The following is a 115,343-nucleotide window of genomic DNA, read 5'->3' on the forward strand; positions in this document are numbered from 1 at the left end:
AGTATTTGAGAGGAATTAAAGCTCTTTGTTTGTTCTTTTCTCGCTGATTCCAGAAAGCAAACTGCCTTTTTCGTTGTTGTAATGGGTGTTTTTAGGGCTTCCGATGATTTGCGCAGCGTAAACTCCTGAATGACCAGAAAAGAGGTAAGCGGTGCTACACGCAATGGCGATAAATACGCCAGATTCAATCCCAAAAAGTTCGATGCCCATAATGGTGCACGCAATTGGTGTGTTGGTCGCGCCTGCAAAAACAGCAACAAATCCCATACCTGCGAGAAGATCCATCGGTAAGGGAATAAACCAGATCAATGCATTTCCTAAAGTCGCACCGATGTAGAACAAGGGTGTTACCTCGCCACCTTTAAATCCGGCTCCCAGTGTAAATGATGTGAATAATACTTTGACAAGAAAATCATATTTGTTCATCGCTTCGCTAAACGAATCCACAATGGTGGGAACTCCAAGACCTATATATTTTGTGGTGCCTATCAAGTACACCGCAATGGCGATCACAACACCTCCAATAAAAGGTCGTAGCGGCGGATATTTAATGTATTTTTTGAATTGCGAACTCCAAAAATGTGTGCTTTTTGAGAACAGCATACTCACCAAACCGAAAATAATTCCGGCGAGAAGTGCCCATAACAGATTGGCCGGGTTCATTTCGGCAATTGAATTTATGTGATAATGCGTGTGACCCACATTCCAGGCTTGGCAGAAATAATCGGCAAGTACGGCCGCAAGAAAACTCGGTACGATCGCATCTAGCCGAATTCTTCCGAGAATAAGAACTTCTAAAGCAAAAATCCCTCCGGCGAGCGGTGTTCCAAAAACCGAAGCAAAACCGGCACTTATCCCGGCGATGAGTAGAATTTTTCGGTCTTGATTATTCAGTTTAAAAATTTTGGTGAATTGATCGGCAACTGCGCCACCTATTTGTACTGCCGTACCTTCACGACCGGCTGATCCTCCAAAAAGATGCGTGGCGATGGTACCAAACAATACCAAAGGCGCCAATTTAAATGGAATCACTTTTTTAGGCGTATGAAATTCTTCCAGCAACAGGTTATTTCCTTTTACGACGCTGTTTCCGTAGAGGTGATAAGAAAGACCAACAAGAAAACCGCCAATAGGAAGTAGCGCAATAATCCATAAATGAGCTTCCCTATAATTGGTAGCCCATTCTAAACTGAGCAGAAAAAATGCCGAAATACTGCCTGCAATCGCCCCGATCAAGGTGCAGATGATAATCCATTTAAAAAGATAAACCAGAGAAGGAATTTGCTCGATTGAAGTGAGCGAGCGCTTGAATTTGTCTAAGTTCATACTGCCATATATAAATGATTCTACTTTGACCTCGCGTTTGCGGGCCGGTTAAGTAGAAGTCATCAGCTTGCTAAGAAGCGGTTTGAGGCAGACCTCATTGCCTGTGATTGAAGCAACAAAGATAAAATAAATCTTTAAAGTGCTTTAAGAAAACAGCTTTTACTGAATAATCAAGATTTAATGCTTAGATTCTATTTATTCTGGTCAAACAAGGCTTTTACGTGCGGCTTATTGATCTCAATAATTGAAAAGATTCCCAGAAGAATTCCTAAAATACCGGTAAGGCAATTGAGAATAGCAACGATAAGCACAAAGGTGTAATTGCGTGCTTCACCAATGTATTTGGCGCCTAGCAGCGTTACAATCCCAAAAATTAAACTCATGACGAAGCCTATCCCGCAAATGATCCCGAAAAAGGTAGACATATCAAAAGGCGTCTCGGCATTTTGGTTGACTTCAGTAAAAATAAAATTCATAAAGAAGCCGTAGCCTATAAAGAAAACAGCACCCAGAAGGTTGAAGATTCCTTTTATGATATAAAGGATGCGGTAGGTGTTGAGGTTGTTGGTTTGAGTTTCCATAATTTGATTGATGTTGATGATTTAAACTATAGGTATGTAAAATCGAAAAATGTTACACTGCTATAGATCGCATAAAAAACCCCGAATACTTCAGCATTCGGGGTTTTACTTTTAAAAGCTACACTTAGTTTTGGTATTGTGCTACCGGCCAGCTGTCGTTTGAGAAGTTGACATCTGGTAACATCTTGTTTGGATCAAGCGTTACTTTAGAGACTTGTTTATCAGTTTCTAAAAGATAGTTCCAGTCATTACCTCTTTGCCAGATCTCCACAGGAAGTTCTACCATTTGAGTAGTATCATCTGCAAAAGTAACTTGCATTTTTACCGGCATCGGGATATCACCGTTGTTTGAAAGGCTAATCACATAATTACCTTGATATTGACGCACGCTATTTACAGCTAAATCAATATTACCGGTTCCATAAAACCATCCTTTAAAGAACCAAGCCAGGTTTTCACCGGCAACATTTTCCATATGATTGAAGAAATCACGTGGTTGTGGATGCTTGTATGCCCAAGTTTTAATGTAAGATTTAAAGGCGTTGTCAAAGCGCTCCGGGCCTAAGATATATTCACGCAACATAAATAATCCTTGTGCAGGTTTTGCATAAGCGATCATTCCTAAGTTTCTTAAGTTAGTTACATCAGGATAGGTATCGATCCCTTCACGATTAGGATTTGTATACCAACCTATCGCATTTCGGGTTTGATTAAGGTTTGAAGGATATTCCCCGTTATTAAATTTGTTTGAGCTGTAGTGGTTGATGAACGTATTGAAACCTTCATCCATCCAAGCATAGCGACGCTCGTTTGTACCAACGATCATCGGGAACCAGTTGTGACCAAATTCGTGATCGGTTACCCCCCATAATCCGGCTCCTGTAGACTTCCAACTACAAAAACTAAGACCGGGATATTCCATTCCGCCTATGTCTGCAGCAACATTTACAGCTACAGGATAAGGATATTCAAACCACATCTCCGAGTTGTTTTCAATCGAATGTTTGGTGTATTCTGTAGAACGTGCCCAAGCGCCTTGACCGTCACTTTCAATAGGGTAAACTGATTGTGCTAAGGCTTTCTTTCCGCTAGGTAAGTCAATTTTTGCTGCATCCCAAATAAAGGCTTTAGAAGAAGCAAAAGCAACATCACGGGTGTTTTCCATTTTAAAATGCCAGGTAAGTGTACCGCTTTGTTTTGCTCTTAACGACATATCGTCTAGTTCGTCTGCTTTTACTAGCATCACCGTCTCGTCGCTGTTTTTAGCTTTTTCCATACGATCGCGAAGTGTTGCTGAAAGCACATCTCTTTCATTTTGCAAAGCGCCCGAAGCAACTACGACGTGATTGTAAGGTGCAGTGATTTTGAAATCATAATCTCCATAATCAAGATAGAATTCGCCGGCACCTAAATACGGCTCGATATTCCATCCTTCGATATCGTCAAGAACTGCCGCACGCGGAAACCATTGTGCCAGGGCATAGATGGTTCCGTTTTTGGTTTCCAGACGGCCCATACGGTCCATTCCTTTCACCGGAATTTTATAGGTAAAGTTCATAGAAACGGTCGCTTCACCACCATTTGCAGGAATGGGTTCGTCAAAAAAGACCTGCATACGCGTGTCTGTAATGATATGTTTTGATGAAGAACTACGTTTTACTTTAGCCTCCAAGTTGGTGATGGTATAACCGCCGTCTACATCACCATTGTAGCGATTACCGCTAATGGGCGTTGTTAATGTTCCGCGAGAATCTTCGGTAAAGCGATTTTGTTCTAAATGCATCCAGATAAAATCAAGCTCTTGTGGACTGTTGTTGGTATATTCTAACGTAAGTTTCCCGGTGATGGTGTGTGCCTGATCATCAAGAGTGGCTTCGATTTTATAATCGGTTTCGTTTTGCCAGTAATCTTCTCCCGGTTTTCCGGTTGCTGTACGAAACTCATTTCCGTTGTGATCTAAGAATTCGTTAAAAAGCGATTGATTGCTTTGCACTTCTTGTGCATTACTTGCTGCAATTCCGCCGAAAACAAGTGCGGCAAGAGCAAGTTTTTTTCTAAAAATGTTCATTAACTAAAAGGATTTACTAAAATTTTGAAATAGTATTGTTTCTGTTTTAAACCTAGGGTAGGGTGAACCCTGAAGATTATAATGGCTTAAAAGTAGAAGTTCTCTTCCTTTTTGCGAAAAATAAAGCTACAATAATGCCTTAGTCTTGAACAAATTTGAATCCTGCAGTAATGATATTTGAGCTTAAACCGGTGTTGCGTTTGTAGTTGTAGTACTTCAAGTCAATACTTTTGAGACCAAATTGAAAAATGTGGAATTTGGTAAAAATGTCTGTATAGTTCAGACCGAAGCCAAACTGATTGGCATTATACTTAGATAAATCATAGTCTGAAGTATAAAAAGCATCGGTAGAAAGATGCGTTTCATAAGCACCAAATTGATCTGCAGCCGTCTGATTGTAAAAACGATAAGACGGGTAAATCGTGAATTTATCACCCAATTTTATAGGAAGTTCAAGACTTGCAGTATGTGACGTGATGCCCCAATCATCAGTGTAGTAGCGATAGTAGGAGCGCAAGACAAATACAGAATTAATGTAGTAATTCAATCTTCCGCCGAGAGCAATTTTAAAACGTGTATCGGGAAGACGCTCTACATCATCTGCCAGCTGAAAGTCATCAAAGAAATAATCTTGTTTATCACTAAAATAAACACGCTGAAAAGGCGTAGATAATAGTCCGTTTTGTTGAACCAGATCCAGTGCTAAGGAGCCTTGAAGATTTTTTGAAAGAATCTGAGAAAAACCAAAACCTAGCGAATAGGAATTTCGTGATGTGTCATCAAACGGTGTAAACTGCGGATTGTAGCCCGCATCGCCATAAGCGGCGCCCGGTCTCAATTCTACAGGATAGATTGCCGTCCACGTATCTAGGTATACATTTCCCGTGATGCTTAATTCTGTGTTTTTTTCATTGAATAAACGCGTGTAGCTTCCACCGAAACCTATCGAGAAATAATCATATTCAGAAGAGACTGAAGCTTTTGCCGACCAGATCTGATTGCGATCATCAGAATTGTGTGTATACGAGCCGGTCAAATTGGCCCAAGTATCGCTTTGAGAAGCACCAGAAGACGCTTGAAATGCATTTCCCAAGTTTGCGCCGTCAAAAGGATTGATGTTTGAAGAAGAGGCAGAGGTGTATGCAGAAACTCCGGCATCAATCGTCAAAACATCATCATCGTTTAATGGAATCGCCACTACGATCGTTCCTGTGGCGTCTGTGAGCTCTTCGGTACCAATACCACCACTTACGGCGGCGTTGTTTCCATCTTGGCTGTAATAACTGCTAAGCAGGTCGACTTCGGTAGTTTCAAGAACACGTTTTTTATACGTGCTTTCTTGTTGCTCTTCCTGAGCAAAAAGAGCAACTGAAAACAGGGCAAAAAATAGTAAGAAGTAGTTGTTCTTCATCATCGCTTTATAGATTTAGTTACAACCGCAGCCTCCGCCCGTTTTTCCTCCGTTAGCACCAACAGCCGCCTCGCGATACGAGTGAAAGGTAGATACATTGCGATCTGCAGCTTTATCAGCAAGCGCCATATCAGGATCATTGATATTTACCTTTTCATATTCTTTTACAGCAACGCAGCTGGTAAAGGAACACGCTAAAATGAACAGCATACTCAGTTTTTTTATCATGGCTTCTCGATTTCTATATGGTCTGACTTGTGAATGTTTCCTTGATCATCAACGATGATGCATTCTATGCCAGGTAATTGATTAATTCTATTTAGGCCTACCTCTATTCCTATGACAAAAACCGAAGTAGCCAGCGCATCTGCCAGTTCTGCTTTAGGAGCAAAAACCGTTGCGCTAATTATTCCCGTTGCGGGGTAGCCGGTTCTTGGGTCAATTATATGCGCGTATCGTGTGCCGTTAAACGTCACGTATTTTTCATAGTCACCAGAGGTTACTACGGCGCTGTTGACGATAGGTAAAAGAGCAAAGACTTTATTTTTATCCAGCGGATTGGTGATCGCAACTTTCCATGGGTTGCCGTTGGTTTGTTTTCCCCAAGTGTTCATATCGCCTGAAGCGTTTATGATTCCTGCGGAAACACCTTTTTCGATCAAAAGCTGTTTGGCTTTGTCTGCTGCATAGCCTTTGCCAATGGCTCCAAAGCCAATTTTCATCCCTTCTTTTTTGAGAAAAACCGTGCTTGCTTCAGAATCTATGACAATGTTTTGAAAACCTACTTTCTCAACAGAATTGGTTATGGTTTGCGCATCGGGCATTGCGGTCATGCTTCCGTCAAACTTCCAGATTTTATCCATCGAAGCATAGCTGATATCAAAAGCGCCATCGGTTAGTTTTGAAATGGCAATAGCCCGCTGAATAAGCTCAATAAGTTCGCGGTCTACTTTTACTGGTTTTTTTCCTGCATTGGCATTAATTGCCGAAGTCTGTGAATTAGGGTCCCACGAAGAAATCAATTTTTCGATCCGGGTAATTTCGCCGACTGCCCAATCAATATAGGCTTCTCCTTGCGCTTCATTATCTGCTACAACTGTAATGTCAAAGCGACTGCCCATCAATTTGAGCGTTCGCTTGTACGGTTGTTGTGCCGCGTGTAAATTAAACGTGGTCACCAAGGCAAGGATAAAGAGTAGAGCAGGTTTGAGCATTATTTTACAAAGGCATTTAGTTTTTTGATATAAGCTTCTGGAGTTGTTTTTTCATAACCTGTGTTTCCTAAAACGTGGCCATTCTTGTCTAAAACAACCACAAATGGGAAGTAGCCGTTGGGATTATAGTGTTCCGCTAATGTATTATTGGCTTTTTGTTGGGCTTCGGGTAGTGCATTTTTCTTTTTCCGTGGAAAATCTGCTTGAAGCATCACATAATGCTTCTGAGCATAAGATTTAAAGGCGTCAGATTGCCAAATTTCCTTATCTAATTTAATACACGGCGCACACCAGTCTGAGCCTTGAAAGACCAGAATAATGGGTTTGTCTTGAGTGGTTGCGCGTTCTTTTGCAGTGCTCCAACTGGTCAACCAGTTTTGCGCGTGAAGCGTTTGTTGAGCAAATACTAATACAACAAGTGTAAAAACAATTTTTTTAAACATAATAACCTTTCATTTTAACCACTTTAAAAGTAGTGCTCGTTTTTTATAGATCTTGTAACTCGAGTTACATAGATATAAACGAAAAAAAAGGCTATTTAGTTTTTTAGACTTCCTTCTCAGTAAAAGGCGTATTGATGTCTAGAATCTCATTAATAAGTTTCAGAAGGTATTCTTCAAAGGTTTGCAGCAATTCTGAAGTTACTGCCGTGTCTTTGTCTTGGCTAAGCTTTAAAAAACCAGAATTCAAGTTTTTAAATGAAATTATACCCGCTTCACAAGCATTGGGAAGACCTTCACTTTTAGAAAGCATCAAGGCATAGCACAATACTTGAAATGCTTTAGACTGCTTTTTATAATCTGAAATGAGTGTTTCCCAGTCCTTTATTACCAGTTGGCCACGATCAACTTTACCGGTTTTATAATCGAGAATATGAGTGACTTTATTTTCAAGATCGAGGCGGTCAACAGTTCCTTTAAGCTTAATTTCTGAAGTAAGCTGAATTGCATATTTGGCTTCTAGAGCTTTGATGATAATCTCTTTACCTGATTTAACCGATTGAAGTTCAAGGTTGAGAAAATTCAGTACAAACTGCTTGGCAACATTAAATATGATTAGGTTTTTACCTGTTTTAATGTTGAGTGCATTGTAATGCAATTCAAATTGATGTTGTACTTCAGCGTTTACCTGTTTTAAAATTTGCTGAAGTATTTCTTCGGTTAAGATGGTGTTGAGGTAGGGTTTATACAGGTTTTCTAGCGATTCGTGCACCACCGTTCCTAAAGTGTTGTGCGCGATAACATCTTCTACTGCTTCCAGTTCTTCAACACCTAGAACATATTTATAATAAAAATCAATAGGGTTTCTAATGTAGGTGCTTAAAGCCGAAGGTGAAAATCCGGAAGCTGCGTGTTTTTTGATTGCTTCAATGATCTCAGGAGTCTTTTCAACTTGTTTTAAGGTGACCGGCTCAAGACTTACGGGCGCGCTAGCACTTTGTTCCTGATACTGATAACGAGCATTAGGATCTGTGGCGAGCTGTAATAAAAACCGGCTCTTTTCTCCGCTGTTGAGACCACCTGCTTCATTGTTATAAATGAGGTTCACCTTTTGAGCGCGCTGAAGAATTCTGAAAAAATGATAGGCATAAATAGCATCCTTTTCACGATAGGTAGGAAGCTTGGCTTCGATTTTTAGATCAAAAGGAATAAAGCTGTTTTGACTTTTTCCCGAGGGAAACGTGCCTTCATTAAGAGAAGTGATTATGATGTTTTTAAAATCGAGCACACGAGACTCTAAAACTCCCATAATCTGCAGTCCTTGATAGGGATCCCCTTTAAAGTCGAGTGTTTCCTGACTTAATAGTTCCTTATAAAACTGTTTAAGTGTGCGTAAGTCGTTGAGGTATGTATAGGTGTCGTTTAAGTTTTTTAAGCGTGTGAACAGTTCTAGAAATGCGTGTAAAAATTCAAGCTGAAGCCAGTTTTTTTGAGGAAACAGGATTTCCTTAATGGCTTGAATACTTTCTAAAATATACTCGAGTGCACTACTGCTAGAATTTTGCCAGGAAGAGAATAGGAGTTTGGCGTTATCAGAAGCATTGGAGTCAATAATAAATTGAGGTTCGAGGTAGATCAGATTTTTTTCGGTAATCGTTCTTTTTAAAATTTCGCGTTCTCCATCAAGTAATAGTATTGCATACTGTTGGTCTAACAATGACAATACATCTTTGTAATAATAACCCTGCCCTTGCTTGTTGATCTGTAGTTGAAACCAACTTTCAAAAAATGCTGCTTGAGCTACCTGTTCTAGGGGTAGCCCCATAGTGACGTTAAGGTGCTTTATTGAAGCGGGTAGCGAATTGAGCAAAGGCAAAAGCAAATGCTCATCTCCCAAAATTACAGCAGTCTCGTTAAGTTCAGCATTGGATAGATTTTCTAAGAGTTGGCCTACATACTTTACTTGCCCAACGTGTTGAGCGATTCCTGTTGCAGTAATGTTCTTTTCAACGTTAAAATTTGATTGCTCTACAGGAAAGGCAAAGTTTTTGTCGGCGGCAGCATTCCACTTTTTAAGATAGGTTTTGATAAATCTACTGGCGACGTGATTTTGATCTTCGAGAAAATAGGGATCGATGTCCCAGTATATTTTGGTATTCGGTCTTTCTAAAAAACGATCTATTATTTTTTGTTCTGCGGTGTTAAGCGCATTAAAACCACAAAAAAGAACATATTCTTCATTTTGGTCGAGATAGCGTTCAAGGTTTTCTACCGCTTTTCTGTAAAGCATACCTTGATACCCTAAGCCTAGACGTTCGAGGTGTTGTTTATAATGCTCATAATAGCTGCTGATCGATTTCCAAAAGATCAAATAATTAGAAATAAGTTGAGAATCCTGATCTGTAGACCAATGATTCAGTTCTTTTATAGCAGAGAGGTAATCAAAAAACGAATTGGTATCAATAAGATGGCGATCAATTTCATTAAAATCACCTAAAAGCGTTTGTCCCCAACCTAAGAAATTAAGGAAGGATTCTGGATTGTCACCTTCAAAGTGCGTTTGATAGGTGTGGTAAAGTTCAACCTGTAACTGCGTCTGAGATGCCGCTGTTAATCCTGAAATCTCTTCTACAAGTTCTTCAATACTAATAGTTTTGGGAAGAAAACAAGTAGTTTCTTGGAGTTGAAGCTTTAAACGCTGAAGAAAAAAATTACCCGCGCGTTTGGAGGGCAGTACCACTACAGTTTGTGTAAGGGGTAATTGAGATTTTAGAAGGTTATTTATTACTTCATCTATGAATGTAGTCATAGGTTAAAAATAAAAAACGCCCTGAATTATCAGGGCGTTTTCCATTTATATTATTTCAGATAAAATCTGAAAAGAAGTGTCTTACTCTAAAGTAAGTTTTACACGTCTGTTAAGTTGCATACCAGCAGCTGTAGTATTAGGAGCGATTGGCTGCTCTTCACCGTAAGCTTTGATAGATAACTGGCTTGCATTAACACCTTCTTTACTTGTTAAGTAATCTACAACAGATTGTGCTCTTCTTTCAGAAAGATCCATGTTGTATGCGTTGCTTGCGCGGCTATCAGCGTGACCTTCAACCTCAAAAGAAGCAGTAGGATATTCTTTAACGATACTAGCGATTCTAGCTAGAGTCTCGTAAGAACTTGTTCTAATAGTTGCTTTATCAGTATCAAATAAGATACGACCAGCTTCACCATTCAATACTTCTAATACAGAAGCATCAACTTCAGGACATCCATTGTTAGAAGCAGGACCAGCTACATTAGGACAGTCATCATCTTTATCTGCAACACCGTCACCATCAGCATCAGCGAAAGGACATCCGTTGTTAGAAGCAGGACCAGCCTCATTAGGACACTCGTCTTCAGAATCAATTACACCATCACCGTCTGCATCAGGGCAACCGTTAGTTGCAGCAGGACCAGCAACATCTGGACAAGCATCTTCGTTATCAGGGATTCCGTCACCGTCAGTATCAGGGCATCCGTTAAATTCTGGTAAACCAGCTACTTCAGGACAAGCATCTTCAGAATCAGGGATTCCGTCACCGTCAGTATCAGGACATCCGTTGAACTCAGGTAAACCTGGAGTTTCTGGACATTCGTCTTCGTCATCGTAGATTCCGTCACCGTCAGTATCAGTTCCTCCGAAAGCAAAACCAATTCCTACTACGTGTTGCATGTGTCTGGTGTAATAAGTACCAGGCATCATTGCGTGCTTGTAAGTAGATGATACATCAAGGTTGATGTTGTCGCTTAACCAAAATTTAATACCTACAGTACCGTTAAGGGTTCCGTGACTTGGCATATCACCAATGAACACGTAACCACCACCACCACCTAGGTAAGGGTCAAACCAACCGCCTTCTCCAAAAAGAGCGTCACGGAAGCTATAAGAGAACATACCATCAACAGAGTAGTATGCTAGATCATCAACAGGAAGGTCTCCCATTTGATCAATTTTGTTGATAGAACCTCTAACGCCAAATGCAAATCCAGCACCTACGTAGCGACCTACGTAAAGAGTAGAAACAGAAGGAAGGATATTCCAGTGATCTCTAACGTTGAAATATTCGTCAGGGAATCCTCCGGTTAAAGGTCTGTTATCTGGTGGATATACAGGATAGGTATCCACTGCATTAACCCCTATACTAATAGCCCAAGGGTTATTTTTGTCTTGTGCGTTTGCAGTACTCAGACCCACGAAGGTCAAAGCCGCAAACAGAAATAATTTAGTAAGATTTTTCATGTTAAGTAAGTAAAATTTAAGTGTTAATTGAAGCAAATGTAATTTGTTAAAATCTAGCAACAAAGCCAAATTTAATAAAAATCATCAGTGAAATTTAATATTGAGTCATTCTATACTTGATTTTGTTGCTTAATCTTTGTTAAATCACATTGTTTATTTTAATCAATTCACCGAAAACTAAAACTATTTAAATAAGTCTATTGCTCTTTTCGGTTTGGTTGTTTAACATTTACAGGGGTAAAAGTAGTTTGTTAATGCAAAGCCACAAAATGACAAGTGATAAAGTTTTATTAAACCTTTATTGAAAATAATACCTTGTTATAAGGTGTTGACATACAGCGTTTAATTTGTTTTTAAAGCTTTGTGATGTGGGTTAAACCCTAAGAATAAGTTGTTTAAATGTATTTTTAGACTTTGCTGATTATGAATATTTTAGGAATTTACACTATTTATAAAATGTTAAAGCAAAACAATAGGGTTTTGGTCATTTAGATAGATGAGTGCTTTTAAAATCACCTTATAGTTCATAGTTTCCAAAGTTGTTGCATACTGCTCAACTTGGTTTTTATGTGTGGCATTAGGAGTACCTGTTTTATAGTCGAGTAGCCAAACTGAATTGTTTTTGCCTATTTCAACGCGGTCAGGTCTTATTGTTTGTCCTTTACTGTTAATATCGCGCTCATTTAGAATAAGATGCTTGTGATTAAAAAAACCAATTTCTTCCAAAGCACTTATTAATGTTCTAAGTTGTGTGCTGAGTTGGTTTACGTCTTTTTGTTCGATCCAGCCTCGGGTAAGTGCTTTATTTACGGCGCTATCAATATCAGCGATGGTTTTTATGCCGGCCATGAGTTCGTGTATAATATTTCCCATAGAAAGCGCTTCTTGCCTAGAGTCGTCCCATAACGCTTCGGCCTGTGTAACAATGCTAAGGTCGTGATCTTCACGGGCAGTGCTTAGCAATCTCAGCGTTGAGGCTTCTTTGGATGCTGGCTTCGATCCTGATTTTCGCGTTGCGTCACCAAAACTATAAAAACGGGTTTCAGACTCATATAGGTTTTTGGAGCTCAAATACTGCACAAATAAATCTGCAAAGTTTTTGGGTTCCGCATTATCCTTGCCGGTTTTAGATATGATGTGTAATTGTTCAACACTACGCGTTAAAGCAACATACAATACATTAATAGTATCAAGCTGCTGCTGTATGCGTTTGTGATGATAAAGCATAGCAGTTTGTTCGTTATACTCCGTCAACTCAGCTTTTTGTCCTAATAAAAGCGCTTCAAAGCCCTGATAATTATCGCTTTCAGGGAGATACCAATTGTAAGTATCGGTGTGATTGGAGTATAATTCGGTATGAGCAAACGGATAAATTACTACCGGAAACTCGAGCCCTTTGGCTTTATGAATGGTCATAATTTGAACCGCCTCTGAAGTTGGTGGTGTGCTTATACTCAACTTGTCTTGTTTGCGATTCCACCAGATGATAAGTTCTGGAATACCGCCTGAATTTTTTTGAGCAAAGTCAAAAATAGCATCTAAGAAAAACTGTAAATAGGCGCCTCCGTTTTTGTTAAGGTCAAAGCATCTTATGATATATTCTGCGGCTTCATAAATAGGCAATAACGCGCATTGTTCAAAATCAAAATTGTTGATTTGATGTGATAATTGCTGAAACAAGTTGGCACCGGTATACTTAAGATGTTCTTTGTAGAACTCGTGTGCATTTTCAACCTCCAGATAATTCTTAGCAAGATATTCTAAGATATTTAAGGTGATTGCAGAGGATTGAGGCTCAATGGTGTAATGCAGTAGATTTATGATAAACTGAACCTGCGGAGATTGTTTCAGTAATAAACTTTCACTAGAGATGACCGGAATATTTTCTTCTTGAAGGCGTTGCGCGATGGCTACACCTTCTGAATTTCTACGTACCAAGATACAGAGTTCGCCAAGCTCAAAGTTATTTGAAACACAGGTTTCAATGGTTTTTACGACCTCATCTAGATAAAGCGGAGTTAATTCATCTACCGTATTTCCTTCAATAAAATTAAGCGTGACTTGACCACCTATACGATGATTGATTTGTTGTGCGTTGCCTGATTTGTAAATGTTTTCATATTCCGCATAAGAAAAATCGCTTGAAACGTGCGTAAAAAACTCATTGTTGAAGTTTATTATTTGATCATAGCTGCGGTAATTCTGAGGGAGATCAATGGTTTTTTTATCCTCGTTCTGAAAAGGGTTAACCTCCGATTTTGATAAACGTATAAATTGTTCTGCTTCTCCACCTCGCCAACGGTAAATGGCTTGTTTGGGATCGCCTACCAGCATAACACTGTTAGAAACACTTTCGGTTTGACTCGTACTCACAGCATTATCAATAAGCGGCACCAGATTAGACCACTGAAGAACCGAGGTGTCTTGAAACTCGTCGATAAAATAATTCTCGTAGCGTTCCCCGAGACGCTCATAAATAAATGGCGTAGGTTGATTGGCTATATTTTTATGAATAAGCTCATTAAAATCGGAAATCAACACGAGGTTATTTTCAGATTTTATTTTTTCTACTTCTTGTTGAATGAGCTGAAGCAAGGAGAGCGGCGTGATTTTTTTGTACAACTCCTCGTTAAGTTTCAGTTTAAAAATCAAAGGTTTTATTGCATTAAACTGTGATGTAATTTCAGTAGAAAGCTTATCTAAAATTGCCTTGATGGGCTCTTTCTGACTTTTTGTGTACATCGGTTCTTGACCTAAATTCTGTACCCATTTCGTATTAAAATTCACATTAAAATCACCTTCAGCCATTTTATCAAGCGCTTTAGGTAAATATTTACGAGTGAAATGTGTGGCTTCTAATCCGTTTGACGCTATGAAGGTGATCAAGGCGGAAGCAGCTTCTTGAATTTCCTTTTCTAGATGTTTAGTTGATGTTTTTAGATAAGCTTTAAGTTGCTCAAAATCATCAAGTGACTTAGACTTGATGCGTTGCAGGTATTCCCGGTCATTTTCACTAAGTAGCAACTTGCTTATATCATAAAAGTCTCGGGAGATGTCCCAACTTTTATCGTTATCAATTTTCTCAAGAGCATAGTCAAGTAAAACGCGGGTTATGTTTTGATCTTTTCCGGCTTTATCGATAAGGCTGTCTACAGCTTGTTCTAATACATCTTGTGTGTTTAATTCAACTTCAAAGTTTTGCGGAATTTTGAGATCGTAAGCAAATGTGCGTATGATGCGATGTGTAAAATTGTCTATGGTCACCACATCAAATGAAGCATAATCTTGAACAATGTGTTTTAAAATGCGTTTTGCTTTATTCTGAATTTCGCTGCGCTCCAAACCGGTTTCTTCTTCAACTGCTGAGAGCATTGGGTTGTCTTGAGTAAAAATGGCATCACTAGAGAAATCCTGTAAATTCTTGATGATACGTGTTTTCATTTCGGCAACTGCCTTATTGGTAAATGTAATGGCAAGAATGCGTCTATACTTAAAATCATTACTGCTTTTAAAAAGAATGCTCAAGTAATTTTTGACAAGAGCAAATGTTTTTCCGGCACCTGCCGAAGCATTATAAACAGATATGGAGTGGTGATTTTGCATGCAGTCAAGTTACTAAATTACGCGATGTTGACTTCGGCAACTTTAATAAAGATATGTAGCAAATGCACTCAGACTTTTAGGTTTTGATGCTGTTTTGAGATTTTTGACGATACCCTGCTGAAAATGAACCGTCTTTGTGCAAACCTTAAGAGTATTATAACACAAGATACTTTAGATAAGCCGTGTTAAATAGTAACTTTGAGATTCAACTATTCTATTAACGAAAAAAATAAAATATGTCTTTTCAACTTCCAGAATTAAAATATGCTAAAGATGCATTAGAGCCTCATATCGATGCAAAAACTATGGAAATTCACCATGACAAACATCATGCGGGTTACACCAGCAAATTAAATGCTGCTATTGAAGGTACAGATCTTGAAGGTAAGACTATCGAGAATATTCTTATCAACCTTGATATGACTAACAAGGCAGTACGTAATAATGGTGGAGGTTTTTACAATCACAGTCTTTTTTGGGATGTGATGTCACCAGACGGTGGAGGAGAGCCAACCGGCGAACTAGCAGAAGCAATTAATGCTGCTTTTGGTTCTTTTGAAGCGTTTAAAGATAAATTTAGTAGCGCTGCAGGAACTCAGTTTGGTTCAGGTTGGGCTTGGTTATGTGTACACGAAGGTGGTAAAGTAGAAGTTTGCTCTACACCAAATCAAGATAACCCATTGATGCCTGAAGTAGGTTGTGGAGGAACTCCAATTTTAGGAATTGATGTTTGGGAGCACGCGTATTACTTAAAATATCAAAACCAGCGTCCAGCGTATATCGATGCATTCTTTAATGTGATCAACTGGCAAGAAGTTTCTAGCAGATATGCTCAGAATAAGTAAGAAGTTTTAAAACTGAATATAAAAGCTCGGCGTAAGTCGGGCTTTTTTTATGGGTACTAAAGGGTTTTAAATCCGAGTTTGTTTAAGCTTTAAAAGCAATCCGCAAAGCGGAATTTAAAGTTTTTTAGAACTGAAAGCAGTACGAAGTATTCTAAGCTTATAGCACAATTAAATTACATCAGGGCAAGCCTGTTTGCCGACAAAGGCAGGCCCATAAAGCATTGTTTGAAAACGAATTTTCAATTTCGAAGCAGGCCTTGGAGTATTAAACCCTTTGGCGGTGCCCAAAAAAGGTGGGAAACCCGTGGTTGAAGAAACGGCTCGCGGCGTGTTTTAGCTCTGTTTTTCAGTGTATATTTTGAAGAATTATCAGTAGCGACTAGTGTTTGTAAACCTGCTCGCCACCCCGATTTGATGCAAGTAAACAATCTTAGGGAAAAACCATGAAGCATTGCTTGAAAACGAACTTTCTATTTCGAGGGATGCCTTGGAGTATTGAACACTTTGGTTACCAAAAAAGGTGGAAAACCCGTGATTGAAGAAACGGCTCGCGGCCTGTTTTAGCTCTGTTTTTTCAGTGTGTATTTTGAAGAATTATCAGTAGCGATTAGTGCTTCTAAACCTGCTCGCCACCCCGATTTGATGCAAATAAAAAAGGTGGAAAAAATCCACCTTTTTTGCCCCAAATCTACCATGAACTTAACCTACTTATGTTATGGCAGATACTAAAGTATTACTTCTCTCCAACCGAAACCAATCTTTTAGATAAAGTGCGGAATTATTAGTTGAAGCGTCTTTTTAATAAGCTCTCTTTAAATTTCCTTCTACATAATTGATAAAAGCACGGTTTACAACACGATTTCCACCAACGGTAGGGTAATCACCGGTGAAGTACCAGTCTCCCAAATTCTTAGGACAAGCCTTGTGTAAATCACTCACTTTTTGATAAATCACACTTACCTCAGGCTTGATAGTTTCATCTTTTAAAAGCTCGGCAATTTTATTTGAAATTTCTTCGTCTGTAAAAGGTTCGTAAATCTCTTTAACGTAGTTGATCACATCAACATCTTCAAAGTCGATCTGGCTTACACATTTCTCATAAACCTGATTGATGATCTCTTCTTTGCCGTTTTCTTTAAGCAGATCAATGGCAGCTCTAAAGGCAATAAAATCTTGAAGTTTTGCCATATCAATTCCGTAGCAATCCGGATAACGAATTTGCGGTGCAGAAGAAACTACTACGATCTTCTTAGGATTAAGACGAGAAAGCATTTTTATGATACTCTTCTTAAGCGTAGTACCGCGTACGATACTGTCGTCTATAATTACAAGATTATCAGATTCTTTAACCACACCATAAGTCACATCATAAACGTGTGCAACCAGATCATCTCTACTGCTGTCCTCGGTAATGAAAGTACGTAGTTTTACATCTTTTATCGCAATTTTTTCGGTGCGTAATTTTTTAGACAGAATGGCTTCAAGACCTGCTTCATCCAATTCATTTCTGCGCTCTAGGATCTCTGTTGCTTTTTGCTTATCAAGTTCAGCTTGTGCAGCTTCAACCATACCGTAGAATGAAGTTTCAGCGGTATTAGGAATATAACTAAACACACTATTCTGCGTGTCATGATCGATATGCTTAAGTACTTCAGGCATTAACAACCTACCCAATTCTTTACGCTCTTGATAGATTTCGGCATCGCTTCCTCGAGAGAAATAGATGCGTTCAAAAGAACAGGCTTTACGCTCGTGCGGCTCCTGAATTTTTTCGATAGAAGTTTTTCCGCTCTTCTTGATGATCATCGCGTGCCCGGGATCGAGTTCCTGCACATCTTCAAACTTGGCATTAAAAACCGTTTGAATCACAGGGCGCTCGCTCGCAACAACGACAACTTCGTCGTCTTTATAATAATAGGCCGGGCGAATACCTGAAGGATCTCGCAACACAAATGCATCTCCGTGACCTAAAAGACCAGCCATCGCATAACCGCCATCCCAATCTTTAGAAGCTTTCTTTAATATTTTGGCAATATTCAAGCGCTCTGCGATTTGCGGAGAAGCTTCAAATTTTGAAAAACCTTCTTTCTTTAATTTCTTATAAATCTTAGCAACAGCATCGTCAAGAAAATGACCAATCTTTTCCATTACGGTGATGGTATCGGCCTTCTCTTTTGGGTGCTGACCTAGCTCTACAAGCTTATTAAAAAGCTTAAAAACATTGGTCATGTTAAAGTTACCCGCAACGATAAGGTTACGATGCATCCAGTTATTTTGACGCAAGAATGGGTGTACACTTTCTACACTGTTTTTACCAAAAGTACCGTAGCGCACGTGACCTAGTAAGAGTTCGCCAACATAAGGAACGTGACGTTTTTGTAAAGCGACATCATCAGCATACTCAGGGTTTTCTAACAGAACCTGGTTAATTCTTGAATTAATTTGAGCAAAAATATCTTGTATAGGCTGTTGTGCGATAGAACGTTGTCTGCTTATATAGCGCTCACCCGGTTCCATATCTAATTTAATGCTGGCAAAACCCGCACCATCCTGACCACGGTTGTGCTGTTTTTCCATCATTAAATACATCTTGTTTACACCATAAAATGCGGTGCCGTATTTTTCTTTATAATACTCCAGGGGTTTAAGAAGACGTATTACCGAAATTCCACATTCATGCTTAATTGCATCACTCATAGCTTATTCTAATGTTTGCGCCCCCTTCTGGTTAAGAAGAGGGCGCGCGTTGTTTTATAGGTCTAAATTAAATTGCGTTAAGGCTTTAAATTTCAGCAAACGCTTTTCGATTTCTTCGGGTTTTAAATTTTGCATACGCTCTGTACCAAATTTTTCTACACAAAACGATGCGAGGTTTGAGCCGTGAATGATGGCCCTTTTCATATTTTCAAAAGAAAGATCTCCCGTGCTGGTTAAATAACCGGCAAAGCCACCGGCAAAAGTGTCGCCTGCTCCGGTTGGGTCAAAAACTTCTTCAAGAGGTAGGGCGGGTGCAAAAAAGACTTTGTCGTCCTCAAATAATAAAGCACCGTGTTCTCCTTTTTTAATAACCACAAAACGAGGTCCCATCGCTGAGATTTTTTGAGCCGCAGTTACTAATGAATATTCGCCGCTCAGTTGGCGTGCCTCTTCGTCATTAATTGTGATCACGTCAACCTTTGCAATAACCTTTTTAAGATCTTCCAGAGCACTGTCCATCCAGAAATTCATGGTGTCAAGAATTGCCAGTTTGGGCTTTTTATTCATTTGATCCAAAACAGAAAGCTGCACAAGCGGGTGTAAGTTACCCAACATTACGATTTCGGCATCTTTGTAAGCTTCAGGAACGATCGGATTGAAATCGGCTAAGGTGTTGAGCTCGGTAATCAAGGTATCTCTAGAGTTGAGATCGTTGTGGTAACGCCCTTTCCAAAAAAAGGTTTTTCCATCTTTTACGACTTCGAGCCCTTCCATATTAATACCTCTGCTTTTGAGCAAGTCAATATATTCCTCAGGAAAATCTGATCCTACTACTGAAACAATAGCTTGATCAACATCAAAATTAGAGGCGGCCAGACCTATAAAGGTTCCTGCTCCACCAAGAATTTTCCCGGTTTTTCCAAACGGAGATTCAATTTCATCAAAGGCACACGTGCCTACAATTACCAGTTTATGCATCCAAAAATTTTATGCAAATATACAGTTTTGATAATGCAATTTTAAACAATGGTCGTTAGAGTGTTTCTAAACTTACGTAAGGCTTTATAAAAGGAAAGGCGATCAATAATTAATTGATCGTGAGCTGTTTTTGTGAAGGTAAGAATTATTTTCTACCAAAATCTGCCGGAATTTCTCCCCAGGCTTTCGTTTCCCATTTAACGATCACCGTCTTGTAGGTGTTGTTTTGAAGCCAGTTTTCGGCACGACGCACTAAGTCATACACGTCTTTGTTTTTTGAATTTTCGGTAAGCTTAGTATTGCATTTTTTCTTTTTTACCCAGCCAATAGCGATGCGCGAATCTGAATAAATAATGCGATCGCTGTTTTTTTGTTTTAAGAGTGCAAGACCGTGAACGAGGGCGAGAAACTCACCTATATTATTAGTCCCTTGTTTAAAAGGACCTTGATGAAAAAGTTGTTTCCCGGTTTGCGTGTCAACACCTCGATATTCCATAATGCCCGGATTACCAGAACTTGCTGCGTCTACCGAAATTGAATACAGATTGGGTTCGCCGTATTTCTGTTTTTCTTCAGCAGTTAATGTCTTTTTCTTTTTTGAAGTTCCTTTTACATCCTTGTAGTCTTTATTATAAGCAGCTTTAGCTTCAGGAAAGGTTGGGAAAGATTTGTATTGCGCCCCTGCAAAGCCATCAATCATTGCTTTGCAATCTTTCCAAGAGGTGTAAATGCCGGGCTTTTTGCCTTGCCAGACCACATAAAATTTCTCTTTCTTCGCCATAAATAATCAATCTCTTTCATTTCCGCGAAGGCGGGAATCCCTTCAACATTATATGTCTATTGCTTTTCTAGAATCTCTGCGATCACACGCGGAAAATGCTCATATTCCAACTCGTGAATTTTTGCCGCCAAACTATCTGGGGTTTCGTCAGACTCTAATTGTGTTTTAGCCTGAAAAAGGATCGTTCCTTTATCATATTCTGAAGTGACTTCGTGAATGGTGATGCCCGATTCTTTTTCGCCGGCGGCTACCACAGCTTTGTGCACGTTAGCACCATACATTCCTTTTCCGCCATAGGCTGGTAGTAAAGCCGGGTGAATGTTGATGATCTTACCGGGATAGGCTTCAATGATGTTTTGTGGGAATAGCCATAAGAAACCGGCCAACACGATCAAGTCGGGCTGTGTTGCCTTGACAAGATTTAACACTTGATCGGTATCATAAAAAGCGCTTCGGTTAAAACTGAAGGCGCTAATTTTAAGATTATTTGCACGTTCTAAGACTTTTGCCGTGTTTTTGTTGCTTAAAATTTGAACAACTTGCGCATCTTTTCGGTCTTGAAAAAACTCGGTGATTTGTTGTGCATTAGAGCCGCTTCCTGAAGCAAAAATTACAATTCGTTTCATATATACTAAGGTGTTGCGAGACTACAAAGCAACGCATTATTATTGTTTTAAATGTGCAGTTTTGGTTTAAAGTTCAAGAGGAAATGATTAAATTAACGACACATTTTAGATAGGTAATGTGGTAAAACGGTAAAGTTTGCTATTTTTGCCTCCTAATTAAAATTAAAAATTAAATATTATGTCAGACATTGCATCAAGAGTAAAAGCCATCATCGTAGATAAACTTGGCGTTGATGAGAACGAGGTTGTTGCAGAAGCGAGCTTCACAAACGACCTAGGAGCAGACTCGTTAGATACAGTTGAGCTTATTATGGAGTTTGAAAAAGAATTTGATATTCAGATTCCAGACGACCAGGCAGAAAATATCGCGACTGTAGGTCAAGCTATTTCCTACATAGAAGAAGCAAAGTAAGAAGAAAGCAAATTACCATATGGAGTTAAAGCGAGTTGTAGTAACAGGTCTTGGTGCGCTTACGCCAATCGGAAACAATATTGAAGAATATTGGGAAGGATTGAGTACAGGTAAAAGCGGCTGTGCACCTATTACTTATTTTGACGCAGAGAAGTTTAAAACCAAATTCGCTTGTGAGCTCAAAAATTTTAACGCACAAGACTATTTTGACAGAAAGGAAGCCCGTAAACTAGATCGCTTTGCACAATATGCATTAGTGTCATCTGACCAGGCTATCAAAGATGCAGGAATAGATCTTGATGTTGTTGATAAATTTAGAGTTGGTGTAATTTGGGGAGCCGGAATCGGCGGCTTAGAAACTTTTCAGGACGAAGTAATAAACTTTGCCGAAGGTGATGGTACTCCTAGATTTAATCCCTTCTTTATTCCTAAAATGATCGCAGATATTGCCCCGGGTAATATCTCTATCAAACATGGTTTTATGGGGCCAAACTACACTACAGTATCTGCTTGCGCATCTTCTGCTAATGCGTTGATCGATGCTTTAAACTATATACGTTTAGGTCATTGTGATATCATAGTTACAGGAGGAAGTGAAGCTGCGGTTACCAAAGCAGGGATGGGCGGTTTTAATGCAATGCATGCCTTATCTACTCGCAATGATGATCCGGCAACGGCTTCAAGACCATTTGATGCTACACGAGACGGTTTTGTTTTAGGTGAAGGTGCAGGAGCGCTTATTCTTGAAGAGTATGAGCACGCAAAAGCACGTGGCGCTAAAATTTATGCTGAAGTTGTAGGTGGCGGTATGTCTAGTGATGCACATCATATGACAGCTCCACATCCTGATGGGATAGGTGTAGAACGTGTGATGCTTAATTGCTTGCGCGATGCAAATATCAAGCCTGAAGAAGTAGATGCGATCAATACGCACGGTACCTCAACTCCGTTGGGCGATGTGGCTGAGCTTAAAGCTATAACCAAAGTATTTGGTGAGCACGCAAAAGATATTAATATCAATTCAACAAAGTCGATGACCGGGCACTTGCTTGGTGCTGCAGGTGCTATTGAAGCAATTGCTTCGATCCTTGCGATGGAGCACAGTCTTGTACCGCCTACCATCAATCATACTACTGTTGATGAGAATATTGATAGTTCTTTAAATCTTACGCTCAACAAAGCACAAAAGCGTGAGGTTAATGTAGCGATGAGCAACACCTTTGGTTTTGGAGGTCACAATGCTTGTGTCTTATTTAAAAAGTATAGCGAATAATCTCAGTTAGATGAGTGTAATTCGCAACATATTTACTTCCCGTCCTGAAAAGGGCGGGAATTTTTTTGTTACTGTCAAAAAAATAATCGGTTTTAAGCCCATCAATATTACGCATTACGAAGAAGCCTTCACCCACAGGTCTATGGCCTTACAAGATAAAAATGGTAATGCCTTTAATTATGAGCGCTTGGAGTTTTTAGGAGATGCGATGCTGGGAGCTGTGATTGCTGCATATCTCTTTGACGAAGTAGGTAAAGGTGACGAAGGCTATTTGACAAAGATGCGCTCTAAGGTGGTAAGCCGGGAGCATCTTAACGAGCTGGGTAGAGACCTTGGGTTGCTCGGTTTAGTTAAATCGGCCATACCTAAAGAGAATTTTGGGGCAAACATTCACGGTAATCTTTTTGAAGCTCTGGTAGGTGCGATATATCAAGACAGAGGATATAGGTATGCGCGTAAGTTTATCAACAAACGCGTAATTGATCCTTATGTAGATATTGAAAAGTTAGAAGGCCGTGTAATAAGTTATAAAAGTTTGCTTATCGAATGGTGTCAAAAGGAAAAGCGACTCTTTGATTTTGATACTTATGAAGATTCTGGGCAGGATGTGGTGCGCCATTTTTCGGTGCGCTTATCTATAGATGGTAAGCAAGTGGCCAAGGCACGAGCAACCTCAAAAAAGAAAGCAGAAGAGAAGGCAGCGAAGCGCGCCTACTATGTATTTCAGAATAAAATAGATGTACATCGTTTTAACTAAATTGTTTTAGGTAGACTGTCGTTTTTACATTTAGATAAAGCTAAAGCCTAAGGGAATCTCTTATAGTTTGACTATATTTAACGCTTATTTAAGAAGATGGCAGCACTTAAGCTAGTATTGGATGATGCGTTTGATTATGATTTCAGTTTAATCGCGCTACACTGCTCTTTAGAGAGCTATCGTCTGGCTTTTATGATTAATAAATATGCTCATTTGAGATTAAAACGGGCCAAGGATATTGACTTTTATAACGACCAGCATAAGTTTAGCTTTGCTTCGTATAAATTTGAAGATCAAAAAAAATATCAAACCTATACGTTGTTAAGTAATAAATATAAAATGAGATACAAACAAGTACAGCTGGGTAGTGACTTGTTTGCAGAGGCAGATTCAGAACACTTCAAGACGCTCAACTTAGTTCCTGAAGTAAAGAATGCCGATTTTCTTTTAAAGATTGAAAGTGATAACGGAATATCTCCCAAGCTAGCACTGTTACCACACCTAAACCTAATACCACAAATAATTACCGCTTACGAAGTAGATGTAAGCACCATAAAGTCTAAACAAAATTTAATTTTTGAATAATGTCAAACACTAAGAAAACTAAAATTGTTGCTACACTTGGACCTGCGACCAGTAAGAAGGAAGTCCTTCACAATATGATCAAAGCAGGCGTAGATGTATTTCGAATCAATTTTTCGCACGCAGATTATGACGCAGTTAAAGAGCGTATAGATATGATACGCAGCCTCAGCGAAGAGTTTGGATACAACACCGCAATTTTAGCAGATTTACAAGGTCCTAAACTGCGAGTAGGGATTATGAAGGATGAGGTTGTAGTTAATCCGGGAGATAAGATTGTTTTTTCTACAAAAGAGGAATTTGAAGGCACCAAGGAGCGTGTTTATATGAACTACGAGCATTTTCCTCGCGACGTTAATAAAGGAGAGCGCATTCTTCTTGATGATGGTAAATTGATTTTTGAGGTTTTAAAAACCGATAATGAGAACGAAGTTGAAACTGTTGTAATTCAAGGAGGACCGTTAAAGTCTAGAAAAGGTGTAAACCTTCCTAATACCAATATTTCGCTTCCTGCACTTACTGAAAAAGATATCGAAGATGCAATTTTTGCAATCAAGCAAAATGTAGACTGGATCGCACTTTCATTTGTTCGTCACGAAGGTGATTTGATTCAACTTCAGGATTTAATCAAAGAGCATTCAGCGCATAAAATTCCGATCATTTCTAAGATCGAAAAGCCTGAAGCTGTACAAAATATCGATAAGATCGTTGCCTATAGTGATGGGTTAATGGTTGCCCGTGGAGACCTTGGAGTAGAAGTTCCTGCAGAAGAGGTTCCACTTATTCAAAAGCAATTGGTTCTTTCTGCAAAAAAAGCACGCATCCCTGTAATCATTGCAACTCAAATGATGGAAACGATGATCGATAGCTTAACGCCAACACGTGCAGAGGTGAATGACGTGGCAAACTCTGTAATGGACGGTGCAGATGCGGTTATGCTTAGTGGCGAGACTTCAGTAGGTAAATATCCTGTGCAGGTGATTGAGCGTATGGCCTCTATCTTGGCTAAGGTAGAAGATTCTCCATTGATCAAAGTGCCTCAAACACCACCTCACATTCGTACAAAGCGCTATATCACAAAGTCTATTTGTTATCACGCGGCGCTTATGGCAAATGATATCGATGCAAAAGCGATCACCACACTTACAAATAGTGGTTATACAGCATTTCAAATTTCAGCTTGGAGACCTAATGCGCATATCTTAGTCTTTACTTCAAACCGAAATATCTTAAGTCAGCTTAATTTACTTTGGGGTGTTAAAGCATTCTATTACGACAAGTTTGTTTCTACAGATGAAACCGTGCGTGACGTAAATCGTATCGCTCGTGATAGCGGATACCTAAATATTGGTGATATGGTAATTAGCCTTGCGGCGATGCCAATCAGCGAGAAAGGAATGGTAAACACATTAAGAGTACGCGAGATACAAGGAAATTAATACTTCCTGATCTCTAAAAACTTTAAAAGCTCTTTCCCTAACGGAAGGAGCTTTTTTTATTGGCATTCCTAAAAGGAATAATATCCGAAAATAATTTATGCTAAAATTCAAACTTGAGCTGTACTACGATTTCCTTTTTTTCAGAAGGTTTCTCGCGTTTATCTTCAGTGTTTAGATTGGCTAAAGTAATCCCTAGCAGCCGCACACTGTTTTCCATCTTTTCTTGGTACAAAAGCTCTTTTGCAGTCTCATAGATCACTTCTTTAGATCTGATGTAATAGGGTAGTGTTTTGCTTCGTGTTTTGAGCGTAAAGTCGCTGTATTTGATTTTAAGTGTTACTGTTTTTCCGGCAACATTAGATTTTTTGAGGCGGCGTTCTATTTCTTCAGCGATATTTTCCAGACGTTCGAGCATAAAGATTTCCGAAGAAATATTTTCACTAAAGGTGCGCTCGGCGCCTAATGATTTTCTGATGCGATGCGGTTTGACTTCACTGAGGTGAATTCCGCGCACCACGTTGTAATAATGATTACCGCTTTTACCGAATTTCTCCTGCAAAAATTCGAGACTTTTACTTTTAAGATCATTTCCGGTAAAAATACCCAGTTGATACATTTTCTCTGCAGTCACCTTACCTACACCGTAAAACTTTCTAATGTCTAAAGCTTCTAAAAACGGAAGTACTTCCTCTGGATTGACGGTTTTTTGTCCGTTGGGTTTGTTGACATCACTGGCAACTTTAGCAATAAACTTGTTTATAGAAATTCCAGCTGAAGCATTGAGCCCTGTTTTTTCTTTGATTTTAGCACGTATCTCTTTTGCGATCAGCGTGGCGCTGGGATTTCCTTTTTTATTTTCGGTAACATCCAGATAAGCTTCATCAAGGGAGAGCGGTTCTACAAGATCTGTATATTCGTGAAACACCTCACGTATTTGCGCACTGATCTCACGGTAGCGATCAAAACGTGTTTTTACAAAAATAAGGTCAGGACAAAGTTTACGTGCGAGTGCTCCCGCCATCGCACTTCGCACACCAAATTTACGCGCCTCGTAGCTTGCAGCACTTACAACACCACGTTCAGACCCGCCGCCTACGGCAACAGGTTTCCCGCGCAACTCAGGATTGTCGAGTTGCTCTACAGAAGCGTAAAACGCGTCCATATCTACGTGAATGATCTTTCTATTTTTGAGAGGAGCTTCCATCAATTCTGCAAATTTAACTACAAATCTTCAGCCAAACTGCTCGGGCATTTGATACTTATAGAAATAAAGAATCATATCGTAACTTGTATATTCATTTATACTTATAAACTTTGAAAAAGACAGCAATAATTCTTGGGATTACCGGCGTGACGGGAAGCTTGCTTGCAAAACATTTATTTGATGATGAACGTTTTGAAAAAGTAATAAGCTTTCATAGACGTCAATCGGGCTTACAGCATCCTAAACTTGAGGAGCATGTTATAGATATGTTTGAATTAGAAAAACAGCAAGAAGGGTTTAAGGCTGATGTTGTTTTTTGCTGTGTGGGCACGACACAATCCAAAACCAGCGATAGGGAGACCTATAAAAAAATTGACTACGGAATTCCACTTGCCGCGGCAAAGCTTTGTGTGACCAACGATATCAAGCACTTAATTGTTATTTCGGCAATGGGAGCAGACCCTGAGAGTCGGGTCTTTTACAACAAAGTCAAAGGCGAGATGGAACGTGATGTTTTAGCCATAAAACCCAATGACACGTACTTCTTAGAACCTGCATTACTTGCCGCAGACCGAGAAGAAAAACGAACGGCAGAGAAGATCGGGATTGCGGTTTTTAAGGTTTTGAATCCGTTTTTGATTGGTCCTTTAAAAAAGTTTAGAAGTATTAAACCTGAAGCCTTGGTGAAAACGATGTTATATTTGACCTTTAATACTTATGAGGATGCACGTATTCCTTCAGATGAAATTCAAAAACTAGCTGATGCTTGAGATCGAACGTAAATTTTTAGTAAAAAATGATGCTTTCAAGGCGGAAGCATTTCGTGAAAACGAGATAAAACAAGGCTATCTCAATAGTAGTCCTGAGCGTGCCGTACGTGTGCGTCTAAAGGATGACTCGGGCTTTTTAACCATAAAAGGAAAGTCTGATGCAAGTGGAACAACACGTTTTGAGTGGGAAAAGCAAATAAGCCGCGAAGAGGCCGAAGCCTTACTCAAACTCAGTGAACCCGGAATGATTTCAAAAATAAGGTATGAGGTTAAGGCAGGAGCTCATATTTATGAGGTAGACGAATTTTTTGAGGATAATGAAGGTTTGATTCTTGCTGAAATAGAGCTTCAATCGGCCACCGAAGATTTTGAGAAACCAGTCTGGTTGGGCGAAGAAGTAACAGGAGATCATCGTTATTACAACTCACAACTCAGTAAAAAACCATTTAAATTATGGAAGTAAAATCACTACTTAAAATAGGTCTGTTGAGCGTATTCTTATGGGCTTGTAAAGAGGAAAAAACCGAAGAAGAACTTCCGGTTTTACGAGAAGAAAACAGCAAAACAGTTTCAGAAATACAAGCCGAACTTGAAGAAGCAGGGTATTTGACCATGAATTATGTTGATGAAGCGACTAAAGACACTGTGATTATGCAGCAGTACTTTATTGCTTTTTTAAAGCGTGGTTCTAATCGGGATCAACCTAAGGAAGTTGCAGATAGTCTTCAAAAACTACATTTGGAACACCTAGGCCGAATGTACGATCTAGGATACGCCGATATTTCTGGTCCATTTGGTGATGACGGTGATATACGAGGGATTACAATTTACAATACGCCTACACAGCACCTGGCAGATAGCTTGGCAAACCTTGATCCTATGGTTAAAGCAGGAAGGCTAGCGATCGAGATTCATCCATGGTGGGCGGCAAAAGGTTTTCCGCTACGGTAGGAAACTATTTGTGTGATACCAATAAAAAATCCGAAGTACTATAGTGCACTTCGGATTTTTTTCAATTTAGGAATGAAAGGTGCGATGCTTTTACTGCCAGCCTCCGCCTAAGGCTTCATAAAGATCAACTACAGATTGCAATTGAGTTAATCTGGTGTTGATGAGGTCCAGGCTTGAGTTTAGTGCGTTCTCCCGAGCTGTAAGCACCTCTAAATAGTTGGCAAGACCGTTATCTAAAAGCTCTTCAGAATATTCGGTTGCTGTGTTGTACGACTCAAATTCTTTACGTTTAACATCAAGTTTTTCGGTAGCCGCTTCATAGGTGTATAACGCGTCAGAAACCTCTCTAGAAGCTGTTAACAAGGCTTGTTTAAATTGTAAACGCGCTTGCTCTTGCTGGGCTTGTGCAACTTCGTATTGCGTTTTGATAGACCTTCTATTAAAAATAGGTTGTGTAAGTCCACCAATTATGGTTGCAAAAAGGGAATTGGTGTCAAACAATTCGTCTATTTGCAGCGCTTGTAAACCTCCGGAAGCACTTAGCGTAAGCGACGGGTAAAAGTTACTTCTGGCTACATTTGTCAATTCAAAAGCATTGATCAAAGCAAATTCTGAAGCTCTCACATCCGGTCTGTTTACGAGCAGTTGAGCAGGAACACCAGTTTTTAAAGAAGTTTCGATTTCCTGATTGCGTAAACCGTCACGTTCTATTGCACCGGGTTGCTGTCCCAGTAAAATCGAAAAGCTGTTTTCTAACAAGCGTATCTCGTTGATCAAATCGATGCGTAATGCTTGTGCAGTGTATAATTGCGCTTCGGTTTGTTTTACACCAACTTCTGTTACATTTCCTGCTTCTTTTAAAGCTTTGGTAGTTTCTAAACTACTGCTGCGCGTCTCGATGGTTTCTTCGGTTACTCTCAGCTGTTCGTCTAAAGCCAAAAGCTGGTAATACGAAGAAGCGATCATCGCTACAAGCTGGGTTTTAACCGCTTTGTGGGCTTCAACAGTTTGTAAATACTGTGCGCCAAAGGCCCGCTTATTACTTCTTATTTTTCCCCAGATATCAGCTTCCCAAGACAAGCTTGCACTCAGTTCATATTGATCAAGAGAAGAGAATAAACCTCCAAACTGACTGTTTGAAGAAAGCTCTTGATGCGTCATCTGTGCAGTTGCATCAAGCGTAGGGAAATACCCAGCTTTACCCTGTTTAAAATAGGCTTCAGCAGCCAGGATCTGTTGTAAGGCTACGCGAATGTCTATGTTGTTCTCAAGACCGGTTTCAATATGTTCTTGTAAAATGGGATCAGAAAATAATTCTCTCCAAGATACCACAGCCATATTGATACTGTCTTGTTCAATAGCATCGGTGCGATAATAGGTTTCGTCAATAAGTTCTTGAGGTCGCTCATATTCCTTAGCTGCGAAGCACGAGGCCAGCAACAAAGGAACAGCGCCTAGTATGAATATTCTATATATGAGTTGCTTTTTCATCTTAATGCGTTTCTTCGGTTTGAGTTGGAGTTCCTGAAATTTTCTCTTGTAGATACTGGAACATAATGTAAAGTATAGGTATTGCAAACACACCTAGAATTGTTCCGATGAGCAAGCCTCCTACAGCTCCCGTACCAATAGAGCGGTTACCGGCAGCACCTACACCAGTTGCTAGTACAAGTGGCATAAGCCCAAGAATAAAAGCAAAAGAGGTCATCAAAATAGGTCGTAAACGTGCTTTTGCTCCGTCTATGGCAGCATCTACGATAGACTCCCCATTTTTACGGCGTTGGATGGCAAATTCTACGATCAGAATGGCGTTTTTAGCCAGAAGCCCCACCAGCATTATGAGTGCGATCTGGAAGTAAATATTGTTCTCAAGCCCCATAACCTTAGTAGTAAAAAAGGCTCCAAAAATACCTAACGGAAGCGATAAGATCACTGCTAAAGGAAGCAGATAACTCTCATATTGTGCCGAAAGTAAGAAGTAAACAAAAACCACACACAGTAGGAAAATAACCACCGTCTGGCTTCCGGCATTTACTTCTTCACGGGTTAGTCCTGAATACGCAATGTCATAATTGTTAGCCAGTTTTGCTGCTTCGGCCTCCACAATAGAAATACCATCACCCGAGCTATAACCAGGGTTCATAGAAACATTAACTTTTGTAGAATTGAATAAGTTGAAACGCGTTACTGCCTGCGGACCATAAACACGCTCAAAGCTTACATATTCACTCAACGGAGACATATTACCATCGCTGGTGCGTATGAACATCGAGTTGATATCATCGGTATCTGCGCGGTAATCAGGATATGCCTGAATATACACGCGGTATTGCTTACCAAACCTAGAGAAGTCAGCAGCATAAATACCACCTATATATCCCTGAAGCGAAGAGAAAATGTCATCAATAGCAACCCCGGTTTGTTTTGCCAAAGGCACATTAATATCCAGTTGATATTGAGGATACCTGGTATTGAATGAAGATTGAGCATATTGAACTTCTGGGTGTGCCATAATGTTACCCATAAATTCTTGATTGGCTTGATCTAAATCTGTAATTGAACCACTAGCACGGTCGAGTAGGTTTACTTCAACACCAGAAGAAATACTAAATCCGGGTATACTTGGCGGTGCAAAGAAAATGATATTAGCATCAGGAAATCCTGCAGCTATGCCAAACAGCTTTGCGGTAATCGCATCAACCGAAAGAGAATCTGCTTCACGTTCTGAGAAGTCTTTCAATTTGATAAACCCAAGGGCATTGTTGCTACCTTGACCACTAATTAAACCTCTACCTGCTACCGTGTTTGCAGCTTCAACACCCGGAAGATCTTTGATTTGCTCGTAAAGCGCTGTTATGGCCTCATTGGTACGGTCAAGTGAAGAACCCGGCGCAAGAGATAAATCAATAAATAAAACCCCACGATCTTCATTAGGGACAAATCCCGTACGTGTAGTCGTTGCAGACCAATAAATACCTACACCGGCTAAGATGAGCATAGCAAAAGTAATCCACTTTCTCTTGTATAAGAAGGTCAATGATTTACCGTAATGCTCTATGGTTGCATTAAATCCTTTATTGAATTTATCATAAAAGCGTTGTAAGAAGCTTTTCTTTTCTTTAGTTTCTTTCTCGTCGTGGGCTTTTAAGAACAGTGCACATAAAGCCGGACTTAAAGTAAGCGCGTTCACCGCTGAAATTACGATGGAGACAATAAGAGTAATACCAAATTGCTCATAAAATACTCCCGTAGGTCCCGTAATAAAGGTTACCGGAATAAATACTGCGGCCATTACTAAGGTGATCGAGATGATCGCACCAGAGATCTCGTGCATCGCGGTTATTGTAGCGCTTTTTGCACTTTTTGCACCTTCGTCAATTTTCGCGTGTACCGCTTCAACAACTACAATGGCATCATCAACCACAATACCAATTGCCAGTACAAGTGCAAAAAGGGTAAGTAAGTTTATAGAATACCCAAATAAATTGAGGAAGAAGAACGTACCCACAATAGAAACCGGTACTGCGATGGCAGGGATCAATGTAGATCTAAAGTCTTGAAGGAAAATAAATACTACGATAAAAACCAGGATAAAGGCTTCGATAAGGGTGTGCACCACTTTTTCTATTGAAGCTTCAAGAAACTCATTGGTATTGTAAGGGATAAAAATCTCTACACCTTCCGGAAGTCCGGCTTCGATCGTTTCAAGTTCTTCCATTACCGTTTCAATGATCTCCTGCGCGTTTGAACCTTTGGTTTGATAAACGGCAAAAGTCACACTAGGATATCCTTTGGTTTGTGAACTCGCTGCATACGATTGTGCGTCAAGCTGAATATCTGCAATATCTTTCAGTCTTAAAAATTGTCCGTTTTCAAGAGCTTTGATGATGATATCTTCATACTGTCCTTCCTCTTTATATCTACCGGGATATTTGATGGTATATGAAAAAGTTTCACCATTATTCTGTCCTAAAGTACCTGCAGCCGCTTCTAAACTTTGTTCATTGAGAGCAGCAGCAACATCACTTGGTACAAGATTGTATGCCTTGAGACGATCTGGCTTTAACCAGATACGCATCGCATAATCTTGTTGAGAGAATACGTTAACATCTCCCACACCGTTAATACGTTTAAAAGCAGGAACAACATTGATGTTTAGATAGTTGTTTAAGAAGGTAGCATCGTACTCCGGATTTTTAGAGTACATAGACAAGAACATTAATGATCCTGTTTGACGCTTTTGAGTAACAACACCCGCTTGGGTAACCTCCTGCGGAAGTAATGGATTTGCAAGAGCAACTCTGTTTTGTACGTTAACCGCATCAATATCAGGGTCTGTATCCTGATCAAAGTATACTGTGATCTCGGCAGTACCATTATTGGTTGCGGTAGAAGTAATATAACTCATTCCTTCTACCCCGTTAATCTGTTCTTCGATTGGTATGATTACACTCTCCAGAATCGTTTCGGCACTGGCACCGGTATAATTTGCAGTTACCTGTACGGTAGGCGGTGCTATATCAGGATATTGCTCTACCGGTAAGGTGGTAAGTCCTAGCACTCCCAAAATCACTATGATGATAGAGATTACGGTAGAAAGTACTGGTCTTTCTATAAAAGTCTTTAACATGATTTCGGTTTCTGTTTATTGAAATATTTGTTTAGCAGGTTTTGCTATGCTGTCAAAAGGAACCTCATTGGGTTGGATCGTAGTCCCGGGGCGCACTTTATTAGCACCTTTAGCAATGATTTTATCGCCGGGTTCAACACCAGACGCTACAACATAAAGGTTGCCTATAGTAGCACGAGGAATGATCTCAGTAGTCTGCGCTTTATTGTTGCTGTCAACTTTATAGGCTATTATTTTTCCTTGTTGCTCAAAAGTTGAATTAAGAGGGACTACAGGAACTTCGCTATATACATTAGGTATTTTTAAAGTACCACTGTTACCGTTAGTAATAAGTTGATTAGGATTATCAAAAATTGCTCTAAAGCTTACTGTACCTGTTGTACGATCTACTTGAGCAGTTACGGTTTCAATTTTTCCTTTGTGTTCATATTCTTTTCCATTAGCAAGAATAAGAACAACTTCCGGGAAGTTTTCGATTTTTTCCTGAAGCGATGAACCTTCAGTTTTTTGAATAAAATTGAGGTATTCAGATTCATTCATAGAGAAGAATGCATACACTTGTTCGATATCTGCAACGGTAGTCAAAGGTGTGGTGTCTGAAGGACCAACGAGGGCTCCTTCACGATAAGGAATTGCACCTACATAACCGTCTACCGGACTTTTCACAGTCGCATAACTGATGTTTGCCGCGATACTTTCATAACTACTTTTGGCTTGCTCCAATTGTGCTTTTGCGGTTTCTAACTGTACACTACTAATGATGTTTTTTTCTACGAGCGGCTTAAGTTTGTCAACCTCTACCTGAGCAGCATTCACATTAGCACGAGCAGCATTTGCATCTTGTGTTAAGGATTGTGTTTCTAGCTTAAAAAGCGGCTGTCCTTTACGTACTTTAGCTCCTTCATCTACGAGCACATCAGAGATATAGCCTTGTATTTTTGCACGCACACCACTATTTACAATACCTTCTATACTTGCGGGATACGAGCTGTAGCCTGTAAGGGTTTGTTGAGGTATGCTTATCACAGGTAATTGCTGTACTTGTTGTGCTTGCCCTTGAGCCTCACCAGATGACTTGTCGTCTCCACAGGAGGTAAAAACAAGAACTCCCAGTAGGGCGGGAACGAGATAGTTAAATATTCTTTTTTTCATGGTTGAGGGTTTATTTATTGTTTGTGTTTTTCTAAGAGTCTTTCGCGTATGCGCTTTATAGAGTCACTAGCCTGTTCTAAGTAGTTGAGATAATCCAAGTGAAACTCAAGATCAAAATGCTGGTCTGCATTTTCAGGCTCGATGTGATTTATTTTTTCTTTATAGTTCATAATGGCGATGTGCAGATGCTTTTCTTTTTCCCACGTATCAAGCATTTCACCCATACTGAGGATCATGCTTTTAGGGTTCATTATGAAATACTTCTTGCGATCGCCGCAAACTGTATAATATGTGATCTTTTTAAGATGCTGTAAATTGGTCAGGTGTGTCGAAACAGTGCTTTTACTTGCTTGAAGATTATTAACCAGTTCGTCAAATGTGCATCCATTTTTACCGGTTAATATTAAGGTAGATAGAATTCTGGCTGCCAAAGGAGGAATATTATCCTTCTTCTCAATATGCACACCCAGGCGTTCAATTAATATATGTTTCTCTTCATTTAGTGCTTCCAACTCCATATCTAGATCATTTGAAGCGACAAAATTACGGTTGGTTCGGAAAATACCGAACTAAACAGAATTTAAAGTTTTGTTAAATGAAAAGTTAAATCTAGGCAGGCCCTATTTCTAACGTTTGCGCCTGCGTGTTGCCTTGGGCGTCTGTTGCAGAAATCCTGTATTTACCGGGCTTGAGGGCTAGAGATAGTTCGTGGAAAGTAGTTGTAAGCCCGATGTAAGTACCATCTAAATACCAATAAACCGTCGTGTCTGCATCGCGATGTGCAAGTTTGAAAACCACCTCTTGTTCCCCGTCAAAATCTTCAGGAATTAAAATTTGTTCTCCTTTTTTGGGATAGATAAATTCCATCAATTGGGTGTCCTCACTATAACAACCCGATGCAAATGGAGGCATTGATTTGTATTCAGGATGCTGCGGCGCATAATAATATTCCCAAACCGTTGGAAGCGTAAACCAAGAGGTCGAGACCATATCGGCTAAAGGATAACAATTGGCATTTACACGCAAATTGCGCTCTTTATTTAGAAATATGGGTTTGTGATATGTACAAGCAGATGTGCGTATTCCTTTTTTAGGAATCCATGCTGTGTGTGTTTTGGGACAATGTAAACCGGCTAAAGTTCCGCTTTGCGAACAAATACTTGCTTCGGTAAGTTCATCATACGGCATTTCAAACCAAGAGGATTGCGGCAATAGGTTAAGTACATTAAACAGTATGGGTGCTGCAGCTTCAATACCTGTAATTCCGGGCCGGCCCTCACCATCTGCATTACCAACCCAGACGCCAATGGCATACGAACCCGTTACACCTACCGCCCAAGCATCTTTAAAACCATAACTGGTGCCGGTTTTCCAAGCAATGGGTTGTGCATCGGTAAAGAATTCCCAGTTTTCTGAACCTTGAGGTCGGTTAACTTCTTGTAAAGCCAGCATCGTTTCATAGATCGCTCCGGCATCAAAAACTTCGGGATGCTGTACGGGAGTTCCTAAATTGTAAGTGTTTTTTTCTGTATAGATGGGTTGCTTAAAGGCTTGCTGCGGATATTCGCTAGACGTACGATTAAAAAAATTGAGTGTCGCTGCCATACCTGCGTAGGCATTGGTTAACTCCCAAAGGTTGCTTTCTGCTCCACCCAGAATTAAGGATAAGCCATAATAATCTGCCGATTTGTTGATGGCCTTAAACTGAAGCTGATGCAGGTTGTTATAAAATTTTTGAAGTCCGTATTGCTGCAATAAGTGCACAGCGGGTACATTGAGTGAGCGAGCCAGAGCTTCTGAAGCCGGTACTGCGCCTTGAAAACTTCGATCAAAATTTTGTGGTGCATATCCACTAATGCTCGTAGGTACATCAGGAACTAAGCTATGCGGTAATAAGTCTCCATTACCCATAAGCGCGGCATACAAGAAGGGTTTAAGCGTGCTGCCGGTGCTGCGATTACTTTGAATGATGTCAACATAATTGGCATGTTCTGCAGTGGTAGGCGCGTTACCTACATAACCCAAAACCTTTCTGGAATTTACATCAAGAACCAAAATTGCAAGGTTATGAATCTGGTTTTGCTTCAGCTGAAAATGAGCCTCTTCAGCAATTTGATTCATTCGTTTTTGCAGGTTATAATCAATAGTGCTGGTAATTGATTTTCCTGTTTGTTCGCGTGCTAAACGTTCAGTGAAATGCGGTGTCACGTCAGGCAAGTCTAAGGGTTTACCGGGAAGATCTTCAGCGATAGCAAGTTCATAGGTTGTTTGATCAATAGACTTCTCCTCTTTTAGCTTCTTAAGTAGGCGATTTCTTTTCGCTTTAAAAATAGCTTCATTTTTCCCGGGAAAAACTAAAGATGGAGCATTGGGTAATACCGCCAAGGCTGCAGCTTGCCCCCAGCTGAGTTCTTGCGCAGGGATTCCGAAATACCGCCAGCTTGCACTTTCTAAACCAACTACATTTCCGCCAAAGGGCGCGTGCGAGGCATAAAGTTTTAGAATCTCATCTTTACTATAACCGGCTTCTAGTCTGGTGGCAAGAAAGGTTTCAATAAGTTTTTCAAGATAGGTTCGATTGGGATTGTCTCTTGAAAGACGTATCACTTGTTGGGTCAATGTGCTGCCGCCACGACGGCTTTCTTTGGTAAGATTTGACCATAACGCCTTGCTCATCGCCACCGGATTAAAACCCGGATGCTTATAAAAATAGGCGTCCTCAAAAGCTATGATGCAGGTTTTAAACCGTTCTGGTACTTCGTCTACCTCTGGGAAACGCCACTGGCCGTCACTGGCAATACGGGCGCCCAGCAATGCACCAGTGCTACCGCTGACCACAGTGGCTGTGGGTTTGTTGAATAAGGTCCTAGGTAAACTGAAGCACCAGACCAAAACGACAAGAAGCAAAACACCTAGAACAATCTTATGGCGTTTGAGCCTTTTTAATAGTGATAGCCTAAGCGTTTTGTTCAGCATTGATCTATTGTTCTACGGTGATCCACTGGCCTTTTGTACGCGCAAAATAGGTATGATCATACATAGCTTCAACTTGGGTACCCGGCAAATAATAGGTGCCTAAGAAGGAGGTGTTGAGGTCTACTTCAAAAGTGCGGGTTGTTTTCGGTTTCAGATCAAAGTAAAAATTAACACGGTCATCTCTAATATCTTTATAGCGCGCTGTACCCGAAGCACCACCATTTAAACTGGTGTAGCTCGTATTTACGATTTCCCATCCGCTGGGGAAAATTTGAGATAAAGCTACATTGTCAATCTGATTTTGAGAATTGTTAGTAACCGTGATTTTTGCCTTGATCGCCGTAGCCTTACGCAAGTTATTAACCGCTATGTTCTTGCCATTACCGTCTAGAAATTGTGTGTTTAGGATCAGGTTATTTTGACTAGCCAATTCTTCACCTAGCGGAAGTTTACCTTGCTGAATAAGGCTAACATACACCCGATTATCCTGAGTATTTTTCAAGGTTAGCACCTTTTGCTCTTCTGAAACATTAAGCGTTTTACGCAAGAAGCCATTTTCGGTAGTTAGTGCTGTTCCATCGAGCTGTACTGTGATGGCTTTTCCGCCATTGGCGATGAGCATTTTAGACAAGCTTAATAAGGCATAGGCGGTAGTTTGTGTACTGTGCCATTGTGACGAACCAAGATCTTTAGCAATACTGTTTGCTAATTCAAGTTGCCGCTTGTCATCAAGCAAAATCATCGTTTCTAGTGCCATCGCTTTGTTTCTCAAAACCGAACCATAGGTGTATTGCAATTCGCGTTTGGTGCTGAAATTAAGAGAAGCTTCACTTACCAATTGTTGTGCTACCTGCTTTTTACCCGCAAGAGCATAAGCTGCTGCTAAACGCCATCTGGAGTCGTTGTTCAGGTCACCGGATTCTCGTAGGCGGTTCATCGCGGCCAATTCGGGCTGACCGGCTAAGGCCAATGTGTAAAGGCGATAGGCCTGTGTTAAACTGCTGTTGTACGAGGTCGCCCCGTTGCGCCATTGTTTTGCTGCATTTTTTTGAAACGTCAGCCAGTTTGATAAAAATGTAATTGGAGGAGCATAACCTTGTTTTTGAGCTTCCAGAATAAAATGTCCTGCATAGTTGGTTGCCCAAGCATCAGATTCACGTTCACCGGGCCAGTAGCTCACGCTGCCAGAGGGATTTTGTAAAATACCTAAGCGGTCTATAGTAGCTTTAATATTGCTTATAGTTTCCTGTTTTTGCGCACTTTCCAAATTGAAAATAGCGCTTAAATATAGCTGAGGAAAGCCGCTTGATGTAGTTTGCTCAGCGCATCCGTAGGGATAATGAATTAAATACTGAAGACGTTTTGTAAAATCGATTTGCGGTAAGGTAGAAAGTTCTACCGTTGCACTATTTGTTCCCAAAACTCCAAAACCGGTATAATCTATCTGGAGTTCGGCATTGGGTTCTAAAGTGTAGTATGTTGCTTTCTGCGAAATAGGGTTCGGATTTTCAACATCAATTTCTACAGCATACGATGCTTTTTCTCCGGCTCCGCTGGCGGTGATTTCAAATTGCTGAGGTGTTTCTGCCGGAAGCACTTCAAATTCAAAATTCACAATTTGTTCACCGGGCTCGTTGAATGTGATCGTTTTTGATTTTGAACCAACAGCCTTAAGCGAATTGCTGCTTTCTATGGTAACCGTGGTTTGTTTTACCTTGTCTTCCATAGCAAAAACGGTCACCGGTAGCGTGAGCTTTTCTCCCGGAGCCAAGCGTCTCGGGATAGAGGCCAATACCATTAAAGGTTTACGCACGGGCGTTGTTTCTTGTGTGCTTCCGTAAGCGCCGGTGGCATTGTCACCCGCGATGAGCATAGTGCGCACCGATCCCACATAGTTAGGCATATGCAGTTTGTGCGTTGCTGTTGCTCCAGCGTTCAAATGAAACGGACCCAGATAGGTTACAACTGGTTTAAATCTATTTGCTTTTCGGTTTTTCGCTCCGGCGGCCATATCGCCACCTCCTATCGCATAAATATTGTCTACGCTACCCGAATAGGCGCCGATAACATAATCATAGATGTCAAAAGTTTTTACACCCAAAGCCTGGCGTTTGTAGAATGCCTTGTGAATATCAGGCGTGTTGAATCTTGTTAGATCAAGCAAACCTTCATCTACCACAGCGAGGGTGTAGGTCATTTCTTTTTGAGAAGCTTCACTTACGCGCACTGTGTAATCTGTTTCCGGTTTGAGTACTTCCGGCATTTTTAACTGCGGTTCAAGTAGGGTTTGAGGATCCTCAACCATAAGAGGTATTACACCATACAGGCGTATAGGGCGATTGTTTACTGTTTGCGCATGAGGCTGTAGCAGACTAATGTGCACATACACATTGGGAGCCATTGCCTGAGTAACAGGAATGCGCACGGTAGTTTCTTCATTAGTGGTTTTTACCCATTGTTTAGAAATCACTTCGGTTCCGCTTTCTATGCTGATTAATGCATTTCCGGCTGCTGCAGAAGGAAACTTGATTACTGCTTCTTCGCCTACCGTATAGTCTTCTTTATCTGAATTGAAAACAAGCATTTTTGCACTTTCAGCATTTGCTGTAGGTGCGTTGCTCCAATTGCGATAAAAATAGGTAATGAGGCCAGAGGCATGACCCGATTCTTTATCGATCACACGCAGCAAATAGCGGCCGCCCTCTTTTTCTGGAACATTGATTTTTGCAGTTGCTTTTCCGTTGTTGTTTGTAGTTACCTTAAAAGATTGCAAAGGTTTGTAAACCGAAGCATTCTCATAGCGCGAGAGGTTGTCGTAACCTCTGCTATACCACCAGCGCCATTCCATTTTAAACAGTTGTACCTCCAGTTTGCGATTAGGTGCGGGTTTTCCGTTTTCGGTGAGACTTACCAAATCAAAATTCACATCTTCATCGGTAAAATACGCATCGTATTTATGAGGTTCAGGAGCCTTAATTCCTGTAAAGTGCGCGTATGGAGCGATGGTTTTTGAAAACACATCTACCGAGAAATCTCCGCCGCCTTCAAAGACTTTGGTTAAAAAAGTAGCCTTTAGCATTCCCGGAGCTTTGTTGCTCAAATCAAGTTTCTGGTTGAAACTCAGTTTTCCTGAATTGTCTAAACTTTTATCTTTTAAAATCGGGAGTTCAACTTCAGAGAATTTGCGCACGGGATCTGTGAAGTCGTAGTTTTCATAATCTTTAAAGGCAGCAGCCGTACTGTTGAGTGTTGCGGTTACTTCTGCTTTAAGATTGCGGGCCGGTGTACCGTGTAACCACTGTGCGGTAAGGCTTCCGGATATGGGTTTTTGAGTAGATAGGGTTTCTGCATCAAAATCTAGATTTAATTTGAGGCGATTGGGTTTTACGGTAGCGACGCGCAAGGTTTTTGAAAACTGAACACCACCTACGGTGATGGTTGCATTCCAGTTTCCTGTAGGGTCTGTACTTGCAGTTGGAATCGGAAAATAGTAAAAACCGTGACTGCTTCCGCCAGAAACGTTCTTATTTGTAAGTGTTGAACTCAATAGCGTACGTTGCACGAGTTTTCCGCGGGCATCGGTTACCTCTAGTTTTACAGGATGTTCCTTAGGTAAAGGGTTTGCCTGGTCATTAAGAACAAAACTCAAATGAATGCTGTCGCCGGGACGATGCACGCCACGTTCGGTATAAATAAATCCGCGTAATCCTTTTTGTAACTGGGCTCCGCGAATATCAAAGTTACTTAGGGATAAGGCGTTCCCATCATCGAGTTTTGCATACGCAAAATTATTGCGCTGCTGCGCTACAACAAAGGCAGCTGTTTGATCACTTTTATAGGATGCGAGACCGTCGATGTCTGTTTTTAGGTCTTTGATGAGTTGCTGCTGATAGTTGTAAATTTTAATATCCACGCCAATCTCAGGCTCAGCTGTGAGCAAGTTGGTGGTGATAAAATCATAGGCGCCATTAGCCCCTTCTTTTACGATAAGCCCCAAGTCTGAACCTATAATATTAGTTTGTGCAAAACGCTCTTCGTTATAGTAGGCGGGATGGCACGGATTGTCTTCTTCCTCCCAGTTGTACACGCGCGTTCTCCACGAGTACAATTCGTTATCCCAATAGCGCTCTTCGCGTTCATCTTCTTCGACCCCGGTTCCGGTGTTATAATAATCTTCATAAGACTCTTCAAGGTAAATATCTTCTTTGCTTTGAGTAATTCCTTCTTCAGCATCAGGGCAAGGGAACAGACTATAGTCTTGATTAAAGCTCAGCTCAACGCGGTACATTGCTCCGGGATCGGCCTTAAATAATTCTGAAAGATCTACGGCATAAGCTTTCCATAAACCGGTTTGACCAATGCTGTTATTGATCAACGGAATGGTTTTTTTTGCGATGCGTCTGCCCACGCGTTTCAAATCATAGGTAGAAGTACTGTTGAGGTCAGAATCCTGAAGGTATTGCAGCATGTTGTCTTCAAAAATCTTGATGACACGCACATCAACAGCTGAAAGATTAACCGCTTCAAAGTAAATCGGCGTTTTCATCGAAGCAGGAAGAATGTTGCCTTTAGAGATCAAACGCACTTGAGGTTTTAACTGCTGAAAGGATATTTTTTGAGAATAGGTTGTGGGTAAAGCTTCGCCAAAGGCATTCTTTATTCCTTTATTGAGTGTGAGTGTCAGCTCGCCGGTTAAGGGCTGTCTGGGATAGATATTTAAAACATTGCCCTGAACCTCATAACGCAAATTAGATAGACTATCAAGCTGAACAAGTCCGTCAAAATTTTGTTCCATTTGAAGCGGGTCAGAAAAGTTGACGCTTACGGCCGTTTCCGGACTCAAAGTAGACACTACATCTACGAGTGTAAAATTGGCTTGACCCGGGATGTTGAGTGTGCTTTGACCTTGGGTAGCACTGGTAATACTCTCGCCATTCCAGGCGATACGTATTTGCGAATTCTCCTTTTTACGATGAATGCTGTCTATGGTAAAATTGAAAAAAGTGCCCTTGGTTTCTTCTGTGGGCCAATCAATATGAAGCGCCTTTCCTTCCTGAGAAGCGCTTACGAGTTGTTTTGCTTTTTCTGCAGCCACCCAATCTGAAGTTTCAATAGAGCCTGTTAAGTACTGCCACTCTTTACTATAAGATTGAAGGTTGCCTAAGTTTATCTTGAAGTTGGGTGTGATGGTTTTAAATCCGAAGGTGTAATTTTTAAACTCCGGGTCAATGTCTTCAAAAAAGCGGCTCAATTTTAAGGTTACAGTGTATTCGGTATCGGGGCGCAGGGCTTCTTCCGGCTTAAAAAGAAGCTGAGTTCCGTTTTCAATAAAAAAAGAACCTTCTGTTTTTGGATTAATGATCAGGTATTCTGAAGGTATTTCCTGAGTGGCTTCAAACTGAGAAGTGGGCTTGGCGAGGACTACGCGTATAGGATCTTCAATCGAAGCATTACCAAAGGTGTTGAAAGAAATATATTCTTTGAACTTAAAAATATTATCGGTTTTTGGATGCTTTTTGGTACAAGAGGAAAAAGCTAAAAAAGCAACAAGGTAGAGGAGGTAATATTCTTTTTTCATGAAACCTATTTTATTGAGAAACGCCACAATTACAAGCTAAATTGTAAAATACTTCTTTTCTTAATTTTTGACTAATGCTTTTCTTCTTTTTTGCTCATTTTTTGAGCTAAAATGCTTGTTATGAAACTCGTATAAAATACTTGTATAAAAATTATATCAATCAACACGATTTGATGTTAAAGTATAATTTATTGCATTTCATCGACGAACAAGTGCGTTTTTTAATCGATGAAATACACAAATGGCGAGTTTTGTATTTGTTTACGTACATTCAAAAAGTCGATAAAGTGCATTTTGAAACGCTATAAAGTGTTAAATTTTATGATAAAAATGTTAAATACAGCCATAATATCGACGAAATACACAAATTGACAGTTTAAGTGTTGTAGGAATAAAATATCCTGCTTATGTTTGTCTCAACATAACTCATAACCCCCAAATCATGAGAACTTTTACAACCAACTTGTTGGCAATAACTTTTGCCATATTCTTAACCAGCTGTTCACAAGATGAAGAGCTTTTAACCTCTAATGAAGAGACAACTCTTGAAGTTTCTGCAGACCTCGTTATCGAAGATGCTTTTGCTCAAGAAATTCTTGTCGAAGTAAATAAGCATCGCGAGAGCATTGGGCTTTCTCAATTAGCTTATAACAACGATTCTAAAGTGAAGGCCATAGAACATTCAAAATATATGGCTACCAAAAATCAAATTAGCCACGATAACTTTTTCCAGCGATCAGATTATTTGAAAGCTAAAGGTGCTGCACGCGTAAGTGAAAATGTCGCTTACGGGTACCGCAGCCCAGAAGAAGTTGTATCTGCTTGGTTAAAAAGCGAAAGCCACAAAGAAGCTATTGAAGGTGATTTTACTCATAGCGGACTTTCAGTAGTGAAGAATGAAAAGGGAATCGCTTTTTTTACGCAGATCTTTATCAAAAAATAAAAATGTTTTAGGCTTGTAAGACAGCCTGAAGATTAAAACCCCCAAATCTAAAATCCCCCAACCGACCCAACAGGTCACAAGATCAATTACAACATTCAAGACATTTACAAAATTTACAACTTTAAGTTGGTTTTGTTATGTTAGATGCAGCAGGCGGGGGCCTGCTGTTTCGCCTTTCTCCTCGCGAGAATTACTTACTGAAAAACCCTTAAGTTTTTTGCTTAAGGGTTTTTTCATGAGATATGTTTTAAGTCAACCGACCGGCTAAGTTAATTTTCCTTATCAAAATGATATTCGCGTTCTACTTTACACACACGTACTGAATATGCTGAATACCACTTGTCTTTTCCGGTTTGTTGTGCGACGAGATGATCTACTTGATTTTTCCAGCTGGCGATGGCAGCTTCGGTTTTCCAATACGAGATAGTGATTCCTAATGCGCTTCGTGCGTGTTCCATTCCTAAATAACCCGGTTGCTTTTGTGCAAGCGCTTCCATCTTGGTAGCCATTTCGGCGTAGCCTGAAGTATCTTCGGTTTGTTTAGAAGTAAAAATTACGGCGTAATAGCTTTGTTCAGCAGAAAGTTCCACAAGATTTAGTTTTCATTTTCTTTATAAATACCCAGAGTCAGCTCGCCTTGATCATTCATATAGGCACGATACATGCCTTCGGTGTTGAATTCCATAGAAGGATTTCCGTAGTGATCCAGCGCTACAATTCCACCGGTTCCACCAAGTTTGGTCAGCTTCTCCTGAATCACATTTTGCGTAGCATCGGTTAGCGTTTTTTCAGCATATTCCATCTGAGCGCTGATGTCGTAAGCTACCTGCCCGCGAATGAAATACTCTCCCCAGCCGGTTGAAGAAACACCACACGTCGCATTGTTTGCATACGTCCCAGAGCCAATGATTGGCGAGTCTCCTATGCGGTTGTAGCGCTTGTTGGTCATCCCGCCGGTAGAAGTTCCTGCGGCAATATTTCCATTTTTGTCAAGTGCCACGCAGCCAACGGTACCAAACTTCTCGTCTTTGATAAACGGATCGTAAAATGCAGTGGCTTTGCTGATGCTGTCTTGTTTCTCGCGCTCTAATATGCGCTGCAGCCCGTCGTATCTTCTTTGGGTAAAGAAATAAGAAGGATCTACTTGCTCAATGCCTTTTTCTTTGGCAAAAGTTTCAGCTCCTTTACCGCTTAAAAGCACGTGTTCAGAATTGGTCATAACTTCGTATGCCAGGTTTATCGGGTTTTTTACATTGGTAACCCCGGCAACGGCTCCTGCATTTAAAGTGGCGCCATCCATAATAGAAGCGTCTAATTCATTTTTACCCTCGTGAGTAAAAACCGCACCTTTAGCTGAATTGAACAGCGGCGAATCCTCCATCACATTTATAGTGCGTTGTACAGCCTCAAGACTGCTTCCGCCATTTTTCAATATTTCGTGACCGGTTTTGATAGCTTCAGTTAGTTTGGCTTTATAAGCTTGCTCCATCGAGTCGGTCATATTCTTTTTAAGAATCGTTCCGGCTCCGCCGTGTATGATAATGGCAAATTCTTGTTGATTTGGAGTTTCAGCAGTAGCTGCTTCTTCAGTTTTTAAATCTTGATTACAAGCGACAAAGAAGAGACTTGCAATACATAGGGAAAGAACAGATTTCATAGGTGTTAAATTTAAGCTCCTAAAATACAGAAAAACTAGCGGCAAACGGAGAGGTCAATTGTTTTATGCCACTTTATTATGTTGTAATTTTAGCCTAAATACAAGACTATGGCTATTGCAAAACCTTTTAACCTGACCCAATGGGTTGAAGAAAATCGGGATTTATTAAAACCACCGGTAGGAAATAAAAATTTATATAAAGACGCAGACGACTACATTGTAATGGTGGTCGCCGGCCCTAATGCGCGCAAAGACTATCATTATAATGAAACCGAAGAATTGTTTTATCAATTAGAGGGTGAAATCGAAGTACACGTGCAGGATGAAGGTGAAAAACGCACGATGCAATTAGGTCCTGGCGATATGTATTTGCATCCGGCAAAAGTGCCGCATTCTCCGGTGCGTAAAGCAGGTTCTATAGGTCTTGTTGTTGAGCGAAAACGCGCAGATCTTGACGGAAAAGACGGCTTATTGTGGTTTTGTGATAATTGCAATCATAAACTCTATGAGGTTTATTTTCCGCTGAATGATATTGAGAAAGACTTTTTAAAGCATTTTAAAGTATTCTATGCAAGTGAAGAATTACGCACCTGTGATAAGTGCGGTACAGTGATGGAAGCTGATGCCCGCTTTGTAGAATAACAGGAAAGCTACAGAAATAAAAAATGCGCTCTTTTGAAGCGCGTTTTTTATGAGTATTGTTAAAGGGCGTATTTCTCGAAATTAAAAATTGGTTGCTACAGAATGTCTCCAAGATAGGTTTTGAGGGGATTTATTAATCTGCTAATAAATGCTTTAAATAGATATAGTTATTTACTAACTTCGAAGGATTAAAACATAAATAATAAGAAAACTACAATATAATGGCTCAAACCACTGATAACGCAGCAATAGCTGAAACGCTGAAAGCATTAGAGATCATTTCTGAAAATGCAGGAACTTCAACCGGTTTACAAACGAGTAATTCGGGTACATTGATTACTTCCGTTTCTCCCGTTGACGGAAAGGATATTGCATCAGTGACGCAAACCACTCCGGAAGAATATGAGCAAGTGGTTCAAACTGCAGCTGAAGCATTCAAAGTATGGCGCGTGATGCCGGCACCACAGCGAGGCGAAGTGGTGCGCCAGTTTAATGAAGAGTTGCGTAGACTTAAAGAACCGTTGGGAAAACTCGTTTCTTATGAGATGGGTAAAAGCTATCAAGAAGGTCTAGGCGAAGTTCAAGAAATGATAGATATCTGTGACTTTGCAGTGGGGCTTTCGCGCCAGTTGCATGGTTTGACGATGCATTCTGAGCGTCCCGGGCATCGTATGTATGAGCAATATCATCCGTTAGGCATTGTTGGGATTATCTCGGCATTTAATTTTCCGGTGGCGGTATGGAGCTGGAATACGGCTCTGGCTTGGGTTTGTGGTGATGTGTGTATCTGGAAACCTTCAGAAAAAACACCGCTTACGGGTATTGCCTGTCAAAAAATTGCAGCACGGGTTTTTGCTAAGAATAATTTGCCTGAGGGGATTTCGTGCTTGATCAATGGTGATTATACCGTAGGCGAATTGATGACTAAAGACGAGCGTGTACCGTTGGTTTCGGCGACCGGTTCTACCCGAATGGGAAAACAAGTAGCACAAACCGTTGGTGCTCGATTAGGAAAATCCCTCTTGGAACTCGGCGGAAACAATGCGATTATCGTTACTCCGGATTCTGATCTCAAAATGACCGTGATCGGTGCGGTATTTGGCGCGGTGGGAACTGCCGGGCAGCGCTGTACTTCTACGCGTAGATTAATTATTCACGAAAGTATTTATGATAAAGTGAAAAATGCAATTGTAGATGCTTATGGCCAATTGCGTATAGGGAATCCGCTGGATGAAAACAATCACGTGGGGCCGGTAATCGACAAAGACGCAGTGAAAAATTATCAAAATGCTTTGACTAAAGTGGTTGAAGAAGGTGGTAAAATTTTAGTGGAAGGCGGAGTGCTAGAAGGTGAAGGTTATGAGAGCGGATGCTATGTAAAACCAGCCATTGCAGAAGCTGAAAATCATTATGAGATCGTACAGCACGAGACTTTTGCTCCGGTACTTTACTTAATGAAATATAGCGGAGAAGTGGAGAATGCGATCGAATTACAAAACGGTGTACGCCAAGGTTTATCTTCTGCGATTATGACCAATAACTTGCGTGAAGCAGAACGTTTCTTAAGTGTGGCCGGTAGTGACTGCGGGATCGCCAATGTAAATATAGGTACTAGCGGTGCAGAAATTGGTGGTGCTTTTGGTGGCGAAAAAGAAACCGGAGGTGGTCGTGAGAGCGGTAGCGATGCCTGGAAGGTGTATATGCGCCGCCAGACCAACACGATAAATTATACGACTGAGTTGCCGCTGGCACAGGGAATTAAATTTGATTTGTAATAGGAAATTAAAAGAAATACGAAAGCCGCTGTTTAAGCGGCTTTTTTTATTTACTTGCTGAACAAGTACACCAATCCAAAAAGGAGAATCCCTGCCAACACGGCAAAGAAAATTTTCCAGAAGGAATAGGGGCGTTTTCCTGAAATGCTTCCGTTTTCTCCATTTACAAAGAAGCTGTATTCTTTTCCTTTATAGCGATACGCCGAGATATAAACCGGTAACAAAATATGTTTGAAAGTTTCTTCTTCCAGGTTGATGTTTAACGTATTTACCCGTTGCTCGTCTCCACCAATATCGCGACGCGCCCACGTGTCTGCAATGCGACGCATTTCTTCCTGAGCTTCGAGATGCCCATCCTTAAGTGGAATGGTATATTTTTCGGTTACAAAACCCGCGAGAAAGCTGCTTTCAAACGGCTGTAGCTTTTTTAAATTCCACAGTGCGACACCACGAGGTACTTTACCGGTATGTTGCTTTGAGGCTTTGATGAGCGTATCATCTACAAAACCGCTAATGTTTCCGCTTATGGGAATCCAACGGGTTTTGCGCACGCGGCGTGTGCGTCTTCGCCCTTTGCTGTCTTTGTAGGATTGTGTTTCGTAATAGTAATCACCCCGAGCACCGCTATATTGACCATAAAGTTGCGCGTCAAACGTCCAATACGGTAAGTATAAACCTTTAGTAAATTGAGGATCTAGCGTTGCTTTTTTTAAATCGTTGGGCGCCCACCAAAGTCCGTTTACCCATTTTTTAAACCGAAGAATAGCCTCTTCTTGTGTAAGCTGAAAAGGCAACACCGCGCCCGGAAGGATCCATTGCTCAGTTTTTGCATCTTCTCGAATTAGTGGTGTGCCGCAATACACGCAATGCAAGGACTTGTAATTCTCTTCAACGTGCTGATTGGCGCCGCAATTTTTACAATGCAGTATGCTTATTTCTTCACTGTTTGCCTGAGCTCCTTTTTCCTGAAGAAATTGCCGAAGCGGTAATTCTTTGATAGGATCGGTTTCCAGTGCGATTTGCTCTTGGTTTCCGCAGTATTCGCACGTAATCGTTGTGGTGCCAGGCCTGTATTTAAGCTCGGCACCACAATTTTTACAGGCTTTTTTGAGTTCAGATTTTTGAATGGATGGTTCGGTCAAAGCAGCTTTGAAAATTAATTATTGACCCGGAAGTGGAGGTGGTGTATTTCCGCCTAAAAAGGGTTTCAGTTCTTCGATCTCCTGAAGCGCTTTCCATTCACTCATGCCTTGTTTCCAGATCAAAGAATTTCTATTGATCGTACGCGAAGCAAAAAGTGCCTGTAACTGATCAAAACTTACAGGTCCTTGCTGCGTATTATTCTGAGCATAATAATATTGTGTTGCGACCGGCATTGGAGGAGGTGTTGCAGCGGCTTGCGGTTGTTGTGCCTGTGGCTTGCTCATGGCATTTCCCATTTGTTGGGCAAGCGCAAAGCCCATTCCCATTCCCATCCCGGCACCGGCGGTACCGCCTTCATTATTTGCAGCAGCTTCAATAGCTTTTGCAGTTTTGAATTTGGTTAACTTATCAAGGTCGAGTTTATCGATTCGGCTGTATTCGAAGATTTCTTTTTTGAGCTCTTCGGGCATCGATACATTTTCGATATAGAATTTTTCAAGCGAAATTCCCACCGACGTAAACTCGGGTTGCATCACTTCTTTACACGTCTCAGAAAGTTCTGTAGTGTTTGCAGCATACAATTCTATCGGAAGATTGGCTTCTCCAACGGTGTCTGTAAATCGCGTTGCGATCAGGCTTTTGAGATGCTCATTGATCTCAAAATTGGTAAAATTGGCATCGGTGCCTACAATGTCTTTAATGAATGTTCCGGCGTCGCTTATTTTAAATGCATAAGTTCCAAAAGCTCTGATTTCGACCAAGCCAAAACGATCGTCACTTAAGGTAATTGGGTTTTTTGTTCCCCATTTTTCGTCGGTGAATAAATGGGTGTTTACAAAATATACTTCTGCCTTAAACGGACTGTCAAAACCATATTTCCAGCCTTTAAGTGTAGAAAGAATAGGAAGGTTTTGTGTGTTTAAAGTGTATGTTCCCGGCCCAAAAACATCTGCAAGCTGACCTTCATTGATAAAAACAGCAGTTTGTCCCTCGCGTACGATGAGTTTTGCGTTGTTCTTAATTTCGTTTTGATAGCGCTCAAAACGATGTGCAATGGTATCTGGCGTATAATCGAGCCACTCGATGATGTCGATAAATTCGTGGCTGAGTTTTTCTTTAATCTTATCAAATATTCCCATAGGTTGTTTCGGTTTTAATGAAGCTGTATACTTATGAGTATCAAAAGTCTATATTTTGTTTCAAACTATTTACTCGATGGGCAAGATTTAAATGCTCTATGGCTTACTTCAAGATCATTTATGCGTTTCTTCCTTCTTCATCAGGATACAAAGTGTAAACAGGATCACTTTGCCAGAATTCCTTTGTATCAGCATCTATGATCGAAAGCTTTCCTTTAAAGGCAGCTCCCGTGTCTACATTCCAAACATTAGCCATTTGCGTTGGTTCGTCTCTGGCGATGCGGGTTACAGGAGTGTGACCGATGTAGATCTCTTTGTGGTATTGCAGCCGCATAGGATATTCCGGGTCCTCTTTTTTAATGCGTTTGTCAAGGCTAACTGCCATTTCCCAAAAGGTGCGATCCCAATAAAAAGCCGTGCTGTAATGTTCAAACTCGGGACCATTGCGGTTTTGAAAACCGGCATGAACAAACATGCGGTTTTGTTCATCTATATGATAATCTTTGAGGTTTTTATAGAATTCAAGATGCTCTTGTTTGGTTTCTTGGGTGATGTTTTCATAAGACTTCATCGTGCTTCTTCCGCCGTGATTGAGCCAAGTGTCATTTTTGGTATTGTCTCGCAACCATTGATACGCCAGATCATCGTGATTACCTCGCATAAAAATGCAATTATGCGTTTTTGACAATTCAATTAAAAAGGAAACCGTTTGTGCGCTCTCACTCCAGCCGTCAACATAGTCTCCTAAAAAAATAAGTAAATCGTCTTGGGTTACTTTGGCGCGCTCAAGAATTTGTTCAAGTGCTCTCAGGCCGCCGTGAATGTCGCCTATGGCGAGGGTACGTGTCATGAATTGTATTTTACTTTTCGCAAAATGCGAATGTTTTCTTTGTATGCATTGTAAAGTTTGGTGCCGTATTTTCTAAGATACGGCCGAATACGTTCTAGTTTATCAAGCGCCGGTTCAAACCCGTTGAGGTAGCAAATTAAATACGTTGCCGGCAGGTTGTACAGGTCTTCAAGTTCGCCTTTGTTGAGTTCTTTATTAGCCAATACTTTCTTAAGAATAGTATTGTTATTGTTATAAATATGATAGAGCAATTTTCGGTCAAATTGAGGTGGCTCAAAGACTAAAGTGCTGTCAATAGTGTATGACCCGTTTTCATTAAAATTGATCGTCAATTCTTCCAGCGGATAATATTTATATTCATTCTGAAGTCCTAGCAGTACGTATTCTAAAATAGTAAAATGATCATCGGTCATAGCAATGGAAACTTCGTCTAAAGCCGAATAAAAAAGCCGCACTTGCTCGTTGATCAGTTCGATATCTACGCGACTAAAATAGGTGTTGCCTTTAACCTCTTTTTTATTGCCTGCCCAGCAAACCACAAATTGCTCTTTAAACACTTTGTACTGCGTAAACAGATCTGCGTGCCGCACATTGATAAAATCGATAACGCCGTCCAGAGTCAATTCAATACTGTTGTGAGCGTGTTTTTCGATCGTGGCGACGATCTCGCTGTTCACATCTTTGATTTCACTCTTAAAAACCTTGGGCATAGAGATGCTTCCGTCTCTAAAAAAAGCAGTGCCACCCCAATATTTCCAGATGTTTTTCTTTAGCGCTGTGAGTTTATTGATTGGTCTTATGGTGACTAAACCAATTACCTGATCTGAAGGCAAATGCGGAAACGGAATGTTTTCATAAGAAATCAGTGGCGGATTGGTCAAATAGGCATTCACCAAATTTTGAATTTTGCTATCATCAAAAAACGGAACGCCTAAGATTTCGTTAGTTTCATCTTCAACTCCAATTACGATATAACTGTTGTTTTTGGGGTTCGAATTAGAAAGCGCACATACGTGTTTTAAAAACTTAGCCTTGCCTTCTTTGGTACTGATGTCAACTTTTCGCTTTTTGTCATAAAAACTGTTCTCGTCATTATGTGCGAGTAAGTTTTTAATGAGCAGGCGTTTGTTGATCATTCTTTATTGCTATTAGTATTGTTATTTTTATTGGCACGGCCAAAGGGTTCAAAACTCCAAGACTTGTCTCGAAATTGAAAATTCGATTCCAAGTAAAGCCTCGCTCGCTTACCCTGAGGTAGTTCACAAGTCAATCAAATTTACTTCCGCGTTTTTCTGAGTTTTTAAGATAGTTAGAAAATTTACCCAACTGATCAATCAATTCTTGGGTTTCTTGATTGAGTTCATCAAATGTTTCCTCGCCTAAATACCCTCTGTCTAAACATCTTAACAATTGCGATTTTGTTTCGCAACAAGATCCTTTAGCAAAGCCCAAAAAATTAATAAACTCTTTATTTCCACCTCTGCCGAAGCCTTCAGCAATGTTATCCATTACAGAACCTGATGAAGCATTTATTTGATTTATAAGTTCAAAGTCTTGTTTCAAATTAGAAGTCTGAATTAGTTTCCAAACATTATTAGCAAGAACTCTAGCTTTCTTAAAAATTTCTAGTTCTTCAAATGAGTTGTAATGTGCCATCTTGCGGGTGAATAATAGTAATAACAATAAAAATAATAATTATTGCTTGTTCACCACCGTAGAAGAAGCTTGATCCACACTCATAACTACAAGGTCTGCAATGTTCACATGGTAAGGGCGAGTGACTACAAAATGAATAATATCTGCGATATCTTCAGCTTGTAAAGGTTTAAACCCTTGATACACTTTATCTGCTTTTTCTGAGTCGCCTTTAAAACGAACTTCGCTGAATTCGGTCTCAACCATTCCCGGATTAACCGCTCCCACACGTATGTTATAGCCATTCAAATCTATACGCATGCCTTGATTAATTGCATCCACGGCGTGTTTACTTGCGCAATACACATTACCTTTGGGGTACACCTCCTTACCGGCGGTTGAACCTATGTTGATAATGTGCCCACTATTTTGTGCGATCATTTTTGGGATGATCCTATCACTTACATAGAGCAAGCCTTTGACGTTGATGTCCAACATCGCATCCCAATCGTCTGTGCTTCCATCCTGAATAGGATCAAGACCGTGTGCGTTGCCCGCATTGTTGATAAGAATATCTATGTGCTGAAAAGCTTCAGGCAAGTCATTAATCGCATTTTCTACGTCTTTTTTATTTCGAACATCAAAAGTCAAAGTGTGCACTTCAACGAGTTGTTGTAATTCGTTTTTAAGCGCATCTAGGCGTTCTTGACGTCTTCCGCAGAGGATAAGATTAATGCCGTTTTTAGCAAAGTGTTTAGCAGTGGCTGCACCTATACCGCTTGTGGCACCGGTAATTAAAGCTGTTGGTCTAGACATAATTAAGTGTATTTGTTAAGTATTCTTAAGTCCTCCTAATAAAATTATAGCGGTTTATTAAAAGAAGATAAAAACACGTTAATTGTCGTTAATGATTTTTTGCAACGTAAGAATTTACTTCATTTTTGAGCAAATTAATGACTGAATTTAATTAGAATATTATGAAAAATATGTTGAAATATGGGCTGTTAGTAGCCGGAATACTAGGATTATCTTCTTGTAGTGATGATGATAGCAATGCAAGTGCCGAAGCCGGGACTTCTAATATGACCGTGCGCATGGTGGATGCACCAGGAGATTACGATAATGTTTTTATAGATGTAGAAGGAGTTGTTGTAAAGTATAACGACGATTTTAATGAAGAAGCTTATGACGATGATTACGTTTTTGTAGATGGTGAATTTGAGCTTGACACCGATGATGAGGTTTATGACCTGTTAGAACTTACAGGTGGTGCTTATGCAATTCTTGCAGATGAAGATATTCCTGCTGGTGCGATTAGTCAAGTGCGTTTAGTGCTTGGTGATGACAACACCGTAGTTGTAGATGGAGAAACCTACCCATTGCAAACGCCAAGTGCACAACAGTCTGGTTTAAAGGTTCAGTTTAATCAAACTTTAGAAGCCGGAGTGTTTTATACGGTAGTGCTTGACTTTAATGTTGAAGAATCTATTGTAGAGCAAGGTAATGGCGGTTATTTATTAAAACCTGTGATTAGAGCGAGTGCAATTGAAGCAACCGGTGTGATCGCTGGTTCATTATTGCCACTTAATGTGCCGGCAACCATTACTGCCGAAGGTGAAGGCGTTGTTGTGTCTACCAATGTGAGCAGCGATGGAGACTTTGCTCTTAACGGTTTGCCAGAAGGTGTTTATGATGTAACGATCGAGGCCGAACTTGTTGCAGATGTGATTACAACAGTAGTTGTAGAAGATGTAGCAGTTGTAAATGGTGAGACTACAGCGCTAGGTGCTATTACCGTTGAATAAAACATAAAGAACACGTATCTTTGAAAAGCAATCTGAAAAGATTGCTTTTTTTTTGCAACATTTCTCACGAGATGTCGTCTTTAGAATTACCCCTAAAAGCTTTCCGCAAGCCGTGCTTACAGGGGATTTTAACCATTGCTTAACAAAATGGTTAGCAATAAAGTATAACCTTGTAGACCTCAGAGTCATATAAAACGTACATAAAACTAGAGTATGGAAGATAACGCATCTGTTGATATAGGAGCGATTAACGAAAAGATCGAAAAAGAGAGTGCTTTTGTAAAAGTACTTACGATGGAAATGAATAAAGTCATCGTAGGACAAAAGCATATGGTAGAACGTTTGCTCATAGGCCTTTTGGGGCGTGGGCATATTTTGCTGGAGGGAGTTCCCGGTCTGGCAAAAACATTAGCGATCAACACGCTTTCTCAAGCGGTTCACGGTAGCTTTAGCCGTATTCAGTTTACGCCAGATTTACTTCCGGCAGATGTTGTGGGTACCTTGATTTACAATATGAAACTGAATGATTTCAGCATAAAGAAAGGACCTATTTTTGCCAATTTCGTCCTCGCGGATGAGATTAACCGTGCCCCGGCTAAAGTACAGAGTGCATTGCTGGAAGCGATGCAGGAGAAGCAGGTGACCATTGGTGATGAGACCTTTAAGCTTGACAGACCGTTCTTGGTTATGGCAACTCAAAACCCGGTAGAGCAAGAAGGGACCTATCCACTTCCTGAAGCGCAAGTTGACCGTTTTATGCTTAAAACCGTTATCGATTATCCTAAGCAAGCCGAAGAACAGCTCATCATACGCGCCAATCTAAAAGGCTCTTTTGAAAAAGTAAATCCGGTTGTTTCTATCGAACAGATCTTGCGTGCGCAGGAAGCCGTAAAAGAGGTGTATATGGATGAGAAGATCGAGAAGTACATTCTTGATATCATCTTTGCGACGCGTTATCCGGAAAATTATAAGTTGGCAGATTTAAAACCTTTGATCAGTTTTGGGTCTTCGCCACGGGGTAGTATCAACCTGGCAACGGCTTCAAAATGTTATGCGTTTATCAAAGGTCGCGGTTATGTGATTCCAGAAGATGTGCGTGCAGTAGTACACGACGTATTGCGTCACCGTATAGGAATTACTTATGAAGCAGAAGCAGAAAACGTAACTACCGAAGAAATTATAAACAAGATCGTAAACGAGATCGAAGTACCATAAACTTAAAAGACAGAAATCAGTTCGCAGTTCTTGCTTGAAAAATAGCAACTACTGCCTGCTGATTTTCTTTTTGATTACATATTCATGGACACTAAAGAACTTCTAAAAAAAGTACGCAAAATTGAGATCAAGACCAGAAGACTGTCTGATCATATTTTTGGCGGGGAATATCACTCTACGTTCAAAGGGCGTGGTATGACCTTTAGTGAAGTACGTCAATACCAGTTTGGTGATGATGTGCGCAATATAGATTGGAATGTCACCGCACGCTACAATGAGCCTTTTGTAAAGGTTTTTGAAGAAGAGCGCGAGCTTACGATGATGCTGGTGGCCGATGTGAGTGGTTCAGAATTCTTTGGAACAGACCAGCAGTTGAAGTCTGAAGTGGTTACAGAAATTGCCGCAACCCTGGCATTTTCGGCATTGCAGAATAATGATAAAATCGGACTCATTTTATTTTCAGATGGTATCGAATTATACATTCCGCCTAAAAAAGGAAAATCACACGTACTGCGTATCATTCGCGAACTTTTAGAATTCAAACCGAAAAGTAAAAAGACCGATGTGGCACAGGCTTTGAAATTCCTTTCTGGAGTGATGAAGAAAAAAGCCATTGTCTTTGTCCTTTCAGATTTTATTGCAGACGACTATCAGGACACGATGAAGATCGCGGCCAAGCGTCACGATATTACAGGTATACGTATTTACGATCAGCGTGAGGAAGAAATCCCGAGTTTGGGAATTGTGCAAATGGAAGATGAAGAAACCGGCGAATTATTGCTGGTCAATACCACATCAAAAAAGGTGCGTAACAATTATGCAAAATATTACCGCGATCGCGTGGCGTATTATAAAGATAGTTTTACAAGAAGCGGTGCCGGCGTGATCGATGTACGTACCGATGAAAGCTATGTCAAAAAATTATTAGGTTATTTTAAACGAAGAGGATAACACAACAATGAACAGTAACCCTAATATACTTCAAAATAAAACGTGCATTTGTAGCATAAAGATGCTGGCTTCGGCTTTGATTTTAATGTTTTTTGGTGCTTTAAATATGCAGGCACAGCAAGTTGCCGGAGCCGTTGATACCACGTCAATTCGTATTGGTGAGCAGATCACGTATGAGTTTCAAGTTTCGGCAGATTCTACAGATCTTGTGATGTTTCCTGAAGGGCAAACCTTTCAGCCTTTGGAAATGATCGAAGCCTATCAGGTCGACACTTCGTACGCCGGGGCAAAGATGAACTTGATCAAACGCTATGGGCTCACCCAGTTTGATAGCGGGTCATACACGATTCCACGTCAGATTGTGTCGATAAATCAACAACCCTTTTATACAGATTCGGTTGCGATCGAAGTGAACAATGTAGTGGTCGACACGACCAAACAAGGCCTTTACGATATTAAAGATATTGTCGCTGTAGAGCGCGCAACTAGTAAATTCTGGGAGTATTTATTGTACTTTTTATTGCTTGCCGCGATAATAGGTGGATTCTTAGTTTTTATTATTCGACGCAGTCGTAAAAAAGCAGCAGCAGAGCAAAAGCTTCCGCCGTTTGAGCAGGCATTATTTTCATTAAAACAACTTGACGAAGAGTATAAAGAACCTGCGCGAGGTATTGATGAGCGCGATGTGACCAAGGCGTACTATTCAAAACTTACAGACATCGTAAGAAGGTATCTTGATGAAGAGGTTTATGACCGCTCTATGGAAAGTACTTCTTCAGAATTGATCGAGCGCTTAATGCTCGAAAAGCAGGAAGGCAAAATTGATTTGAGCAAAGAAACCATTCTTAAGTTAGACCAAATCCTAAAGCGTGCCGATCTTACCAAGTTTGCTCGTACGTCTCCGGGAACCGGCCAGGCTGAAGCAGATCGTCTGGTTGCTGAAGAGATCGTAAAAGAAACCAAAGAAGCGATCCCGCCGCCTACAGAAGAAGAATTGATGCGAGATGCGGCTTATCGTGAAGCCTTGGCAAAGCGTCGCAAGCGCAAGCTTATTTTAACTTCGGTACTTGGAGTTTTTGGAATTTTAGTGATCGCTACAGGAATTTTAATCGCTACCAAAGGTTTTGATTTTGTAAAAGATAATTTCATCGGGCATCCTTCAAAAGATTTGCTTGAAAGTGATTGGGTACGCAGTGAGTATGGTTATCCTCCGGTGATCATCAGTACGCCGCGTATTTTAGAGCGTGACGAGATCGCTTTGCCAGATTCGCTCAAGCAACAGATGGATATGAGCACCTTTACCTACGGAAGCTTGATTGACGACTTTTATGTGGTGGTAAATAATACCCGCTTTGGCGGAAAAAATGAAGCTAATTTAGAAGCTTCGGCGCAAGGATTCATCAGTACGATTGAAGCCAACGGTGCAAAAAACCTGATCGTTAAAACCGAAAAATACACCACGCCCGAAGGAACTGAAGGTTTACGCGTTTACGGAACAGGTGATTTCCCAGAAACCTTGAATAAAGACGAATTCAGTAAAGGAGCATATGAGATGCTTTTATTTACGGCTCCGGGTGTCTTGCAGCAAATTTTAGTAGCCCATCGTGAAGATGATACCTATGCAAAAGAGATGAGCGCGCGCATTATAAATTCAGTAGAACTTCAAAAATCTGTACCTACCGATGTTAAGTAATTTTGAATTTCAAAGTCCTGAATTTTTCTGGTTGTTCCTCCTGCTTCCGGTAGTTGCAGTGTGGTATTTCTTTAAACGAAATAAGCTCACGGCTCAGGTTAAACTTTCGAGTTTAAAGGGATTTAAAGCAGGCAGCGGTTTGCTGGCAAAATTCCGTCCCGTTTTATTCGTTTTACGTCTGTTGGCATTAGCCTGTTTGATCACAGCTTTGGCGCGGCCGCGCAACGTTGATGTTTCTACTCGAACAAACACCACACGCGGAATTGACATTGTGATCGCCATTGATGTTTCGGCGAGTATGTTGGCGCGTGACCTAAAACCTAATCGTCTTGAGGCGCTTAAAGAGGTGGCTTCACAGTTTATTGCAGATCGCCCTAGCGACCGAATTGGTCTCGTAGAATATGCGGGAGAGAGTTACACGAGAACGCCTATTACCAGCGATAAAAGTATTGTGTTGAGTTCGCTTAATGATATTCAATATAATAGCATTATCGAGGGTGGTACTGCGATAGGAATGGGATTGGCGACTTCGGTAAACCGCTTAAAAGACAGTAGGGCAAAAAGCAAGGTGATCATTTTGATGACTGATGGTGTGAATAACGCCGGATTTATAGAGCCGAGTACCGCGAGTGAATTGGCTCAGGAATTTGGGATCAAAGTCTACACCATAGGTCTGGGAACTAACGGTACAGCGCTTTCTCCTGTTGCTTTACGCCCTGACGGAAGTTTTCAATATGGAAGCATTCCTGTTGAAATTGATGAAGCCTTGCTGCAAGAGATCGCAGATAAAACCGGCGGACTTTATTTTAGAGCGACCGATAATGAATCTTTAGAGGAGATTTATGCCGAAATCAACAAGCTTGAAAAAACAGATGTTGAAGAGTTTAAGTATACCAATTATGAGGAGAAATTCAGACCGCTGGTTATTCTGGCAGGTTTGCTTTTGTTGTTTGAATTGCTGTTGAGGTATACGGTGTTTAGAAGTTTTGTTTAAAATATAGATTGAATACTAAATAGTTAATTTGTGTATTTACTAGAAGAAAAAATATGGTTTTGGGCGTTGCTGGCAATTCCGGTAGTGGTACTGCTTTACTTTGCAGTCACCCTTTGGAAACGCAGTGCGCAAAAACGCTTTGTGACCAACCGTGAATTGTTGGGAAAATTAACGCCGCAGCGTTCGGTTTTTAAACCGGTGTTGAAGCTTATCGTTTTATGTCTCTCTTTGGCCTGTATGGCCGTGGCTTTGGTAAATCCAAAGATCGGTACCAAATTAGAGACGGTAAAGCGGGAAGGTGTTGACGTAGTCTTTGCGGTTGATGTTTCCAAAAGTATGGATGCTGAAGATATCGCTCCCAGCCGAATTGATAAAGCAAAACAACTCGTTACACAGATCATCAACAATTTAGGCAGTGACCGTGTGGGGATTATTGCTTATGCAGGAAGTGCTTATCCACAATTGCCCATCACTACAGATTACAGCAGTGCCAAGATGTTCCTCAACGCGATGAATACCGATATGCTATCGAGCCAGGGAACAGCCATAAGAGATGCGATTGAGCTGGCAAAAACCTACTATAATGATGAGGAGCAGACCAATAGAGTTTTAGTGATTATTTCTGATGGAGAAGATCACGCAGGTGAAGTAGCTTCTATTGCAGAATCGGCTACAGAGCAAGGCATTCGCATTTTTACCATTGGTGTAGGTTCAGAAGCGGGAGATCGTATTCCTATTAAAAGAAATGGTGTTGTTCAGTCGTATAAAAAAGATCAGAATGGAGAGACGGTGATCACTAAGCTAGATCCGGCAACGCTTCAGGAGATCGCAGCTGAGGCTGATGGTGAATACATCAATGGGAACAGTACGCAAGAAGTCGTTGACAAAATGGCTTCCGCTTTAAATCAAATGGATAAAAAAGAATTTGAAGCCAAGCAATTTGCCGATTTTAAAGACCAGTTTCAGTGGTTTGTTGCTGCGGCACTATTCTTGCTAATTATAGATGTGTTCTTGCTGGAGCGTAAAACGGCCTGGGTGAGAAAACTGAATCTATTCAATGAAAATAAGTCTAAATCTTAATCTTTTTGAAGATGAAGAATTTTATAAATAACCTTTTAAGCTTGACCTTTATTTTGGTTACCGGTGTGGTGTTTGCGCAAAGCGAAAAACCCGATCCGGCTATTTTGGAGGCACAGGATTTTGTAGCAGAAGCTAACGATGAGTTTGCCTCAAATGAGTTTGCAGCGGCAGAATCTGCCTATCGAAAAGCGGTAGCCAAAGATCCTGCAAATGCGGCAGCCAAATACAATATGGGTAATAATTACTACCGAAACAAAAAATATGGTGAGGGAATGAATCGCTATATTCAGGCAGCTGAGGTAGCCCAAACAAAGGCTGAAAAACATAAGGCGTTTCACAATCTTGGGAATGCATTTTATCAACAAAAGGATTACAAAAAAGCAGTTGAAGCGTATAAAAATGCATTGCGCAACGATCCTACCGATGAAGAAACACGTTATAATCTAGCGCTTGCTAAAAAGGAAGAAGAGAAAAACGGCGGTGGCGGCGGTGATGATGAGAATGAAGATGAAAATCAAGACCAAAACGAAGATCAAAAAGATCAGGATGGTGAAGGTGATGATAAAGAAAGCGATGACGGCAAGCCTAAAGATCAAGACGATCAGGGAGATGAAAAGAAAGATCAGGGCGATGAAAATAAGGACGATAAAGGCAAGCCCGAAGACAAAGATGGTGATCAAAAAGATCAAGGTAAAGATGGCGATAAGGAGAAAGAACAACAACAGCCAAAACCCGGTCAAGGTCAGTTGTCTCCTCAGCAAGTAAAGAGTTTGCTGGAAGCGATGAAAAACGAAGAGAATAAAGTTCAGGATAAGATCAATGCTCAAAAAGTTAAAGGAGCAAAGGTGAAAACCGATAAGGACTGGTAATTTTAGAGACCAGTATCACGTAAAAAAAGCAGAAGTTACAATGAAGATGAAGCTAAAATTTTTGCTGATTGTTTTGTTTGCCGGGTTTAGCGCTTGGTCTCAGGTAGAATTTGATGCCGTTGTAAGCAAAGAAAAACTTGGCGTTAATGAGCGTTTACGTGTTGATTTTGAAATGAATCAAGACGGCGATAACTTTAGACCGCCCAGTTTTCAAGGGTTTACGGTAGTAGGTGGTCCTAACCAATCCATCAGTAAACAGTGGATTAACGGTAAAGCGAGTTTCTCTAAAACCTTCTCCTACTTTCTGCAGCCTAATGCTACAGGTACCTTAAAAATAGGCCAGGCCGAAATTGAGATCGACGGGACGGTGTATAAAACGATTCCTATAGAGATCACCGTGACCGGCGCGGTCGAAAAACCCAAAGATCCTAATGATCCTGTCGCCGCAGCAGAAGATAATGTGCATCTGGTTGCTGAGGTTTCTAAAAATGATCCTTATTTAAACGAGGCGTTTACGGTTGTTTATAAGCTGTATGTAAGTCGGGAAACTGCAGTAAATGGCTGGAACGAACTCGACGCACCTAAGTTTGCAGATTTCTGGAGTCAGAGTATAGATGAGAAACAATTTAAAGTGTATGATGGTTCGTATGACGGTAAACCCTATCGCTATGTGATCTTGAGAAGAACGCTGCTTTATCCTCAAAAAACAGGAGAGCTTACCATCGAGCCATTGGCGTTGAATATCAATGTGGAAGCGCCAACCAATCGCAGAGATATTTTTGGAATGCGCATCACAAGACCGGCAAAAATTACGGTTACCGCGCCCACCCGAAAAGTCAATGTAAAAGCCTTACCGGAAGACGGGAAGCCCGAGAATTTTAGCGGAGCGGTAGGAAACTTTGATTTTGATGTTGTAGCCAGTAAAACGAAACTCGACGCACAAGAGGCACTAGATCTTACATTAACTGCAAAAGGAAATGGGAATCTAAAACTCTTCACGCTACCAAAGCCTAAATTGCCAAGTGCACTTGAAGTATATGAGCCCGAAAACGAGCAGGACGTTCGTGTTTCACTTAATGGGATGGCAGGTTCTAACAGCGCACGTTATACGATAGTTCCGCAGCAAAAGGGAAGCTATCCTATTCCGCCTATTCGCTTTTCTTATTTTGATCCTGCGACAGAGCAGTATAAAACGCTTAGCAGCGACGAGATCGTGATTGATGTAGAAAATGGTCCTGCAACTCTAGCGACTTCAGATAAGGCTGATAAAATCCCTGTGGAAGAAACCAAGCAATTTGCCTACATCAAATCTGATGCGAAACTGAAGCCGATGAATCAAGATCGATTTTTTGGTTCTACCGCATTCTGGAGTTTGTTGGTTACACCGGTGGTGTTGATTCCGTTAGCGATTTTATTCGGTCGTAAACGCAGAGCTTATCAAAATGATGTGAAAGGAAATCGCTTACGCAAGGCCGATAAGTTGGCTCGAAAATACTTAGGCGATGCCAAAAAGAGTTTGGGCGATCAAACCGCTTTCTATTTAGCCTTAGAAAAGTGTTTGCATAATTATTTAAAAGCACGGTTGAATATTCAAACAAGTGAAATGAGTAAAGAGCGCATCAGCCAGTTGCTTCAGGATCGTGGTGTAACCGTAGAAACTACTGCGGCATTCCTGAAGCTCTTAGAAAGCTGCGAATTTGCGCGCTACACACCATCCAGCAGTGATGCTATGCAACACGATTATGAGCAGGCTTCTCGTGTAATTTCAGAAATAGATAAACAGTTATGAAAACAATGATAAGATCAAGCTATCGTTTTGTAATTCTTGTGCTGTTTATGGCTTCGCTGAGCTTAAATGCACAAACGCCACAGCAGCTTTTTGAAACCGGAAACTCGCAGTATGCGCAGAATAATTTTGAGGAAGCTATCAAGAATTACGAGAAAGTTCTCGATTCTGGTTACGAGTCGGCGGCTGTTTATTATAATTTGGCTAATGCCAATTATAAACTCAATCGTATTGCACCAAGCGTTTATAATTATGAAAAAGCGCTAGCACTCAAGCCTAATGATAAAGAGATCAAGAATAATCTGGAGTTTGCACAAAACATGACCATTGACGCCATAACGCCGTTGCCAGAAAATACTTTTAAAAGATGGTGGAATCAATTGCTTCATATTTTCTCTCTAGACGGTTGGGCGATCGTTACTGTGGTGTGCATGCTGCTTTTTGCCTTGAGTTTTATCATTTATTACTTCGGGAAAACTACGGCTTTAAAACGTGGCTTTTTTACTACGTCTTTTGTGGCTTTGGGGTTAGGATTGTTGAGTCTTGCTCTGGCGTTTCAGGCGCAGTCTAATGAAAAAAACAAACAGTTTGCTATTGTTTTTTCAGCAGAAGCTGAAATTAAAAGCGAGCCTAATTTAGCCAGCGAGGAGGCTTTCGTTTTACATGAAGGAACCAAAGTTCGCGTGCTGGAAACCGAAGGCGATTGGCAAATGATTCGGCTGGCAGATGGTAAAGAAGGTTGGATTCCTGCAACCGATATCAAAATCTTATAAAAGAGCGTAAAACGCTTGTTTTATTTGGGTTATGTTGATTCTGAAACACATCTGCCCAAGATATTCCTGTATCCAAATTGGATTTTTTAGTTTAAGAGAGCTACATAATTTCTATTTTTAGAATCTCTTTAAGAGATAAAGACCGATGTAAGGCTTAGTTTATATAATTTTAAGCGGGCTATGGTCTGACTTTTAACTGAAAACAATTACTATGGATATTAAAAAGATTTTTCAAAACAACAAAGAATGGGTTCAGGAGCGCTTAGGTACCGAACCTGATTATTTCAAAAAGCTTTCTGAGGGGCAATCTCCAGAGATCCTGTACATAGGCTGTAGTGACAGCCGTGTATCTTCTGAAGAGCTTATGGGAGTAGGACCCGGTGACGTTTTTGTACACCGTAATATTGCCAATATGGTACCGAATACTGACCTTAATTCTATGTCTGTAATCAACTATGCGGTAGAACACCTAAAGGTTAAACACGTAGTGGTTTGTGGTCATTATTACTGTGGAGGCGTGAAGGCGGCTATGCAGTCTTCAGATCTTGGTTTATTGAATCCCTGGTTAAGAAACATTAGAGATGTTTATAGAATTCATAAAGAGGAATTAAGCCTTATTCAAGACGAGGAAGAGCGTTACAAAAAGTTTGTTGAGCTCAATGTTCAAGAGCAGTGTGTGAACGTGATCAAGACGGCAGATGTGCAAAAGGCGATACGTAACCGCAATCTTACAGTGCACGGCTGGGTATTTGACATCCATTCTGGAAAGCTAATAGATCTAAAAATAGATTTTGATGCGATCCTAGAACATATAATGGAGATCTATAGATTAGACGATTAAAATTTATAAAGCGTAAACACTTAGTGTTTACGCTTTCTTTTTATTGAAAGGGTTAACCTAAAAACTAGAGCTATGTTTAAACATTTAAAAAGTGATTTACCCGCAAGTATAGTTGTGTTTTTTGTCGCATTACCTTTATGCTTAGGTATTGCTTTAGCTAGTGGCGCACCCTTATTTTCAGGACTTATCGCCGGTATCGTAGGTGGTATTGTCGTGGGTTCTTTAAGTGGATCGCACATTGGAGTTAGCGGTCCTGCTGCAGGATTATCTGCAATCGTTCTCGTTGCCATAACAACTTTGGGCGGGTATCAAAATTTATTGTTAGCAACAGTATTGGGCGGAGCTATTCAGCTTGTATTTGGATTGCTAAAAGCAGGAATTATAGGTTATTATTTTCCTTCTTCTGTAATAAAAGGAATGCTTACCGGGATAGGTATTATTATCATACTGAAACAGATTCCGCATTTTTTTGGTTACGATGCTGATCCGGAAGGCGATTGGGCTTTTTTTCAAGTTGATGGGGAGACCACCTTTTCTGAAATAGGTCGTGTCTTTAACGGGATAAGCCCCGGGGCCACGCTTATAGCCTGTACCGGTATGGCGGTTCTCATACTTTGGGATGCGGTTTTAAGCAAGAAAGGTCGTTTTTTTAAATTGGTACAAGGACCATTGGTTGCTGTGGTTTTGGGAATTGTATATTACCTCGCAACTCAGGATTCTGAAACGTGGGGCATATCAAAAGCGCATTTGGTTAAAGTTCCGGTTCCTGATGATTTTAGTTCGTTTATCGGTCAGTTTACCTTTCCTAATTTTAAGGTTATTGGAGAACCTCAGGTTTGGATCACTGCGTTTACAATTGCACTGGTAGCAAGCTTAGAAACCCTGCTTTGTGTTGAGGCAACAGATAAATTAGATCCTAAAAAACGTACTACGCCTACTAATCGCGAACTTTTTGCTCAGGGCGCGGGAAATATCGTTTCGGGAATGATAGGAGGTCTTCCGGTTACTCAGGTTATTGTGCGCAGTTCTGCAAATATGCAATCAGGTGGGCAAACCAAAATGGCTGCGATTATACACGGTTTTTTATTGTTAATCTCGATCATTCTTATTCCAAATATTTTAAACTTGATTCCCTTATCGGTATTGGCTGCAGTGCTTTTGCTTGTGGGGTATAAACTCGCAAAACCTGCTACCTTTAAGCGTATGTGGGTTTTAGGCTGGAAACAATTCATTCCCTTTATCATTACCGTTTTGGGTATAGTGTTTACCGATTTGTTGATTGGTATAAGCCTCGGGCTGGGCGTAGGCATTGTGGTGATCTTGATAAAAAGCTATCAGAATTCTCATTTTTTGCATTTGAGAAAAGAAGAGGAGACCGGAGTAGATGTGGTTAAAATGACCCTGGCTGAAGAAGTGACTTTTATAAATAAAGGAGCGATTATGAAAGAACTGAATAGGCTAGAGCCCAACACTTTTCTAGAAATAGATGTGCGAAAAACACAGTATCTAGATCAAGATATTATAGAGATCTTAGATGATTTTAGCTTTAGGGCCAAAGACAAAAATATCAATGTGGTTATCATTTCAGAGCGAGGTACTGTTGAGAACCCCGAGAGTTATGAAGAGTTTTTTAAGAGAGAAAAGCATTACAAGCCCGTGTCTTAGGCTAGGCCGACTCATAGTTAAGCTCCTCTTCATCCAGAGCATCCTCAAATTCTTCAACCTCTCTTAAAATGCTAGGTAAAAACGCCGGTCCCAGCGGTTGAATAGTGTTGTAGAGTACCGAGTTTTCTCTGGTTTCCTCATCAATAAGGCTGTTGGTCATTGCCGAGAAAAACATCATCAGCACGCTTAAGATAAAAGCAGATTTTAATAAACCGAATACCCCTCCCAGAATTCTATTTACGATACCCAACATGGCAAGAGAAGCAACCTTGGTAAGCAGTCTTCCCGCAAGCGTAATGACCACAACGATAATAATAAATGTCACAGCAAAAGCCGTCAGGTTTATCGCGTGCTCACTCCAGTCTACTTTTTCATTAAGAAAATCTACCGCATAGTACGAAAAGTGAATAGCGCCATAAACACCTAAAATCAAAGCGATTAATGATGCGATTTCAATAAGAAGTCCGTTTTTTAAACCTTTAAAAAGGCCTAATACGAGCACGATTCCTAAGATGATATCCAAGTAGTTCATAGGCTAAAGATACTGTATCGTGCTAAATAATCTTTTTGAGCTTGGCTATATGTTAGTATTTTGATTGTTTCTTCTTGATTATCTTTGCCGCATGGCAAGAGACGAACAACTTAAAGAACGCTGGGAGCAAGTAGTAAATAAACTATCTGCACGCTTTGCAGACGGAGAACCTTTAGACCTAGACGCGATCATCTATTTGATAGGTGTGCAAGAGCTGGGCAAACCGGGAAAGCGTTTTAAAAAAGATGATAAAATAAACCTGATGCATATTGCGATTTGCAGGTTGCTAGAGCCTTTTGGGTATTACCGTTTTGATTATCAAGATGAGGATGGCTGGCCGCATTATGAGATGATAGAGCAATTACCATCACTCAAAGCCGGAGAGCAATCATTGCTGATGAAAGAAGCTATTGTGCAGTATTTTCTTGAGAAAGAGCTTGTGCACTAAGTATTTGCTACATTCTTGTTATTTCCATATATGCTTATAAGCTTACTTCAAGAATACTTCCCTAATGATACGGGTCCAATTTACAAGGAAACCATTGCAGGTAGGTTTCCGGTAGAGCCATTCAATACGTATAGCAATCTCATTTTTTTATTTATAGTGATCTACTTTGGGATCAAGATTTATAGAAAGCCTAAAAACCAGTGGTTTTTGATGATTGCTTTACCTTTTATTTTTATCGGTTATGTAGGAGGCACGTTATACCACGGGTTGCGTAGTGACGAACTTTGGCTTTTATTAGATTGGGTGCCCATACGCGGTTTAAGCTTTGCGGCCATCTTGTATTTTATTTTTAAATGGAAAAAAACCTGGGGAAGGCGCATCATTTTTGTAGCCTGTATAGGGCTTGCTTTTGTGGGGTTGCGTTATCTGCCCATCCCGAGGCAGCTAGAGCATAGTATAGGTTATGTTATCAGCGCGCTTACCATTTTGATCCCAATTCTAGGCTACTTGATCAAAACCAAATGGCGTCACGCCAGACCGGCAATCATCGCATTTGTTGTTTTTGGATTTGCGGTGCTTTTTAGAGTTTTAGACAAGCGTTTGGACTTTGATTTTTTCTGGATGGGAACCCACTGGTTATGGCATCTTTTTGGCGGTACAGCGGTATTTTTTATCCTGCAATATATTTATAGAGACAATAAAGCCCAAGCCAGCGATATTTCATAAATTTGTGCCTCTAATTTTTCTGTTGTTTGAGTCATAACAGTAGAAATTTAGAAGGAATTTTGATCAGGCCGGTAGGCTGCATACAAAACCCAAAAGGGGAATCAAAGAGCATTATGTTAGATAAAATTAAAGAGCTTATTGGCGAAGCTGAAGCGTTTACTGGTAACTCGCTAGAAGAGGTAGAGGCTTTTAGAATTAAGTTTTTAGGAAAAAAAGGACTTTTTAATCAGTATTTCTCTGAGTTTAAGAATATTCCTAATGAGCAAAAGAAAGCTTTTGGTCAAACGATGAATCAGTTAAAAACGACGGTTCAAGATAAAGTAGATACGCTTAAAGCAAGTCTGGAGACTACAGAAGAAGAAGGTGTTTATGGAGACCTTACACGACCTGGAGATGCGATTCAGTTAGGATCGCGTCATCCTATTTCTGTAGTCAAAAATCAAATTATAGAGATCTTCTCGAGAATAGGTTTTGATGTTTCTGAAGGGCCTGAAATTGAAGATGACTGGCATAATTTTACGGCATTAAATTTACCTGAATATCATCCGGCACGAGACATGCAGGATACTTTTTTTATTCAAACCAATCCAGACGTTTTACTGCGTACGCATACTTCTTCGGTGCAGGTGCGCTATATGGAAGCAAATAAACCGCCAATTAGAACCATTTCTCCTGGACGTGTTTTTCGTAACGAGGCAATTTCAGCACGTTCTCATTGCTTTTTTCATCAGGTTGAAGGTTTGTATATAGATAAAGATGTTTCGTTTGCAGATCTTAAGCAAACGCTTCAGCACTTTACTACAGAAATGTTTGGGAAAAGTAAAATACGTCTTCGCCCTTCTTACTTTCCGTTTACAGAACCAAGTGCAGAGGTTGATGTATACTGGGGTCTTGAGACTGAAACCGATTATAGAATGACTAAAGGTACCGGGTGGTTAGAAATCATGGGCTGCGGAATGGTAGATCCTAATGTGCTTGAAAACTGCGGTATCGACTCTAAAGAATATAGCGGTTTTGCCTTTGGTATGGGGATCGATCGTATTGCACTATTGCTGCATCAAATCTCAGACATTCGCTTATTGAGCGAGAATGATTTGCGCTTCCTTAATCAGTTTAAGAGCGCTTTATAAAATATATAGCTATGAAAAAATATACCGTAATCAGTATTCTGGTTTTTATCGCAATAGTGGTTGCGGTATTAACATTTGCCATAGGCTTGATCAAAATAATGATCGGCACCGTTTTTCTGGTAATTATGGCAATCGCATTGCTTGCATTGTGGATTATGTGGAAGGTTAACGACGACGATTAGTCATGAAAAAAGACATTAACATACCAGAAGTCAAAGGTGTTTATGTGGCTGCGGTCAAAGAGTTTAACGAGACGCATCGCACTAACGATTGGAACGCGTATCTGGTCAACGATACCAACGAGCCCTTAGAAATGGTATTGATCGTTTCTAAAGGATATAACAGCAAGCAATCAACCAGCCAAATGCGGCATAAGCTGCAAAATCTTCCCGCAAAAGCGTATGCTAAGATCGAGTTTGTAGAAGATAGCGTGCTGAAGCTTACCAACGAATTTGCAGTCACGTATTTCTTAGACGGAAAAATGTATGATAAGAAATTCATTTTCCCGGCAAATAGCATCAAAGACGCCAATGCAGGTCCTGTACCGTCAATGCTAAAAGAAGGTGTTTTAGCTGAATAATTAATCGAGCTTTTCTGTAAGTTTTTTAAAGGTCATCTTAGGGTCTTTGCCTTTGTAGAGCACCTGATAAACCGCATTGATAATCGGAGTTTTGGCGCCTAATTCTTGATTGATTTTAAAAGCGCTTTCTGCAGCATAATATCCTTCAGCCACCATACTCATTTCCATTTGAGCACTTTTTACGGTGTACCCCTTACCTATCATATTGCCAAACATTCTATTTCGGCTAAAAACTGAATAGCCTGTCACCAATAAATCTCCCAAATATGCCGAGTCGTTGATGTTGCGCTTCATCTTGTGTACTTTCTTGATGAACTTTTTCATCTCTCTAATCGCATTGCTCATCAACACACTTTGAAAGTTATCTCCATAACCCAAACCGTGTGCGATTCCCGCAGCAATCGCATAAATGTTTTTGAGCATCGCAGCATATTCGGTACCAATGGTGTCATCGCTAATGGTGGTTTTGATGTACCAACTTTTAAGATGATCTGCAACGATCTGTGCGTGTTGCTCATCTGCGCAAGCGATGGTAAGGTATGAAAGGCGTTCTAGCGCAACTTCTTCGGCGTGGCAAGGTCCTGTAATCACACCAATATTTTCAAAAGGGATATCATACGCATCGTGAAAGTGCGCACCTACGATTTGGCCGGTTTCGGGCACAATACCTTTTATTGCCGAAAAAATAATTTTGTCCTTAAGGCTTGTGGTGACTTTTTCTAGCTCTTTACCTACAAATGCAGAGGGAACAGCAAAAATGAGATAATCGGCATAATCAATAATCTCATTGATGTCATTGCTTAATTTTAAATGGGTGGTGTCAAACTCTACCGCACTTAAATAATTGGGGTTGTGCTTTTCTTTTTTAAGATGTTCTAAAGCATAGACACTGCGCATATACCAGCCTACTTCCTCTAAGTTTTCAGTAAGCATTTTTACGATTGCCGTTGCCCAGCTTCCGCCGCCGATAACACCAAATTTTAAAGACATATTCTTTTATTTTTTCTGCAGAAGCAGAATTAATTGGCTACTACGCCAAAGGATTTAATACTCCGTCCCGATCGTTATTGGGATACCTCACAATTGAAAATTCACTTTCAACCAATGCCTCATGGGTTTACGCTGAGGTAGTTTGCTTTCAATTTAGGGTTGCTCTGCAAAGCCTTGTATAATCTATGTTTTTAGACTTTTTGAGAGGATTCAAAGATACTCATTTTAGAGGGTATGTAAAATCCTGACTTTTACTTTAATACTTTTTTGGCACACCGTTTGAATATGTTAAAAACACAATTCATAAGCAACGACGTCAACGCTAAGAATTTTGATGGCACTGCCAAAGGGATAACATCCCTGAGGTTTGCCCAAAGACAGGTTATTCTGAATTTTTCAGAAGTTATTCATCTTTAAAACCGAACGATTATGAGAACGATAAAATTACTTAGCAGTTTTTTACTAATGCTTACCGTATTTACCTCGTGCTATACCGATGTGTATATCGAAGATGAGGTGACCACCCCTATAGTGCCGCTATCGGCCGTACTTGAAGATTACGAACTTTGGTACGTAGATATCGATCAAACCCACGGAAATGGTTCGATCCCGTTTATGGAAAAAGCCTTTACGCTTTCCTTTCTAAATGGAACGATTATGGCAAATAATAACCTTGCAGGAATAGGTAATCAAGGTAATGGTTTTGGGATAGAAGTGGGGTATTATGATATTTTTGATTACGACCTTGACATTGGTCATGATATCGATGGGTTTTACTCTTTTGAAGTATCGGTGTTGTCTAATAACAGTATCGAACTTTACCACAGGTATTCTAACACCTCGTTTGTATTAAAAGGATATCAGCGAAGCACATTTGATTACGACCGTTTGTTCTATGATAATATTCATTATTTTCTACAAGAGTATGTTGCTTGGGAGAAAATTTATACCAGTTCAACCGGATGGTCCAATGAGTTTGACGCAGAGAATTATTTACAATTCTTACCGGCTACATCAGGAGGAAATTTTCAAAGTTCGCAGGACGGTATAGGAAGTTCTACAAGCAATCTTTATTGGGATTACACCGGGATTTATGAAGTTCAGAACGTGAGCAATAACGCATATTTAAAAACGCTTACGCTAGACTATGACTACTTTGCCGATGAGTTTTTTGAGCTTTCAATCATAGATGATGCGACCATAGCCTTATATCACCCTGCTTCAGGAAGTGAATACCGTTTTAGAGGTCGTGGGTATATTCAATACAAGACCCCTTCAGAAGGTAAAAGTCGATTAAAACAAAGTGAGATCGAGCAAAATATAAAAACGATTAAAGCGTTAGCTAAATAAGCAATAGAAGATTTTTTGGTTGGTTAGTTGAGATCGCCCCGTTGATTTATTCGCGGGGCGATCTTTTTTGAGTAAATGCCTCAAGGTGTCAAATCCTTTAACGGAGCTAAAACATTCACATAGTTTTAAAGATAGGAAGCCAAAGGGTTAAACGGGTATTTTGTAACTTGAATGCTCAAAAACTAAGACTAACTTAAGAACAAAAACATGGGATTATTTTCATTCATTAAAAATGCCGGAGCAAAAATAGGCATAGGTAAAAGTACCGCAGAAGAGGCTGCCGAGAAAAAAGCTGAAGCCGTTGCTGCCGTTGCTGCAGCAAATAAGAAAGCCGAAGCTTCACTTAAAGAGACGGTAGTAGGTTTAGGACTTGAGGTTGAAGGACTCGATATAAAAATTGAAGGAGAAACTGCTACCGTGACCGGGAAAGCAAAAGATCAAACCACTAGAGAGAAAGTTAGGCTTGTCGTGGGTAATGTTGAAGGAATTGCGCAAGTAGATGATCAGATGGAAGTAGAGCACAAAGAGCCTGAGGCGCAGTTTCATACTGTTGTTTCCGGAGATACGCTGAGTAAGATCGCTAAAAAATTCTACGGAAACGCTATGAAATACCCTGTGATTTTTGAAGCAAACAAACCAATGCTGAAAGATCCTGATAAGATTTATCCGGGTCAAGTGCTTAGAATTCCCAATGTAGACTAAGCAAAACTTCTAATACAATAAAAAAGCTTCAGTAACTACTGAAGCTTTTTTTGTTGGTGTTGCCAAAGGATGTTATGATTATAGGCTTTCCGCGAGGGATTTACCTGTAAAAATTCATTTGATCAATATAAACCCAAACCGAATGCGGTAATAAAGGGCGGCAATTTTTTCCTTCCTTAATCGCTTTGCGAATGGCTGTAGATGAAATTTCTACAACCGGAGCGTCAATTACGTGAACGTGCTTGTGATTGAGCAGTTCTGGCTTGGCTTGTTTTTCACCAATACGTGGATATACATAGATCTCGTGACGCTCTAAAATAACCTCGTAGTTTTTCCACTTGTGTAACGTGCGCAGATTATCTTCACCCATAATAAGACAAAACTCGTGCTGCGGATATTTTTCCTGTAGATGCGCAAGCGTATTTGAGGTATAGTTGGGTTGAGGCAAATTGAATTCAATAGTACTTGCTTCTACCTTAGGGTAAGTTTCTACCGCTTCTAATACCAGTTGATACCTGTGATTATTATCTAAAAGCGTTTTTTTCTTCTTAAACGGGTTGTGCGGCGTAATGACCATCCAGATTTTGTCAAGATCACTGTATTCTGCAAAGTGATTTGCTATGATGAGGTGACCGATGTGCACCGGATTAAACGTGCCAAAATAAAGCCCGATTTTCATACTACGCGTTGATGTGCTTCGTTACAAGTTCGTAGGCTTCAGCCAAAGCGGTATCAAGATCATTGTTTTCTATGATGTAATCAAATTGCGGTGCCGTAGCGAGTTCAATACTAGCTTTTGCAACGCGCATATTGATGCGATCTTCACTTTCGGTCTTGCGCTTTTTTAGTCTGATCTTTAACTCTTCGATACTTGGAGGTTTTACAAAAACCGCTAAGGTGCGCTCGGGATACAGCTTTTTGATGTCTAAACCGCCCACAACATCAATATCAAAAATAACGTGCTTTCCTTCTTTCCAGATGCGTTCTACTTCACTTTTCAAGGTTCCGTAGAAGTTATCGCGATATACTTCTTCCCATTCTAAAAACTCATCTTCTTTAATGCGGCGTTTAAATTCTTTGAGCGACAGAAAGTAGTAGTCTACTCCATCTTTTTCAGTAGGTCTGGGTTCTCGCGAAGCCGCCGAAATACTAAACTCAAGATTGAGTTCTTTTTTCTCCAAAAGCCATCTCACAATAGTGGTTTTACCACTTCCGCTAGGTGCAGAAAAAACAATGAGTTTGCCGGTATCAGCCATTTTAAAGTACGTTTAAAAGTTGTTCTTTGATCTTCTCTAATTCGTCTTTCATACGTACCACAACTTGCTGCATAGGCGCGTAATTTGATTTTGAACCTATGGTGTTGATCTCCCGTCCCATTTCTTGGCTAATGAAAGCCAATTTCTTACCGTTAGAGTCAGCCGAATCCAAGGATTTTTGAAAGTACTTTAAGTGATTACTTAAGCGCACTTTTTCTTCGGTGATATCATACTTCTCCAGGTAATAAGTAAGCTCTTGCTCAAAACGATTTTCATCAACTTCAGTCTTTAGATCACTTACTGCTTTGGTTAAACGCTGGCGTACACCGGTCATGCGCTCAGGATCTAGTTTGATGACTTCTTCAAGGTTTTCGGCAATATTTTTTATACGTAACTCAAAATCTTTTTTGAGCGCCTTTCCTTCATCTTCTCTGTACGTGTCTATTGCATTGAGCGCTTCTTCTACCCCTGCGAGAATAGATTGATACTCTTCTTCATCAATCTCATCGCGTTCGGTTTTAAGTGCGTCAGGAAGGCGTGTGGCAATTTTTAATAATTCGATATCAGCTGCATCTGGAGTGACTTCGCGCAACTGCTTCATATATTGTTTCACCACGTCTGCATTGATCGAGCTGCTGGTTTCTTCACCATTGAGCTCCACATAAAGGCTAAAATCTATTTTACCACGCTCGAGTTTTTGCGCTACAAGATTACGCAGTTCAAGTTCCTTTTCTCTGTAGAAAGACGGAATTCTCGCATTAAGGTCCTGATTCTTACTGTTGAGAGACTTTATCTCGATCGTTATTTTTCTTGTAGGCAACTGGGTAACCGATTTCCCAAAGCCCGTCATAGATTTAATCATGCAATAAATTTAAAGGGGCAAAGATAGCAAATCATAGCGTGTATAAAGGCATTGTCGTTTTAAAGCTGAAAAGCAGATATCCTCGGCAAATGAAAAATATCTTAAAAAAATATTAAATTCTGTTAATTAATAATATATTACAAGCATAATAATCTAAAACACACATTATTTATGAAAAAAGTATCCCTAATTTTAGGTTTTGCACTATTGGCGGTCGTCTCCTGTGCTGAAAATTCTGAAGAATTAAACGATTCGCAAGTTTCGGAGAATCAGGAAGTTGCTGTAGATATGAGTGATTTTTATCTCTATACTGAAGATTTGACCAATGGTAAGGCCAGTGCCGGTAAAAATGCTAAAGTTTGTTACTCGATGGCCAACTTAAACAGGCAATTGTCTGAAGATGACAAGTTGTATGATAAGATGTACTCGATTGAAAAGAATGTAAGAAAATTCATAAACTCAAAGAAGCCTGATGGTGCCGGTAACGGAAATGGCAACGGCGGCGGAGGTGGAGATACCGGCGGAGGTACAGACCCTGTTGATGATGGTTTAGGAAGCATCAATATCCCGGTAGTAGTTCACGTAATTTATAGTAATTCACAAGAGAATATTAGTGATGCACAAATCGCTTCTCAAATTGCAGTGCTTAATGATGATTTTAATGCTACCAATAGCGATCTGAGCCAGGTGCCTTCAGAATTTGCAGGAGTAGTTGCAGACTCAGACATCAATTTTACCTTGAGCCAAACCATTCGTGTTGCTTCTACACGTACCTCTTGGGGAACACGTGACGAAATGAAGTTCTCTTCTAATGGGGGTTCTGATGTTGTAAGCCCAAGCACACACTTGAATATTTGGGTGTGTAATATTGGCGGTGGAATTTTAGGATATGCACAATTTCCTGGAGGTTCTTCAGCTACAGATGGCGTAGTTGTTGGCCCGCAATATTTTGGTAGCACAGGGTATTTGGCAGCTCCTTTTGACGAAGGAAGAACTACAACACACGAAGTTGGTCACTACTTAAATTTACGCCACATCTGGGGTGATGGTCGTTGTAAGCAAGATGATTTTGTTGCAGATACTCCATCTTCAGACGAGCCAAACTACGGTTGCCCATCATATCCAACAGTAAATTGCAGAAGCACAGACATGACCATGAACTATATGGATTATGTGAACGATGCTTGTATGTATATGTTTTCTGAAGGACAGAAGAGCCGTATGCGTGCACTTTTTGCATCTGGCGGACCAAGATCAAGTTTCTTGAACTAAATCGCTCAAAAGCTAAAGGAATGATAAAGGCGCTCTCTCAAGGGCGCCTTTTTTGTATTTTAAGTATCTAAAAAAACACGTATGAATTATCTGTTAGGAATGCTTATGCTGGTTTTTGCAGCAAAAGGTTGCGAGGAGCAACTGTCATATACAAGTATAGACTATGAAGCTTCTTCTCGCGGAATTTATTATCACATTCATGTTGAAGGAGATCAACTGATGGTTGAAAATACACGCGATGGAAGTGATAAAATCACTAAAACCTTGACATCAGCTCAGGTTAATGAACTCAACAGGCTGGCTCAAGCTTACGTTGCTACCACCAGCGGCGATACAGAAAATCCTTCTGATGCTGCAGCTTACGATGCTGCAGTACCGGTTACTTTTGTAATAATGAGTGACAGCTATAGCAGAAGCGCCAAGTTTGATCGAGGTAGTCCTCCGGCACAATTGGCACCACTGGTCGGTAGGCTTTTATTGCTTGCAGAAACTGAATAAAACAAAACCCTCGTAAATGCTTACGAGGGTTTTTTAGTTTAAAGGTATTTAGGATTACAGCTTGCGCACCCAAATATTTCTAAAGCTCACAGGGTTACCGTGATCTTGAAGCTTGATCGGGCCTTCACCGTGTGCAGGATTTTTCGGTTTACCTATATATTCGGTGGTACCTTTAATTTCTGTGTGATCTTGTACGAGAACACCGTTGTGTAAAACGGTTACCGTAGCGGCTTTAGTTTTAGTTCCGTCGGCGTCAAATTCCGGCTGATGGTAAATGATATCATAAGTTTGCCACTCTTCAGTTGGCTTAGTTGCATTAGCAAGCGGAATGCTTTGCTTATAAATTGCAGTTGCCTGACCGTTTGAGTAGGTGCGATTCTCATAACTGTTAAGTACTTGAATTTCATATAAACCTTGCAAGAAGATTCCGCTATTTCCACGGCCTTGTCCTTCACCTTCTACAACTTGAGGCGCTTGCCATTCTACGTGCAATTGCATATCGCCAAAACTTTCTTTAGTCTGAATATCTCCTGTGCCGCCCACAACGGTCATAGAACCGTCTTTGTTGATCTGCCAAGGCGCATTTACTACATCTTCTTTGGTGCTTTCCCAAGCATCTAGATTTTCTCCGTTAAAAAGTACGATGGCGTCAGACGGGACATTGTTTTCATCAAAAGAAACCACTTCAGGTTCTGGTTCCCATACCTCTGTAGCTTCTGGGTCTGTGATAGGAGCTTCTTCTTCTACGGCAGTTGTATCTTGAGCAGGAGCACTGGTTTCTTCACTTTTTTTCTCTGAAGTATCACAAGAAAAGAGCAAGCCGGCTGCGATAAACGGAACTATTATTTTTTTATTCATGGTTAGAGTTTTTTAATTTTTATGTTTTTGAAAGAAACTTGATGTCCGTGATCTTGCAATGCGATAAGACCAGTGTCTGTTTTCGCAAAAGCTTCCCAGCTGGCAAACTTTGAGTTAGATACTAAATCTTCCCACGCTTCTCCTTTAACAGCAAAGGTCACCACTTCTTCACCATTCAATACGATGATGCCTTGATTGGTATTGTAATCGATAGTGATCTCATAGCTGTTCCATTCTCCTGCGGGATTAACAACCCCTTCTGGTGCACCAATCATATCATACAGAGCACCCGATCTGTGACTAGGTCCGGCATTTGTATCTGGATGACGCTCATCATCCAGAATCTGAATTTCGGGACCTGTTGCATAAGGCTCATGGTATTTAGGATCTTCTTCTACCGCCCACATAATCCCGCTGTTGCCGCCTTCAGAAATCATCCAATCCATTTTTAAAACAAAGCTGGTGTATGCTTCGTTTGTAACCAGATTTTCAGATCCATTTCTGTTTTCAGCAGGGGTAAAGACGAGTACGTCGTCTACGATTTCCCATTGGGTTGGATCACCGCCGTTGTAAGCGTGCCATTTGTCAATATTGGTTCCGTCAAAAAGCACTTCCCACTCACTATCTTCTGGCTGGGTTGCTTCGGTAGTAGCTACAGCTACTTCTTCGGTATTTGCTTCTTCAGCTTTCTCTTTACAAGAAGTGAAAAGGGCCATTGCAAAGGCTACCGATACTATTAATTGTTTCATTGTTTGTGGTTTACAGTCCTAAAATTCGTTTCAATTTGGCTTCGTCGGTTTGCGCTCCTGCAAAATCATCAAATGCTTTTTCTGTGGCTTCAATAATATGGCTGGCGATAAAAGGCGCGCCTTCACGAGCTCCTTGCTCCGGAGACTTGATGCAGCATTCCCATTCCATTACCGCCCAGACATCACAATTGTATTCGGTGAGTTTAGTGAAAATGGTTTTAAAATCGATCTGCCCATCACCCAGCGAGCGATAGCGGCCTGCACGATCTCTCCAATCACCATAACCGCCAAAAGCACCTTTTTTACCGGTTGCATTAAATTCTGAATCTTTAACGTGGAACATTTTGATGTGCTCGTGATAAAAATCGATATACTGAAGATAGTCCAATTGCTGAAGCACAAAATGACTTGGATCGTAAAGAATATTTACGCGTTTATGATTACCTGTAGCTTCAAGAAAACGTTCAAAAGTCACTCCATCGTGAATATCTTCTCCCGGGTGCACTTCATAACACACATCTACTCCTTGCTCATCAAAAGCGTTTAGAATAGGAAGCCAGCGGTTTGCCAATTCTTTAAAACCCATTTCTACCAATCCCGGTGGGCGTTGTGGCCACGGGTGAAAAGTGTGCCAAAGCAAGGCACCGCTAAACGTACCGTGCACGTCTATTCCTAAATTTCTACTTGCTTTTGCTGCGCTCATCAATTGATCAACTGCCCACGCCTGACGCTTTTTAGGATTGTTCTTATACCCATCTGGTGCAAAATTGTCAAACATCTCATCATAAGCAGGATGCACGGCAACCAGTTGTCCTTGAAGATGTGTACACAGTTCGGTGATCTCGAGGCCGTAACTCTGTACTTTACCCTTTAATTCATCACAATATGTTTTACTTTCTGCGGCTTTTTTCAAATCGATTAAGCGGCCTTCCCAAGTGGGTATTTGAATGCCCTTGTAGCCTAGATCACTTGCCCATTTACATAACCCATCAAGCGAATTGAAAGGTTCGTTATCATCCATAAATTGCGCAAGAAAGACAGCGGGGCCTTTAATGGTTTTCATAGTAGTAGATTTATATTGTAAAAATCAAGCGCCTCCTAAGAGACGCTTTTTTTAAGATTATTCTTTTAGACTTACCCAAGCCGAATTGTTGTCGTTTGACGCCACTGCGGCATAGATAAATTGCATTCCTCTTAAACCGTCATCAATAGTTGGGAAATCGGGTCGCTCGCTAAATGCTGCCCCGTCTTTAACCGACTGTACTTCTTTTGCGAAGCTTCGGTAAATGGTCGCAAAACCTTCTAGATAACCCTCAGGATGCCCCGAAGGAACACGGGTGTATTTTGTAGAATCTTCATACGTGCCGTTTCCGCCAGGTGTATAGATCTGTTTTGGTTTATCAAGCCAGTATGCCGTAAGTTCGTTAGGGTTTTCCTGTCCCCATGCGATGCTTCCTTTGGTTCCATAAACGCGAATAGCCAGGTTGTTTTCTTCTCCTGTTGCGATTTGCGAAATGCTCAAGGTTCCTTTTGCATTGTCTTCAAGACGCAAAAGAATATTACCATCATCATCCAGCACGCGACCGGCACCAAAACTGGTAAGATCTGCCGCGAGTTCTACGATTTTCTTTCCGGTGATGTATTCGGTTAAATTTTCTGCGTGGGTACCAATGTCGCCAAGCGCACCGCCTATACCTGATTTACTAGGGTCTACACGCCAAGAAGCCCCTTTATGTTCGGTTTCTTCCACCGCGGTCGACATCCAGCCTTGTAGGTACTGCACCACCACCTTTCTAATATCGCCAAGCTCTCCGTTTTGAATCATCAAACGCGCTTGCTTTACCATAGGATAACCGGTGTAGTTGTGCGTAAGTGCAAATACTTTACCGCTTTCTTTTACTACTTTCTGAAGATCAAAAGCTTCTTCAAGGCTTAGGGTAACCGGTTTATCGCAAATCACGTGAAAGCCATATTCTAAGGCCATTTTTGCCGGTGGAAAGTGCATATGATTTGGCGTTACGATCGAAACAAAATCCATACGCTCATCCTCAGGAAGTTCGGCTTCCTTTTTAATCATATCTTCAAAGCTTTTATAAGCGCGCTCAGGAGCAACGCCTAAAGCTTCGGCAGACTTTAAACTGCGTTCAGGGTTGCTGCTAAAAGCACCACAAACCAAGTCAATCATTCCGTCTATGCGTGACGCACGTCTGTGTACATCACCTATAAAAGAGCCTTGGCCGCCACCGACCATTCCCATTTTTAATTTTTTCATTTTATAAATGTTTTTCTTCAACTTTTTCGTTCTTAAAGAATATAGCAAAAAGAACCATAACTGCTACCGCAAATAGGACCGGAAACGTCCAGATTCCGTTCCAGTCGTGAACACCTTCACTAATGAGGTTACTGTCAGTCACTTTACCTGCTACAAAAAACCCTATAAGCATTCCCACGCCGTAGGTGGCTAATGTAATTAAGCCTTGCGCTGAACTTTTAAATTTTTCGCCTGCTTTACTATCGGTATATATTTGTCCCGAAACGAAGAAGAAATCATAACAAACACCGTGAAGGGCAATCCCTATAAAGAGCATAAAAACGAGTTCGTCTGCATTACCGTATGCAAATAATAAATAGCGTACAGCCCAGGCAGCCATACCTAATAGTAGCGTGTATTTTACGCCGAATTTTTTAAAGAAAAGCGGAAGCAAAAGCATAAATAATACTTCTGAAACCTGACCGATAGCTGCTTTTGCAGTGGAGCCTTCCATACCGATTTCAGTCAAAAACGGACTCAAATTCTGGTAGTAAAATGCTAGAGGAATACAGATCATGATCGAAGACGCGAAGAAAACGAGAAAGTTTCGGTCTTTTAAAAGTGATAAGGCATCTAAGCCTAATATATCGCGTAAACCTACTTTCTCACCTTTGGCAACCACAGGAGGTGTTTTAGGTAAGGTAAAACTAAAAATACCCAATACTGCTGAAGCTATTGCGGTCATTAAAAAAGTGTTTTTTAGAGCACCTGCAGCTAAGGCTTCGGTAGTGTCCCAGAAGAAAACATAGCTAATAACCAATCCGGCGATAATCCACCCTATCGTACCAAATACGCGAATGAATGAAAACTCTTTTGCAGGGTCTTTAAGTTGTCTAAATGATACCGAATTAACTAGAGCCAGTGTTGGCATAAAGGCGATCATATAACCCAATACATAAGGATAAAATTCTGTAAAATCTTCAGAATAAGCCATTTGATACATCAAGAAAGCTCCTATAAGATGTAAGACAGCGAGAATACGCTCTGCATTAAAATAGCGGTCTGCAATTAAACCGATTATGAATGGAGCGATGATCGCTCCCCAAGATTGAGTTGAGAATGCAGCTCCTATTTCACCGGCAGTAGCATTAAGGTTTTGTCCCATAAAGGTCCCTAATGTAACAAACCAGCCTCCCCAGATAAAAAATTCTAGGAACATCATTACAGATAGTTGTACGCGAATAAGTGATTTCATAAAAAAGATTAATTAAGTTTTTGAGCTGTGCTTAGCAATAATTCTTTGGTTAATAGGATTCCTTCTTCTGGAGTGTGATTTTCGCCTTCATATTCTACGCCTATAAAACCGGTGTAGCCTGCATCTTTCACGGTTTGAAGAATTCTTTGAAAATCCATTGAGGTTTCTTGACCGGCATCATTAAAATCATAGGTTTTTGCACTTACAGCAAGCGCTTTAGGCATCATTTCTTCTATACCTTTATACTTGTCATATTCTTTAACACAAGGAGCGCCCCACATTTGACCGTTTTCACGTTCAAGGCAGAAGTTTCCAAAATCAGGGAGTGTACCGCAATTTTCCATATCGATAGCATTGATGACTTCCATCACCAGTGCTGCGTCAGAAGAATAACCTCCGTGATTTTCAACTACGACTTCAATGTCTTGAGTAGCGCCATATTCGGCTAACTTTTTTAAACCATCGATCGCGCTGGTTTTCCATACGTCACGATCAGCAGCGCCAATAAGATTTACACGAATGGCATGACAGCCTAGATATTTTGCAGCATCAACCCATTTTTTATGGTCTTCTACGGCTTGATTGCGTTCCGATTCGCTTTCGGCAGCTAAGTTTCCTTCTCCGTCTACCATTATAAGTACATTTTGCACATCAAACTGGGTGCTTTTGGCTTTCATTTTTGGAAGGATAGAATCGAGAGCGATGGTATCATTATCGTAAGTTTCCATCATTGGAGTGTATAGTTGACTTACATATTCTACACCTTCAAAACCCATTTCATGAGCTTTTTCAGCAAAATCAAGAGGGTTCATTTCGCCGCTTCGTATCGCCTCGTTGAGTGACCATTGTGCAAGTGAAATTTTAAAAAACGGCTGTTTTTGGGCTACTACAACGCTTTCATTAGAATTTTTTTCAGTTTTTTTTTCGCTTTTACACGATAAGACAGCTACTGAAAAAATAGCTGCCAATGCGAGTTTAACGTTCATTGAATAAGCAATTTAGGTTGTTTTGGAAGGCTTGTAAATTTAGCTTGCCCCCCAATAAATATATAAGTTCTCTAAATTATACTTTTTTTGGTTTATCTAAAAAATAACTTAAAATTTATATATTTGATAGCATAGGCTAGATTATTTTATTAAAAACTGAATTAAAAGTGAGTAGTATTAAACCTGAAGACATGTACGACGCCATTGTGGTGGGTACAGGAATTAGTGGTGGCTGGGCTGCCAAAGAATTATGTGAGAACGGGCTTAAAACCCTTGTTCTTGAACGTGGTCGTATGGTAAAACATATCGAAGATTACCCTACCATGAATATGGACCCGTGGGACTTTAAATTTAAGGGACAACCTACCAAAGAGGAGGAAGCCAAACAATTTAAACAGGCGCGTACCGGATATACTACAAATAAGGCACATAGCCATTTCTTTGTAAATGACTTAGAACATCCTTATAATGAAACCAAACGTTTTGACTGGATGCGTGGGTATCACGTAGGAGGTCGCTCAATTATGTGGGGCCGTCAGAGTTATCGTTTGAGTGATATTGATTTTGAAGCAAACAAGAAAGAAGGTATCGCTGTTGACTGGCCAGTACGTTATAAAGACATCTCGCCTTGGTATGACAAGGTTGAAGAATATATTGGAGTGAGTGGAGAAAACTTAGGTTTACCACAACTTCCTGATGGTCACTTTGGCCCGCCAATGGAGCTTAACTGTGTTGAAGAGCACCTTAAGAAAAACATGGCGCAAAATTATAAAGATCGTTTGCTTACGATAGGACGTACAGCGCATATTACCAGTACAGAAAAGACTTTTGAAGGTCGTTCTGCATGTCAATACAGAAACCGTTGTATGCGTGGGTGTCCGTTTGGGGCATATTTTAGCTCAAACTCATCAACTTTGCCTGCCGCTGAACGTACCGGGAATATGACCCTGAGACCTTTTAGTATCGTAAGTGAAGTGATCTATGATGACAATACAAAATTGGCTACCGGAGTAAAAGTGATCGATACAGAGACTAAAGAAGAAATGACGTTTAACGCAAAAGTGATTTTCTTATGTGCTTCTGCGATTGCTTCAGCTTCTATCTTGATGCAATCTAAGTCAGATCGTTTCCCTAATGGTTTAGGAAATGACAGTGGCGAACTAGGTCACAATATTATGGATCACCACTTTAATGTAGGTGCTTCAGGAAAATTTGACGGTTTTGAAGATCAATATTACAAAGGGCGTCGTGCAAATGGATTGTATATTCCACGTTTTAGAAACGTAGGAGGTGATTCTGACCAGAAAAACTTTAAGCGTGGTTATGGTTACCAAGGTGGAGCAAGCCGTGGTGATTGGACCGAAGCGATTTCAGAAATGAAATACGGAGAAGATCTTAAGAAAGCAATTTCTGAACCAGGAGGCTGGACGATAGGAATCAATGCCTTTGGAGAGTGTCTTCCGTATCACGAGAATAAGATGACGCTTGACTATGATAAATTAGACCAGTGGGGATTACCTACCATTACGTTTGATGCTGAGTGGAAAGAGAACGAATGGGAGATGCGTAAGGATATGAAGCAGCAGGCAGCAGAAATGCTTACCAATGCTGGCTTTAAAGATGTACAAACCTATGATAGCCCGGGAGCTCCCGGTCTAGGAATCCACGAGATGGGAACTGCACGTATGGGACGCGATCCTAAAACCTCTGTGCTTAACGGAAATAACCAAGTACACACCGTACCTAACGTATATGTGACAGATGGTTCATTTATGACTTCTGCAAGTTGTGTAAATCCATCGTTAACGTATATGGCTTTTACTGCACGCGCTGCAAACCACGCAGCAGAACAATTTAAAAACGGAAAATTCGCTTAATTATGAAAAGGAGACAGGTATTAAAAAATTTAGGTCTGGGTGCTGGTTATGTGATAGCGGCTCCGGCAGTATTTAATATTTTACAGAGTTGTAAAAGCGATCCCAAAAGCGACTGGCAACCGGTATTTATGAATGCATCTAATGGATATGCCTTAACGCAAGTTCTCGATGTTATTTTACCAAAAACCGATACGCCCGGTGCTTCAGAATTGAATATTGCGCAGTTTATTGACAGCTATATGGACGAAGTTGCCGGTGACAAACAGCGCGAAGAATTTAAAGCCGGTGCAAATGCCTTTGCATTGAGCTTTAAGGAGAATTTTGATAAAGAGCTTGAAGATGGTGAAGCCAAAGATTTTGAGAAAGCTGTAGCCAAGTATCTTGGTGCAGATGAAGAAACACGCAATGCATATTTAAAGCGTATTTCAGAAACACAGGATCCCGAAGCGCCTGAAGCTGATTTTGATGCACACGCAGGTTCTTATGCGTATCTCAATGCGGTACGAGACCTAGGTATTTGGGCTTGGAAGAACTCTGAGGCCGTTGGTGAAAACGTACTTTGGTACGATCCGATCCCAGGGGCGTATTTGGGATGTATCTCTACGGAAGAAGCCGGTGGCGGAAAAACGATGTCACTCTAATGAAAAGAAGAAGTTTTATACAAAAAGGAGCCCTAAGTGGTTCCTTTTTGGCTTTAGGCGGGGCCGAACTATTTGCGATGCAAAATAGGCTCGCAACTTTGCCTAAGCACCAATTCAATTTAAACTATGCGCCGCATCTGGGGATGTTCAAACATCTTGCAGGTGAAGATCCTATCGCCCAGCTTGATTTTATGGCTGAGCAAGGCTTTACTGCATTTGAAGATAATGATATGCGCAATAGGCCTGTTGAATTGCAAAATAAAATAGGTGCTGCGTTGCAAAAGCATAACATGCACATGGGCGTGTTTGTGGCGCACAAGATTTACTGGACCGCTCCAAACCTCACCAGCGGAAAGCAGGATCTAAGAGAGGAGTTTTTAGCCGATATCAAAGCCTCTATTGAAGTGGCTAAGCGCGTAAATGCCAAATGGATGACCGTAGTGCCGGGTTATGTTGATATGACCCAGGATATCAATTATCAAACCGCACACGTGGTTGAAAGTTTAAAGCAAGCTTCAGCTTTGTTAGAACCACACGGACTAACCATGGTTCTAGAACCGCTTAACTTTTTTAATCATCCCGGTTTATTTCTAAAGGAAAGTCCGCAGGCGTATCAAATATGTAAAGCAGTAGATAGCCCGGCTTGTAAAATATTGTTTGATGTGTATCATCAACAAATTCAAGAAGGAAACCTGATTCCTAATATTGATGCCAGCTGGGAAGAAATAGGTTATTTTCAAATGGGTGACAATCCCGGAAGAAAAGAGCCTACAACAGGAGAGATCAATTATAAGAACATCTTCAAACACATTTATCAAAAAGGCTATAAAGGCGTTTTAGGAATGGAACATGGTAACTCGATGCCCGGAGCAAAAGGAGAACAGGCTGTGATTGATGCTTATGTGACTTGTGATAATTTCCTTTAGATCTCAAGGATAAAGCGTTTCGAACCGTTCGCATACAATGAGCATTTCCTCGTTAAATGAGTCTGAAGAATTTTTCATCTCGCGCGTGTAGAAGGCTTTGTGTACTTTTCTCCAATACGCTAGCGAACCATCGCCTTCACCTTCTGTTTGAGCAAATACTTCGGTTACTTTATGAAAAGGAACCAAGTCGATTTGAGTGGTTTTTATTACGGCAACTGCATTTCCGTCCCAGTCAGTAACGATGTTTAGATCGTCTTTTTTAGGTAAAGCTTGGTTGTAGGTTTTAAACCACCAGAGGGAAGTTGCTGTCGCTTGTTTTATTCTTTTCAAGACCAAATTGGCGCAAATATTAGCATCAGTTTTATTATCGCAGAAGTAAAATGATTCTGGTATATTCTTATCGCGATACTCAGGATGTTTATTTGTAAATGCGTTCCAAAGCTGTTTTACCGAAGGTTGCGTTTTGCTCATAAATAGTAAAAACAAAAGGCTTCCAACATCGGAAGCCTTTTAGCATTATCAATTTTTCAAGTCGAGATACACACCGTTAGTCCACCCAAAACCGTCTTGAGTTGGATACTCACCGCCTCCGGCGACTAATGTAGTGTCTATCACATTATATTTTTCTAGCATTTTGCCGGTGCGTTTGTAAACGCTTTCATTAAGGTGTAGCCAGCGTTCACTTATGTCACTAGCAAGATCATTAATGCCGTAGGTTTGTAAACCGCGTACCGCAAGCCACTGGTGAGGAGGCCAGCCGTTGGGGCTGTCCCATTGCTGTTTGTTGTTTACCAAAGAAGTCACAAGGCCTCCCGGTTTTAAAAACTGAGATGCTAAAGTTTTAGAAACATCCTCGGCTTGTTGCGGAGAGGCGACTTTAAAATAAAGCGGGTACACCATCGCAAGAGAAAGCGTTGGCGATGCAGCTTCTGTTTTTAGATTGTAATCTACATACGTAGCTTTTGAATCATCCCACAACCAAGCGTCGATTGCGTCTTTACGAGTAGTAGCCGCAGCTTCAAGCGCTCTTGCCCCTTCCATATCTTCAGCAAATCTACGGGCGTTTGCAAGCGTTTGCTCTAAGTTATACATCAATGCATTTAGATCTATGGGAATGATCTCGGTGGTTTGAATCGTGGTCATCTTATTAGGATCGGCAAACCATCTGCTACTAAAATCCCATCCACTCTCACAAGCTGCCGAGATGTTCAAATACAGTTCTTCGGGATTTCTGCCAGATTCTTCTGCGGTGGTTATGTCTTCCAGATAGCTCTCTGCCCGTGGTGTTTGCGTATTGCTATAATAGCGGTTTAAGAGATGACCGTCAGGCATTTTTACAACGCGTGCGTGAGCATTGGATTCCTTCAAACCTTCAGCGCCTTGCATCCAAAAAGCATATTCTTTTTCAAGTGCATCGTGGTATTTCAGATAAACGCTTTTATCATCTTTAATACCGGCAAGAAGGTTTACCATTTCAGCAAAAAATGGTGGTTGAGATCGGCCTAAATAATAGGTGCGATTTCCGTTAGGAATAAAGCCAATAGTGTCAATTTGGTAGGCAAAATTATCTAAGATATTTTCAATCAATTCTATTTCTCCGGCTTCTTTCAGTCCTAAAAGAATAAAATAGCTGTCCCAGTAATACACTTCCTGAAAGCGTCCTCCGGGAACGATATATGCGTTGGGCAAAGCGATTCGCGACCCATTTTCAACAGCATCTGCATCACGTTTAAGATAGGGCCAAAGCGCATTAATATGGGCTGCGGTGGTGCGTGAAGTGTCTGCTTCAAAATTTGAGGTGGGCGTTTCGGGTAATGCGAAATGTTCTAAAACAAAGGCTTTGAGATCAAAATCGGGCTGATCTTTTTGCATTTTGTAGGCTTCGAGAATTTCTTCTGAAGGCATTTTTGGTTCACAGTCTACAAAGGTTTTTCCGTCGGGGAAAACATGATTGGTTTGCACCGCTACAAGCAACTCGCCATAGCGGTCTATGGGGTTGAGGTTTTTATTGGGAAATGTCGCAGTGTCTGCGGTTTGCTCGTTTTTACAGGAGGAGACAAAAAGTATCAATAGAAGTGCAAAAAAATTGAAGTAAGACTTTATCATAATGTGTGCTTTTAAAAACAAAACGCCCAAAAAGTAATCACAGAGAATAACTTTTGGGCGTTAGGTTGTACTGAAGTAACTGCGTTTATTGGCACCGCCAAAGGGTTTAATACTCTGAGGCTTGCCTCGAAATTGAAAATTCGTTTCCAAGCAATGCCCCATGAGCTTGACCAAAGGTAGCTTACTCTACAATAAACTTCCCTTTCATTACACTGTAATGACCAGGAAAACTACAGATGAAATCGTAAGTCCCAGGCTCTGGAGCTTCAAACTCGATCGTGTCTGACTGGCCGCCACCTAGCATTTTTGTGTGCACGATAACCGCATCTGTACCTTCTGGGATATAGCCGTTATCTCTTGCTGCAGAAGCTTTTGCTCCAAATGCAGGAATCTCGGTTCCTTGCGTTAAAAGCACAAAGTTGTGTCCCATAACTTCAACTGGTTGTTTACCCGTGTGACGTAGGGTAAGTTTAACTTTTTTACCGGCAGCAACACGAATTTCCTTTTTATCAAATTGCATCATGTCTGTTGCAAGAAGTACCACCTCGGTAACATTCTCGTCAGCTTTTTTTGTGGTAGAAGAAGTGTTGTTGGCACCAATCTTTACCGACTCTTTTTCTTCTTTCTTTTTATCGTCTCCGCAGTTTACTAAAATTAACGAAAGCGCAAAAAGAAGTGTGAATTTTAAAGTTTTCATTAGAAATTGTTTAGATAAATGCTAATATACACAAGTTCTACCCGCACTGCAACAGTAATAGGGCGCTTTTTAGTCTAAATAATCTTGAAAGAATTGCAGGGTGCGTTGCTCGCAATAAGTATGCGCTTGATTTTCAATAAATCCTACGTGTCCGCCAAATGCCGGCATTTCTAAAAAGAGGTTTTTGCTTTGTGCTGCTTCTTCTTTAGGGTAGCATTTTTCGTTAAGAAAAGAATCGTCTAAAGCATTGATAATAAGTGTAGGAATCTTGATGTTGGGTAGAAATTGCCTGCTGCTGCTTTTTGTATAATAGTCAAGTGCATTTTTAAAACCGTTTGCCGGTGCGGTGTAGAGCTCATCAAAAAGCATTAAGGATTTGATCTTGCGATAATTTTCTTTGCTGAGTTCTTTTGGAAAAACCTTCAGTTTGGCGTGATATTTTTTGCGGAGGTCTTTTAAAAAGGACCAGCGATAGACCCAATTTTTGCGTTGCTCCAACGCACCAAGAGAGTCGTATAAATCTACCGGAGTAGAAACTGCCACAGCAGCTACGATGTTGTTGGGACGACTACGCGTTTCGCCCAAATATTTCAAAATAAGATTTCCGCCAAGGCTAAAACCGCATAAAAACAGGTTTTTGTATTTGTTTTTTGAAAGAATATAGTTGACCACATCACTCAAATCTTCTGAAGCTCCCGAGTGATATGAACGAATTTTTGCATTGTCTTCCCCGCTGCAACCACGCAAATTGATCGAGGCGCAGTCAAACCCTTGTTTATTAAGCAAGCTTGCTGTCCCTTGCATATACGGTCGCTTTGCGTGACCTTCTAAACCGTGAACAATAATGGCGATAGTAGAATTAGATTTACTTTGAGCAAAGCTAAAGTCGATATCTAAGAAGTCGCCATCGCTTAAATCAATACGTTCGCGGTGATAGGAGAGCCCTTTTACTTTCCTGATTTTTGCTGCATATATGGTGTTGAGGTGTCCGTTAGTAAACGGCCTTTTTGGTTTATATGTAGATGGGATAAGCGGCACTAGTATAAAATTTCTCCTTTAGGTTTTATGGGGTTAGGTAAATCTTCTTCATCAAGCATGTCGCGAAGATCAATTTCGATGGTTCTACATAACGCTGTCATAGGCACATCGTTTGCTTTTCCTTCAAAAGGATCTTCACTATTGTCTCCTACATATTCCATCGTGGTGAAAATCCACATGATGAGTATGGTAAATGGAATCATTTGCAAAAACATAGTTGAAATTTGTTGCGAAGGATGCACGGTATCGGTCACGTGATTTTCAAAAATATTGAGCAGCCCCAGCGGAAGCAGTAGCACAAAAATCCAGGTGAATACTTTAGAGAAATAACCATATTGTCTGGGAAACGGGGTGTTTTTTATGCGCTCACACATACCTTGAAAATCATAGAATTTACCTAAAGCCTCTTGCAGTTGCATCTCCTGAAAACCATCAATTACCCCTTCTTTTCTAAGTCTTTGTACGATCATGCCTTGATTCTTGATCAAATGCGTTGCAGGATTTGCTCTTAGTTTGATCGCTTCATATTCATCGTGCCCTACAAATTGGTAGGCTTGGTTACTTTCAATATTGCGCTCGTTATGGCGATCAAATAAACGTTCAACCAGTTTGCCTTCTTGCAGCGTCCACGATCTAGGCTGACGCAGTTGCACGCGTAATGCGTTAAGCCATGCAATATGACGATACAGAAGTTCGCGTTTAAGTTCTTTATCTGCTATAGGATCATCAAGTTGAATGAGGCTTAAGGTTCTAATGCCCCACGTACGACTCCAGTTTACGATCATTCCCCAAATTTTTCTGCCCTCCCAGAAGCGGTCGTAACTCTGGCTGTTTTTAAAACCGAGATAAAAAGATACTGCAATACCAATTACGGTGAGCGGCTCAAAAGGAATGTCTATATCTTCAAAACCTAAATCATGGTACGCATAGAAAATAATAAGTGAATACACGAGAAAGAACACCAGATTACGCCACGTGTAACGCAGGATGAGTTTCCAACTTATATTCCTTTTAATGAGCATAGCATAGATGTTTAGAATTTAAAGATAAATGTAAACTGTAGAACAGCTTGAAGTATTAAGGGAAATTTAAAATATTATGCACGCATAAGGCTTTTAGGTATCTTTGCTCAAAATTTATTGGCGCGGTTAAAGGGTTTTATACTCTAAGGCTTGCCTCAAAATTGAAAAATTGTTTCCAACTAGTGCCTCACGGGCCTGTCTTTGTCGGTAGACAAGCTTGCCTTGAGGTAGATTATTTTTAAAATTATGTACACCAAAGAATTTGAGATACGCTGGAGTGATATTGATGCCAACAGGCATTTGGCAAATAGCGCATACATCAATTTTATGAGTCATACGCGTATGGCTTTTTTGATGGAAAACGGTTTTGGGCAGCAAGAGATGGCCAAGCATAATATTGGCCCGGTGGTGTTTTATGAGCATATGTATTATTTTAAAGAAGTGTTTGCCGGGAAGCCGGTAAAGGTGACGCTTCAATTAAAAGGGCTTTCTGAAGACGGGATGTATTTTGAATTCATTCATAATTTTTATGATCATAAAGGCCGAAATTTTGCAAGTTGTGAGATGATGGGCGCGTGGATCGATCTTAAAGAACGCAAACTTATAGGCTTGCCAGAAGTGCTTTTTGAAAACCTTTCTTCGCTAAGTAAAACCGATGATTTTAAAGTGCTTACTAAGGAGGATACACGTAAATTCGGTAAAAAACCAAAAGATTTAGTCTAGGCGGTTTTCTTTGTTCGAGTAGATAAATAGACTCCCAGAAAAATAAGTGCTGCGGCACCTGCGCGAACCCAACTCAAATGATCTGCTCCTACCAGAACTGCAAATAGAATGGCAATAACCGGTTGCAAATAAATAAACGCGCCAATGGTTGAAGCCTTCAGCGTTTTGAGCGCATACAAGTTGAGCAAGTAGGTTGAGAAGGTGGTGCCCACCACGACAAAAACCATAACCCAAACGGCGTGTGGCGGTAAATGGAGCCAGTCTACCGAAGTGAATTCAGTAAACGTAAAGGGTAAATTCAAGAACACACCTAAGAGAAAAAGCCACTTCATCAGCGTGATGGTGCTGTATTTATTACTGATGGGTTTTACTAAAATTAAATACACTGCATAGGTTGCACCATTTACAAAAAACAACACATTTCCTAACGGAATATTGGGAGCATTAGGTTGTTCTGCTGCGCCAAAAAGTACCAAAACCAGCGCTCCCAGCATACCGATTAGAATCCCAAGAATCTTAATAAACCCGATGCGCTCTTTCAAAAATAATGCGGAGAGAATAAGCAAGATCACCGGACTCAACGTAATAATCACCGAACTGTTGATAGGTGTAGACAGGCTTAACCCTTTAAAGAAGGAAAGCATGTTTACAAACATTCCAAAAACGGCACAGCCTAAAAACCGCCAATAATCGGCACGATCAATTTTTTCTGACTTTGTAAAAATACTAAGCAGCCAGAAAAGTAGTGAAGCTCCCAAAACGCGCAGCAAAATAAATCCGTAAGCGCCGATGTATGTTGGCATCACACCTTTTGCCAATGTGTGATTTATGCCATAAATGGTACTGGCGCCAGTGGCAGCTGCAAGTGCGAGCACGCGTTTATTGGCACCGCCTAAGGGTTTAATATTTTGAGGCTTGCCCTGAGGTAGTTTACTCATCAAAGTCTAGTGAGCGTGAATCGCCTCCTTGGCGGCAGCAACGGTTTTTTTGCTGTTGCCAATAAAGATCTTGTCGTTGTTTACGATCACCGGACGCTTTAAAAACGTGTAATGTTCTAAAATCAGTTCTGCAAAATCGTCTTCACTCAAATCCTCATTGTTCAAGCCACGCTCACGATAGAGTCTGGCACGCTTGTTAAAAAGTGCTTCGTAGCTTTCGCTTAGATTGTACAATTCTTCAAGTTGTTCTTCGGTCACAGGATCAGATTTTACATCCTGTTTTAAAAATGAAGAAGGTAATTCGATTTCATCCATAATACGCTTACACGTATCGCAGGTAGAGAGGTAATATATTTTTCTCAAAACAAAAAGATTTAAAAATTAATAGGTAATACCTGAGCTAGTTTGCTTGTGCAAAGTAATCGCTTTTCGGTTTAAAAAGGTATTTTTGACTCGATAATCGAGGTTAAAAACATTGAGGCTTGCCTCGAACGATAACAATAAATTTCTAATAAATGCTTCGAGACTTAACTCGAAGTGATTGACTAAAAGTATACCATGGACGCTTCAGTAGCTTACACCTTAAAAATCACCTATAAAACACGTGTGATCCTCAAGAATTATCTTGAAACCATTTCGTTAGAAGATCTAAACAAAATCCCTGAAGGATACAACAACAATATTTTTTGGAATATCGCACATTTGGTGGCGACCCAACAGATTTTAGTTTACAAATTTTCAGAAGTGCCTGCTCTGGTTTCTGATGAGCTCATCAATAAATATCGAAAAGGAACCAAGCCCGAAGCAGATGCTACTCAAGCCGAAGTTGATGAGATCAAAGCATTGCTTTTTAGCACGCTCGATCAGACTGAAGAAGACTACAAAGCCGGAAAATTCAAAACCTACAACAGCATTACAACTTCAATGGATAGTACCTTAACTAACGTTGATGAAGCAATTGCCTACAATAATTTTCACGAGGGAATTCATTTAGGTTCTGTACTTGCGTTGCGTCACGCTATAGGCTTAGTTTAAGATATTCTTGCACTTCACTGAATTTAAATTTTAAAATGGTTTGCCCATCTACGTAAGAGGCGATCTCATACGGGTTGTAGACCAATACCATTTCATTTGCGGTGAACCCGATTACATTAGGCAAAGCAAATACATCATTCTCAAATAAAAAGCCAGTGCTGTTGATGTTTCCATCAGCACTTAGCTTTTTTTGGTTTCTGAATTTTGTTTCAGCAAGCTTTAAAAAACCTTCATAATCCTTAAACAATTCTTTGTTGCTAAGCTGGGTCTGAGCATCTTTATCAAAATTAAGATAGGTAGTGCTTCCGTAGCCGTGCGCACCACCCCAATAGGTGTAGTTCTCAAATTTGATGCTTAAAAGCTGTGCGCCGTCGTAGCTCACTTGAGATGCGCTGTTAATTTCATATTCGGCTCCGGCATCTGGAAAGTCACTTTTATAAATGCGATAGCTTGAAACAAAATGTGCTAGTGCCTGATCAAAAGTTTCAACCTCAGATTCTTCGTCGGGATCGATCACCAAGTTGTTTATCAGCACTTGGTTTATGGCTGCGTTTATCGTGTCGGCAAAGTTTTTATTACCTGAAGCCGTGACTTTTTCAATATCAATAATTGGACAAATACCTTCCTTACAAAGTTCTAATCCATCGGTCTGAATGCTTTTTGATTCAAAAACCAAAGGAGCTGCTCTTTTTTGACAACTGGTAATAAAAAGAAGTGTGACCAGTATTAAAGCGATATTTTTCAAAACAATTTGGGTTTCGTGTTAAACAAAGAATAAAGGTACACGCAATTTTGGGAAAAGGTCTTTGGCTTGCTACATTTACTTATAGATTTAATGAAAGATTAAGAAAATGAAATTCAATACCAAAACCATTCACGGCGGTCAACACAATACAGATCCTGCATACGGAAGCGTGATGCCGCCTATCTATCAGACGTCTACCTACGCGCAATCAACGCCGGGAGGGCACAAAGGCTTTGAATATTCACGCAGTGGAAATCCAACGCGTAAAGCACTTGAAGATGCTTTGGCCAGTTTAGAGAATGGTCAGTTTGGTTTGGCTTTTGGCTCTGGTTTGGCAGCTATTGATGCGGTTTTAAAATTGTTTAAACCGGGAGATGAGATCATTTCAACTAATGATCTTTACGGCGGGTCGTACCGATTATTTACCAAGATTTTTGAAGATTTTGGATTGAAGTTTCATTTTGTGAGTATGCAGGACACTTCGGCAATTGAAGCTGCAATTAACGAGAAAACCAAAATGATCTGGGTTGAAACGCCTACCAACCCAATGATGAATATTATTGATATTGAAGCGGTAGCTCAAGTAGCCACAAAGCATAAGATTTTATTGGCTGTAGATAATACGTTTGCAACGCCCTATTTGCAACAGCCTTTAGATTTGGGCGCTGATCTTGTGATGCACAGCGTCACCAAATACTTGGGTGGACATAGCGATTTGGTTATGGGTGGCTTGATCGTGAAAGATAAAGAACTGGCCGATAAATTATATTTTATTCAAAATGCAAGCGGTGCTGTTTGTGGACCTCAGGATAGCTTTCTTGCGTTACGCGGAATCAAAACCTTGCACGTGCGTATGCAGCGACACTGTGAAAACGGTAAAGCTGTTGCGCAGTTCTTAAAAGAGCACCCAAAAGTTGATGAGGTGTATTGGCCCGGTTTTGAAGAACATCCCAATCACGAGATTGCCAAGAAGCAAATGAAAGACTTCGGCGGAATGGTTTCGTTTACGACAAAAAAAGACAGCCTTGAAGGTGCTGTTGAGGTGGTAGAAAAATTAAAGGTATTTACTCTTGCCGAAAGTCTGGGAGGTGTAGAAAGCTTAGCGGGGCATCCTGCGAGTATGACACATGCAAGCATACCCAAAGAAGAGCGTCAAAAAACAGGAATCAAAGATTCTTTAATACGTTTAAGTGTTGGTATCGAAGATGCAGACGATCTTTTAGCAGATTTAGAGCAGGCTTTGGCTTAAGCGAGCGCGTTTAAAAATTCAGGTAATAGATATAACCTATTGTTAGCCATACGATAGAATCGTCGTATTTGTTAGGTGGGTAAAATTCAGGATCAGGATTTAGACCATCTACCCAGTTGGAGTGGTATTTATGATATTTCAATTCTAGGTTGATATCGCTAAGTATCGTTAGTTTATATCTAATGCCTACACTTCCGGTTAATGCCCACGTTGTTCCTGCAGCATCGCTTATTCCGCCTAGTTCACCACCATCTCCTATCAAAAACCGGTCAAAGTAGATGTCTTCGGGTGATGCGCCCGGTACATCCTGCACCGAAGAATACTCAGGTTTAAAAGAGACAAAATGTGCTCCCAAACTTATATATGGTGCAATTTTAAAGGCTCCTGCTTGAAAATCTCTAATACTCAACGGGAAATATTCAAGTTGCATTCCCAATTCAAAAACAAGAGAGCTTCCTTTATGGTCTCTTAAATCTTGACCTTCTGGAGAATCTTTTTGAGACTCATATCCTTCGTGAGTTAAATTTGTGTAGTGGAGATCTGCTTCAGAACGCAGTTTGAAATGATCGTTAAAATAGCGGTCTCTCGTATAACAGTTACAGTCTGCACGATACGCGAAGTTGAAATAATGAACAAGGCCTATCCCGAGACCTTGGTTATTTATATTGGTGTCATAATTATTTCTAAGTCCAAAATCGGATTGAAAAAGTAGGGGACCAGCAATCACACCAATTTCATTAGAAAAAGCGAACTGTGATCTGGCTGCTGAAGGTATTGCCAGAAAGAGTATTAATACCGCAACTAAAATTTTGGTATTCATTAGGTTTGGGGACTTAAGATGCAACAAAGATAGTAAAAATGCAGTTTTAACCTAAGATTGTATTTCTGTTGTAAATTATATAATAGATATAATAAAAATGAGGTATGTATATTAAGAATTTCTAAAATTTAGATACTAATTTTTATCAATATCATATATTTGCACCGCCTTAGAGCATTTAAAATTATAAATTCAAAAAAACATTATAATGACAGATAGCATTAAAAATTTTGTTGATTCTGTTGAGAAAGCTAATCCTAACGAGCCAGAGTTTATTCAGGCAGTGCAGGAGGTGGCAGAAACTGTTATTCCTTTTATAGAAAATAACCCAAAATACCAAGGCAAAAAATTACTAGAGCGTATGGTTGAGCCAGAACGCGCTATTTTGTTCAGAGTACCGTGGGTAGATGATAAAGGAGAAACGCAAATAAATAAAGGGTATCGCATAGAATTTAATTCTGCGATAGGACCTTATAAAGGTGGACTTCGCTTTCACCCTTCGGTAAACCTGAGTATCCTAAAATTCTTAGGTTTTGAGCAGGTGTTTAAAAACAGCCTTACTTCATTACCTATGGGTGGTGGTAAAGGAGGTTCTGATTTTAACCCTCGCGGAAAAAGCGATGCCGAAGTTATGCGTTTTTGCCAAAGCTTTATGACCGAATTGTACCGTCATATTGGCCCTAATACTGATGTGCCTGCAGGTGACATTGGAGTTGGTGGTCGTGAGATTGGTTATATGTTTGGGCAGTATAAGCGCATCAAAAATGAATTTACGGGTATTCTTACCGGAAAAGGGTTGTCTTATGGCGGTTCTAAAATTCGTCCCGAAGCGACGGGTTATGGTAACGTGTATTTCACAAAATATATGTTGAATAACGTAGGTGAGAAATTAGCCGGGAAAACAGTAGTGATCTCCGGTTCTGGTAATGTGGCGCAATACGCAGCAGAAAAAGCAACACAGCTTGATGCAAAAGTGGTGACGCTTTCTGATTCTGACGGATTTATCTACGATGAAGCCGGAATTACTAAAGAGAAGCTCGCTTTTGTGATGGAACTTAAAAACGAGCGTCGCGGTCGTATTAAGGAATATGTAGAGAAGTATCCTGAAGCAGAATTTCATGAAGGTAAAGCACCATGGGGAATCAAATGTGATATCGCATTGCCTTGTGCTACTCAAAATGAATTAGATCAGGAGGATGCTCAATTGCTGGTGAAGAACGGTGTAATGGCAGTAGGTGAAGGGGCAAATATGCCGTGTACGCCAGATGCTGTTTCAGTATTCTTAGAAAATAAGATTTTATTCTCTCCCGGTAAAGCTTCTAATGCAGGAGGAGTAGCGACTTCTGGTCTTGAGATGTCTCAAAACAGTATGCGTTACAACTGGTCTGCAGAGCAAGTAGATAAAAAGCTTCATGAGATTATGTACGATATACACAATGCGTGTGTGGAGTATGGTAAGCAGGAAGACGGGTTTGTAGACTACGTAAAAGGAGCGAATATCGCTGGTTTTGTTAAGGTTGCAGATGCCATGCTTGCTCAGGGAATCGTATAAAACATTAGATTTCATAAAAGATTTAGCCAAAGGCTTCGGGAGTTAACCGAAGCCTTTTTTTATAAGCTTACTCTGGGTTATATTGTATTTTTAACCTGTGGCTAATGCATCGTTGATGATTAAAAAAAACTTATATCTGTTTATTTTGCTGCTGAATAGTTGCTGTGCTTTTGCTCAGGAATATTCAGAAGCGTGGACGGCATATTTTTCTTACAATCGCATTACTGCCCTTGCTGAAGCCGATACCCAAATCTATGCGGCAGCACAAAATTCAGTGTTTAGTTATGATTTGCAAACCAATGAAACGCGTCTTTTTTCTACAGTGCAAGGCCTCGCGGGCGAAGCGATAAGCGCCATTCATTATAGTGACGCTACAGGTATTTTATTTGTAGGCTACGCCTCCGGACTCATAGATGTAGTGCAACCTGATGCTACAGTGACAACTTTGGTAGCTATTCGCGATAAGCCGGCGATTCTTCCTTCAGAAAAAAGCATCAACAGTTTTGATGAGCAGGACAACACGCTGTATATCGCTACAGGTTTTGGCATTTCTCTATTTGATCTCTCGCGTCTGGAGTTTGACGATTCTTATTTTATAGGAAATAACGGAGCGCGTCTCAATATCAAACAAACGGCAATCTTTGGCGATTATATCTATGCGGCTTCACCTGATGGCGGGCTGCGTCGCGCATTGGTGGCCGATGATAACCTGATCGATTTTCAAAATTGGGAAACTTTAGATCCTACGGGTTGGGAAGGTATTCAAACTTTTGCTGATGCGCTTTGGGGTGTAAAAAGCGATCAAAGCTTACAGCGTTTTGACGGAAACAGCTTTACCCTGGCAGCTAATTTAGCGCAACTTCCGGTTTCTTTTTCAGCTTCAGAAGACGCGCTCACGATAAGTTTAGGTAGCCAAGTTTTGATCTATGATCTTACCGGAAGTTTGACAACAACGATAAATACTATTGCAGAATATCCAGACACCTACAATGTTGCATTAACTTCTCAAGGTCAAATCTATTTAGGTACTGAAGCTAATGGGCTTTTGATTTCTTCAACATCAAATGCAACGGCAGCGCTTCAGGTGTTGCCAGATGGTCCACTGCGCAATGATCCGTTTAGTATTGAAGCCGCGCCGGGCCAACTTTGGGTGGCCTATGGTGATTATTCAGATACTTATAATCCATTTCCATTAAAACAGCGCGGACTGAGTCATTTTGTGGTGGATTCCGGTTGGTATAATCTTCCGTTTGATGACTTGTTAGAAACCAACAGCATCACCAACATCACTTACAATTCTGAAGACCAGACTCAGGTTTTTATGAGTTCGTTTAACGCCGGTCTCCTTGAAATTGTAGAAGAAGTGCCTTTGCAGCTGTATGACGAAACCAACAGTGGCTTAAGTGATATCCCTTTTGCGCCGTCTGATGTGCGTATAAACGGAGCTGCTTTTGACCGAAATGGTGTTTTATGGTTAACCAACAGCTTGGTCGAAAATGCACTCGCACGCAAAACAGGAAATCAGATTGAAGGTATCTCGATCGCTTCCATTTTGCCTGACTTTGATGCTGTAAATGGCTATTCTGAATTGGTGGTTGGCAGATTAGGAAATATCTATTTTGGTTCTTCAAACCGAGGCCTCATCGGTTACGATCCGGATGCCAATAGCTTTAGGCTGCTCAATGCTGAACGGTCTAATTTACCGTCTGATAATGTGCAGTCGCTTGCTGTAGATAATAATGGCGCGTTATGGATTGGTACCAGTTTAGGGCTCCGGCGGCTTTTTAACCCGGCGCAGATGTTTGAAAATGCCGAAATTCAAACGCAGCCTATAATTATTGAAGAATCAGGAAGCGCTGTAGAATTGCTTAATGACCAAGTTATTCGAGCCATCGCTGTAGACGGAAACAATAATAAATGGGTAGGAACCGTGTCTAGCGGTGTGTTTTACTTCAGTGCCAATGGTCAGGAAACCTTACAACAATTTAATACTACAAATTCGCCGCTTCCTTCAAATAATATTCAAGATATAAGCATTGATGAAGATTCTGGAGAAGTTTATTTTGCAACTCCTCTGGGCTTGGTTTCTTTTTTGGGTACTGCAGTTGCACCGCAAGAAACTTTGGAAAATGCGCGGGTTTTTCCTAATCCTGTGCGCCCCTCATTTACCGGCAGTGTTACCATCGATGGACTAACTGAAAACGCCAATGTGAAAATCACCGATCTAAACGGAAATTTGGTTTATGAAGAAGTTTCAGAAGGTGGAAGCATTCAATGGGATACAACTGCTTTTGGAAGATACCGTGTCGCTTCCGGGGTTTATTTTATAATGATCACTGCCGAGGATGCCGTGGAGACCAAAATCGTCAAACTTATGATCATTCGCTAATGCTGGTAACTACAAAAGCTATAGTCATTTCGGCAATTAAATACGGGGAAGCAGATCTTATTGTACGCTGTTTTACAGAAGAAGCCGGACTCAAATCTTACATTCTACGACGTATTTTAAAGTCTAAAAAAGGCAAACTGCGCACGGCGATGTTTCAGCCTGCAAGTCAGTTGGAGTTGGTTGCAGTGCATAAGGACAAAGGAACACTCGAGAGTATACGCGAGGCTAAAGTGATTCAACCCTACGTGAGTTTACACACCGATGTTTTGAAGTCAAGTGTGGTGCTTTTTCTTTCAGAAATGCTGCGTAATGCGATTCAAGAGGAAGAAGAGAACCGAGCGTTATATGCCTTTTTAGAACACGCATTTTTATGGTTTGATCTACACGAACAAACAGCAAATTTTCATCTGTTGTTTCTGTTAGAATTGACCAAATATTTAGGTTTTTATCCGGATACTTCAGAGTTGCATCACGCACACTTCAACTTAGAAACCGGAATATTTGAACCTGTTGAAAGTTTTTACAGTATTTCCGAAGAAAATTTACATACGCTCAAACAGCTCTTGGGTATAAATTTTGATGCACTTGCTACGGTAAAACTGAACCAAAAACGACGCGCAGACTTTGTGAATATGCTGCTCGCGTATTATGAATTACATTTACACGGCTTTAAAAAACCAAAGTCACTTGCGGTGCTAACCGCATTATTTAACTAACCACATTTATGAGATTACCCCTTACTTTGTTGCTTTTTTGTGTCTTTTCATTCACCCTTCACGCACAAACGATCAAACTGCTGGATAAAGACACCCAAGCGCCGGTAGCCAATGCCGCGCTCTACAATACCTCAAAGGCAACCTATGTAGTAAGTGATGAAGAAGGAAACGCTGATGTATCGGCATTCACAAAATCTGAGACTATTTTTATCACGCACGTATCCCACATCACCTTAAAAACTACAAAGGCGGCAATCGTTGCTGAAGGTAATGTGGTCTATCTGGATGATAACGAGAACCAACTTAACGAGGTGGTGCTTTCAGTGTCAAAATTTGAGCAGGAATCTAAGGATATCGCTCAAAAAATAGTAAGTCTGGATGCTGAAGATATCGAACTTAAAAATCCGCAAACAGCGGCAGACTTTCTTAGTCAGAGCGGGCAGGTTTTTGTTCAAAAAAGTCAGTTGGGTGGCGGTAGCCCTATGATACGTGGTTTTTCAACAAACCGATTGTTGTTGACGGTAGATGGTGTGCGTATGAATACGGCGATTTTTCGATCAGGAAACCTTCAGAATGTGATTAATATCGATCCTTTTACCATTGATCAAACCGAAGTTATTTTAGGTCCGGGATCTGTGGTGTATGGTAGTGACGCGGTAGGGGGTGTGATGAATTTTTATACTAAAAAACCGGCCTTTTCTTTTGAAGAAGGTACCGCATTCTCAGGAATGGCGCTTACGCGATATGCAACTGCAAACAATGAAAAAACAGGTCACGTTGATTTTAATATCGGGGCTAAGAAATGGGCATTTTTAACCAGCGTAAGCTATTCTGATTTTGACGATCTGCGTATGGGAAGTCACGGGGCCGAAGATTACCTGCGTCCCGAATTTGTGGTGACACAAAACGGTGTGGATACGGTGGTAGAAAATGACGATCCTAATGTGCAAACGCCTACCGGTTTTGATATGATCAACCTTACCCAAAAAATACGCTATATGCCTAACAGTATTTGGGATTTTAATCTTGGGTTGCATTACAGCAATACTTCAGACTATGCGCGCTACGACAGGCTTACACGAACTAGAAATGGGCAGCTGCGTTCTGCAGAATGGTATTACGGACCGCAATTGTGGTTTATGGGAAATCTTCAAATCGATAAAAAAGGAAACGGCGATTTTTATGACGATGCCAAGCTTACTGCGGCAATTCAATATTTTGAAGAGAGTAGAAACGATCGTGATTTTGGAGCAACTACTTTATTCACCACGCAAGAGCAGGTGAATGCCTATTCTTTGGATCTTGATTTTACTAAGAAAATGGACTCAAATCAGTTGTTTTATGGGTTGGAATATGTGTATAACAAAATTGGCTCCTACGGAAAGCAAACCGATATCAACACCGGCGACCAGGCAGCAACTGCAACCCGCTACCCTGATGATTCCAGCTGGCAATCACTGGCAGCCTATCTAAGCGGACAGTTCAATTTGGCTGAAAGTTTAACCTTGCAAACAGGCGTGCGGTACAATCATATATTGATCGATGCGACTTTTGATGATAACTTTTATGATTTTCCGTTTGAAAAGGCAGATGTAAGCTTCGGAAATTTCACCGGAAACGCCGGCTTGAATTGGCAAACGGCAGAAAATTTCAATCTTAAACTGAATCTGGGCACAGCCTTTAGAGCGCCTAATATTGATGATATCGGGAAAATCTTTGACAGCGAACCCGGGTCTGTGGTGGTGCCTAATCCCGATCTTAAAGCAGAATATGCATATAATGCCGAGTTGGGTGCCGCGTGGCGTATTGATGAAAAGTTACGTCTGGATGTGGCAACCTATTACACGCATTTGAACAATGCACTTGTGCGTCGTGATTTTAGTCTAAACGGGGAGACAACCGTAGATTATCAAGGCGAGCCGAGTAATGTACAGGCAATTCAAAATGCTGCAAGTGCTGAGGTGTATGGCGTTGAAGCCGGTTTAGAATATTTATTTACCAAAAACATTAAACTCACCTCTCAGGTCACAGTTACTGAAGGAAGTCAGGAAGAAGATGATGGCAGCGATGCGCCGTTGAGACACGCTGCACCACTCTTTGGAAATACGCACCTGATTTACCGTATGAAGCGCTGGAAGTTTGACGCTTCTGCAGAATATAACGGGCAATTTGATTATGACGAACTCGCCCCATCGCAACAGGGCAACGCTTATTTGTACGCGCTGGATACTGATGGTAATCCGTATTCACCGCGCTGGTACACTTTGAATGTATACAGTGAATACCAGATCGCCCAAAACTGGAAAGCGACTGCAGCTTTAGAAAACATCACAGATCAACGCTATCGTCCCTATTCGTCAGGCATTTCAGCACCGGGACGTAATTTAATTATGGCTTTGAAGTATACGTTTTAGGATTTTATCAATCAATTATAAATGAAATTTGAAACATTACTTAGGAACTCTATTGCTTATGCAGCATCTAGTATCGGGGAAGAGTTTATAAATGAACCTTTTCAAAATGGCACATATTTTTTAGAAAAGGATTCAAGTTACAGGTCGTTTTATGATTCAAAATATAACTGTCTGAGCATTTATAAAGATGATAGAGAGGTTGTTCATTCAATAACGGTTCATTTACTTGAAGTTTTAAATTTTAAAACCTTCAATTCATTGGTAGCACAGTATGGCGCACCAGATCATATCTGGGTGGCAACTAAAACTACTTTAATTAGCGAAACGAGTGATGATTCTAATCCTGAATTTAAGCAACGTCTAACAAAATCAGAACACGATCTTCGTGAGGGTACTTTTGAAGAAAAGCCGCTCGTTATCATTTGGAATAAGAAAGATTTTGAGATCAAAGTAATTTTCAGGTACGAACAAAATCAGAGTAAAATCACTTATAGATCTTTGGAGTAAACCTTCATTTTAAACCGGCTTTTGCAATGCCTGCTTAATCACCTCACTCCAGATTGCATAACCTTTTTTGTTGAGGTGCAAGCCGTCTGACATATAGAGTTCGGGATTGGGTTTGTCGTCTAGCGAGATCATTTGTGAGAATACGTTAATGAACTGCGCATCCAAGCCGGTGATCACATATTCTGAAAGCAGTTCGTTAAGCTCCATAAATTGCGGGATGAGATGCGCGCGTTCTACACTGGGTTTTAAGCTGATCACCGCCAGCGGAACTTTAGGATATTTTGCCTTTACCGCTTTGGTAAGCTCTTTAAAGTCGGCTAAGACTTCAAGTGGTGTGCGGCCTTGAGTAATGTCGTTTTCACCGGCATATAGAATTAGCTTCGACGGATTCACATCTTGAAAGATTTCCTCAAAATAGTGCAAACACCAGGCATACGTAGAGCCACCAAATCCCAGATTTAATGTGTGCATGGGCGCAAGATCTTCTTGCATATGCACCCATAACCGCACCGAAGAACTTCCGTAGAAAACGTACAAGTCCTCTTGATTTTTCAGTTTTTCAACACGACGACGCAGGCGTTTGATCTCGTTGGCCCACATTACCGGTGGTTCTTCTTCCGGCACCGCCGAAAAATTACTGGTCATCAACCTTTTTACTTTTTCGCGAGCTTCGGCCACATAGTCGGCATACTTTTTTTGATAGTCTTCTACAAAAGCTTTGACCAAAATAGGATCGTTTTTAGCCACGTGATCACTCATTTTAAAAGGCTTCAGGATGTTGCAGTAAAACAAGGTGTCGTTGATGCGTTTATCAAAATTCACCAAAACGATCGGGACGATGAGCGGTTCGGTTTTGAGATTTAGAGCGAGGTTAAAGGCGCCCGTTTTAAAAGCTCCGGGAGATTCTTCAGAAGTGTACGAAGTACCTTCCGGACTGATGATGAGATTCTTTTTGTTTTTTAAGAATTCGCTTGCAGCCGTATAAAAAATACTGCGATTGCTGGTTTTAGCAGCGGCTTCCGGCAGTTCAGATTCTTTGGTGTACACGTTAATGTAGCCTAGATTTTCATAATAATTTTGATGTCCGTATTCCTGACCTTGCGCGATGCGCACCGTGCGTATGCCGGGTTCACCGTATTTATCATCAAGTAAAACGCTGATAAAATGCGAGTCTAAAGTGATCTGAAATTGATTATTCAGTGTGTAAAATGGATGATTTAATAGGTGGTTGTAAATAAATATATGCCCGGAATCCTCAGGTAGATTCTCTAAACCTTCCACGTGTACCATAACCTGTTTTAATGCTTCGCGTGTGGCTTGCGCACAAGCTTTGCGTTTGTGTTGCGGGCTGGTTTCTGGATTGTTTTCGGCGACAGCCTCATAAATACTGCGCAACGCATTTTTAAACTGATGTTCACGCCGATCGTGTTTTAAAAACTCGAGACTCAGCGATGCGATGTGTCGCTCTAGGCTTGAGCCCTGCGTAACTAAATTCTGTAAGGTTTCATACGCAAGCGCTTTGGTGGTTTGATCTTTCAACAAATGAAATACCGAATGCAATCCCGAATTCACGGTAAGCCGCGAGCGGTTATTTTCGATCAATTGATAAACGGCATCAATGCTGTGTTTGCCTAAAAGCGAAGTATACCGAATAAACGCTGCGTTGATTTGATTGCCAATAAGCCAAATGAGGCGGTGATAAAAGCGTTTTTTGAGTCGGTCATCTTCTTCCAGAAGTTGGTGCAAATCCAGATGATTGATAAAGTATACCGCTGTTTTTTCAGTGGTGATGGCGTTGCAAATATCAGGAAGGTTGAGCAGCGAGGACCAACCAAAAATAAATCCGGAATTAGAAATACTGCGCTGGCTGATGTCAATTTTGCCTTCCATACGCTTGATGGCCACCTCGCCGTGTATTAAAATGTATAAACCCTCTGAAGCGCTGTCTTGCGCATAAATGATTTCGCTAGGCTCATAATCACGGCGTTGAACAAGCTTTGCGAGTTTGTTTAATTGAGGTTCAGAAAACTGATCAAGAAATGGTGATCGCCGCATCAAGTGAATGATCTCTGACTTTTCAATGGAAGGATTGAGGTAAAAGTGTTCGTCTTTAGGAATTTGAAAACTTTGAGGCCTCAGCAAAGAAGCCTGCTTACTCAATGCATTTTTAAGCAGTTGGTAATTGGTTTGACAAACCGCAAGGAGCAACGTGTTCACTTCTGCAAGATCTGCTTTAAAATCGGTAATCGGCACTTTGTAAAAAGTGGCTTGCCCACTGGCAATTTTTGCGCTAAAGGTATAGCGCTCCGGTGCAAAAAAACCATTCCAACCTATTGTGGTAAAAACGGTGTCGCTATGTGCAACCTGCACTTCTTGTTCTGCATTTTGATGTTGCGTGTAAAAGTCAAGACTGCCTTCAATAAGCCAATAGAGGTGTTTTACTTTTTTATGAATGGTGCAAAGTGTGGCGCCTTTGTGTTGAGAAACCAACTGGCCGGTAGGCAACAGCTCTTGTAATAATTCAAGCGAAATTTTAGTAGCAGCAAGTGTTTTCAATAGATAGCATGTTTTAAGTCCTTTACAAATTATCGCTTTGTACTCAAAAAACGGCTTCAGGTACTGCTTCACGCAGCATTTTTATGAATATTGAAATTTGTCATATTTGTTTTTTGTGATTTGGCAATAAAACACGGCAATGTGTCACTTTGGTTAACGCGCGTGCTGCTTTTTCGGAAATCTAAATGGGCATTTTGAGTACGCATCTTCACAACAGCTTGCTACTATGTTAAGGCATTCTTTTTATAGGTTTTTTTCTAATCTAAATTCCGTAATTTTGCACACTTATTAGAAAACGCATATCATGAGCACAAAGTTCCCTGAATATAAAGGACTTGACCTGCCCAAAGTGGCTGAGGAAATTTTAGCCTATTGGAAGGAAAACGACATATTTGAAAAAAGTATTTCTACGCGTGAAGGCAACGAACCTTACATCTTTTTTGAAGGTCCGCCATCTGCAAATGGAATGCCTGGTATTCACCATGTTATGGCGCGTGCGATCAAAGATATTTTTTGCCGTTTTCAAACTCAGAAAGGAAAGCAGGTAAAACGTAAGGCCGGTTGGGATACCCACGGACTTCCGGTAGAACTTGGTGTGGAGAAAGAATTGGGTATCACCAAAGAAGATATCGGTACCAAGATCAGCGTTTCAGAATACAACGAAGCCTGTAAAAATGCGGTGATGCGCTACACTGATGTGTGGAACAACCTTACCGAGCAGATGGGATATTGGGTAGATATGGAAGATCCCTACATCACCTACAAGCCAAAATACATGGAAACCGTATGGTGGCTGCTTAAGAATATTTACAATCAAGGTCTTATTTACAAAGGCTACACAATACAGCCGTATTCACCGAAAGCGGGTACCGGTTTAAGTTCGCACGAACTTAACCAACCCGGGACGTATCAGGATGTGACCGATACTACGGTAACCGCACAGTTTAAAGTGGTTGAGGACGAGACCTATAAAGCTTCTCCGCTTGCTGCTTTTGACGGATCAAAATACTTGATGGCCTGGACGACCACTCCGTGGACCTTGTCTTCAAACACAGCATTGACGGTTGGTAAGAAGATTGATTATGTTTTAGTAAAAACCTTCAATCAATATACGTTTGAGCCTATTCAGGTGGTTTGCGCAAAAGCTTTGGTGGGAAAGCAATTCACTAAGAAATTCTTTGCTGCAGAAAGTGAGGAGGATTTCGCAAAATTCAGTGAAGAAGATAAAAAGATTCCTTATCAAATCCTTTCTGAATTTAAAGGAAGCGAATTGCTAGAATTGCGATATGAGCCGGTGATCGATTATGTGCAGCCGCACGACAATCCACAGGATGCGTATCGCGTGATCGCGGGAGACTTCGTAACTACCGAAGACGGTACCGGTATCGTACACACCTCACCAACTTTTGGTGCAGATGATGCGATGGTGGCTAAACAAGCCGAGCCTCAAATTCCGCCGATGTTGGTGAAAGATGAGAATGGTAATTTGGTGCCGCTTGTAGACTTGCAAGGGCGTTTCCGTCCTGAACTGAAAGAGTTTGGCGGCAAGTATGTGAAAAACGAATATTACGACGACGGCGAAGCACCAGAGAAGAGTGTAGATGTTGAGATCGCAATTAAACTCAAAGAAGAAAATAAAGCCTTTAAAGTTGAAAAGTATGTGCACAGTTATCCAAACTGCTGGCGTACCGATAAGCCTATTTTATATTATCCGTTAGATTCCTGGTTCATCAAAGTAACTGATGTGCGTGATCGTATGCACGAGTTGAATCTGGGCATAAACTGGAAACCAAAAGCAACCGGTGAAGGCCGTTTTGGAAACTGGCTGGCCAATGCTAACGATTGGAATTTATCGCGCTCGCGTTATTGGGGAATTCCATTGCCAATCTGGAGAACTGAGGATGGAAAAGAGGAAATCATTATTGGTTCGGTTTCCGAACTAAAAGAAAAAATTGCTAAAGCTGTAAAAGCCGGTGTGATGGACAGCGATCCATTTGCAGATTTTGTTCCGGGTGATATGAGCGAAGCAAATTATGATTTGATAGACCTGCATAAAAATGTGGTTGATGAGATCAAACTGGTTTCGCCAAGCGGAAAAGCTATGCGTCGTGAAGCAGATTTGATTGACGTATGGTTTGATAGCGGAAGTATGCCGTACGCGCAATGGCACTATCCTTTTGAGAATAAAGAAATGGTTGAAGAAACCTGGCGAAAAGCCGACTTTATCGCAGAAGGTGTTGACCAGACCCGCGGTTGGTTCTATACACTTCACGCCATCGCAACGATGACTTTTGATGATGTTGCGTATAAAAATGTAGTTTCAAACGGACTTGTTTTAGACAAGAACGGTCAGAAGATGTCTAAGCGTTTGGGTAATGCGGTAGATCCGTTTACGACGCTTAATACCTTTGGTCCTGATGCGACGCGCTGGTATATGATCAGTAATGCGAATCCTTGGGATAACCTTAAGTTTGATCTAGACGGAATTACAGAGATTCAGCGTAAGTTCTTCGGAACTTTGTATAACACGTATTCATTCTTTTCGCTGTATGCTAATCTGGATAATTTTACCTATGCGGAAGCTGATATTGAATGGAAAGACAGACCTGAAATCGACCGTTGGATTCTTTCAGAATTACACACATTGATCGCGCAGGTAGAGAAATTCTATTCAGAATACGAGCCTACTAAAGCTACACGTGCAATTTCAGATTTTGTTCAAGAAAACTTAAGCAACTGGTTTGTGCGTTTAAGCCGCCGCCGTTACTGGAAAGGCGAGTATGCACACGATAAAATTTCAGCCTATCAAACGCTTTATCAATGTCTGGTAACCGTGGCAAAATTAGGAGCTCCGGTAGCGCCATTCTTTATGGATCGTTTGTATAAAGATCTGAATGGATTAACCAACAAGGAAGCTGCAGAAAGTGTACACCTCTCAGATTTCCCTGAAAGCAATACCGCGTTTATAGACACGAGCTTAGAGCATAAAATGCAAAAGGCACAAACGATCTCATCGTTAACCCTTTCGCTTCGCGCTAAAGAAAAAATCAAAGTGCGTCAGCCTTTGCAGCGCATTATGATTCCGGTGCTTGATGAAGCACAACGCGAAGAAATTATGGCTGTGCAAGACCTGATCAAGTCAGAAGTAAATGTGAAAGCGATCGAGCTGATCGATGATGCTTCGGGTATTTTGGTAAAAAATATCAAGCCTAACTTTAAGGTTTTAGGTCCGCGTTTTGGTCGAGATATGAAAGTGGTAGCTAATGCAATTAATGCGATGACCGCCAAGGATATCTCAACAATTGAAAATGAGGGGGAAATCACTGTGGACATTAATGGAAAAAGTGTTACTTTGGCGCCCGAAGACGTAGAAATCACTTCACAAGATATTGAGGGGTGGTTAGTTGCAAGCAGTGGATCACTTACAGTGGCACTCGATGTTACTTTGACAGACGAATTGAAGAACGAAGGTATCGCAAGAGAATTGGTGAACAGAATTCAGAATTTGAGAAAAGATTCAGGATTTGAGGTGACCGATAAAATTGAAGTACAATTACAACGTGACGGTAAGGTCGAGCAAGCCGTTAACGACAACTTAGAATACATTAAAATGGAAACGCTCACCGCAAAACTCGACGTTGCAGAGCAAGTTACTAACGGTATAGCTATAGCATTTGACGATGTAGAAACAAAGCTGGCTATAAAAAAACAGTAAACAACACATGGCGACAGACACTAAAGAACGTTACAGTGATGCGGAATTAGAAGAATTTCGCGTGATCATTCAGCAGAAAATTGATAAGGCTCAGAACGACCTTGACCTTATTAAAAGTGCGTATATGAATGACGGTAACAATGGTACTGACGATACTTCTCCTACGTTTAAAGCCTTTGAAGAAGGAAGTGAGACTATGAGTAAAGAGGCAAATTCTGCACTCGCCATTCGTCAAGAAAAGTTTATACGTGACTTAAGAAATGCATTAAACCGTATTCAAAACAAAACTTATGGTATTTGCCGTGTAACCGGTAAACTTATCAATAAGGAGCGTTTAAAGTTAGTTCCTCATGCTACGTTGAGTATTGAAGCAAAGAACATGCAGAAATAAGACACGTCATTATTGTTTACAAAAACGCTTCAGGAATATTCTGGAGCGTTTTTTGTTTCTAGCAGCTTATGAAGTATCTAAAAATTTTGAATTTGTTTGTGGTTTTGTTTTGCGCAATGAGCGTAGCATTTGCCCAAAAGCAAATGGTCTTGACAGAATCTGCAGGGCAACTCAAAGGCATTTTTATTGAGTCTGACCAGGTTTTTCAGATCTATGTGAAAACCACAAATTCTGACCAACTTGTCATCAGTACTGAAGTTGAAGGAGAAACCTTTGAGACACTTGAGATCGATACCCGGCTTCAGAATGAATTGTTATACGTCACCACTGGAAGATCGGTAGGTTTTAAGGCGTTTGACGATAAATTGGCAGCACATAAAGTGCTTTCTGTGGTATTGCATATTGAATTGCCCAAAAACAAGGAATTGTGGGTAAATTCCTCACTGGCTTCTGTTGAAGCGCAGGGAGCGTTCAGTTATGTAAACTTAAATCTTTCCGGCGGAAGGGTCGACCTCTTAAATTTTAGCGGAAATGGTGTGGTTAATACCCTTCGAGGCGCAATAGCGATAGAGACTCAAAACACAGCAGTGAAAGCTTCTAGCCGCAACGGAACGGTGGACGTAGCCTCAAGCCCGCTTCAGCTTTATGAACTTGTTTTAAAAACCGTGGATGGCGATATAAGCGTAAGCCAGTCTGAATAAATTAAGTATTTTTACCGCTCTTAAATACAGCACATGTCATTAAAAAAGGCCGTAGGCATTATCGTTCTTGTTTTGCTTGTAGATCAAATAAGCAAGATTTATATAAAAACCCATTTTCAGTTACAGGAGCAGGTTGTTGTTTTTGAATGGTTTAAAATTCTTTTTGTTGAGAATGAAGGAATGGCTTGGGGTGCTAAAATTCCCGGGAACTATGGTAAAATTATTCTTACGCTTTTTAGAATTGGGATTCTTCCGCTTATAGGGTATTGGTTATACGACAGTGTAAAAAAACACAGTTCGCGTATTCTTATCGTTGGGATCGCACTCATTTTTGCCGGTGCCTTTGGGAACATTATCGATTCTATTTTCTACGGAATTATATTCGACAGCAGTGCAGGCCAGCTCGCGACCTTTATGCCTGAGGATGGCGGTTACAGCAGCATCTTTTACGGGCGTGTGGTAGATATGCTTTATTTCCCGATCTGGGAAGGTTATTTGCCCGATTGGTTACCTATCTGGGGCGGAGATTACTTTACGTTTTTTAATGCGGTTTTTAATATCGCAGATATGGCGATCAGTACCGGAGTAGGTTTATTGCTGGTATTTAACAAGCGTGCCTTTTCAAAAGATCTAGAATAAGCTCGCTTAAAGGGTGATGGTAAATTTAGTTCCGTAGCCTGGCTTACTGGTTACTTCGATCTTTCCGCCTAGGGCTTCCACTTCATTTTTTACAATAAACAAGCCAACAGATTCACTATTGTTTGTGTTGTCTGAACTGCGTGTCATATGAAAAAGTTGATCCTTATTAGGGCCTAAATCATAACCCTTGCCGTTATCTTCTACAATTAGCGAAAGTTTCTTTTTATTTTCAAGACAGTAGGCTTTGATCTCGGGTTTGCGAGACCCATTTTTATTAAGGATTCCGTTTTTGATGAGCGTGTATAATATATTGTTCAAAAACTCCGGATTATACTCAATTACCGGGATTTCAGAAAAATCTGAATATAGATAGGCTTCTTCTTTCTCTATCAGCGGGCGCAGTTTGCTCTTTATGCGTTCAAAAGCTTCTTCTAAATTCACCTTTTTAAGCGGTTCTGAAGCTCTGCTTTGTATAGAGACCACTTCATTTAAACGTGCAACGGTACCGTTAAGACTTTCTGCAATTTCTTTATAATTATTAAAAAGCTCTTTTTGATCCTGTGGTAGCTTGGTAACATCAACCAACTGACTGGTGAGCTCCAGGTTGTTAACGTGCGATTTGATGTTGTGCGACACATAATCTGCAAAGGTAAACAGGCGTGAGTTGTTGGCTTCTACCGTTTCGATAGCTTTTTCCAGCATAAGTTCGCGTTCTTTCTCTTTGTCAACATTCACAACAACACCTTTAAGACCAATAACTTTTCCTTTTGCGTCAAGCGCGGGTCTTGATATGGCGTGTGCCCAAAAGGATTTGTTAGTATAGGTCATCATTTTAATCACCTTGTCAAACACCGGAGTTCCGTTAGAAAGATCGTTAAAACTTTTGATCACGTCGTCATGATAGTCCATATCAAAAAAATGCAGCGCGTGCTTCAAAGAAGGTTTATAGGTGTCTGGAGCTTCAAGAATGCTACGCATTTGCTTATCTATAAAACTCTTTTTGTTTACAAAGTCGATGCGCCAACTTCCGGCACCAACCATCGCAGCGATTTGCTCGTAAAAAAAGTTTTCCTCCTGGTCCTTAGGTTCTGGATTGGGCGTTTTATCAAAAAAGGAAAAAAATCTATTTTGAGCTTTTTTAGACATGGGTTAAATCGTGTTTGAAAAGGGGGTTGAATATAATGAAAAAAATCCTGTTGGTTTAAAACGTGTAGATTTTATCTGGTGTAATACAGTGGGTTAGGGCAATGTCATCAATGTTAGTTGGGAGTTCTTCTTCGGCTTCAAAAAACGAAAGACCGATCTTCAGACAAGATGGCTTACAGTTTTTTAAAAACCGATCATAAAAGCCTTTTCCGTAGCCTAATCGATTTCCTCTTTTGTCAAATGCTAAAAGCGGAATAAAAACAACATCTAATTGTTCAGGCTGCATTTGAATGCCGTTTTGCGGCTCAGGAATTCCCCAGGCATTGGTTTTGAGCAGCGTGCTGTCTGTAAGTAGATAATGCGTCATGGATGCAGACTTAAAATCGCTTTTTGAAAGCACAATGTTTTTGTCCTTTCCGCTTAAGATATTCAATATGTATTCGGTGTTGATTTCTTTCAGCTTTTCAATACTTAAGAAAAGATGATAAAATTCAAAATCCCAAATGTCGAGTTGAAGCAAGTTATTGGCGATGGCAAGGCTTTTGTCGTCACAGTTTTCCGCAGAAAGCGTCGCCCGCAAGTCTTTATATTTTGCTCGATAATCAGATTTATTCATCAGTCGACTAAAGCTGTTGAAATATGAAAAATTGCATCACCTTGATAGACAAGCGAAGCTTCATTGGTGTTGATGATATAGCCATCATTTGAGGCTTTTACCTTGTGTCTAAAGGTTCCGTAGGGATCTGTAATTGTCGCGATCACTTCGTTTTTTTCTACAAAATCTCCACAGGTGCTCTTTAAATGTAAGAGTCCGCTGTACTTCGCGCGCAGCCAGGTGCTGCTTTGAATTATGATGGAATCTTTGGTCTGCTCAGGTACTACAAAATCTTTATCAAGCATTTTAAGATGATCTAAAATGCGCATAACGCCATGAACGCCGGCACGAGCGATGTCTTTATCGCTTATTTGAGATTTTCCGCCTTCAAACAGCAAAACAGGAGTACCCATTTTTGCGCACGTAGAGCGGTAGGATTTTGTGATGTTCTTAGAATACACGATAAATGGAGCTCCAAAAATTTGAGCGTACGGCATCAGCTCTTTTTTGTCAGGATCTACGCGTATTTGAGCCACATTAAAGCGGCTTCCGCCACCGGTGTGAAAGTCTAAGCAGAAATCGGCCAAAGGCAAAATCTTGTTAGTAAACTGATAGGCAAATCTACTGGCTAGCGAGCCATTTTGCGTTCCCGGAAAAACCCGATTTAAATCCCTTCCGTCAGGAAAAGCGCGTTCCATATTGAGGAAACCAAACACATTGATCACAGGAATACAGATAATAGTACCCCGAGCAGGCTTATTGATCTTTTTTGAAATCACCTGTCTTACGATCTCAACACCGTTGATCTCATCACCGTGAATCCCGGCAGTGATCAACACACAAGGACCGGGCTTTTTTGAACGTTGTATGATGATAGGCACTTCTACCGAAGTGGTGGTGTACAGTTTTGCTAAGTTGAAGTTTAAGGTGCGTTTTTGCCCGGGCGCGATTTTCTCACCCAAAATGTGCAGCACATTCTTGTCATCAAAACCAGTCATAACTATATTCCGCGTTCAATATATCGAATGATGCTTTTGGCGATATCTTTTCCTGTAGCCTTCTCGATACCTTCCAGTCCTGGGGAAGAATTTACTTCAAGAATAAGCGGCCCACGTGCACTTTGTAGCATATCTACACCGGCAACACCAAGCCCCATGGCTTTGGCAGCTTTAATCGCTGCATTTTCTTCTTCGTCAGACAAGGTGATCACTTCTGCCGTACCGCCACGGTGTAAGTTAGAACGGAATTCTCCTTCCTTACCTTGACGCTTCATCGCGCCTACAACCTGACCGTCAATCACAAAAGCTCTGATGTCTGCACCTTTAGCTTCTTTAATAAACTCTTGAACGATAACACGAGCTTGCAAGCCATTAAAAGCTTCAATAACCGACTCTGCTGCATTTTTAGTTTCTGCTAAAACCACACCCAGACCCTGAGTTCCCTCAAGCAATTTGATGATTAATGGAGCGCCGCCTACGTGATCGATGATCTCTTCAACATCACGGCTGTAGTTTGTAAATACGGTTTTAGGGAGACCCAATCGCGCACGTGAAAGTATTTGTAAACTGCGCAATTTATCGCGACTGCGCACCAGTGCTTGAGATTCGGTTGTGGTAAAACAGCCCATCATCTCAAACTGACGTACCACAGCAGTACCATAATAGGTGATCGAAGCGCCAATGCGTGGGATTATCGCTTCGGTATCAGAAAGGTATCTGCCTTTATAGTAAACCG

The 115,343-nt window shown here is 40.7% G+C and carries 102 protein-coding genes and 1 riboswitch (2 of these 103 running past the window's edge); of the genes, 48 read left to right on the plus strand and 54 right to left on the minus strand.

The annotated features are described in order from the left end of the window. Positions 1-19: the 3' end of a hypothetical protein gene (locus tag WA338_RS00440; protein ID WP_272987228.1), read on the plus strand. Its footprint begins 335 nt before the window's first position; 19 of the gene's 354 nt are visible here — the last part of the coding sequence; its start codon lies off the left edge, out of view; its stop codon occupies positions 17-19. Here WA338_RS00440 and WA338_RS00445 read toward each other — a convergent pair. From WA338_RS00445 to WA338_RS00490, 10 genes are all read right to left on the minus strand, one after another. Further along, entirely contained in the window at positions 16-1,326 is a 1,311-nt protein-coding gene (locus tag WA338_RS00445) for a voltage-gated chloride channel family protein (RefSeq protein ID WP_272987227.1), read from the minus strand. The genes WA338_RS00440 and WA338_RS00445 overlap by 4 nt on opposite strands. Before the next feature lie 46 nt (positions 1,327-1,372). After that, positions 1,373-1,437, minus strand: a riboswitch (Fluoride riboswitch). Positions 1,438-1,517: 80 nt separating this feature from the next. Beyond that, on the minus strand, positions 1,518-1,907 hold the full coding sequence (locus WA338_RS00450) for a hypothetical protein (RefSeq protein ID WP_009778399.1): 390 nt from the start codon (positions 1,905-1,907) through the stop codon (positions 1,518-1,520). Between the two features lie 124 nt (positions 1,908-2,031). Continuing rightward, complete coding sequence (locus tag WA338_RS00455; protein WP_272987226.1) at positions 2,032-3,975, minus strand: M1 family metallopeptidase; 1,944 nt, start codon at positions 3,973-3,975, stop codon at positions 2,032-2,034. Positions 3,976-4,114: 139 nt separating this feature from the next. Further along, positions 4,115-5,389, minus strand: coding sequence for a DUF3570 domain-containing protein (locus WA338_RS00460; RefSeq protein WP_009778401.1), 1,275 nt, complete (start codon positions 5,387-5,389; stop codon positions 4,115-4,117). Between the two features lie 12 nt (positions 5,390-5,401). Next, a complete protein-coding gene (locus tag WA338_RS00465; RefSeq protein ID WP_009778402.1) occupies positions 5,402-5,614 on the minus strand; it encodes a DUF4266 domain-containing protein in 213 nt (70 codons plus the stop codon). Beyond that, positions 5,611-6,600 (minus strand): FAD:protein FMN transferase, encoded by a 990-nt coding sequence (locus tag WA338_RS00470; RefSeq protein WP_009778403.1) that lies wholly within the window; start codon positions 6,598-6,600, stop codon positions 5,611-5,613. Before WA338_RS00470 ends, WA338_RS00465 begins: the two co-directional genes overlap by 4 nt. Beyond that, the gene (locus WA338_RS00475) at positions 6,600-7,043 is read right to left on the minus strand and encodes a thioredoxin family protein (RefSeq protein ID WP_009778404.1); all 444 of its coding nucleotides are present in this window, start codon (positions 7,041-7,043) and stop codon (positions 6,600-6,602) included. The genes WA338_RS00470 and WA338_RS00475 overlap by 1 nt, the downstream gene beginning before the upstream one ends. Before the next feature lie 103 nt (positions 7,044-7,146). Continuing rightward, entirely contained in the window at positions 7,147-9,849 is a 2,703-nt protein-coding gene (locus WA338_RS00480; RefSeq protein WP_272987224.1) for a PD-(D/E)XK nuclease family protein, read from the minus strand. Positions 9,850-9,930: 81 nt separating this feature from the next. Then, the gene (locus tag WA338_RS00485; protein WP_272987223.1) at positions 9,931-11,316 is read right to left on the minus strand and encodes an OmpA family protein; all 1,386 of its coding nucleotides are present in this window, start codon (positions 11,314-11,316) and stop codon (positions 9,931-9,933) included. A gap of 459 nt (positions 11,317-11,775) precedes the next feature. Beyond that, entirely contained in the window at positions 11,776-14,919 is a 3,144-nt protein-coding gene (locus WA338_RS00490; protein ID WP_009778407.1) for a UvrD-helicase domain-containing protein, read from the minus strand. A 236-nt stretch (positions 14,920-15,155) separates the two neighbouring features. Here WA338_RS00490 and WA338_RS00495 point away from each other — a divergent pair, with 236 nt between their 5' ends. Further along, positions 15,156-15,764, plus strand: a complete 609-nt coding sequence (locus WA338_RS00495; protein WP_009778408.1) for a superoxide dismutase — start codon at positions 15,156-15,158, stop codon at positions 15,762-15,764. Positions 15,765-16,562: 798 nt separating this feature from the next. Here WA338_RS00495 and WA338_RS00500 read toward each other — a convergent pair. The 4 genes from WA338_RS00500 to purN form a co-directional block, all read right to left on the minus strand. Next, positions 16,563-18,461 carry an amidophosphoribosyltransferase gene (locus WA338_RS00500; protein ID WP_009778409.1) on the minus strand — a complete coding sequence of 633 codons (1,899 nt, stop codon included), beginning with the start codon at positions 18,459-18,461 and terminating at the stop codon, positions 16,563-16,565. A 54-nt stretch (positions 18,462-18,515) separates the two neighbouring features. After that, complete coding sequence (locus tag WA338_RS00505) at positions 18,516-19,439, minus strand: PfkB family carbohydrate kinase (RefSeq protein ID WP_009778410.1); 924 nt, start codon at positions 19,437-19,439, stop codon at positions 18,516-18,518. 145 nt (positions 19,440-19,584) lie between these two features. Next, the gene (locus WA338_RS00510) at positions 19,585-20,220 is read right to left on the minus strand and encodes a ribonuclease H1 domain-containing protein (RefSeq protein ID WP_009778411.1); all 636 of its coding nucleotides are present in this window, start codon (positions 20,218-20,220) and stop codon (positions 19,585-19,587) included. Between the two features lie 56 nt (positions 20,221-20,276). Continuing rightward, positions 20,277-20,846, minus strand: coding sequence for a phosphoribosylglycinamide formyltransferase (gene purN, locus WA338_RS00515; RefSeq protein WP_009778412.1), 570 nt, complete (start codon positions 20,844-20,846; stop codon positions 20,277-20,279). Positions 20,847-21,024: 178 nt separating this feature from the next. On the opposite strand from purN, the gene WA338_RS00520 reads away from it, so the two are divergent. The 5 genes from WA338_RS00520 (at position 21,025) to pyk (ending at position 25,309) form a co-directional block, all read left to right on the plus strand. Then, entirely contained in the window at positions 21,025-21,258 is a 234-nt protein-coding gene (locus WA338_RS00520; protein WP_009778413.1) for an acyl carrier protein, read from the plus strand. Between the two features lie 19 nt (positions 21,259-21,277). Further along, on the plus strand, positions 21,278-22,531 hold the full coding sequence (gene fabF, locus WA338_RS00525) for a beta-ketoacyl-ACP synthase II (protein ID WP_009778414.1): 1,254 nt from the start codon (positions 21,278-21,280) through the stop codon (positions 22,529-22,531). A gap of 10 nt (positions 22,532-22,541) precedes the next feature. Continuing rightward, positions 22,542-23,288 carry a ribonuclease III gene (gene rnc / locus WA338_RS00530; protein ID WP_272987204.1) on the plus strand — a complete coding sequence of 249 codons (747 nt, stop codon included), beginning with the start codon at positions 22,542-22,544 and terminating at the stop codon, positions 23,286-23,288. A gap of 96 nt (positions 23,289-23,384) precedes the next feature. Continuing rightward, positions 23,385-23,873, plus strand: a complete 489-nt coding sequence (locus WA338_RS00535; RefSeq protein WP_009778416.1) for an IPExxxVDY family protein — start codon at positions 23,385-23,387, stop codon at positions 23,871-23,873. Continuing rightward, complete coding sequence (gene pyk, locus WA338_RS00540; protein ID WP_009778417.1) at positions 23,873-25,309, plus strand: pyruvate kinase; 1,437 nt, start codon at positions 23,873-23,875, stop codon at positions 25,307-25,309. The genes WA338_RS00535 and pyk overlap by 1 nt, the downstream gene beginning before the upstream one ends. A gap of 100 nt (positions 25,310-25,409) precedes the next feature. On the opposite strand, the gene dinB is transcribed toward pyk, so the two are convergent. Further along, positions 25,410-26,513, minus strand: coding sequence for a DNA polymerase IV (dinB, locus tag WA338_RS00545; RefSeq protein WP_272987201.1), 1,104 nt, complete (start codon positions 26,511-26,513; stop codon positions 25,410-25,412). Positions 26,514-26,623: 110 nt separating this feature from the next. Between dinB and WA338_RS00550 the strand changes: the two genes are divergently transcribed. The 3 genes from WA338_RS00550 to WA338_RS00560 are packed head-to-tail and all read left to right on the plus strand — an operon-like array spanning position 26,624 to position 28,234. After that, positions 26,624-27,283, plus strand: a complete 660-nt coding sequence (locus WA338_RS00550; protein ID WP_272987199.1) for an NAD(P)H-binding protein — start codon at positions 26,624-26,626, stop codon at positions 27,281-27,283. Next, entirely contained in the window at positions 27,276-27,746 is a 471-nt protein-coding gene (locus tag WA338_RS00555) for a CYTH domain-containing protein (protein WP_272987197.1), read from the plus strand. The genes WA338_RS00550 and WA338_RS00555 overlap by 8 nt, the downstream gene beginning before the upstream one ends. Continuing rightward, entirely contained in the window at positions 27,737-28,234 is a 498-nt protein-coding gene (locus WA338_RS00560) for a YciI family protein (protein WP_272987196.1), read from the plus strand. The genes WA338_RS00555 and WA338_RS00560 overlap by 10 nt, the downstream gene beginning before the upstream one ends. A 90-nt stretch (positions 28,235-28,324) precedes the next feature. On the opposite strand, the gene WA338_RS00565 is transcribed toward WA338_RS00560, so the two are convergent. The 6 genes from WA338_RS00565 to WA338_RS00590 form a co-directional block, all read right to left on the minus strand. Further along, positions 28,325-29,725, minus strand: a complete 1,401-nt coding sequence (locus WA338_RS00565; RefSeq protein ID WP_272987194.1) for an efflux transporter outer membrane subunit — start codon at positions 29,723-29,725, stop codon at positions 28,325-28,327. A gap of 1 nt (position 29,726) precedes the next feature. Next, positions 29,727-32,864, minus strand: a complete 3,138-nt coding sequence (locus tag WA338_RS00570) for an efflux RND transporter permease subunit (RefSeq protein ID WP_273016879.1) — start codon at positions 32,862-32,864, stop codon at positions 29,727-29,729. Positions 32,865-32,879: 15 nt separating this feature from the next. Beyond that, a complete protein-coding gene (locus tag WA338_RS00575; RefSeq protein WP_009778424.1) occupies positions 32,880-34,016 on the minus strand; it encodes an efflux RND transporter periplasmic adaptor subunit in 1,137 nt (378 codons plus the stop codon). A gap of 14 nt (positions 34,017-34,030) precedes the next feature. After that, positions 34,031-34,534 (minus strand): GbsR/MarR family transcriptional regulator, encoded by a 504-nt coding sequence (locus WA338_RS00580; RefSeq protein WP_009778425.1) that lies wholly within the window; start codon positions 34,532-34,534, stop codon positions 34,031-34,033. 91 nt (positions 34,535-34,625) lie between these two features. Then, entirely contained in the window at positions 34,626-36,992 is a 2,367-nt protein-coding gene (pbpC, locus tag WA338_RS00585) for a penicillin-binding protein 1C (protein WP_040532437.1), read from the minus strand. 4 nt (positions 36,993-36,996) lie between these two features. After that, positions 36,997-42,570, minus strand: coding sequence for an MG2 domain-containing protein (locus WA338_RS00590; protein ID WP_009778427.1), 5,574 nt, complete (start codon positions 42,568-42,570; stop codon positions 36,997-36,999). Between the two features lie 442 nt (positions 42,571-43,012). On the opposite strand from WA338_RS00590, the gene WA338_RS00595 reads away from it, so the two are divergent. Then, entirely contained in the window at positions 43,013-43,513 is a 501-nt protein-coding gene (locus tag WA338_RS00595; RefSeq protein WP_009778428.1) for a CAP domain-containing protein, read from the plus strand. Positions 43,514-43,782: 269 nt separating this feature from the next. Here WA338_RS00595 and WA338_RS00600 read toward each other — a convergent pair whose 3' ends face one another. Together WA338_RS00600 and WA338_RS00605 are read right to left on the minus strand one after the other, a co-directional pair. Then, the gene (locus WA338_RS00600; RefSeq protein ID WP_009778429.1) at positions 43,783-44,103 is read right to left on the minus strand and encodes an antibiotic biosynthesis monooxygenase family protein; all 321 of its coding nucleotides are present in this window, start codon (positions 44,101-44,103) and stop codon (positions 43,783-43,785) included. Positions 44,104-44,108: 5 nt separating this feature from the next. Continuing rightward, entirely contained in the window at positions 44,109-45,170 is a 1,062-nt protein-coding gene (locus tag WA338_RS00605) for an isoaspartyl peptidase/L-asparaginase family protein (RefSeq protein WP_009778430.1), read from the minus strand. Positions 45,171-45,278: 108 nt separating this feature from the next. Here WA338_RS00605 and WA338_RS00610 point away from each other — a divergent pair, with 108 nt between their 5' ends. Further along, on the plus strand, positions 45,279-45,812 hold the full coding sequence (locus WA338_RS00610) for a 3-hydroxyanthranilate 3,4-dioxygenase (protein WP_009778431.1): 534 nt from the start codon (positions 45,279-45,281) through the stop codon (positions 45,810-45,812). A gap of 221 nt (positions 45,813-46,033) precedes the next feature. Continuing rightward, positions 46,034-47,587: an L-piperidine-6-carboxylate dehydrogenase gene (gene amaB, locus WA338_RS00615; RefSeq protein ID WP_009778432.1), complete on the plus strand. Its 1,554-nt coding sequence runs from the start codon at positions 46,034-46,036 to the stop codon at positions 47,585-47,587. 50 nt (positions 47,588-47,637) lie between these two features. Here amaB and WA338_RS00620 read toward each other — a convergent pair whose 3' ends face one another. From WA338_RS00620 to WA338_RS00645, 6 genes are all read right to left on the minus strand, one after another. Further along, positions 47,638-48,729 carry a DNA helicase PriA gene (locus WA338_RS00620; RefSeq protein WP_272987187.1) on the minus strand — a complete coding sequence of 364 codons (1,092 nt, stop codon included), beginning with the start codon at positions 48,727-48,729 and terminating at the stop codon, positions 47,638-47,640. Positions 48,730-48,747: 18 nt separating this feature from the next. After that, positions 48,748-49,869 (minus strand): SPFH domain-containing protein, encoded by a 1,122-nt coding sequence (locus tag WA338_RS00625; protein ID WP_009778438.1) that lies wholly within the window; start codon positions 49,867-49,869, stop codon positions 48,748-48,750. A 118-nt stretch (positions 49,870-49,987) separates the two neighbouring features. After that, positions 49,988-50,719: a metallophosphoesterase gene (locus WA338_RS00630; RefSeq protein WP_009778439.1), complete on the minus strand. Its 732-nt coding sequence runs from the start codon at positions 50,717-50,719 to the stop codon at positions 49,988-49,990. Beyond that, positions 50,716-51,855 (minus strand): ATP-binding protein, encoded by a 1,140-nt coding sequence (locus WA338_RS00635; RefSeq protein ID WP_009778440.1) that lies wholly within the window; start codon positions 51,853-51,855, stop codon positions 50,716-50,718. Before WA338_RS00635 ends, WA338_RS00630 begins: the two co-directional genes overlap by 4 nt. A gap of 130 nt (positions 51,856-51,985) precedes the next feature. Next, entirely contained in the window at positions 51,986-52,375 is a 390-nt protein-coding gene (locus tag WA338_RS00640) for a four helix bundle protein (protein ID WP_009778441.1), read from the minus strand. 39 nt (positions 52,376-52,414) lie between these two features. Continuing rightward, positions 52,415-53,170, minus strand: a complete 756-nt coding sequence (locus tag WA338_RS00645; RefSeq protein WP_009778442.1) for an SDR family NAD(P)-dependent oxidoreductase — start codon at positions 53,168-53,170, stop codon at positions 52,415-52,417. Between the two features lie 161 nt (positions 53,171-53,331). Here WA338_RS00645 and WA338_RS00650 point away from each other — a divergent pair, with 161 nt between their 5' ends. The 11 genes from WA338_RS00650 to WA338_RS00700 all read left to right on the plus strand — a co-directional run bounded on the left by WA338_RS00650 (position 53,332) and on the right by WA338_RS00700 (position 66,026). Further along, positions 53,332-54,159 carry a DUF4382 domain-containing protein gene (locus WA338_RS00650; protein ID WP_272987185.1) on the plus strand — a complete coding sequence of 276 codons (828 nt, stop codon included), beginning with the start codon at positions 53,332-53,334 and terminating at the stop codon, positions 54,157-54,159. Positions 54,160-54,372: 213 nt separating this feature from the next. Further along, a complete protein-coding gene (locus tag WA338_RS00655) occupies positions 54,373-55,374 on the plus strand; it encodes an AAA family ATPase (protein ID WP_009778444.1) in 1,002 nt (333 codons plus the stop codon). An 84-nt stretch (positions 55,375-55,458) separates the two neighbouring features. Continuing rightward, positions 55,459-56,325 (plus strand): DUF58 domain-containing protein, encoded by an 867-nt coding sequence (locus WA338_RS00660; protein WP_009778445.1) that lies wholly within the window; start codon positions 55,459-55,461, stop codon positions 56,323-56,325. 106 nt (positions 56,326-56,431) lie between these two features. Continuing rightward, positions 56,432-58,018 carry a hypothetical protein gene (locus tag WA338_RS00665; protein WP_273016878.1) on the plus strand — a complete coding sequence of 529 codons (1,587 nt, stop codon included), beginning with the start codon at positions 56,432-56,434 and terminating at the stop codon, positions 58,016-58,018. After that, complete coding sequence (locus tag WA338_RS00670; RefSeq protein WP_009778447.1) at positions 58,008-59,012, plus strand: vWA domain-containing protein; 1,005 nt, start codon at positions 58,008-58,010, stop codon at positions 59,010-59,012. The genes WA338_RS00665 and WA338_RS00670 overlap by 11 nt, the downstream gene beginning before the upstream one ends. Positions 59,013-59,042: 30 nt before the next feature. After that, positions 59,043-60,092, plus strand: a complete 1,050-nt coding sequence (locus WA338_RS00675; protein ID WP_009778448.1) for a vWA domain-containing protein — start codon at positions 59,043-59,045, stop codon at positions 60,090-60,092. Between the two features lie 11 nt (positions 60,093-60,103). Continuing rightward, positions 60,104-60,961 carry a tetratricopeptide repeat protein gene (locus tag WA338_RS00680; protein ID WP_009778449.1) on the plus strand — a complete coding sequence of 286 codons (858 nt, stop codon included), beginning with the start codon at positions 60,104-60,106 and terminating at the stop codon, positions 60,959-60,961. Between the two features lie 40 nt (positions 60,962-61,001). Further along, positions 61,002-62,750 carry a BatD family protein gene (locus WA338_RS00685; protein ID WP_009778450.1) on the plus strand — a complete coding sequence of 583 codons (1,749 nt, stop codon included), beginning with the start codon at positions 61,002-61,004 and terminating at the stop codon, positions 62,748-62,750. Further along, the gene (locus tag WA338_RS00690) at positions 62,747-63,520 is read left to right on the plus strand and encodes an SH3 domain-containing protein (protein WP_009778451.1); all 774 of its coding nucleotides are present in this window, start codon (positions 62,747-62,749) and stop codon (positions 63,518-63,520) included. Before WA338_RS00685 ends, WA338_RS00690 begins: the two co-directional genes overlap by 4 nt. 211 nt (positions 63,521-63,731) lie before the next feature. Continuing rightward, on the plus strand, positions 63,732-64,361 hold the full coding sequence (locus tag WA338_RS00695; RefSeq protein ID WP_009778452.1) for a carbonic anhydrase: 630 nt from the start codon (positions 63,732-63,734) through the stop codon (positions 64,359-64,361). A gap of 72 nt (positions 64,362-64,433) precedes the next feature. Then, entirely contained in the window at positions 64,434-66,026 is a 1,593-nt protein-coding gene (locus tag WA338_RS00700; protein ID WP_009778453.1) for a SulP family inorganic anion transporter, read from the plus strand. Between the two features lies 1 nt (position 66,027). On the opposite strand, the gene WA338_RS00705 is transcribed toward WA338_RS00700, so the two are convergent. Beyond that, positions 66,028-66,558: a CvpA family protein gene (locus tag WA338_RS00705; protein ID WP_009778454.1), complete on the minus strand. Its 531-nt coding sequence runs from the start codon at positions 66,556-66,558 to the stop codon at positions 66,028-66,030. Between the two features lie 91 nt (positions 66,559-66,649). Between WA338_RS00705 and WA338_RS00710 the strand changes: the two genes are divergently transcribed. The 5 genes from WA338_RS00710 (at position 66,650) to WA338_RS00730 (ending at position 69,442) form a co-directional block, all read left to right on the plus strand. Beyond that, the gene (locus tag WA338_RS00710) at positions 66,650-67,006 is read left to right on the plus strand and encodes a hypothetical protein (RefSeq protein WP_040532443.1); all 357 of its coding nucleotides are present in this window, start codon (positions 66,650-66,652) and stop codon (positions 67,004-67,006) included. Positions 67,007-67,036: 30 nt separating this feature from the next. Then, positions 67,037-67,732, plus strand: a complete 696-nt coding sequence (locus WA338_RS00715) for a membrane protein (RefSeq protein WP_009778456.1) — start codon at positions 67,037-67,039, stop codon at positions 67,730-67,732. Between the two features lie 113 nt (positions 67,733-67,845). Then, entirely contained in the window at positions 67,846-68,862 is a 1,017-nt protein-coding gene (gene pheS, locus WA338_RS00720; protein ID WP_009778457.1) for a phenylalanine--tRNA ligase subunit alpha, read from the plus strand. Between the two features lie 11 nt (positions 68,863-68,873). Further along, positions 68,874-69,044 carry a hypothetical protein gene (locus tag WA338_RS00725; protein WP_009778458.1) on the plus strand — a complete coding sequence of 57 codons (171 nt, stop codon included), beginning with the start codon at positions 68,874-68,876 and terminating at the stop codon, positions 69,042-69,044. A gap of 2 nt (positions 69,045-69,046) precedes the next feature. After that, entirely contained in the window at positions 69,047-69,442 is a 396-nt protein-coding gene (locus WA338_RS00730) for a hypothetical protein (protein ID WP_009778459.1), read from the plus strand. On the opposite strand, the gene WA338_RS00735 is transcribed toward WA338_RS00730, so the two are convergent. Further along, entirely contained in the window at positions 69,443-70,432 is a 990-nt protein-coding gene (locus WA338_RS00735) for an NAD(P)H-dependent glycerol-3-phosphate dehydrogenase (RefSeq protein WP_272987172.1), read from the minus strand. 429 nt (positions 70,433-70,861) lie between these two features. Between WA338_RS00735 and WA338_RS00740 the strand changes: the two genes are divergently transcribed. Beyond that, positions 70,862-71,782: a nicotinic acid mononucleotide adenyltransferase gene (locus WA338_RS00740; RefSeq protein ID WP_272987170.1), complete on the plus strand. Its 921-nt coding sequence runs from the start codon at positions 70,862-70,864 to the stop codon at positions 71,780-71,782. A gap of 207 nt (positions 71,783-71,989) precedes the next feature. Beyond that, positions 71,990-72,484 (plus strand): peptidoglycan-binding protein LysM, encoded by a 495-nt coding sequence (gene lysM, locus WA338_RS00745; protein WP_272987169.1) that lies wholly within the window; start codon positions 71,990-71,992, stop codon positions 72,482-72,484. A 100-nt stretch (positions 72,485-72,584) separates the two neighbouring features. On the opposite strand, the gene nadD is transcribed toward lysM, so the two are convergent. The 3 genes from nadD to WA338_RS00760 are packed head-to-tail and all read right to left on the minus strand — an operon-like array spanning position 72,585 to position 74,602. Beyond that, positions 72,585-73,163 carry a nicotinate (nicotinamide) nucleotide adenylyltransferase gene (nadD, locus tag WA338_RS00750; RefSeq protein WP_272987167.1) on the minus strand — a complete coding sequence of 193 codons (579 nt, stop codon included), beginning with the start codon at positions 73,161-73,163 and terminating at the stop codon, positions 72,585-72,587. Between the two features lies 1 nt (position 73,164). Next, entirely contained in the window at positions 73,165-73,740 is a 576-nt protein-coding gene (gene gmk, locus WA338_RS00755) for a guanylate kinase (RefSeq protein ID WP_009778464.1), read from the minus strand. A 1-nt stretch (position 73,741) separates the two neighbouring features. Further along, the gene (locus tag WA338_RS00760; protein ID WP_272987165.1) at positions 73,742-74,602 is read right to left on the minus strand and encodes a YicC/YloC family endoribonuclease; all 861 of its coding nucleotides are present in this window, start codon (positions 74,600-74,602) and stop codon (positions 73,742-73,744) included. 171 nt (positions 74,603-74,773) lie between these two features. On the opposite strand from WA338_RS00760, the gene WA338_RS00765 reads away from it, so the two are divergent. Continuing rightward, the gene (locus tag WA338_RS00765; protein WP_009778466.1) at positions 74,774-75,874 is read left to right on the plus strand and encodes a zinc metalloprotease; all 1,101 of its coding nucleotides are present in this window, start codon (positions 74,774-74,776) and stop codon (positions 75,872-75,874) included. An 81-nt stretch (positions 75,875-75,955) separates the two neighbouring features. Then, positions 75,956-76,372, plus strand: coding sequence for a hypothetical protein (locus tag WA338_RS00770; RefSeq protein ID WP_272987163.1), 417 nt, complete (start codon positions 75,956-75,958; stop codon positions 76,370-76,372). Positions 76,373-76,426: 54 nt separating this feature from the next. Here WA338_RS00770 and WA338_RS00775 read toward each other — a convergent pair whose 3' ends face one another. Genes WA338_RS00775 through WA338_RS00800 form a run of 6 tightly spaced genes read right to left on the minus strand, consistent with a single transcriptional unit; the run spans position 76,427 to position 82,471 of the window. Then, positions 76,427-77,230 (minus strand): 3-keto-disaccharide hydrolase, encoded by an 804-nt coding sequence (locus WA338_RS00775; RefSeq protein WP_272987161.1) that lies wholly within the window; start codon positions 77,228-77,230, stop codon positions 76,427-76,429. A 2-nt stretch (positions 77,231-77,232) separates the two neighbouring features. Then, the gene (locus WA338_RS00780; RefSeq protein ID WP_272987159.1) at positions 77,233-77,979 is read right to left on the minus strand and encodes a DUF1080 domain-containing protein; all 747 of its coding nucleotides are present in this window, start codon (positions 77,977-77,979) and stop codon (positions 77,233-77,235) included. 10 nt (positions 77,980-77,989) lie between these two features. Further along, positions 77,990-79,042, minus strand: coding sequence for a sugar phosphate isomerase/epimerase family protein (locus WA338_RS00785; protein ID WP_272987158.1), 1,053 nt, complete (start codon positions 79,040-79,042; stop codon positions 77,990-77,992). 57 nt (positions 79,043-79,099) lie between these two features. After that, positions 79,100-80,251 (minus strand): Gfo/Idh/MocA family protein, encoded by a 1,152-nt coding sequence (locus WA338_RS00790; RefSeq protein ID WP_009778471.1) that lies wholly within the window; start codon positions 80,249-80,251, stop codon positions 79,100-79,102. Position 80,252: 1 nt separating this feature from the next. After that, positions 80,253-81,485 carry a nucleoside permease gene (locus WA338_RS00795; RefSeq protein ID WP_009778472.1) on the minus strand — a complete coding sequence of 411 codons (1,233 nt, stop codon included), beginning with the start codon at positions 81,483-81,485 and terminating at the stop codon, positions 80,253-80,255. 8 nt (positions 81,486-81,493) lie between these two features. Continuing rightward, positions 81,494-82,471, minus strand: coding sequence for a sugar phosphate isomerase/epimerase family protein (locus tag WA338_RS00800; RefSeq protein WP_009778473.1), 978 nt, complete (start codon positions 82,469-82,471; stop codon positions 81,494-81,496). 191 nt (positions 82,472-82,662) lie between these two features. Here WA338_RS00800 and WA338_RS00805 point away from each other — a divergent pair, with 191 nt between their 5' ends. From WA338_RS00805 to WA338_RS00815, 3 genes are read left to right on the plus strand one after another with little or no spacing between them, the layout of a single operon-like run. Further along, on the plus strand, positions 82,663-84,348 hold the full coding sequence (locus WA338_RS00805) for a GMC oxidoreductase (protein ID WP_009778474.1): 1,686 nt from the start codon (positions 82,663-82,665) through the stop codon (positions 84,346-84,348). 2 nt (positions 84,349-84,350) lie between these two features. Beyond that, positions 84,351-84,989, plus strand: coding sequence for a gluconate 2-dehydrogenase subunit 3 family protein (locus WA338_RS00810; RefSeq protein ID WP_009778475.1), 639 nt, complete (start codon positions 84,351-84,353; stop codon positions 84,987-84,989). After that, positions 84,989-85,915: a hydroxypyruvate isomerase family protein gene (locus tag WA338_RS00815; RefSeq protein WP_272987155.1), complete on the plus strand. Its 927-nt coding sequence runs from the start codon at positions 84,989-84,991 to the stop codon at positions 85,913-85,915. Before WA338_RS00810 ends, WA338_RS00815 begins: the two co-directional genes overlap by 1 nt. 3 nt (positions 85,916-85,918) lie before the next feature. On the opposite strand, the gene WA338_RS00820 is transcribed toward WA338_RS00815, so the two are convergent. The 5 genes from WA338_RS00820 to WA338_RS00840 all read right to left on the minus strand — a co-directional run bounded on the left by WA338_RS00820 (position 85,919) and on the right by WA338_RS00840 (position 90,778). Then, a complete protein-coding gene (locus tag WA338_RS00820) occupies positions 85,919-86,386 on the minus strand; it encodes an ASCH domain-containing protein (protein ID WP_272987154.1) in 468 nt (155 codons plus the stop codon). Between the two features lie 48 nt (positions 86,387-86,434). Next, entirely contained in the window at positions 86,435-88,021 is a 1,587-nt protein-coding gene (gene treF, locus WA338_RS00825) for an alpha,alpha-trehalase TreF (protein WP_272987152.1), read from the minus strand. Positions 88,022-88,202: 181 nt separating this feature from the next. Continuing rightward, a complete protein-coding gene (locus tag WA338_RS00830) occupies positions 88,203-88,718 on the minus strand; it encodes an azurin (protein WP_272987150.1) in 516 nt (171 codons plus the stop codon). A 69-nt stretch (positions 88,719-88,787) separates the two neighbouring features. Continuing rightward, a complete protein-coding gene (locus WA338_RS00835) occupies positions 88,788-89,756 on the minus strand; it encodes a YheT family hydrolase (RefSeq protein WP_009778480.1) in 969 nt (322 codons plus the stop codon). Then, on the minus strand, positions 89,756-90,778 hold the full coding sequence (locus tag WA338_RS00840; RefSeq protein ID WP_272987148.1) for a bestrophin family protein: 1,023 nt from the start codon (positions 90,776-90,778) through the stop codon (positions 89,756-89,758). Before WA338_RS00840 ends, WA338_RS00835 begins: the two co-directional genes overlap by 1 nt. Positions 90,779-91,024: 246 nt before the next feature. On the opposite strand from WA338_RS00840, the gene WA338_RS00845 reads away from it, so the two are divergent. Next, complete coding sequence (locus WA338_RS00845) at positions 91,025-91,501, plus strand: acyl-CoA thioesterase (protein WP_009778482.1); 477 nt, start codon at positions 91,025-91,027, stop codon at positions 91,499-91,501. Here WA338_RS00845 and WA338_RS00850 read toward each other — a convergent pair. Both WA338_RS00850 and WA338_RS00855 read right to left on the minus strand, forming a co-directional pair. Further along, positions 91,498-92,439, minus strand: coding sequence for a DMT family transporter (locus WA338_RS00850; RefSeq protein WP_009778483.1), 942 nt, complete (start codon positions 92,437-92,439; stop codon positions 91,498-91,500). The genes WA338_RS00845 and WA338_RS00850 overlap by 4 nt on opposite strands. A gap of 6 nt (positions 92,440-92,445) precedes the next feature. Beyond that, positions 92,446-92,802, minus strand: coding sequence for an arsenate reductase family protein (locus tag WA338_RS00855; protein ID WP_040532450.1), 357 nt, complete (start codon positions 92,800-92,802; stop codon positions 92,446-92,448). A gap of 195 nt (positions 92,803-92,997) precedes the next feature. On the opposite strand from WA338_RS00855, the gene WA338_RS00860 reads away from it, so the two are divergent. Further along, complete coding sequence (locus WA338_RS00860; protein WP_009778485.1) at positions 92,998-93,474, plus strand: DinB family protein; 477 nt, start codon at positions 92,998-93,000, stop codon at positions 93,472-93,474. Here the strand turns inward: WA338_RS00860 and WA338_RS00865 are convergent. Next, positions 93,458-94,219, minus strand: coding sequence for a DUF3298 and DUF4163 domain-containing protein (locus WA338_RS00865; RefSeq protein ID WP_009778486.1), 762 nt, complete (start codon positions 94,217-94,219; stop codon positions 93,458-93,460). The genes WA338_RS00860 and WA338_RS00865 overlap by 17 nt on opposite strands. Positions 94,220-94,325: 106 nt before the next feature. Between WA338_RS00865 and WA338_RS00870 the strand changes: the two genes are divergently transcribed. Continuing rightward, positions 94,326-95,468: a cystathionine gamma-synthase gene (locus WA338_RS00870; protein ID WP_009778487.1), complete on the plus strand. Its 1,143-nt coding sequence runs from the start codon at positions 94,326-94,328 to the stop codon at positions 95,466-95,468. A 10-nt stretch (positions 95,469-95,478) separates the two neighbouring features. On the opposite strand, the gene WA338_RS00875 is transcribed toward WA338_RS00870, so the two are convergent. Next, entirely contained in the window at positions 95,479-96,288 is an 810-nt protein-coding gene (locus tag WA338_RS00875; protein ID WP_009778488.1) for a THC0290_0291 family protein, read from the minus strand. A 208-nt stretch (positions 96,289-96,496) separates the two neighbouring features. Here WA338_RS00875 and gdhA point away from each other — a divergent pair, with 208 nt between their 5' ends. From gdhA to WA338_RS00900, 5 genes are all read left to right on the plus strand, one after another. Further along, on the plus strand, positions 96,497-97,840 hold the full coding sequence (gene gdhA / locus WA338_RS00880) for an NADP-specific glutamate dehydrogenase (protein WP_272987143.1): 1,344 nt from the start codon (positions 96,497-96,499) through the stop codon (positions 97,838-97,840). A 115-nt stretch (positions 97,841-97,955) separates the two neighbouring features. Further along, entirely contained in the window at positions 97,956-100,229 is a 2,274-nt protein-coding gene (gene porZ / locus WA338_RS00885) for a type IX secretion system anionic LPS delivery protein PorZ (RefSeq protein ID WP_272987141.1), read from the plus strand. Continuing rightward, positions 100,229-100,945, plus strand: a complete 717-nt coding sequence (gene recO / locus WA338_RS00890; protein ID WP_272987139.1) for a DNA repair protein RecO — start codon at positions 100,229-100,231, stop codon at positions 100,943-100,945. The genes porZ and recO overlap by 1 nt, the downstream gene beginning before the upstream one ends. 8 nt (positions 100,946-100,953) lie before the next feature. Continuing rightward, a complete protein-coding gene (locus tag WA338_RS00895) occupies positions 100,954-103,359 on the plus strand; it encodes a TonB-dependent receptor plug domain-containing protein (RefSeq protein ID WP_272987138.1) in 2,406 nt (801 codons plus the stop codon). 21 nt (positions 103,360-103,380) lie between these two features. Then, complete coding sequence (locus WA338_RS00900) at positions 103,381-103,866, plus strand: hypothetical protein (RefSeq protein ID WP_272987137.1); 486 nt, start codon at positions 103,381-103,383, stop codon at positions 103,864-103,866. A gap of 9 nt (positions 103,867-103,875) precedes the next feature. Here the strand turns inward: WA338_RS00900 and WA338_RS00905 are convergent, their stop codons facing one another. Next, on the minus strand, positions 103,876-106,422 hold the full coding sequence (locus WA338_RS00905) for a cyclic nucleotide-binding domain-containing protein (RefSeq protein WP_272987135.1): 2,547 nt from the start codon (positions 106,420-106,422) through the stop codon (positions 103,876-103,878). A 304-nt stretch (positions 106,423-106,726) separates the two neighbouring features. Here WA338_RS00905 and ileS point away from each other — a divergent pair, with 304 nt between their 5' ends. The 4 genes from ileS (at position 106,727) to WA338_RS00925 (ending at position 111,868) form a co-directional block, all read left to right on the plus strand. After that, positions 106,727-110,137: an isoleucine--tRNA ligase gene (gene ileS, locus WA338_RS00910; RefSeq protein ID WP_272987133.1), complete on the plus strand. Its 3,411-nt coding sequence runs from the start codon at positions 106,727-106,729 to the stop codon at positions 110,135-110,137. A gap of 7 nt (positions 110,138-110,144) precedes the next feature. Continuing rightward, positions 110,145-110,528, plus strand: coding sequence for a TraR/DksA family transcriptional regulator (locus WA338_RS00915; RefSeq protein ID WP_009778497.1), 384 nt, complete (start codon positions 110,145-110,147; stop codon positions 110,526-110,528). A gap of 149 nt (positions 110,529-110,677) precedes the next feature. Then, positions 110,678-111,229 carry a hypothetical protein gene (locus WA338_RS00920; protein WP_273005311.1) on the plus strand — a complete coding sequence of 184 codons (552 nt, stop codon included), beginning with the start codon at positions 110,678-110,680 and terminating at the stop codon, positions 111,227-111,229. Between the two features lie 33 nt (positions 111,230-111,262). Next, positions 111,263-111,868 (plus strand): lipoprotein signal peptidase, encoded by a 606-nt coding sequence (locus WA338_RS00925; RefSeq protein ID WP_272987129.1) that lies wholly within the window; start codon positions 111,263-111,265, stop codon positions 111,866-111,868. Positions 111,869-111,874: 6 nt separating this feature from the next. Here the strand turns inward: WA338_RS00925 and WA338_RS00930 are convergent, their stop codons facing one another. The 4 genes in view from WA338_RS00930 to rimK are tightly spaced (at most 55 nt apart) and all read right to left on the minus strand, a layout consistent with a single transcriptional unit that may run on beyond the window. Continuing rightward, positions 111,875-113,014: a sensor histidine kinase gene (locus WA338_RS00930; protein WP_272987127.1), complete on the minus strand. Its 1,140-nt coding sequence runs from the start codon at positions 113,012-113,014 to the stop codon at positions 111,875-111,877. Positions 113,015-113,069: 55 nt separating this feature from the next. Continuing rightward, positions 113,070-113,630 (minus strand): 5-formyltetrahydrofolate cyclo-ligase, encoded by a 561-nt coding sequence (locus tag WA338_RS00935; protein WP_009778501.1) that lies wholly within the window; start codon positions 113,628-113,630, stop codon positions 113,070-113,072. After that, positions 113,630-114,607, minus strand: a complete 978-nt coding sequence (locus WA338_RS00940) for a succinylglutamate desuccinylase/aspartoacylase family protein (protein WP_009778502.1) — start codon at positions 114,605-114,607, stop codon at positions 113,630-113,632. Before WA338_RS00940 ends, WA338_RS00935 begins: the two co-directional genes overlap by 1 nt. A 2-nt stretch (positions 114,608-114,609) precedes the next feature. Continuing rightward, positions 114,610-115,343, minus strand: partial view of a 30S ribosomal protein S6--L-glutamate ligase gene (gene rimK, locus WA338_RS00945; RefSeq protein WP_009778503.1) — the 3' portion only. The gene runs 139 nt beyond the window's last position; the window shows 734 of its 873 coding nt (coding positions 140-873); its start codon lies off the right edge, out of view — the gene reads right to left on this strand; its stop codon occupies positions 114,610-114,612.

Source organism: Leeuwenhoekiella sp. CH_XMU1409-2, from assembly GCF_037029365.1.
GTDB lineage: Bacteria > Bacteroidota > Bacteroidia > Flavobacteriales > Flavobacteriaceae > Leeuwenhoekiella > Leeuwenhoekiella blandensis.

Bases quoted from the DNA above. Each gene is read 5' to 3' on its own strand.
- WA338_RS00895 (WP_272987138.1), top strand. From the start codon at position 100,954: ATGAGATTACCCCTTACTTTGTTGCTTTTTTGTGTCTTTTCATTCACC.
- WA338_RS00510 (WP_009778411.1), bottom strand. From the start codon at position 20,220: ATGGCGAAGAAAGAGAAATTTTATGTGGTCTGGCAAGGCAAAAAGCCC.
- fabF (WP_009778414.1), top strand. From the start codon at position 21,278: ATGGAGTTAAAGCGAGTTGTAGTAACAGGTCTTGGTGCGCTTACGCCA.
- WA338_RS00705 (WP_009778454.1), bottom strand. From the start codon at position 66,558: ATGAACTACTTGGATATCATCTTAGGAATCGTGCTCGTATTAGGCCTT.
- WA338_RS00670 (WP_009778447.1), top strand. From the start codon at position 58,008: ATGTTAAGTAATTTTGAATTTCAAAGTCCTGAATTTTTCTGGTTGTTC.
- nadD (WP_272987167.1), bottom strand. From the start codon at position 73,163: ATGAAAATCGGGCTTTATTTTGGCACGTTTAATCCGGTGCACATCGGT.
- treF (WP_272987152.1), bottom strand. From the start codon at position 88,021: ATGATAAAGTCTTACTTCAATTTTTTTGCACTTCTATTGATACTTTTT.
- WA338_RS00680 (WP_009778449.1), top strand. From the start codon at position 60,104: ATGAAGAATTTTATAAATAACCTTTTAAGCTTGACCTTTATTTTGGTT.
- rnc (WP_272987204.1), top strand. From the start codon at position 22,542: ATGAGTGTAATTCGCAACATATTTACTTCCCGTCCTGAAAAGGGCGGG.
- gmk (WP_009778464.1), bottom strand. From the start codon at position 73,740: ATGGCTGATACCGGCAAACTCATTGTTTTTTCTGCACCTAGCGGAAGT.
- WA338_RS00485 (WP_272987223.1), bottom strand. From the start codon at position 11,316: ATGAAAAATCTTACTAAATTATTTCTGTTTGCGGCTTTGACCTTCGTG.
- WA338_RS00505 (WP_009778410.1), bottom strand. From the start codon at position 19,439: ATGCATAAACTGGTAATTGTAGGCACGTGTGCCTTTGATGAAATTGAA.
- WA338_RS00685 (WP_009778450.1), top strand. From the start codon at position 61,002: ATGAAGATGAAGCTAAAATTTTTGCTGATTGTTTTGTTTGCCGGGTTT.
- lysM (WP_272987169.1), top strand. From the start codon at position 71,990: ATGGGATTATTTTCATTCATTAAAAATGCCGGAGCAAAAATAGGCATA.
- WA338_RS00565 (WP_272987194.1), bottom strand. From the start codon at position 29,725: ATGAAAAAGCAACTCATATATAGAATATTCATACTAGGCGCTGTTCCT.
- WA338_RS00820 (WP_272987154.1), bottom strand. From the start codon at position 86,386: ATGAGCAAAACGCAACCTTCGGTAAAACAGCTTTGGAACGCATTTACA.
- dinB (WP_272987201.1), bottom strand. From the start codon at position 26,513: ATGGAAGCTCCTCTCAAAAATAGAAAGATCATTCACGTAGATATGGAC.
- WA338_RS00715 (WP_009778456.1), top strand. From the start codon at position 67,037: ATGCTTATAAGCTTACTTCAAGAATACTTCCCTAATGATACGGGTCCA.
- WA338_RS00700 (WP_009778453.1), top strand. From the start codon at position 64,434: ATGTTTAAACATTTAAAAAGTGATTTACCCGCAAGTATAGTTGTGTTT.
- WA338_RS00660 (WP_009778445.1), top strand. From the start codon at position 55,459: ATGGACACTAAAGAACTTCTAAAAAAAGTACGCAAAATTGAGATCAAG.
- WA338_RS00810 (WP_009778475.1), top strand. From the start codon at position 84,351: ATGAAAAGGAGACAGGTATTAAAAAATTTAGGTCTGGGTGCTGGTTAT.
- WA338_RS00925 (WP_272987129.1), top strand. From the start codon at position 111,263: ATGTCATTAAAAAAGGCCGTAGGCATTATCGTTCTTGTTTTGCTTGTA.
- WA338_RS00790 (WP_009778471.1), bottom strand. From the start codon at position 80,251: ATGAAAAAATTAAAAATGGGAATGGTCGGTGGCGGCCAAGGCTCTTTT.
- WA338_RS00780 (WP_272987159.1), bottom strand. From the start codon at position 77,979: ATGAAACAATTAATAGTATCGGTAGCCTTTGCAATGGCCCTTTTCACT.
- WA338_RS00490 (WP_009778407.1), bottom strand. From the start codon at position 14,919: ATGCAAAATCACCACTCCATATCTGTTTATAATGCTTCGGCAGGTGCC.
- WA338_RS00560 (WP_272987196.1), top strand. From the start codon at position 27,737: ATGGAAGTAAAATCACTACTTAAAATAGGTCTGTTGAGCGTATTCTTA.
- WA338_RS00590 (WP_009778427.1), bottom strand. From the start codon at position 42,570: ATGAAAAAAGAATATTACCTCCTCTACCTTGTTGCTTTTTTAGCTTTT.
- WA338_RS00900 (WP_272987137.1), top strand. From the start codon at position 103,381: ATGAAATTTGAAACATTACTTAGGAACTCTATTGCTTATGCAGCATCT.
- gdhA (WP_272987143.1), top strand. From the start codon at position 96,497: ATGACAGATAGCATTAAAAATTTTGTTGATTCTGTTGAGAAAGCTAAT.
- WA338_RS00775 (WP_272987161.1), bottom strand. From the start codon at position 77,230: ATGAATAAAAAAATAATAGTTCCGTTTATCGCAGCCGGCTTGCTCTTT.
- WA338_RS00610 (WP_009778431.1), top strand. From the start codon at position 45,279: ATGGCTATTGCAAAACCTTTTAACCTGACCCAATGGGTTGAAGAAAAT.
- WA338_RS00735 (WP_272987172.1), bottom strand. From the start codon at position 70,432: ATGTCTTTAAAATTTGGTGTTATCGGCGGCGGAAGCTGGGCAACGGCA.
- WA338_RS00940 (WP_009778502.1), bottom strand. From the start codon at position 114,607: ATGACTGGTTTTGATGACAAGAATGTGCTGCACATTTTGGGTGAGAAA.
- WA338_RS00695 (WP_009778452.1), top strand. From the start codon at position 63,732: ATGGATATTAAAAAGATTTTTCAAAACAACAAAGAATGGGTTCAGGAG.
- WA338_RS00710 (WP_040532443.1), top strand. From the start codon at position 66,650: ATGGCAAGAGACGAACAACTTAAAGAACGCTGGGAGCAAGTAGTAAAT.
- WA338_RS00690 (WP_009778451.1), top strand. From the start codon at position 62,747: ATGAAAACAATGATAAGATCAAGCTATCGTTTTGTAATTCTTGTGCTG.
- WA338_RS00725 (WP_009778458.1), top strand. From the start codon at position 68,874: ATGAAAAAATATACCGTAATCAGTATTCTGGTTTTTATCGCAATAGTG.
- pbpC (WP_040532437.1), bottom strand. From the start codon at position 36,992: ATGCTGAACAAAACGCTTAGGCTATCACTATTAAAAAGGCTCAAACGC.
- WA338_RS00845 (WP_009778482.1), top strand. From the start codon at position 91,025: ATGTACACCAAAGAATTTGAGATACGCTGGAGTGATATTGATGCCAAC.
- WA338_RS00475 (WP_009778404.1), bottom strand. From the start codon at position 7,043: ATGTTTAAAAAAATTGTTTTTACACTTGTTGTATTAGTATTTGCTCAA.
- WA338_RS00640 (WP_009778441.1), bottom strand. From the start codon at position 52,375: ATGGCACATTACAACTCATTTGAAGAACTAGAAATTTTTAAGAAAGCT.
- WA338_RS00630 (WP_009778439.1), bottom strand. From the start codon at position 50,719: ATGACACGTACCCTCGCCATAGGCGACATTCACGGCGGCCTGAGAGCA.
- WA338_RS00665 (WP_273016878.1), top strand. From the start codon at position 56,432: ATGCAGGCACAGCAAGTTGCCGGAGCCGTTGATACCACGTCAATTCGT.
- WA338_RS00580 (WP_009778425.1), bottom strand. From the start codon at position 34,534: ATGGAGTTGGAAGCACTAAATGAAGAGAAACATATATTAATTGAACGC.
- WA338_RS00805 (WP_009778474.1), top strand. From the start codon at position 82,663: ATGTACGACGCCATTGTGGTGGGTACAGGAATTAGTGGTGGCTGGGCT.
- WA338_RS00450 (WP_009778399.1), bottom strand. From the start codon at position 1,907: ATGGAAACTCAAACCAACAACCTCAACACCTACCGCATCCTTTATATC.
- WA338_RS00830 (WP_272987150.1), bottom strand. From the start codon at position 88,718: ATGAAAACTTTAAAATTCACACTTCTTTTTGCGCTTTCGTTAATTTTA.
- WA338_RS00460 (WP_009778401.1), bottom strand. From the start codon at position 5,389: ATGATGAAGAACAACTACTTCTTACTATTTTTTGCCCTGTTTTCAGTT.
- WA338_RS00520 (WP_009778413.1), top strand. From the start codon at position 21,025: ATGTCAGACATTGCATCAAGAGTAAAAGCCATCATCGTAGATAAACTT.
- WA338_RS00795 (WP_009778472.1), bottom strand. From the start codon at position 81,485: ATGAAATCACTTATTCGCGTACAACTATCTGTAATGATGTTCCTAGAA.
- WA338_RS00930 (WP_272987127.1), bottom strand. From the start codon at position 113,014: ATGTCTAAAAAAGCTCAAAATAGATTTTTTTCCTTTTTTGATAAAACG.
- WA338_RS00740 (WP_272987170.1), top strand. From the start codon at position 70,862: ATGAGAACGATAAAATTACTTAGCAGTTTTTTACTAATGCTTACCGTA.
- WA338_RS00840 (WP_272987148.1), bottom strand. From the start codon at position 90,778: ATGCTCATTAAAAGGAATATAAGTTGGAAACTCATCCTGCGTTACACG.
- WA338_RS00555 (WP_272987197.1), top strand. From the start codon at position 27,276: ATGCTTGAGATCGAACGTAAATTTTTAGTAAAAAATGATGCTTTCAAG.
- WA338_RS00760 (WP_272987165.1), bottom strand. From the start codon at position 74,602: ATGATTAAATCTATGACGGGCTTTGGGAAATCGGTTACCCAGTTGCCT.
- WA338_RS00770 (WP_272987163.1), top strand. From the start codon at position 75,956: ATGAATTATCTGTTAGGAATGCTTATGCTGGTTTTTGCAGCAAAAGGT.
- WA338_RS00605 (WP_009778430.1), bottom strand. From the start codon at position 45,170: ATGAAATCTGTTCTTTCCCTATGTATTGCAAGTCTCTTCTTTGTCGCT.
- WA338_RS00570 (WP_273016879.1), bottom strand. From the start codon at position 32,864: ATGTTAAAGACTTTTATAGAAAGACCAGTACTTTCTACCGTAATCTCT.
- purN (WP_009778412.1), bottom strand. From the start codon at position 20,846: ATGAAACGAATTGTAATTTTTGCTTCAGGAAGCGGCTCTAATGCACAA.
- WA338_RS00575 (WP_009778424.1), bottom strand. From the start codon at position 34,016: ATGAAAAAAAGAATATTTAACTATCTCGTTCCCGCCCTACTGGGAGTT.
- WA338_RS00870 (WP_009778487.1), top strand. From the start codon at position 94,326: ATGAAATTCAATACCAAAACCATTCACGGCGGTCAACACAATACAGAT.
- pheS (WP_009778457.1), top strand. From the start codon at position 67,846: ATGTTAGATAAAATTAAAGAGCTTATTGGCGAAGCTGAAGCGTTTACT.
- WA338_RS00875 (WP_009778488.1), bottom strand. From the start codon at position 96,288: ATGAATACCAAAATTTTAGTTGCGGTATTAATACTCTTTCTGGCAATA.
- WA338_RS00935 (WP_009778501.1), bottom strand. From the start codon at position 113,630: ATGAATAAATCTGATTATCGAGCAAAATATAAAGACTTGCGGGCGACG.
- WA338_RS00465 (WP_009778402.1), bottom strand. From the start codon at position 5,614: ATGATAAAAAAACTGAGTATGCTGTTCATTTTAGCGTGTTCCTTTACC.
- WA338_RS00625 (WP_009778438.1), bottom strand. From the start codon at position 49,869: ATGGGAATATTTGATAAGATTAAAGAAAAACTCAGCCACGAATTTATC.
- WA338_RS00500 (WP_009778409.1), bottom strand. From the start codon at position 18,461: ATGAGTGATGCAATTAAGCATGAATGTGGAATTTCGGTAATACGTCTT.
- WA338_RS00915 (WP_009778497.1), top strand. From the start codon at position 110,145: ATGGCGACAGACACTAAAGAACGTTACAGTGATGCGGAATTAGAAGAA.
- WA338_RS00635 (WP_009778440.1), bottom strand. From the start codon at position 51,855: ATGATCAACAAACGCCTGCTCATTAAAAACTTACTCGCACATAATGAC.
- WA338_RS00645 (WP_009778442.1), bottom strand. From the start codon at position 53,170: ATGTCTAGACCAACAGCTTTAATTACCGGTGCCACAAGCGGTATAGGT.
- WA338_RS00595 (WP_009778428.1), top strand. From the start codon at position 43,013: ATGAGAACTTTTACAACCAACTTGTTGGCAATAACTTTTGCCATATTC.
- WA338_RS00655 (WP_009778444.1), top strand. From the start codon at position 54,373: ATGGAAGATAACGCATCTGTTGATATAGGAGCGATTAACGAAAAGATC.
- WA338_RS00730 (WP_009778459.1), top strand. From the start codon at position 69,047: ATGAAAAAAGACATTAACATACCAGAAGTCAAAGGTGTTTATGTGGCT.
- porZ (WP_272987141.1), top strand. From the start codon at position 97,956: ATGATTAAAAAAAACTTATATCTGTTTATTTTGCTGCTGAATAGTTGC.
- recO (WP_272987139.1), top strand. From the start codon at position 100,229: ATGCTGGTAACTACAAAAGCTATAGTCATTTCGGCAATTAAATACGGG.
- amaB (WP_009778432.1), top strand. From the start codon at position 46,034: ATGGCTCAAACCACTGATAACGCAGCAATAGCTGAAACGCTGAAAGCA.
- WA338_RS00800 (WP_009778473.1), bottom strand. From the start codon at position 82,471: ATGAACGTTAAACTCGCATTGGCAGCTATTTTTTCAGTAGCTGTCTTA.
- pyk (WP_009778417.1), top strand. From the start codon at position 23,873: ATGTCAAACACTAAGAAAACTAAAATTGTTGCTACACTTGGACCTGCG.
- WA338_RS00765 (WP_009778466.1), top strand. From the start codon at position 74,774: ATGAAAAAAGTATCCCTAATTTTAGGTTTTGCACTATTGGCGGTCGTC.
- ileS (WP_272987133.1), top strand. From the start codon at position 106,727: ATGAGCACAAAGTTCCCTGAATATAAAGGACTTGACCTGCCCAAAGTG.
- WA338_RS00535 (WP_009778416.1), top strand. From the start codon at position 23,385: ATGGCAGCACTTAAGCTAGTATTGGATGATGCGTTTGATTATGATTTC.
- WA338_RS00480 (WP_272987224.1), bottom strand. From the start codon at position 9,849: ATGACTACATTCATAGATGAAGTAATAAATAACCTTCTAAAATCTCAA.
- WA338_RS00470 (WP_009778403.1), bottom strand. From the start codon at position 6,600: ATGCTCAAACCTGCTCTACTCTTTATCCTTGCCTTGGTGACCACGTTT.
- WA338_RS00815 (WP_272987155.1), top strand. From the start codon at position 84,989: ATGAAAAGAAGAAGTTTTATACAAAAAGGAGCCCTAAGTGGTTCCTTT.
- WA338_RS00785 (WP_272987158.1), bottom strand. From the start codon at position 79,042: ATGAAAACCATTAAAGGCCCCGCTGTCTTTCTTGCGCAATTTATGGAT.
- WA338_RS00650 (WP_272987185.1), top strand. From the start codon at position 53,332: ATGAAAAATATGTTGAAATATGGGCTGTTAGTAGCCGGAATACTAGGA.
- WA338_RS00860 (WP_009778485.1), top strand. From the start codon at position 92,998: ATGGACGCTTCAGTAGCTTACACCTTAAAAATCACCTATAAAACACGT.
- WA338_RS00455 (WP_272987226.1), bottom strand. From the start codon at position 3,975: ATGAACATTTTTAGAAAAAAACTTGCTCTTGCCGCACTTGTTTTCGGC.
- WA338_RS00445 (WP_272987227.1), bottom strand. From the start codon at position 1,326: ATGAACTTAGACAAATTCAAGCGCTCGCTCACTTCAATCGAGCAAATT.
- WA338_RS00495 (WP_009778408.1), top strand. From the start codon at position 15,156: ATGTCTTTTCAACTTCCAGAATTAAAATATGCTAAAGATGCATTAGAG.
- WA338_RS00850 (WP_009778483.1), bottom strand. From the start codon at position 92,439: ATGAGTAAACTACCTCAGGGCAAGCCTCAAAATATTAAACCCTTAGGC.